The 113467-nt window shown below is 71.1% G+C and carries 110 protein-coding genes and 1 riboswitch (2 of these 111 only partly in view); of the genes, 36 read left to right on the forward strand and 74 right to left on the reverse strand.

Features of this window, described 5'->3' with window-relative positions:
• The 15 genes from vgrG to ACE3QY_RS05365 form a co-directional block, all read right to left on the reverse strand.
• On the reverse strand, positions 1–39 hold the start of the coding sequence (gene vgrG, locus ACE3QY_RS05295; protein ID WP_374454965.1) for a type VI secretion system tip protein VgrG. 1710 nt of this gene lie to the left of the window's left edge; the window shows 39 of its 1749 coding nt (coding positions 1–39); the start codon lies at positions 37–39; the stop codon falls past the left edge of the window.
• Positions 36–743: a hypothetical protein gene (locus ACE3QY_RS05300; protein WP_374454966.1), complete on the reverse strand. Its 708-nt coding sequence runs from the start codon at positions 741–743 to the stop codon at positions 36–38. The genes vgrG and ACE3QY_RS05300 overlap by 4 nt, the downstream gene beginning before the upstream one ends.
• Position 744: 1 nt before the next feature.
• Positions 745–921 (reverse strand): DUF5908 family protein, encoded by a 177-nt coding sequence (locus ACE3QY_RS05305; RefSeq protein ID WP_374454967.1) that lies wholly within the window; start codon positions 919–921, stop codon positions 745–747.
• A gap of 40 nt (positions 922–961) precedes the next feature.
• Positions 962–1399 (reverse strand): phage tail protein, encoded by a 438-nt coding sequence (locus ACE3QY_RS05310; RefSeq protein WP_374454968.1) that lies wholly within the window; start codon positions 1397–1399, stop codon positions 962–964.
• Positions 1400–1407: 8 nt separating this feature from the next.
• Positions 1408–1845: a phage tail protein gene (locus ACE3QY_RS05315; RefSeq protein ID WP_374454969.1), complete on the reverse strand. Its 438-nt coding sequence runs from the start codon at positions 1843–1845 to the stop codon at positions 1408–1410.
• Positions 1846–1888: 43 nt separating this feature from the next.
• Positions 1889–3325 (reverse strand): phage tail sheath family protein, encoded by a 1437-nt coding sequence (locus ACE3QY_RS05320; RefSeq protein WP_374454970.1) that lies wholly within the window; start codon positions 3323–3325, stop codon positions 1889–1891.
• Between the two features lie 20 nt (positions 3326–3345).
• Complete coding sequence (locus ACE3QY_RS05325) at positions 3346–4392, reverse strand: hypothetical protein (RefSeq protein ID WP_374454971.1); 1047 nt, start codon at positions 4390–4392, stop codon at positions 3346–3348.
• On the reverse strand, positions 4392–5018 hold the full coding sequence (locus tag ACE3QY_RS05330; protein WP_374454972.1) for a DUF4255 domain-containing protein: 627 nt from the start codon (positions 5016–5018) through the stop codon (positions 4392–4394). Before ACE3QY_RS05330 ends, ACE3QY_RS05325 begins: the two co-directional genes overlap by 1 nt.
• 45 nt (positions 5019–5063) lie before the next feature.
• Positions 5064–5258 carry a hypothetical protein gene (locus tag ACE3QY_RS05335; protein ID WP_374454973.1) on the reverse strand — a complete coding sequence of 65 codons (195 nt, stop codon included), beginning with the start codon at positions 5256–5258 and terminating at the stop codon, positions 5064–5066.
• Between the two features lie 141 nt (positions 5259–5399).
• Positions 5400–6269, reverse strand: coding sequence for a BTAD domain-containing putative transcriptional regulator (locus tag ACE3QY_RS05340; protein WP_374454974.1), 870 nt, complete (start codon positions 6267–6269; stop codon positions 5400–5402).
• Positions 6270–6448: 179 nt separating this feature from the next.
• Positions 6449–6772, reverse strand: coding sequence for a hypothetical protein (locus tag ACE3QY_RS05345; protein ID WP_374454975.1), 324 nt, complete (start codon positions 6770–6772; stop codon positions 6449–6451).
• Entirely contained in the window at positions 6769–9201 is a 2433-nt protein-coding gene (locus ACE3QY_RS05350; RefSeq protein ID WP_374454976.1) for a GH25 family lysozyme, read from the reverse strand. The genes ACE3QY_RS05345 and ACE3QY_RS05350 overlap by 4 nt, the downstream gene beginning before the upstream one ends.
• A 281-nt stretch (positions 9202–9482) precedes the next feature.
• Positions 9483–10409 carry a threonine/serine dehydratase gene (locus ACE3QY_RS05355; RefSeq protein ID WP_374454977.1) on the reverse strand — a complete coding sequence of 309 codons (927 nt, stop codon included), beginning with the start codon at positions 10407–10409 and terminating at the stop codon, positions 9483–9485.
• A 16-nt stretch (positions 10410–10425) separates the two neighbouring features.
• Positions 10426–11505 (reverse strand): SLC13 family permease, encoded by a 1080-nt coding sequence (locus ACE3QY_RS05360; RefSeq protein ID WP_374454978.1) that lies wholly within the window; start codon positions 11503–11505, stop codon positions 10426–10428.
• Between the two features lie 5 nt (positions 11506–11510).
• The gene (locus ACE3QY_RS05365) at positions 11511–13004 is read right to left on the reverse strand and encodes a sulfatase (protein WP_374454979.1); all 1494 of its coding nucleotides are present in this window, start codon (positions 13002–13004) and stop codon (positions 11511–11513) included.
• A 255-nt stretch (positions 13005–13259) separates the two neighbouring features.
• Between ACE3QY_RS05365 and ACE3QY_RS05370 the strand changes: the two genes are divergently transcribed.
• The 17 genes from ACE3QY_RS05370 to ACE3QY_RS05450 all read left to right on the forward strand — a co-directional run bounded on the left by ACE3QY_RS05370 (position 13260) and on the right by ACE3QY_RS05450 (position 30174).
• Positions 13260–14639 carry a hemolysin family protein gene (locus tag ACE3QY_RS05370; protein ID WP_374454980.1) on the forward strand — a complete coding sequence of 460 codons (1380 nt, stop codon included), beginning with the start codon at positions 13260–13262 and terminating at the stop codon, positions 14637–14639.
• Positions 14629–15693 (forward strand): hemolysin family protein, encoded by a 1065-nt coding sequence (locus ACE3QY_RS05375; protein ID WP_374454981.1) that lies wholly within the window; start codon positions 14629–14631, stop codon positions 15691–15693. The genes ACE3QY_RS05370 and ACE3QY_RS05375 overlap by 11 nt, the downstream gene beginning before the upstream one ends.
• A 21-nt stretch (positions 15694–15714) precedes the next feature.
• Positions 15715–16314: a CDP-alcohol phosphatidyltransferase family protein gene (locus tag ACE3QY_RS05380; protein ID WP_374454982.1), complete on the forward strand. Its 600-nt coding sequence runs from the start codon at positions 15715–15717 to the stop codon at positions 16312–16314.
• Entirely contained in the window at positions 16307–17191 is an 885-nt protein-coding gene (locus tag ACE3QY_RS05385) for a DUF881 domain-containing protein (RefSeq protein WP_374454983.1), read from the forward strand. The genes ACE3QY_RS05380 and ACE3QY_RS05385 overlap by 8 nt, the downstream gene beginning before the upstream one ends.
• Positions 17188–17520, forward strand: coding sequence for a small basic family protein (locus ACE3QY_RS05390; protein WP_056907793.1), 333 nt, complete (start codon positions 17188–17190; stop codon positions 17518–17520). The genes ACE3QY_RS05385 and ACE3QY_RS05390 overlap by 4 nt, the downstream gene beginning before the upstream one ends.
• A complete protein-coding gene (locus ACE3QY_RS05395) occupies positions 17513–18295 on the forward strand; it encodes a DUF881 domain-containing protein (RefSeq protein ID WP_374454984.1) in 783 nt (260 codons plus the stop codon). The genes ACE3QY_RS05390 and ACE3QY_RS05395 overlap by 8 nt, the downstream gene beginning before the upstream one ends.
• A gap of 46 nt (positions 18296–18341) precedes the next feature.
• Positions 18342–18728 (forward strand): glycine cleavage system protein GcvH, encoded by a 387-nt coding sequence (gene gcvH, locus ACE3QY_RS05400; protein WP_374454985.1) that lies wholly within the window; start codon positions 18342–18344, stop codon positions 18726–18728.
• 98 nt (positions 18729–18826) lie between these two features.
• Complete coding sequence (locus ACE3QY_RS05405; RefSeq protein WP_374454986.1) at positions 18827–19339, forward strand: FHA domain-containing protein; 513 nt, start codon at positions 18827–18829, stop codon at positions 19337–19339.
• A 3-nt stretch (positions 19340–19342) separates the two neighbouring features.
• A complete protein-coding gene (locus tag ACE3QY_RS05410) occupies positions 19343–20083 on the forward strand; it encodes a MerR family transcriptional regulator (protein WP_374454987.1) in 741 nt (246 codons plus the stop codon).
• 43 nt (positions 20084–20126) lie between these two features.
• A complete protein-coding gene (locus ACE3QY_RS05415; RefSeq protein ID WP_374454988.1) occupies positions 20127–20594 on the forward strand; it encodes a bifunctional nuclease family protein in 468 nt (155 codons plus the stop codon).
• Positions 20595–20808: 214 nt separating this feature from the next.
• A complete protein-coding gene (locus tag ACE3QY_RS05420; RefSeq protein ID WP_374454989.1) occupies positions 20809–21420 on the forward strand; it encodes a MerR family transcriptional regulator in 612 nt (203 codons plus the stop codon).
• 107 nt (positions 21421–21527) lie between these two features.
• Positions 21528–21634: riboswitch (glycine riboswitch) on the forward strand.
• Positions 21635–21696: 62 nt separating this feature from the next.
• Positions 21697–24564, forward strand: coding sequence for an aminomethyl-transferring glycine dehydrogenase (gene gcvP / locus ACE3QY_RS05425; RefSeq protein ID WP_374454990.1), 2868 nt, complete (start codon positions 21697–21699; stop codon positions 24562–24564).
• A 103-nt stretch (positions 24565–24667) separates the two neighbouring features.
• Positions 24668–25954: a serine hydrolase domain-containing protein gene (locus ACE3QY_RS05430; protein ID WP_374454991.1), complete on the forward strand. Its 1287-nt coding sequence runs from the start codon at positions 24668–24670 to the stop codon at positions 25952–25954.
• Positions 25955–25991: 37 nt separating this feature from the next.
• The gene (locus tag ACE3QY_RS05435; protein WP_374454992.1) at positions 25992–27320 is read left to right on the forward strand and encodes a glycoside hydrolase domain-containing protein; all 1329 of its coding nucleotides are present in this window, start codon (positions 25992–25994) and stop codon (positions 27318–27320) included.
• Positions 27321–27399: 79 nt separating this feature from the next.
• On the forward strand, positions 27400–28593 hold the full coding sequence (locus ACE3QY_RS05440) for an SHOCT domain-containing protein (RefSeq protein WP_374454993.1): 1194 nt from the start codon (positions 27400–27402) through the stop codon (positions 28591–28593).
• A gap of 22 nt (positions 28594–28615) precedes the next feature.
• On the forward strand, positions 28616–29881 hold the full coding sequence (locus ACE3QY_RS05445) for a hypothetical protein (protein WP_374454994.1): 1266 nt from the start codon (positions 28616–28618) through the stop codon (positions 29879–29881).
• Positions 29878–30174, forward strand: a complete 297-nt coding sequence (locus ACE3QY_RS05450) for a hypothetical protein (protein WP_374454995.1) — start codon at positions 29878–29880, stop codon at positions 30172–30174. The genes ACE3QY_RS05445 and ACE3QY_RS05450 overlap by 4 nt, the downstream gene beginning before the upstream one ends.
• 18 nt (positions 30175–30192) lie before the next feature.
• Here ACE3QY_RS05450 and ACE3QY_RS05455 read toward each other — a convergent pair whose 3' ends face one another.
• From ACE3QY_RS05455 to ACE3QY_RS05475, 5 genes are read right to left on the reverse strand one after another with little or no spacing between them, the layout of a single operon-like run.
• Positions 30193–31581, reverse strand: coding sequence for a metallopeptidase TldD-related protein (locus tag ACE3QY_RS05455; RefSeq protein WP_374454996.1), 1389 nt, complete (start codon positions 31579–31581; stop codon positions 30193–30195).
• The gene (locus tag ACE3QY_RS05460) at positions 31581–33101 is read right to left on the reverse strand and encodes a TldD/PmbA family protein (RefSeq protein ID WP_374454997.1); all 1521 of its coding nucleotides are present in this window, start codon (positions 33099–33101) and stop codon (positions 31581–31583) included. Before ACE3QY_RS05460 ends, ACE3QY_RS05455 begins: the two co-directional genes overlap by 1 nt.
• Positions 33102–33123: 22 nt before the next feature.
• The gene (locus ACE3QY_RS05465) at positions 33124–36120 is read right to left on the reverse strand and encodes an AAA family ATPase (RefSeq protein ID WP_374454998.1); all 2997 of its coding nucleotides are present in this window, start codon (positions 36118–36120) and stop codon (positions 33124–33126) included.
• Entirely contained in the window at positions 36117–37295 is a 1179-nt protein-coding gene (locus ACE3QY_RS05470; RefSeq protein WP_374454999.1) for an exonuclease SbcCD subunit D, read from the reverse strand. Before ACE3QY_RS05470 ends, ACE3QY_RS05465 begins: the two co-directional genes overlap by 4 nt.
• Positions 37296–37355: 60 nt before the next feature.
• Positions 37356–38183, reverse strand: coding sequence for a formate dehydrogenase accessory sulfurtransferase FdhD (locus ACE3QY_RS05475; protein WP_374455000.1), 828 nt, complete (start codon positions 38181–38183; stop codon positions 37356–37358).
• Positions 38184–38369: 186 nt separating this feature from the next.
• Between ACE3QY_RS05475 and ACE3QY_RS05480 the strand changes: the two genes are divergently transcribed.
• Both ACE3QY_RS05480 and ACE3QY_RS05485 read left to right on the forward strand, forming a co-directional pair.
• The gene (locus tag ACE3QY_RS05480) at positions 38370–38513 is read left to right on the forward strand and encodes a hypothetical protein (protein WP_374455001.1); all 144 of its coding nucleotides are present in this window, start codon (positions 38370–38372) and stop codon (positions 38511–38513) included.
• Between the two features lie 118 nt (positions 38514–38631).
• The gene (locus ACE3QY_RS05485; RefSeq protein WP_374455002.1) at positions 38632–39075 is read left to right on the forward strand and encodes an OsmC family protein; all 444 of its coding nucleotides are present in this window, start codon (positions 38632–38634) and stop codon (positions 39073–39075) included.
• Here the strand turns inward: ACE3QY_RS05485 and ACE3QY_RS05490 are convergent.
• Positions 39062–39778 carry a peptidylprolyl isomerase gene (locus ACE3QY_RS05490; RefSeq protein ID WP_374455003.1) on the reverse strand — a complete coding sequence of 239 codons (717 nt, stop codon included), beginning with the start codon at positions 39776–39778 and terminating at the stop codon, positions 39062–39064. The genes ACE3QY_RS05485 and ACE3QY_RS05490 overlap by 14 nt on opposite strands.
• Positions 39779–39803: 25 nt before the next feature.
• On the reverse strand, positions 39804–40643 hold the full coding sequence (locus ACE3QY_RS05495) for an aldo/keto reductase (RefSeq protein ID WP_374455004.1): 840 nt from the start codon (positions 40641–40643) through the stop codon (positions 39804–39806).
• A 90-nt stretch (positions 40644–40733) separates the two neighbouring features.
• Here ACE3QY_RS05495 and ACE3QY_RS05500 point away from each other — a divergent pair, with 90 nt between their 5' ends.
• The 4 genes from ACE3QY_RS05500 to ACE3QY_RS05515 all read left to right on the forward strand — a co-directional run bounded on the left by ACE3QY_RS05500 (position 40734) and on the right by ACE3QY_RS05515 (position 42375).
• A complete protein-coding gene (locus tag ACE3QY_RS05500) occupies positions 40734–41066 on the forward strand; it encodes an ArsR/SmtB family transcription factor (protein WP_374455005.1) in 333 nt (110 codons plus the stop codon).
• The gene (locus tag ACE3QY_RS05505; protein WP_374455006.1) at positions 41063–41566 is read left to right on the forward strand and encodes an SRPBCC domain-containing protein; all 504 of its coding nucleotides are present in this window, start codon (positions 41063–41065) and stop codon (positions 41564–41566) included. The genes ACE3QY_RS05500 and ACE3QY_RS05505 overlap by 4 nt, the downstream gene beginning before the upstream one ends.
• A gap of 89 nt (positions 41567–41655) precedes the next feature.
• Positions 41656–41823 carry a hypothetical protein gene (locus tag ACE3QY_RS05510; protein ID WP_374455007.1) on the forward strand — a complete coding sequence of 56 codons (168 nt, stop codon included), beginning with the start codon at positions 41656–41658 and terminating at the stop codon, positions 41821–41823.
• 9 nt (positions 41824–41832) lie between these two features.
• Positions 41833–42375: a PH domain-containing protein gene (locus tag ACE3QY_RS05515; RefSeq protein ID WP_374455008.1), complete on the forward strand. Its 543-nt coding sequence runs from the start codon at positions 41833–41835 to the stop codon at positions 42373–42375.
• Between the two features lie 1866 nt (positions 42376–44241).
• On the opposite strand, the gene ACE3QY_RS05520 is transcribed toward ACE3QY_RS05515, so the two are convergent.
• The 7 genes from ACE3QY_RS05520 to ACE3QY_RS05550 form a co-directional block, all read right to left on the reverse strand.
• Entirely contained in the window at positions 44242–45744 is a 1503-nt protein-coding gene (locus tag ACE3QY_RS05520; protein ID WP_374455009.1) for a hypothetical protein, read from the reverse strand.
• Between the two features lie 15 nt (positions 45745–45759).
• The gene (locus tag ACE3QY_RS05525; RefSeq protein WP_374455010.1) at positions 45760–46092 is read right to left on the reverse strand and encodes a helix-turn-helix domain-containing protein; all 333 of its coding nucleotides are present in this window, start codon (positions 46090–46092) and stop codon (positions 45760–45762) included.
• Positions 46089–47195, reverse strand: a complete 1107-nt coding sequence (locus ACE3QY_RS05530) for a tyrosine-type recombinase/integrase (protein ID WP_374455011.1) — start codon at positions 47193–47195, stop codon at positions 46089–46091. Before ACE3QY_RS05530 ends, ACE3QY_RS05525 begins: the two co-directional genes overlap by 4 nt.
• Before the next feature lie 412 nt (positions 47196–47607).
• Positions 47608–47970, reverse strand: a complete 363-nt coding sequence (locus ACE3QY_RS05535) for a type II toxin-antitoxin system death-on-curing family toxin (protein WP_374455012.1) — start codon at positions 47968–47970, stop codon at positions 47608–47610.
• Entirely contained in the window at positions 47967–48164 is a 198-nt protein-coding gene (locus tag ACE3QY_RS05540) for a CopG family transcriptional regulator (protein ID WP_374455544.1), read from the reverse strand. Before ACE3QY_RS05540 ends, ACE3QY_RS05535 begins: the two co-directional genes overlap by 4 nt.
• Before the next feature lie 65 nt (positions 48165–48229).
• Entirely contained in the window at positions 48230–49537 is a 1308-nt protein-coding gene (gene paaK / locus ACE3QY_RS05545) for a phenylacetate--CoA ligase PaaK (RefSeq protein ID WP_374455013.1), read from the reverse strand.
• Between the two features lie 2 nt (positions 49538–49539).
• Positions 49540–49980, reverse strand: a complete 441-nt coding sequence (locus tag ACE3QY_RS05550) for a YiiD C-terminal domain-containing protein (protein ID WP_374455014.1) — start codon at positions 49978–49980, stop codon at positions 49540–49542.
• A 67-nt stretch (positions 49981–50047) separates the two neighbouring features.
• Here ACE3QY_RS05550 and helR point away from each other — a divergent pair, with 67 nt between their 5' ends.
• Entirely contained in the window at positions 50048–52222 is a 2175-nt protein-coding gene (helR, locus tag ACE3QY_RS05555) for an RNA polymerase recycling motor ATPase HelR (RefSeq protein ID WP_374455545.1), read from the forward strand.
• Here the strand turns inward: helR and ACE3QY_RS05560 are convergent.
• Genes ACE3QY_RS05560 through ACE3QY_RS05570 form a run of 3 tightly spaced genes read right to left on the reverse strand, consistent with a single transcriptional unit; the run spans position 52212 to position 55606 of the window.
• Positions 52212–52556, reverse strand: a complete 345-nt coding sequence (locus ACE3QY_RS05560; RefSeq protein WP_374455015.1) for an antibiotic biosynthesis monooxygenase — start codon at positions 52554–52556, stop codon at positions 52212–52214. The two genes, helR and ACE3QY_RS05560, sit on opposite strands and share 11 nt — an antisense overlap.
• 27 nt (positions 52557–52583) lie before the next feature.
• Positions 52584–53243: an alpha/beta fold hydrolase gene (locus tag ACE3QY_RS05565; protein WP_374455016.1), complete on the reverse strand. Its 660-nt coding sequence runs from the start codon at positions 53241–53243 to the stop codon at positions 52584–52586.
• The gene (locus ACE3QY_RS05570) at positions 53243–55606 is read right to left on the reverse strand and encodes an ATP-binding cassette domain-containing protein (RefSeq protein WP_374455017.1); all 2364 of its coding nucleotides are present in this window, start codon (positions 55604–55606) and stop codon (positions 53243–53245) included. The genes ACE3QY_RS05565 and ACE3QY_RS05570 overlap by 1 nt, the downstream gene beginning before the upstream one ends.
• A gap of 150 nt (positions 55607–55756) precedes the next feature.
• Here ACE3QY_RS05570 and ACE3QY_RS05575 point away from each other — a divergent pair, with 150 nt between their 5' ends.
• The 3 genes from ACE3QY_RS05575 to ACE3QY_RS05585 are packed head-to-tail and all read left to right on the forward strand — an operon-like array spanning position 55757 to position 57693.
• Positions 55757–56239 (forward strand): pyridoxamine 5'-phosphate oxidase family protein, encoded by a 483-nt coding sequence (locus ACE3QY_RS05575; protein WP_374455018.1) that lies wholly within the window; start codon positions 55757–55759, stop codon positions 56237–56239.
• 10 nt (positions 56240–56249) lie between these two features.
• Complete coding sequence (locus ACE3QY_RS05580; protein ID WP_374455019.1) at positions 56250–57044, forward strand: SRPBCC family protein; 795 nt, start codon at positions 56250–56252, stop codon at positions 57042–57044.
• A gap of 28 nt (positions 57045–57072) precedes the next feature.
• Positions 57073–57693, forward strand: coding sequence for a hypothetical protein (locus ACE3QY_RS05585; RefSeq protein ID WP_374455020.1), 621 nt, complete (start codon positions 57073–57075; stop codon positions 57691–57693).
• A gap of 8 nt (positions 57694–57701) precedes the next feature.
• Here ACE3QY_RS05585 and ACE3QY_RS05590 read toward each other — a convergent pair whose 3' ends face one another.
• The 3 genes from ACE3QY_RS05590 to ACE3QY_RS05600 form a co-directional block, all read right to left on the reverse strand.
• Complete coding sequence (locus ACE3QY_RS05590; protein WP_374455021.1) at positions 57702–58802, reverse strand: DNA glycosylase AlkZ-like family protein; 1101 nt, start codon at positions 58800–58802, stop codon at positions 57702–57704.
• A gap of 331 nt (positions 58803–59133) precedes the next feature.
• Positions 59134–60912 carry an alkaline phosphatase D family protein gene (locus tag ACE3QY_RS05595; protein ID WP_374455022.1) on the reverse strand — a complete coding sequence of 593 codons (1779 nt, stop codon included), beginning with the start codon at positions 60910–60912 and terminating at the stop codon, positions 59134–59136.
• The gene (locus tag ACE3QY_RS05600; RefSeq protein WP_374455023.1) at positions 60909–61925 is read right to left on the reverse strand and encodes a zinc-dependent alcohol dehydrogenase family protein; all 1017 of its coding nucleotides are present in this window, start codon (positions 61923–61925) and stop codon (positions 60909–60911) included. Before ACE3QY_RS05600 ends, ACE3QY_RS05595 begins: the two co-directional genes overlap by 4 nt.
• 108 nt (positions 61926–62033) lie before the next feature.
• On the opposite strand from ACE3QY_RS05600, the gene ACE3QY_RS05605 reads away from it, so the two are divergent.
• A complete protein-coding gene (locus ACE3QY_RS05605; RefSeq protein ID WP_374455024.1) occupies positions 62034–63557 on the forward strand; it encodes a helix-turn-helix domain-containing protein in 1524 nt (507 codons plus the stop codon).
• A gap of 388 nt (positions 63558–63945) precedes the next feature.
• Here the strand turns inward: ACE3QY_RS05605 and ACE3QY_RS05610 are convergent, their stop codons facing one another.
• Positions 63946–64197: a zf-TFIIB domain-containing protein gene (locus tag ACE3QY_RS05610; RefSeq protein ID WP_374455025.1), complete on the reverse strand. Its 252-nt coding sequence runs from the start codon at positions 64195–64197 to the stop codon at positions 63946–63948.
• A 44-nt stretch (positions 64198–64241) separates the two neighbouring features.
• On the opposite strand from ACE3QY_RS05610, the gene ACE3QY_RS05615 reads away from it, so the two are divergent.
• From ACE3QY_RS05615 to ACE3QY_RS05625, 3 genes are all read left to right on the forward strand, one after another.
• Positions 64242–65048: a glycerophosphodiester phosphodiesterase gene (locus ACE3QY_RS05615; protein ID WP_374455026.1), complete on the forward strand. Its 807-nt coding sequence runs from the start codon at positions 64242–64244 to the stop codon at positions 65046–65048.
• A 15-nt stretch (positions 65049–65063) separates the two neighbouring features.
• On the forward strand, positions 65064–66416 hold the full coding sequence (locus tag ACE3QY_RS05620) for an MFS transporter (RefSeq protein WP_374455027.1): 1353 nt from the start codon (positions 65064–65066) through the stop codon (positions 66414–66416).
• 252 nt (positions 66417–66668) lie between these two features.
• Complete coding sequence (locus ACE3QY_RS05625; protein ID WP_311290063.1) at positions 66669–67049, forward strand: RNA polymerase-binding protein RbpA; 381 nt, start codon at positions 66669–66671, stop codon at positions 67047–67049.
• A gap of 21 nt (positions 67050–67070) precedes the next feature.
• Here ACE3QY_RS05625 and ACE3QY_RS05630 read toward each other — a convergent pair whose 3' ends face one another.
• The 7 genes from ACE3QY_RS05630 to ACE3QY_RS05660 form a co-directional block, all read right to left on the reverse strand.
• On the reverse strand, positions 67071–67613 hold the full coding sequence (locus ACE3QY_RS05630; RefSeq protein ID WP_374455028.1) for an FxsA family protein: 543 nt from the start codon (positions 67611–67613) through the stop codon (positions 67071–67073).
• Entirely contained in the window at positions 67610–68332 is a 723-nt protein-coding gene (locus ACE3QY_RS05635) for a polyprenol monophosphomannose synthase (RefSeq protein WP_374455546.1), read from the reverse strand. The genes ACE3QY_RS05630 and ACE3QY_RS05635 overlap by 4 nt, the downstream gene beginning before the upstream one ends.
• 26 nt (positions 68333–68358) lie before the next feature.
• Positions 68359–69897, reverse strand: coding sequence for an apolipoprotein N-acyltransferase (gene lnt, locus ACE3QY_RS05640; protein WP_374455029.1), 1539 nt, complete (start codon positions 69895–69897; stop codon positions 68359–68361).
• Between the two features lie 426 nt (positions 69898–70323).
• Positions 70324–70716 (reverse strand): hotdog domain-containing protein, encoded by a 393-nt coding sequence (locus tag ACE3QY_RS05645; protein ID WP_374455030.1) that lies wholly within the window; start codon positions 70714–70716, stop codon positions 70324–70326.
• The gene (locus tag ACE3QY_RS05650) at positions 70713–71468 is read right to left on the reverse strand and encodes an OAM dimerization domain-containing protein (RefSeq protein ID WP_374455031.1); all 756 of its coding nucleotides are present in this window, start codon (positions 71466–71468) and stop codon (positions 70713–70715) included. Before ACE3QY_RS05650 ends, ACE3QY_RS05645 begins: the two co-directional genes overlap by 4 nt.
• A complete protein-coding gene (locus ACE3QY_RS05655) occupies positions 71465–73102 on the reverse strand; it encodes a lysine 5,6-aminomutase subunit alpha (RefSeq protein WP_374455032.1) in 1638 nt (545 codons plus the stop codon). Before ACE3QY_RS05655 ends, ACE3QY_RS05650 begins: the two co-directional genes overlap by 4 nt.
• Positions 73102–74169, reverse strand: a complete 1068-nt coding sequence (locus tag ACE3QY_RS05660) for an L-erythro-3,5-diaminohexanoate dehydrogenase (protein WP_374455033.1) — start codon at positions 74167–74169, stop codon at positions 73102–73104. The genes ACE3QY_RS05655 and ACE3QY_RS05660 overlap by 1 nt, the downstream gene beginning before the upstream one ends.
• Positions 74170–74326: 157 nt before the next feature.
• On the opposite strand from ACE3QY_RS05660, the gene ACE3QY_RS05665 reads away from it, so the two are divergent.
• Entirely contained in the window at positions 74327–75781 is a 1455-nt protein-coding gene (locus ACE3QY_RS05665; protein WP_374455034.1) for a KamA family radical SAM protein, read from the forward strand.
• Between the two features lie 27 nt (positions 75782–75808).
• On the opposite strand, the gene ACE3QY_RS05670 is transcribed toward ACE3QY_RS05665, so the two are convergent.
• The 14 genes from ACE3QY_RS05670 to pafA all read right to left on the reverse strand — a co-directional run bounded on the left by ACE3QY_RS05670 (position 75809) and on the right by pafA (position 88791).
• Positions 75809–76453, reverse strand: coding sequence for a maleylpyruvate isomerase family mycothiol-dependent enzyme (locus tag ACE3QY_RS05670; RefSeq protein ID WP_374455035.1), 645 nt, complete (start codon positions 76451–76453; stop codon positions 75809–75811).
• Positions 76450–77010, reverse strand: coding sequence for a TetR/AcrR family transcriptional regulator (locus tag ACE3QY_RS05675; RefSeq protein ID WP_374455036.1), 561 nt, complete (start codon positions 77008–77010; stop codon positions 76450–76452). The genes ACE3QY_RS05670 and ACE3QY_RS05675 overlap by 4 nt, the downstream gene beginning before the upstream one ends.
• Positions 77011–77041: 31 nt before the next feature.
• The gene (locus tag ACE3QY_RS05680; RefSeq protein ID WP_374455037.1) at positions 77042–77599 is read right to left on the reverse strand and encodes a TetR/AcrR family transcriptional regulator; all 558 of its coding nucleotides are present in this window, start codon (positions 77597–77599) and stop codon (positions 77042–77044) included.
• A 5-nt stretch (positions 77600–77604) separates the two neighbouring features.
• Positions 77605–78057 (reverse strand): Lrp/AsnC family transcriptional regulator, encoded by a 453-nt coding sequence (locus tag ACE3QY_RS05685; RefSeq protein WP_374455038.1) that lies wholly within the window; start codon positions 78055–78057, stop codon positions 77605–77607.
• A 10-nt stretch (positions 78058–78067) separates the two neighbouring features.
• On the reverse strand, positions 78068–79006 hold the full coding sequence (locus ACE3QY_RS05690) for a 5'-3' exonuclease H3TH domain-containing protein (RefSeq protein WP_374455039.1): 939 nt from the start codon (positions 79004–79006) through the stop codon (positions 78068–78070).
• A 21-nt stretch (positions 79007–79027) separates the two neighbouring features.
• Positions 79028–81826, reverse strand: a complete 2799-nt coding sequence (locus ACE3QY_RS05695; protein WP_374455040.1) for a DEAD/DEAH box helicase — start codon at positions 81824–81826, stop codon at positions 79028–79030.
• Positions 81823–82737: a YegS/Rv2252/BmrU family lipid kinase gene (locus ACE3QY_RS05700; protein WP_374455041.1), complete on the reverse strand. Its 915-nt coding sequence runs from the start codon at positions 82735–82737 to the stop codon at positions 81823–81825. The genes ACE3QY_RS05695 and ACE3QY_RS05700 overlap by 4 nt, the downstream gene beginning before the upstream one ends.
• Positions 82738–82776: 39 nt before the next feature.
• The gene (locus ACE3QY_RS05705; RefSeq protein WP_374455042.1) at positions 82777–83169 is read right to left on the reverse strand and encodes a hypothetical protein; all 393 of its coding nucleotides are present in this window, start codon (positions 83167–83169) and stop codon (positions 82777–82779) included.
• 35 nt (positions 83170–83204) lie between these two features.
• Positions 83205–84041, reverse strand: a complete 837-nt coding sequence (gene tatC, locus ACE3QY_RS05710; RefSeq protein WP_374455043.1) for a twin-arginine translocase subunit TatC — start codon at positions 84039–84041, stop codon at positions 83205–83207.
• 21 nt (positions 84042–84062) lie between these two features.
• Complete coding sequence (locus ACE3QY_RS05715) at positions 84063–84335, reverse strand: Sec-independent protein translocase subunit TatA (protein ID WP_374455044.1); 273 nt, start codon at positions 84333–84335, stop codon at positions 84063–84065.
• A gap of 3 nt (positions 84336–84338) precedes the next feature.
• Positions 84339–85367, reverse strand: coding sequence for a helix-turn-helix transcriptional regulator (locus ACE3QY_RS05720; protein ID WP_374455045.1), 1029 nt, complete (start codon positions 85365–85367; stop codon positions 84339–84341).
• Positions 85364–86332 (reverse strand): helix-turn-helix transcriptional regulator, encoded by a 969-nt coding sequence (locus ACE3QY_RS05725; protein WP_374455046.1) that lies wholly within the window; start codon positions 86330–86332, stop codon positions 85364–85366. Before ACE3QY_RS05725 ends, ACE3QY_RS05720 begins: the two co-directional genes overlap by 4 nt.
• 39 nt (positions 86333–86371) lie before the next feature.
• The gene (locus ACE3QY_RS05730) at positions 86372–87331 is read right to left on the reverse strand and encodes an FKBP-type peptidyl-prolyl cis-trans isomerase (RefSeq protein ID WP_374455047.1); all 960 of its coding nucleotides are present in this window, start codon (positions 87329–87331) and stop codon (positions 86372–86374) included.
• Positions 87332–87429: 98 nt separating this feature from the next.
• Positions 87430–88791 (reverse strand): Pup--protein ligase, encoded by a 1362-nt coding sequence (gene pafA / locus ACE3QY_RS05735; protein ID WP_374455048.1) that lies wholly within the window; start codon positions 88789–88791, stop codon positions 87430–87432.
• A 107-nt stretch (positions 88792–88898) separates the two neighbouring features.
• On the opposite strand from pafA, the gene ACE3QY_RS05740 reads away from it, so the two are divergent.
• On the forward strand, positions 88899–89309 hold the full coding sequence (locus ACE3QY_RS05740) for a hypothetical protein (RefSeq protein WP_374455049.1): 411 nt from the start codon (positions 88899–88901) through the stop codon (positions 89307–89309).
• A gap of 29 nt (positions 89310–89338) precedes the next feature.
• Here ACE3QY_RS05740 and prcA read toward each other — a convergent pair whose 3' ends face one another.
• The 4 genes from prcA to dop all read right to left on the reverse strand — a co-directional run bounded on the left by prcA (position 89339) and on the right by dop (position 92964).
• Positions 89339–90343: a proteasome subunit alpha gene (prcA, locus tag ACE3QY_RS05745; protein WP_374455050.1), complete on the reverse strand. Its 1005-nt coding sequence runs from the start codon at positions 90341–90343 to the stop codon at positions 89339–89341.
• A 17-nt stretch (positions 90344–90360) separates the two neighbouring features.
• Positions 90361–91161, reverse strand: coding sequence for a proteasome subunit beta (prcB, locus tag ACE3QY_RS05750; RefSeq protein ID WP_374455547.1), 801 nt, complete (start codon positions 91159–91161; stop codon positions 90361–90363).
• Positions 91162–91190: 29 nt separating this feature from the next.
• On the reverse strand, positions 91191–91388 hold the full coding sequence (locus ACE3QY_RS05755; RefSeq protein WP_056907732.1) for a ubiquitin-like protein Pup: 198 nt from the start codon (positions 91386–91388) through the stop codon (positions 91191–91193).
• A 67-nt stretch (positions 91389–91455) separates the two neighbouring features.
• Positions 91456–92964: a depupylase/deamidase Dop gene (gene dop / locus ACE3QY_RS05760; RefSeq protein ID WP_374455051.1), complete on the reverse strand. Its 1509-nt coding sequence runs from the start codon at positions 92962–92964 to the stop codon at positions 91456–91458.
• A gap of 4 nt (positions 92965–92968) precedes the next feature.
• Between dop and ACE3QY_RS05765 the strand changes: the two genes are divergently transcribed.
• Positions 92969–93592: a class I SAM-dependent methyltransferase gene (locus ACE3QY_RS05765; protein WP_374455052.1), complete on the forward strand. Its 624-nt coding sequence runs from the start codon at positions 92969–92971 to the stop codon at positions 93590–93592.
• Between the two features lie 168 nt (positions 93593–93760).
• Here ACE3QY_RS05765 and ACE3QY_RS05770 read toward each other — a convergent pair whose 3' ends face one another.
• From ACE3QY_RS05770 to ACE3QY_RS05785, 4 genes are all read right to left on the reverse strand, one after another.
• On the reverse strand, positions 93761–94108 hold the full coding sequence (locus ACE3QY_RS05770) for a hypothetical protein (protein WP_374455053.1): 348 nt from the start codon (positions 94106–94108) through the stop codon (positions 93761–93763).
• 7 nt (positions 94109–94115) lie between these two features.
• Positions 94116–95861 (reverse strand): proteasome ATPase, encoded by a 1746-nt coding sequence (arc, locus tag ACE3QY_RS05775; RefSeq protein ID WP_374455054.1) that lies wholly within the window; start codon positions 95859–95861, stop codon positions 94116–94118.
• Between the two features lie 165 nt (positions 95862–96026).
• Positions 96027–97001, reverse strand: coding sequence for a tRNA (adenine-N1)-methyltransferase (locus ACE3QY_RS05780; RefSeq protein WP_374455055.1), 975 nt, complete (start codon positions 96999–97001; stop codon positions 96027–96029).
• A gap of 34 nt (positions 97002–97035) precedes the next feature.
• Positions 97036–98211: a M50 family metallopeptidase gene (locus ACE3QY_RS05785; protein ID WP_374455056.1), complete on the reverse strand. Its 1176-nt coding sequence runs from the start codon at positions 98209–98211 to the stop codon at positions 97036–97038.
• A 79-nt stretch (positions 98212–98290) separates the two neighbouring features.
• On the opposite strand from ACE3QY_RS05785, the gene ACE3QY_RS05790 reads away from it, so the two are divergent.
• On the forward strand, positions 98291–99199 hold the full coding sequence (locus ACE3QY_RS05790) for a RecB family exonuclease (RefSeq protein WP_374455057.1): 909 nt from the start codon (positions 98291–98293) through the stop codon (positions 99197–99199).
• Between the two features lie 16 nt (positions 99200–99215).
• Here ACE3QY_RS05790 and ACE3QY_RS05795 read toward each other — a convergent pair whose 3' ends face one another.
• From ACE3QY_RS05795 to metH, 8 genes are all read right to left on the reverse strand, one after another.
• On the reverse strand, positions 99216–100391 hold the full coding sequence (locus ACE3QY_RS05795; protein ID WP_374455058.1) for an ABC transporter ATP-binding protein: 1176 nt from the start codon (positions 100389–100391) through the stop codon (positions 99216–99218).
• Positions 100388–101416: an ABC transporter ATP-binding protein gene (locus tag ACE3QY_RS05800; RefSeq protein ID WP_374455059.1), complete on the reverse strand. Its 1029-nt coding sequence runs from the start codon at positions 101414–101416 to the stop codon at positions 100388–100390. The genes ACE3QY_RS05795 and ACE3QY_RS05800 overlap by 4 nt, the downstream gene beginning before the upstream one ends.
• 5 nt (positions 101417–101421) lie before the next feature.
• A complete protein-coding gene (locus tag ACE3QY_RS05805; protein WP_374455060.1) occupies positions 101422–102351 on the reverse strand; it encodes an ABC transporter permease in 930 nt (309 codons plus the stop codon).
• A gap of 6 nt (positions 102352–102357) precedes the next feature.
• Complete coding sequence (locus ACE3QY_RS05810) at positions 102358–103368, reverse strand: ABC transporter permease (protein ID WP_374455061.1); 1011 nt, start codon at positions 103366–103368, stop codon at positions 102358–102360.
• Positions 103369–103457: 89 nt separating this feature from the next.
• Complete coding sequence (locus tag ACE3QY_RS05815; RefSeq protein ID WP_374455062.1) at positions 103458–105128, reverse strand: ABC transporter substrate-binding protein; 1671 nt, start codon at positions 105126–105128, stop codon at positions 103458–103460.
• Between the two features lie 139 nt (positions 105129–105267).
• Positions 105268–105999 (reverse strand): HAD family hydrolase, encoded by a 732-nt coding sequence (locus tag ACE3QY_RS05820; protein WP_374455063.1) that lies wholly within the window; start codon positions 105997–105999, stop codon positions 105268–105270.
• 39 nt (positions 106000–106038) lie between these two features.
• Entirely contained in the window at positions 106039–107970 is a 1932-nt protein-coding gene (locus ACE3QY_RS05825) for a PAS domain S-box protein (protein ID WP_374455064.1), read from the reverse strand.
• 94 nt (positions 107971–108064) lie between these two features.
• Positions 108065–111841 (reverse strand): methionine synthase, encoded by a 3777-nt coding sequence (metH, locus tag ACE3QY_RS05830; protein ID WP_374455065.1) that lies wholly within the window; start codon positions 111839–111841, stop codon positions 108065–108067.
• 126 nt (positions 111842–111967) lie between these two features.
• Here metH and ACE3QY_RS05835 point away from each other — a divergent pair, with 126 nt between their 5' ends.
• Positions 111968–112813 (forward strand): PAC2 family protein, encoded by an 846-nt coding sequence (locus ACE3QY_RS05835; protein ID WP_374455066.1) that lies wholly within the window; start codon positions 111968–111970, stop codon positions 112811–112813.
• A 439-nt stretch (positions 112814–113252) separates the two neighbouring features.
• Here the strand turns inward: ACE3QY_RS05835 and mshC are convergent, their stop codons facing one another.
• On the reverse strand, positions 113253–113467 hold the final stretch of the coding sequence (gene mshC / locus ACE3QY_RS05840) for a cysteine--1-D-myo-inosityl 2-amino-2-deoxy-alpha-D-glucopyranoside ligase (RefSeq protein ID WP_374455067.1). Its footprint extends 1024 nt past the window's final position; only the last 215 of its 1239 coding nucleotides appear in the window; its start codon lies off the right edge, out of view — the gene reads right to left on this strand; the stop codon is at positions 113253–113255.

Genomic DNA, 113467 nt, shown 5'->3' on the forward strand with positions numbered 1-113467 from the left:
CGGCGTGGCGGGCGTGGGGATGACCGTGGCGTCGCTCATCGCCGGGCCCCCGCCAGGTCGACAGGTGGGAACCGCAGCTCCTGACCCGGCGACAGCGAGCGGAAGTCGTCGAGCCGGTTCGCGGCCGCGACGAGGAGGTAGGGCCGGGGATCGCCGTACACCTCGAAGCACAGCAGCGGCAGGCTGTCTCCCGGCCTGACGCGCCTGCGGTGGGTGAGGTCGGGGGACTCGCGGTCCTCGACCGCGGCGCGCTTCTCGTCCTCGATCGACCCCTTGAACTTGACCCGGACGACTGCCCGGATCGGCTGGCCGTCGGGATTGAACAGCTTGTAGGTGATGCCGACCTCGATGGCACGGCCCTTGAAGACCAGGTTCCCCCAGACGAGCTTGAGGTGGTACGGCTCGTGGGAGCTGCCCTGGTACTCGGTGAGAAGCCTGCGGAAGGCATCGACGTCCGCGTGAATCCCCTCAGGGCGTGGCCGTCCGTCGATGATCCCGGTGTTGTCGAAGAGGAAGTCGAAGGTGAGCTCCTCGGGAAGGGTGTACTCGAACTTGGTCTGGGCGCCGCTGGTGCCTTGGCCCTGACCGTCGGCGGTCTTCACCTTGTACTCGAGGGTGTACGTCTCGGGGTTGATGAGTGCCTCGAAGCGGCCCTTGGCGTTGGTGGTCCCGCCGGTCTCGGCCGCCTTGGCCGAGTCGAACGCCAGGATCAGCAACTTCTCGAGCTTGCCCTCGGTCGCCATGTCATCGATCCCGTCGGTCGGCCAGGACCTGCAGCACGTGCTCGACGCACTCCGCGACCAGTGCCTCGTGGGTCGTCGCGCCGGCGGCGTCCGGTGGCGTCGGTGCACCTGCGGGCCGGCCGGCCTGGGGCCCGACGACCGAGACGCGGATGTGGAGCTCGCTGATCTCGACCGGCATCACGATCCTCCTCCTCGGTGACCGATGCGGCTGGTGAAGCTCATGAGACCGTGAAGTAGCGGTAGCTGAGCTCGATGGTCTCGACGACGACGGAGTTCTCGCTCGCGTTGAGGTCACTGACCGTCCACTTCTTCGGCACGGCGTGGGCGACCTTCCAGGTCCGCAGCGGCTGCCCCTCCTCGTTCATGAGGATCACGGCGACGTCGCTCGGCCGGAAGTCGCGGTCGCGGAAGGCATCGGTGAACCAGGAGATCACCTGCGACCCCACGAGCATCCCGCGCTTGAGCACCAGCTCGCCGTACTTCGTCCGCCCCGGGAGCTTGTGGGTGAAGCGGTTCTCCCCACCCTCCTTGTACTCCTCGGTGTCGTACTCGACACTGAGTCCTGAGACCGTCTGGAACCTGGCGTCGTTGGCGTCCCGGCTGAAGGGGAAGTCGACCCGGTAGTAGAAGCCCCAGGGCGGGTAGTAGTCGGTCACGGTCCGCCTCAGATCTTGAGGAGCTTCAAGCCTTCGTGGGCGATCTCGAGGCTCTCGATCGCGGACTCGTTGGCGTCGGACTTCAGGTCGGGCGCGGTGACCTTGACTGGGAAGCAGCGCGCTGCCGTCCACGCCGCCACCGGCTCGTGGGCCTCGTTGAGCAGCCGGATGGTGATGTCGCGTCGGTTGCCGTCACGCTCGTTGGCGACCAGCTCGAGCCACTCGTTGAACTCGAAGTCGCCCTCGAACTTGCCGCGCTTGAGGGTGATGTTGTTGAGCTTCACCATCCCCGGCATCGCGATCTTGCTGAAGTCCTTGCTGTCGCTGTGTCGGTACTCGATCTTCTCGCGCTCCATCACCAGACCGGTCACCTCGGTGAAGCTCAGCTTCGAGCCGCCCCAGTCGACCTGGAAGTGGTAGCGCGGGATCGGATAGTCCTGCGGCATTGCGTGCTCCGTTCGTCGGTGGTCAACAGGTGGGGGGACGGCCTCAGCTCTCGGCCATCTTGTGAGAGAAGCGAAGGACGATGAACTCGGCCGGGCGCACTGCGGCCATCCCGATCTGGAGGATCATCCGGCCCTCGAGGATGTCCAGCGGCGTCATCGTCTTGCCGAGACCGACAGCGACGTAGAAGGCGTGCTCGGGCTTGATGCCCTGCAGCGCCCCGGCACGCCACTGCGTCGTCAGGAAGTTCTCGATCATCGCCTGGACCTTCACCCAGGTGTTGGCGTCGTTGGGCTCGAAGGTGAACTGGTCGGTGGCCTTCTTGACCGACTCCTCCACGAACGTGAAGAACCTGCGGACGTTGACGTAGCGCCACTCGTTGTCGTTGCCCGCGAGCGTCCTGGCACCCCAGACGAGCGTCCCCTTGCCCACGAACGGGCGGATGGCGTTGACCGACTTGCCGGCGGTCGGATCCACGTTCATGGCGTCGTTCTGCACGTTGCCCAGCTCGATCGTCGGCCTGACGACGGCCACCAGCGGTACGTTGGCCGGGGCCTTCCAGACTCCCCGGTCGTTGTCGACCTTGGCGAAGACACCGGCGATGGCCCCGCTGGGCGGGAGCACGAGATCCTTGGCGCGGATCGCGGCGATGGCACGCTCGCGGAGGTCGTTGGTCGGCACGGCAGCCAACGTCGTCGTCACGGGTGCTGCTCCGTCCACGATGTGTGTCACGTCGACGTCGCCCCCGGCCTCGTCGTAGGCGTAGTCGAGGATCGTGGAGAGGTTGGGCGCGTACGCAGCGCCGTACTTGAGGAACTGGCCAGGACCGGCTGTCCGGAAGTTCGCGACTGCCTCGATGAGGTCGGCATCGGGGTCGGACAGCGACTCGTCGTCGCCGTGCACGTCCATGATCACGAACCGGTCCTTGAGGTCGTTGCACTGAGCGAGCGCCGCGTTCTGCAGGGCCGCGTAGTCCGCGATCGGCAGGGACTGGGCCTCCGGGATCACGATCAAGGTCGGTTCGTCCACCTTCGACAGAGGTTCGAGAGCGTCCTGCAGCTCGTCGACGTCCAGAGCGGCAGCGACGGCCTTGAAGCCACCGACGGAGACGATGAAGCACGACTTGCCGCCGTTCGCGTAGAACATCTGCAGGGCGTAGTAGAGGATGTGCTTGGACCGCGTGCCCTCGTCGACGGTCACGCTCGCCGTGACCCCGATCGGGGCGCCGGGCGCGGCCGTCGTCCTGGTGGTGATCGTCACCGCGAGTCCGGTCTCGTCCTGTGGGCCGCCGAAGTACTGCTCGAACTCGACGAGCGACTCGATCCGCTTGGGCTTGAGGAGGAGGTCGCCCGCGACCTCGTCGGTAGCCTTCTCCGTGTAGCCGATGAAGGCGGGGACGGCGGTGTCGACGGGCGCCACGCTCGGCGGGAGCTTCGGGATCTCCTCGATGTAGGCGCCGGGTGTCTTGTACGTAGTGGCCATGGCCTTCCCTTCCTGGTCGGCTAGACGTAGATCTCGGAGATGAGCTGGGTGACCCGGGTGGGGTCGTCGGTGTCGCGCTCGACCGCCAGCGCGTCTGTCCGTGGCTTGCGGTCGGGTTCGGTGTTGCCGAAGAAGGTCAGTGCCGTCGGGTTCGCGTCGGTCGAGGTGACGCTCCCGTCCCGCTGGTCGCGGTACCTCCGGGTCGTCCAGCGGTTGCGGAGGTGCACCTCGAAGACCCGGGTCGGAGCCCGCACGCTGCCGTTCGCGTTGGCGAAGCTGAAGGCGTTGTCGTCGGTCCGCCGAGGGGCCAGCTTGATGATGGCGACGACGTCCGGTGGAATGCCCGAGGTGTTCGACGACCGAGCTCTCGTGATCGTGCTGAGCTCGACACCTCGCGGTGGCGCGCCCGTCGACCCGGCCGGCGGGACGATGGCGGGCACGTCGCCCTGGTGCACGTACACGGGGAGCTCGGACCTCGCGCCCAGGACGTGGAACGGCGCCGCGGGCGGGTCGCCTGTCAGCTGGCGCACCTGGGTCCCTGACATCACGACGGCCTCGACGCCGTCGCCCGCGTCCGACCCTGCGTACTCGGTCGAAAGGAAGAGACGCTTGGCCGAACTGGTCCCGCGGGCGGCACCCGTGAGGTTCGACAGCACGGGGACGTTCGCCTTGTAGCGGTGGATGGTGTCGTCTCCTGGGTCGAGGACGTCTACGACGGGCTGCGGACGCAGCGTCAACGCGGTGTAGGCGGCGTAGTCGAAGGCCGCTGCCCGGACGTGGAAGGTGAAGGTCGCGTCGAGGTCGGTCACGGTGCCGTGAGGCACCGCGACGACCAGGCCGAGGCCGGTCGCCCGGAAGACCCCCTGCATGCCGGCGATGAGCTGGGCGGTCTCAGCGGACGGCTCCAGGGCGAGGACCTTGCGCACGTCGTAGGTGAGCAGTCGCGAGGTCCTGAGGCCGTCGTCGACGATGGCACTGTGCTCGACGTCGCCCTCGTCGAGCCAGTAGTGGTGGAGCACCCGGACCTCGAAGAGCCGGAGATAGGCGGTCTGCACGCGCTCGCCCATCAGCTCCTCGCTCTCGCGTGTGCGTAGTCCTGCACGACCTCGGTGATGAGGCCCGACTCCTTCAGGGCGGCTCCGGAGCGCAGCTCGAGTGCCCGCACGGAGTACAACGCGAAGGGGAACTGCTTGCCGCCGAGCATCCCCCACATGTCGTTGATCTCCTCCATGCTGGGAGACCACAGGCTCACGACCATCCGGAACTCCGCGAGCCGGTCGCGGTCGTTGACCGGCGCACCGGCCGTCATCGACGCGGGGTGCACGTTCTCATGGGTGAACACGGTGCGGGACTGGAAGAACAGCAGGGCCCGCGACAGCGCTCGCAGTGCGTCGTCGTAGTCGGTGTGCGTGGCAGCGACGAGCATGGCGAGGTTGAGGACGATCGGAGGATTCTCGTGGCGGACCCTGAGGGCTGCGTCGTCCCGGACGTAGGTCGAGCCGTTCCTGAGGGTGCGCTCCTCCTGGATGTTGACCAGAGAGATCAGCACCCGGTTGCGGCCCTGGCCGTTGCCCTGGCCGCCGGCGGACACCTCCGCGACGCTCCCGAGCTCGGCGTGCGGCGGGTTGCCGCCGAAGCTGCCGAGGCTGCGCTCGAGCTCGTTCTTGATGATCGTCATCCCGTGTGCGATCACGATGACACCGCCATGCACCGGGCCGTGGCGCAGGAGCCCACGCGACTACGAACCATCACGGTCACGCTCCCACCGCCGAGGGGTCACGCCGTCGGCGTCGAGGTCGGCCTCGATGCTGGCCTGCACCTCCTCGAACGAGCCGACGTATCTCCCCTCGGCGATCGTCAGGTCACGCAAGCGGCCGCGGACGATGGAGGGCAACGAGTCGATGACCCTCCGCTCGATCCAGACGTCGAGCAAGTACCTTCGTCGCCACGTGAGGACCACCTGATGCGCCTTTCCTCGACCGCAGACCACGCTCGCGCGGGACTGTCACGGTGACATCTCGGTGAGGACGGGGCGCCGTCACGGACCCGTCACGGCCGGAGCCTGGAGGGCGCGTCAGCCCAGCTGGCGCAGGTGTTCGAGCGCCCTGTCGACGACGACGGCGAGCCGGTCGACCTCCCGGCGCGCACGTTCCAGATCGGCCCGCAGCGCGGAGAGCGACGGCGAGAGACCGGAGTCGCAGTGTCGCAACCGGGCGTACAGCCCGATCGTCTCCGGCAGCGGATCTGCGCCGAGCTCGTCGAGCAGGACCTGTCGACACCGCTCGAACTGGCGCTCCACGAGGTCGTCCCGCCCGGCGGCGGCGTAGGCCGTCATCAGGTGACGGTGCACGTCCTCCCGGAGCGGCTCGATGGCCAGCGCGAGCTCACCGTAACGCCGGACCTCGAGGTGCGCGCCCCGCTTGCCGTGGTGGACGACGAGGTAGTCCAATGCGGTCAGGTACATCGTCTCGATGCGCGTTCGCTCCGCGAGGACCCACTCGTCGCCGCACTCCTCGATCAGCTGGCCACGATGGAGCGACACCGCACGCTCAAGTCGGGCGGCGACCTCGGGGGTCAGAGCCTCGGGCGGCGCTTCCAGAGCCGGCGCGACAAGACATTCGAAGTCCTGCGTGTCCAAGGCCATCTCCACCGTCGGACTCAGTCGCATCCTGTCGTCGCGCGTGCACTTGACGAGGTCCAACCCTGTCGCCGACCGGACCTCGGTGCGGAGGCGCCACAGCGCCGTGCTGAGGCGACGTCGTGCAACGGGCTCGGGGCAATCGGCGAACAGCTGCGTTGCCGCCACATGGCGGCGTTGTCCGTCCTTGGGCGCGAGCGCCAGGTAGGCGCAGAGCAGCGACGTCCCGGGAGACAGCGGGATCGGTCCCGCAGCGCCGATCAACCGCGGTGTCCCCAGCAGGATGAGTTCGAGGTGCTCAGGCATCGGCCCCCCAAGACGAACGACGCGCTTGACAAAAAGTAAAGGCTCTCGACGCGGGTGCGCCAGATCGATTGGTGTCGGAGGAGGGGGTGTCTAGACCGTCGTAGCGGCACGCAGGAGTGCTGGAGCGCCGCGCCTCACGGCGCCACGCGTGGCCGTCTGTGCCGTGCGCTGAGGGCCGATCAGCTGAGCGCCTCAGCGAACACGTCGCTCTCGTCACCGACCGGCTCGAACGACGACGCGTCGCAGTCCTCGTCGAAGTCGAGCAGCGACAGCTCGTCGCCCTCGCCGGGCGTCACGTTCGCCACCGCGACGACGCCCATCAGCGGCGGCAGGACGGTGCACACCTGGAGCATGGTGTCGACGCTGAGTGGGCCGATCTTCTCGACATCGAAGCCGACGAGGACAGCCAGCGCAGCACCCACGACGCCCAGGACCGTGTAGAGCGTCTTGCGGATGGATGGCGGAAGGGTGCGGAGGACTCCGGCGGCGGTGTTGAGGTTCATTGTTCTGGCCTTTCTGGAAGTGCTTCGATCGCGCCCTGGAGGCTGCGGGCAGCGAGCGCGAGCTGCTCCTCCACGGGGCTGAGGTCGGGATGGACGAGCAACGGTGCGGGTGCGGCGGGCAGGGGCACGGTCACCGTGACGGTGATCGAGCCGGGCTCGCCCGGTGCGCCACGCACCTCAGTGGTCGTGACGGTCGGGTCGCGGTAGGCCGCCGGAGGCTGTACGGCAGCAGGCTGGACGGCCACGGCTGGTACGACTGGTACGGCGGGCGTGACGGGTGTTGCGATGTCGACGGGCGCCAGGACCGCGGGCGGGACGACAGGTGGCCGCGCCGTGCCCCGACCGGGCTTCGCCGGCCGACCGGCGGGTCGGAGCCGCAGCGCGGACAGCGGCAGGTCGGGGTGCATCGCGTTCACGTCGACCCTCCCGACACCCGGCACGTTCTTCACCGGTCCGAACGTGCCGTTGGAGTGCTGCCAGATCGCCGCGCGCTTCCACGGCCGGGGGATCACAGGTGCCCGGAAGTCGTCGCTGTAGCGCGCGACCCACAGCAGGCACCCGAATCCCTTGGTGAGGTTGAAGGGCGTGTAGATGACGGGCTTGCCGCTCAGTCCCTTGCGGCGGATCTCCTGGTTGACGGTGCGGACCCACACCCCGGTCCACTCGGTCAGCTGGGCGAGCGTGAGGTCCCCGATGTCCTCGAGGTCGAGCATCGGCACCATGTCCCCGGCCCGTAGGTCGATGTTGGCCAGGAAGAACCGCGCCTCGGCAGCGGCGTCGCGGCCCTCGGGGCGGGCGAAGTGGTAGGCGCCCACCGGCAGGCCCGCGGATCGTGCCTGGCGCACTCTCGCCCGGTGGGTGCGGTCCTTGAACGACGCGCCCTCGGTCGCCTTGACGTACATCCAGCGCAGGCCTGCCCGCTTGGCGGCCGTGAGGTCGATCCGTCCTGACTGGTGGTGGCTGATGTCGATGCCGTCGAGGGAGCGGTTCGGCGGGAACGGGCGGCCGAGCGGCGCCACCGCACGACTGTCCTCGCCTGCCGTCGGCCCCGTCAGGTCGCGGGGCGCCGGCGGGTAGGAGAACACCGGGACCGGGCGCGGCCGCGGGAAGGCGTCGGCGCGGCCGCCCTTGAGGCCGTCGCGCCCGGCGCGGTACGCCACCACCTGCGCGGCCGCGCTCGGATCGAGCTTCCCGTGGTCGATCAGCACGGCGTGGATGTGGGCACCCCACAGGCCGGGTCGGGTCGGGCGGTACCACGCGGCGAAGCCGATCTCCCGCAGCACCGCGACCTTGCGCCGCCAGTCCCAGGCGAGCAGGTCGACGACGCCGCCGCCGTCGTGCGTGGGACCGGACGCCTTGACCCGGCCGTTGTTGTAGGACCCCTGGACGACGGTCAGCCGGTAGCCGAGCAGGCGCTCGGCCTCCTCCAGCGCGGCCCGCGTCTTCCAGTCCACCTTCTTGGGGTTGGTGTCACCGAACTCGGTGAGCGCGAAGGGCTGGTCGGCCGGCCCGCCGAACGACGTGTCCGACGTCGGCAGCCCCGCGCTGGCCAGCTCGCCGGACTGGTGCTGGGTCGGGACGAAGGAGGCGATCTTCTTCTTCCGCTTGCGCTCCTTCTTCGCGCGGTCCTTCACCGTGCTCGTCCCGTCCCGCGCGATGACGACGGGCTCGGGTGCGGGGTCGGGGCTGACACCGACCCGCGCGAGGGCCAGCGTGGCCTGCCGCGCGGCGTGGTCGCTGTTGCGCTTCTTCGGCGGGCGCCCTTCCCTGCCGCGGAAGGTCGTCCGGGCACGCTCGGCCCACATGGTGCCGGTGCCGTCGACGAACCAGATCAGGTCGATCGAGGCCAGGTCGACGCCGAACGACACCCGGCGCCCACCGGCGAGCGCCTGGATCTGCGGGCGGATGGCGCGGAGCTGTCGGTTGTAGTCGCCGCCGCACACGACGGGCGCGCCGGTGGCGAGCAGCCCGTCGATGAACTTGTCGTGCTTACGCATGCCCTCGTGCCACGAGGCCTGCCGCGCCGCGGCGTCCGGGAAAGGTGGCTTGCGGAAGGCACCGGAGACCAGGTGCACGTTGGTGGCGTGCAGCTCGACGCCCAGCTCCCGGTGGCGCAGGTGCAGGTGCGTGAGGTAGCGGCGCTCGTTGACCTTCGGCACCCCGGGATGCACCAGCAGCGCGTGCTCGTCGAGGACGTCGAACACCTTCCGGCGGGCGGCGATGGGGGAGTGGTTCTCCCTGGGCCCGAAGTAGACGTGCCAGTCGGTGCTCGGGAACTCCTCGAGGACGATGCGGCGGTAGCGCGAGTCGATCTCCTGCATCAGCACGAGATCGCCGTCGCGCGCGTTCGCCCGCAGGTCCTCCCGCGCCTCGTCGAGCGTGATCGCCGTCTGCGGGAAGGACTGCACGTTGGCGGTGAGGACGCGCATGGTGCGCAACCCTTGCGACGGTGGGCTCGACCCCTCCTTCGCCGATCGTGTGAGTGGCACGCCAGGTGCGGCCGCCGTGGGCAGCAGCCCGTTCGTGGTCAGCGCAGTCGTCTGCTCCGTCATGTCTCCCCCCGGCGCTCATCGCCGGGGTCGGAGTGGCTCCGGCGAGACGCCATCTGTCGACGGTCCTCCTGCCGCAGCACTCGGTAAAGGAATCAGCGTCCTTTACCCCAATTCAGGCGATGGCAGCCGGTCCGGCGGGTGATCGGATACGCCCCGCATCACGCCAGCGTGGTCGGATCCGTGTTGGCGCCGCACACCACCACGGCGACCCGCTCGCCGTGCTCCGGCACGTAAGCGCCGGACAGCAGGGCCGCCATCGCCGTGGCGGCCCCGTGCTCCGAGGCGATCCGGTGCTCGTGCCACAGGCGGTGGCGGGCCGCGACGATGTGGTCGTCGCTGACGAGCACCGACACGGGTGGCTCGGCCTGCTGGGCGGCGAAGGCGAGGTCGCCGATGCGTCGGGCACCCAGGGAGTCGGCGGCGACGCCGGACACTGCGACGTCGACCGGTTCACCGGCCTCCATCGCGCGGCGCAACGTGGGCGCCAGCTCGGGCTCGACGGCCACCACCCTTGCCCTACCGCGCACGGCGGCGGCGACCCCGGCATAGAGCCCGCCGCCGCCGACAGCCACCACGATCGTGTCGATGGTCGGCTCGTCCTCGAGGACCTCCTCGGCGAGGGTGCCCGCGCCGGCGGCGACGTCGGGCTGGTCGTAGGCGTGCACAAAGGTCGCGCCCTGCTGCTGCCCGAAGACGACCGCGGCCTCGTGGGCCTCCGCGTACTCACGGCCCGTGCGTCGCACCTCGGCGCCGTAGGCCTCGATGAGGCGGACCTTGACCCCCGGTGCGGCCTCGGGGACGAACACCGTGGCGCGGATGCCGAGCTCGCTCGCGGCGAATGCCTGTGCCAAGCCGGCGTTGCCGCCCGACGCGACGACGATGCCTGCGTCGCCGAGCTCACCGTGCTCGAGGGCGGCGAGCTGGCGGTTGAAGGCGCCCCGGGTCTTGAAGACGCCGCAATGCTGCAGGTGCTCGCACTTCAGCCACACCGTGTCGCGGCCGGAGGGCGCGAGCAGGGGAGTACGCCGCACCCGCCCCACGATCCGGTCGCGGGCAGCCAGCACGTCCTCGCGCGAGATCGTCACGGCACCAGTATCCCGGTCAGCCAATGGCCAGCGTCGCCGCCGTGACGGTCAGTGCGGCGCAGATCGCGCCCCAGCCCGCGAGCTTCAGCAGCGGCACCTGCAACCCGGCGGAGCGGCAGCGCTGGAGCCAGAGGAGCGTGGCCAGCGACGCCCAGGGCGTGACGAGCGCGCCGGCGTTGACCCCCACGAGCGTGGCCACGAGACGTCGTACGTCGTCGGCGGCCGCGGGCTCGACGAGCAGGTAGGCGGGCAGGTTGTTCACCAGGTTGGCGGCCAGGGTCGACGCACCCGAGAGGTGGAGGAGGTCGAGCGGGCGCGTGCCAGTGCCGACGGCAGGGGCGAGCCAGTCGAGCAGGCCCTCGGACTGGGCGGCCCGCAGCAGCCCGGCGACCACCACGAACGCACCCGCCATCAACCACGGCGGCCGGACCTCGCGGACCATCGCCGGCGCCCGCCACAGCAGGGCGACCAGCAGCACCGTCGCCGACGCCACGGCGACTACGGCCGGCTCCAGGCCCACCGCGAAGAGCGGACCGACGGCCAGGCAGACGACGCCGGCGATGACGAGCAGGGTGCGGTCGTGCGGGTCGGCGGGCGGGTCGACGGCGTACGTCCCGCGCAGCGCGCGCCGCTGGAGGACGGCGATCAGGACGAGGGTCACGACGATCGCGGTCACCGCCGGCAGCGCCGCGGTGCGCACGTAGTCGCCGTGGCTCGCGCCGAGGTCCTCGAAGCGGTGGACGGCGAGCAGGTTGGTGAGGTTGGAGACCGGCAGCAGGAGCGAGCCGGTGTTGGCGATCCAGAGCGTGGTGAGCGCGAAGGGCATCGGTGCGATGCCGGTCTGCCGGGCGATCGCGAGCCCGACGGGGGTCAGCAGCACGGCGGTGGTGTCGAGGCTCAGCACGATCGTGCTGACGACCGCGAGCGCCGCGAAGGTCAGCCACAGCAGGACCACGCGGTGCCGCGCCCGCCGCGCCATCGCGTGCGCCGCGACGTCGAAGACGCCGGCGAGCTGAGCGACCTCGGCGGTGATGGTGATCGCGACCAGGAAGACCGCGACCGGCACGACCTGGTGGAGGACTTCTGACCCGGGCACGAGGGTCAGGGTGACGGGTCGGGCAAGGGACCGAATGCCTGGTTGCACGTCCAGCCCGCGCAGGTGACCAGCTCGCTGCGCCGCAGCTCCAGCGCGGCCTGCACCTGGGCGTACGCCGGGTCGTCGATCCGGTTCACCATCCTGTCCGGGTCGAGGAGCAGGTCGTAGAGGAAGCCGTCGGTGCCGTCGGTGCCGTAGAGGTAGCGCTCGGTGCGCACGCCGCGGTGCGACCAGCCGTCACCCAGCGTCCGGCCGGTCTGGATGAGCGTGGTGTCGCGGAAGGGCTGGGCCTGTCCCTGCAGCGTCGGCACCAGCGAGGTGCCGTCGACCGGCCACGCCGGCGTGACGCCGGTGAGCCCGGCGAACGTCGCCGGGAGGTCCACCAGGGTGACCGGGAGGTCGGACGTCGAGCCCGGCGCGATGCCCGGCCCACGGACGAGCAGCGGCACCTGCAGCGCCTCGTCGGTCAGCACGTCCTTGCCGATGAACCGGTGCTCGCCCAGCGAGTAGCCGTTGTCGGAGGAGAAGACGATGTAGGTGTCGTCGAGCACGCCCTGCTCGTCGAGCGTCTCCACCAGCGAGCCGACCGCGCGGTCGACGGACTGGAGCGCCTCGAGGCGCGCGGTGTTCTCGGCGCTGACCTCGGCGCGGGAGGCGGGGGAGAGTCGGCGCAGGTACGCCGGCTGGTCGGCGACGTCGTCCTCGTTGAACGCCGGGTCGTCGAACGACGACGGCCGCGCGCCCTCGAACAGCCCCTCGTCCTGCGGTGCGGCCGGCGGGAGACCGCGGCCGCCTTCGGGGGAGATCCGGTAGTGGGGCGCGAGGTGCCAGGCGTAGACCACGAACGGGTCACCGGACGCGGCGAAGTCACGGATGTCGTCGTTGGTGTGCTCCTCGATGACCGACGTGATGTAGCTGTCGGTGTAGCGCGTGGGCTCGCCGTCGTGGGTCATGGAGAAGTCGACGTAGTCGTAGACGCCGCGGGTCAGCGCGTCCCACCGGCTCCAGCCCGAGGGGCGGACGTCGCGGGGCCCGTAGCCGTTGAGGAACTTGCCGACGAAGCCGGTGCGGTAGCCCGCGTCGCGGAACCACGAGCTCGCTTCCTGCGTGGGGTCGAGCGCCTGGAAGCCGCCGTGGACGCCGCGGTTGTGCTGGACGCCGTTGTTCTGGGCGTACTGGCCGGTGGCGAGCTGCGCGCGGGCCGGGCAGCACAGCGGGTGCGGCGAGATGGCGTCGGTGAACTCCATGCCCTGGTCGGCGAGCAGCCGCCGGGTGATCGGCATGTGGTCGAGGTCGTCGTCGCGCATGTCGTCGGTGAGGACGAAGACGACGTTGGGGCGCGACGGCTGCGCGTCCGGCGTAGGCGTGGGGTTCTGCGTGGTCTGCACGAGGCTGACCGAGCCGGCGGTGCTGGTGTCGCCGTTGGCGGTCACCGTCGCGAGGGTGGCCACGAGCACGACCAGCAGAGCAGCCGTGATCGACTGGGCCCACCCACGCATCTACGCCAATTTCCTTCGCCCGAAGCCTGTGAAGGCGCACATACCGCCCCGATGTCGGGGCAACAGTAGGACGCCGGGCCGCGCCTCCCCAAAGCGACACGACGAGTGGGGCGAACCTTGGTCGAACCGCTACTCTGTGGGCTCGCCGACGCGGCGATCCGACGCCGACGACGACGCCGAAGAACAGGAACCCGCAGCACCCGCCATGGAGAGTCAAAGTCCCCGCACGACCGCCCTGACCACCAGGTGCGCGTCGTGACCCCCCTCGTGCTGCTGCTCGTCTCGCTGGCCCTCGTGGCCGCCTGCGGCCTCTTCGTGGCCGCGGAGTTCTCCTTCGTGACCGTGGACCGCCCGACGGTCGAGCGCGCCGCTGCCGGCGGCGACGAAGGCGCGCGTGGCGTGCAGATCGCACTCCGGTCGCTGTCCACCCAGCTCTCCGGCGCCCAGGTCGGCATCACGGTGACCAACCTGGCCATCGGCTTCCTGGCCGAGCCGGCCATCGCGGACCTGATCGACGACCCGCTGGGCGCAGCCGGCCTCCCGGAGAGCGTGGTCACGCCGCTGTCGCTCGGCCTGGGCCTCGCGCTCGGCACCGTGCTGACGATGATCTTCGGCGAGATGGTGCCCAAGAACATCGCGATCGCCCGCCCGCTCGAGACGGCCCGCACCACCCAGGGCTTCATGCGCGGCTTCACCGCGCTGACGAAGGGCCCCATCCGCGCGCTGAACGGCTCGGCCAACCTGATCGTGCGCCGGCTCGGCATCGAGCCGCAGGAGGAGCTGCGCTCGGCCCGCAGCTCCCAGGAGCTGGCCTCGCTGGTCCAGCGTTCGGCCGACCAGGGCACGCTCGACGCGGAGACCGCCGAGCTCGTCGAGCGCTCGGTGGAGTTCGGCACCCGCACCGCCGGCGAGATCATGACGCCCCGCGTGCGCACCACGACCGTCGAGGACGGCGACCGCGTCTCCGCGGTGATCGACCTGGCCCGCCAGACCGGCCACTCCCGGTTCCCGGTCCTCGACGCCGAGGACACGGTGGTCGGCACGGTGCACGTCAAGCACGCCGTCGCGGTGCCGGTGCACGAGCGCGCGACGACCCGGATCAAGCACATCATGGTCAAGCCGGTCGTGGTGCCCGACAGCCTCCGGCTCGACCCGCTGCTGGCGCTCCTGCGCCAGGACGGCTTCCAGATGGCCATCGTGCTCGACGAGTACGGCGGCCACGCGGGCATCGTCACGCTCGAGGACGTCGTGGAGGAGATCGTCGGCGACATCTCCGACGAGCACGACCGCCTCGGTTCGCGGATCCGGCAGCGGCGCGACGGCAGCTGGACGTTGTCCGGGCTGCTGCGCCCCGACGAGGTCGAGGACGCCACTGACGTCGAGCTGCCCGACCACGAGGACTACGACACCGTGGCCGGCCTGGTGATGCGCGAGCTCGGCAAGATCCCCGCGCCCGGCGACCGGGTCGAGGTGGCGGTCCCCGACCGCAGCGACCCGCACGAGCTGCGCGAGCGGCTCGTGACGCTGACCGTGGAGCGGATGGACGGTCTGCGCATCGACCGCCTGGACCTGCGCCTGGTGACCCCCGAGACGGCCGACGCAGCTGCGAGCGTGGGGGCCGACGATGAGAAGTGACCTGTTCGGCGTCGTGCTGGCGGTGGTGCTGCTGGCCTTCAACGCCTTCTTCGTGGGCGCCGAGTTCGCCCTGCTCTCCGCCCGTCGCAGCCAGATCGAGCCGCGCGCCCAGGAGGGCTCCCGCGCCGCCCGGACGACGCTGCGCGCGATGGAGAACGTCTCGCTCGTGATGGCGGGTGCCCAGCTCGGCATCACCGTCTGCTCGCTCGGCCTCGGCGCGATCGGCGAGCCCGCGGTGGCGCACCTGCTCGAGCCCGTCTTCCACGAGCTCCACATCCCCGAGGACCTGCTCCACCCGATCTCGTTCGTGGTGGCCATGTCGATCGTGGTCTACCTGCACGTGGTGCTCGGCGAGATGGTGCCCAAGAACATCGCGCTGGCCGGACCCGACCGCGCAGCGCTGGTCCTCAGCCCGCCGATGATGGCGATCGTGACCGTGCTCCGTCCCGTGATCGCCGGCCTCAACCTGGCCGCCAACGGCGTGCTGCGCCTGCTGCGGATCGAGCCGAAGGACGAGGTGAGCTCGAGCTTCACCCGCGAGGAGGTCGCCGCCCTGGTCGAGGAGTCCCGGGGCGAGGGGCTCATCGAGGCCGAGGAGTACGACCGGCTCGCCGGTGCCCTCGGCTTCACCGAGAAGTCGGTCGGCTCGATCCTGATGACGCCCGACACCCTGGCCACCGTGACGCCCGGCTCGACCGTCGCCGACGTCGAGGCACTGTGCGCCTCGACGGGCTTCAGCCGCTTCCCGGTGTCCACACCGGACGGGTCCCTGCTGGGCTACCTCCACATCAAGGACGCGCTGGAGTCCGACGACGACAAGCGCTCGCGGGTGATCGAGGACAAGTGGATCCGCCCGTTCGCGTCGGTGCACCCCGACGACCTGCTGCACGACGCCCTCGAGAGCCTGCAGGTGAAGGGTGCCCACATGGCCCGTGTCGCGCAGCGCGACGGCTCGGTCATCGGCCTGGTCACCCTCGAGGACGTCCTGGAGGAGCTGGTGGGCGAGATCCGGGACGCCGCGCACCACGACGTGTCCGGCGCCGACCTCGGTTGAGCGCTGGATAGGGTTCGGGGCGTGTCCGAGGAAGCGACCCGCGTCTGGACCGTGCCGAACATCATCAGTCTGGTGCGGCTGGCCGGCGTGCCCCTGTTCCTGTGGCTCGTCCTCGGTCCCGAGCAGGACGCCGTCGCTCTCGCCGTCCTGATGATCGCGGGCTTCACCGACTACCTCGACGGCTGGCTGGCCCGGCGCCTCGACCAGTACTCCAAGCTCGGCGAGATCCTCGACCCGGTCGCCGACCGCCTCTACATCCTGGCCGTCGTCGTGGGGTTGTTCCTGCGCGACATCATCCCGTGGTGGGTCGCGATCGCGCTGCCGCTGCGCGACCTCTTCCTGTGGGGACTCGTCCCCTTCCTGCGCACCCGCGGGTTCTCCGCGCTCCCGGTCCACTTCCTCGGCAAGGCCGCCACGTTCAACCTGCTCTACGCCTTCCCGCTGCTGCTGCTGGGGGAGGGCACCGGCGTCGTCGCGACGCTGGCCCGCAACTTCGGCTGGGCGTTCGCGTGGTGGGGCATCGGCCTCTACTGGTGGGCCGGGGTGCTGTACGCCTGGCAGGTGCGCACGCTGCTGCGCGAGACCCCGCGCCGTACGTCACCGGCGAGCGACCATGGCTGACACCCGCGAGCACCCGGCGGCGGGCAGCCGGCTCCCCGAGCACGTCACCACGCCGCTGCTGACGCTCGTCACCGCGCGGTCGATGGACGAGGACTACGCGCACGTCGCCCAGAAGCGGGCCGCGGCGGGGGAGGCGCCGTCGCAGGGGCGCCGTCCGCACTGGATCAGCCTGGTGGCCGTGGCCGCGCTGGGCATCATGGGTGCCGTGGTCGCCGCGCAGACCGACCGTGAGGCCGAGGTCAACGAGCTGAGCCGGGCCGCCCTGCTCGAGCAGATCGAGTCCACCCGCGTCGAGGTGCGCGACCTGCAGGGCCGGGTCGCCGAGCTGACCGGGGCCAACCAGTCGGTCGCCAGCGGCAACACCCGCACCCAGGCCCAGCTCGACGACCTCGAGGCACGGGTGCGCCGCGCCGAGCTCAACACCGGCTACGCGGCCGTGCGCGGACCGGGCGTCCGCATCACGGTCGACAACCGGCCGGGCGTGGACGTCGACACCGAGATCCGCGACGAGGACCTCGCCGTCCTCGTCGACGGGCTGTGGGAGGCCGGCGCCGAGGCGATCGCGATCAACGACCAGCGGCTCAACGTGCTGGGCGGCATCCGCAACACCAGCCGCGCCGTCCACGTCAACGGTCGCCCGGTCAACGCGCCGTACGTCGTGTCCGTCATCGGTGACAACAAGACCCTCCAGGCGCGCCTGCTGCAGACCAGCGAGGGGCAGGAGTGGTTCGCCCTCGTCAACGGCCTGGAGTTCCTCTACTCGGCCGAGAATGTCGACGACATCCGCCTGCCGGCTGCGCCGGAGCCCGACCTGCGTGGTGTGATCGAGCTCAACGCGGAGCCGGACGGCCAGACGGGAGAGGGGAGCGCGCCGTGATTGCTGCCCTGGGACTGCTGTTCGGCATCATCGCCGGCCTGGTCTTCGCACCCGACGTGCCCCTGAGCCTCCAGCCCTACCTCCCCATCGCGGTCGTGGCGGCGCTCGACGCGGTCTTCGGCGGCCTGCGGGCCTACCTCGACGGCATCTTCGACGACAAGGTCTTCGTGGTGTCGTTCGTCAGCAACGTCGTCATCGCCGCGGCGATCGTCTACCTCGGTGACCAGCTCGGCGTCGGCGCCCAGCTGACGACCGGCGTCATCGTCGTGCTCGGCATCCGGATCTTCTCCAACGTGGCCGCCATCCGGAGGCACGTCTTCCATGCCTGACCCCGAGCTGCCGCAGGCCCGCACACCGGATCCCGAGCCCGGCGCGGAGCAGGGTGACACCGGCCGCGAGCGGCTGCGCGGCGCCGTCGTGAAGCCGTCGCGGCGCCAGGTCGTGGTCGCGGTCCTGCTGGCGGTCCTCGGCTTCGCCTTCGTGGTGCAGGTGCGCGACACCAAGGCGAACGACACCTACGCCGGGCTGCGCGAGAGCGAGCTGATCCAGGTGCTGGACGGCCTGACCGGGACGGCCGAGCGCGCGCGGCGCGAGGTCGACCGCCTCGAGAGCCGTCGCGACGAGCTGCAGGACGAGTCCCGCGCGCGCTCGGCGGCCCTCGACGAGGCCGAGCAGCGGGTGCGCACCCTCAACATCATCGCCGGCCTGGTGCCGGTCTCCGGGCCCGGCCTGCGGGTCACCGTCACCGAGTCGACCAGCCGGGTCGCCGTCGGCTCGCTGCTCGACATGGTCCAGGAGCTCCGGACCGCGGGCGCCGAGGCGATGGAGTTCAACGACGAGATCCGGCTCGGTGCCGACAGCTCCTTCCAGAACGCCGTCGGCGGGATCGAGCTCGACGACCAGCTGCTCGAGCCGCCGTACGTCCTCGACGTGATCGGCGACCCGCACATCCTCCGGACCGCCCTCACCTTCTCCAGCGGACCGGTCGAGACCTTCGCCGAGGACGGTGCCACGGTGGACATCGAGGAGCTCGAGTCGGTCGAGGTCACCAGCGTCCGCGAGGCCGCTCGACCCGACTACGCAGAGCTCGCCACGGGCCAGTAGCCTGCGCGAGAACCGACCTCACCGTCCCGACACCCGAGGAGCCACCGTGTATCCGGAGAACCTGAAGTACACCAGCGAGCACGAGTGGGTCCGCACGCCCGGCGACGCCGAGGGATCGGTCCGCATCGGCATCACCGACTTCGCGCAGGACGCGCTCGGCGACATCGTGTACGTCTCCCTGCCGCAGGTGGGCGACTCCGTGACCGCGGGGGAGACCTGCGGCGAGCTGGAGTCGACCAAGTCGGTCAGCGACATCTACGCCCCCGTCACCGGCGAGGTGGTGGCGACCAACGGTGCCCTCGACCAGACCCCCGAGCTGGTCAACAGCGACCCCTACGAGGCCGGCTGGCTGTTCGAGGTCGCCGTCTCCGACCCGGCGCAGGTGGACGGCCTGCTCGACGCCGCCGCCTACCAGGCCGGGCTCGACGGCTGATTCGCCGGGACTCCCGAACCCGGTGCTGGTAGGTTCGGGGCAACCGTCAACCTCAACCCTCGGCTGAGGGTTCAGCGTCGATCCGTCGAGGAGTTTCCATGCCGTTCTGCACCGCCTGTGGCAAGCAGAACCCTGACGATGCCCGCTTCTGTGCCCAGTGCGGCACCAAGCTGCTCGGCGGGGAAGACACCGGTGCGTCGCCGGTGGAGACCACCGCCACCATCACGTTCGGCGCCCCGGACCAGCGCGAGTCCTCGGACCGCCAGCTGAGCGCGGTGGACGCCGCCGCCGTCGACGCGCTACCCGCCGGGCACGCGCTGCTCGTCGTGCAGCGGGGGCCCAGCGCCGGGTCGCGGTTCCTCCTGGACACCGACGTGGTGGGCGCGGGTCGCCACCCGGACAGCGAGATCTTCCTCGACGACGTCACCGTCTCCCGGCGGCACGCCGAGTTCCGCCGCTCTGGCACCGGCTACTCGGTGAGCGACGTGGGCAGCCTCAACGGCACCTACGTCAACCGCGACCGCATCGACTCCGTCGAGCTCAACGACGGCGACGAGGTCCAGATCGGCAAGTACCGGCTCGTCTTCTTCTCGTCCCACCCGGACAGCTGATCCGTGAGTGCCTCGACGCCTGCGAGCTCGAGTCGCGGCGCCCGCTTCAACATCGGGCAGGTGCTCGACCAGCTCCGGCCCGACTTCCCCGGGGTGACCATCCCCAAGATCCGGTTCCTCGAGGACAAGGGGCTGGTGAAGCCCGAGCGCACCGCCGCGGGCTACCGCAAGTTCTCCGGCGACGACGTCGCCCGGCTGCGCTACATCCTGCTGATGCAGCGCGACCACTACCTCCCGCTGAAGGTGATCGGCGACCACCTCGACGCCATCGACCGCGGCATGGAGCCGCCGCCGATCGAGTCGGTGGTGCCGACCGTGCCGAAGGTCGCGCTCAGTGCTGACGGCCTGCCCAGCCCCGAGTCGTTCCGGCGCACCAGCGAGCTGCGCCTCTCCCGGCGCGAGCTGCTCAAGGTGGCGGACATCTCGGAGGAGCTGCTCGGACAGCTCGAGCAGTTCGGCCTGGTCAGCGCCCGCACCGGCACCGGGCACTTCGACAGCGACGCCCTGGTCGTCGCCCAGACCGCCCGCGAGCTGGCCGAATTCGGGTTCGAGCCACGCCACCTGCGCGCGTTCAAGACGGCCGCCGACCGGGAGGTCGGCCTGGTCCAGCAGGTCGTCGCGCCGCTCGCCCGCGGGCGTGACGCGGCGGCTCGCGGGCGCGCCGAGGACGCCACCTCGGAGATCGCCGCGCTGTCGGTGCGGCTCCACGCCACCTTGGTGAAGGTCGGCCTCGACCGGGGATAGCCACCCTCGACGGGGCTTCACCGCTGGTGAGTAGGGTGGAGGCATGCGGGAAATGGACGTCGTCGGTGTCCGCGTCGAGATGCCTTCCAACCAGCCGATCGTGCTGCTGCGCGAGGTGACGGGCGAGCGCTACCTCCCCATCTGGATCGGGGCGGTGGAGGCCACCGCGATCGCCTTCGCCCAGCAGGGCGTCACGCCGCCGCGACCGCTCACCCACGACCTGATGCGCGACGTGCTGGAGGCGACGGGGCAGCGGCTCGACGAGGTCCGCATCGTCGACATGCAGGAGGGCATCTTCTACGCCCAGCTGGTCTTCGACGGGGGAGCCGAGGTCGGCGCCCGTCCGTCGGACTCGATCGCTCTCGCCCTGCGCACCGGGAGCCGCATCGTGTGCGCCGAGTCGGTGCTGGAGGAGGCCGGGCTCGCAGTGCCGGCCGAGCAGGAGGACGAGGTCGAGCGCTTCCGCGAGTTCCTCGACCACGTCTCGCCCGACGACTTCGAGTCCCACTAGCTCCGGTGTCCTCCGGGAGGCAACCCTGACCCTCATGTTGAGGTTGAGGGTTGCGACACGCCGCTCCGTGGATGGACAAGCCGAAGCCTCAGGCTTACCTTGAACTGTCTCTGTTGTAACTCCACCGCTGTGGTTGCCCGTTCCTCCGGCGCCGACGCGGATCCTTCCCCCCAGGAGTTACCGCACAACGGAGGAACTGACCTGGAGGGTCGCTGTGGGTAGCAACGAGAACGAACAGGGCACGGACGCCGCCGGGATCACCGCTGCGGCGGAGGCGGCAGAGCTCGCCGAGGAGCAGGGCCTGCTCTTCGACGACGACGTCTCGCCACTGCCCAGCGACACCGGCTACCGCGGTCCCACGGCGTGCAACGCCGCCGGCATCACCTACCGCCAGCTCGACTACTGGGCCCGCACCGGGCTGGTCGAGCCGAGCGTCCGCGGCGCCGCCGGCTCCGGCTCGCAGCGGCTCTACTCCTTCCGCGACATCCTGATCCTCAAGGTGGTCAAGCGGCTGCTCGACGCGGGCATCTCCCTGCAGCAGATCCGCACCGCGACCGCCCACCTGCGCCAGCGCGGCACCGACGACCTGACCCGCGTCACGCTGATGAGCGACGGCGCCTCGGTCTACGAGTGCACCAGCAACGACGAGGTCATCGACCTGCTCCAGGGTGGCCAGGGCGTCTTCGGCATCGCGATCGGCGGCGTCTGGCGCGAGATCGAGGGCACCCTGGCCGAGCTGCCCAGCGAGCGCGCCGCCGAGGAGCCCGCCGAGCCGGTCGCCGGCGACGAGCTGGCCGCCCGTCGCGCTGCTCGCCAGACCGGCTGACACGCTCACCCAGCCTCGCCCCACAGCCTCGATCCTCCGACGAAGCCGCCCGCGACACCGGGCGGCTTCGTCCATTTCTGTTGCGTATCGCTAAACTCGTGGTGCTGACATCCCGCACGGGAGAGTCGTCGCGCTCGGTCGTGAGGCCGAGGCGGTGCGCCGAAGGGGCAATTCCTCCCCGGAACCTCTCAGGCACCCGGACCGTGCGGGTTGGCACTCTGGAGGCCACCGGGCTGACAGAGGGGGAGGTCCAGCCAGTGACCTCTGGGAGACTCCGTGACGGACGCCACCTCCAGCCCCTCGACCGTGACCGCCGCCAGCGCGCTGGGGGAGTTCGTCCCCCGCCACATCGGCCCCGACGACGCGGCTGTCGCGCACATGCTCGCCGCGATCGGCCACGACTCGCTCGAGTCGCTGATGGCGGCCGCCGTCCCCGGCGGCATCCGGACCGCGGCCGCGCTCGACCTGCCGGACCCGCTCGACGAGGAGGCCACGGCTCGCGCGCTGCGCACCCTCGCCTCGCAGAACCGTCCGGCCGAGGCGATGATCGGTCTCGGCTACCACGGCACCATCACGCCGCCCGTGATCCGCCGCAACGTGCTCGAGGACCCGTCCTGGTACACGGCGTACACGCCCTACCAGCCCGAGATCTCCCAGGGCCGCCTCGAGGCGCTGCTCAACTTCCAGACGGTCGTCGCCGACCTGACCGGGCTGCCCACCTCCAACGCGTCGTTGCTGGACGAGGGCACCGCCGCGGCCGAGGCGATGACGCTCGTGCGCCGCGCGCAGCGCAACGCCGCGGGTCCCTTCGTGGTCGACGCCGACGCCCTCCCGCAGACCATCGACGTGGTCCGCACCCGCGCCGAGGGGATGGGCATCGAGGTCGTCGTGGCCGACCTGACCGCCGGGCTCCCCGAGGGTGACCTGTGCGGCGTCCTCGTGCAGTACCCCGGTGCCTCGGGCGCGGTGGTGGACCCCCGCCCCGTGATCGACGCCGCCCACGAGCGCGGCGCGCTGGCCGTGGTGGCCGCCGACCTGCTGGCACTGGCCCTGCTCGAGGCGCCCGGCACCCTCGGCGCGGACGTCGTCGTCGGCTCGTCGCAGCGCTTCGGCGTGCCCCTCTTCTACGGCGGGCCGCACGCCGGGTTCATGTCGGTCTCGGCCGGCCTCGAGCGGCACCTGCCCGGACGGCTCGTGGGCGTCTCCGTCGACGCCGAGGGCCGGCCCGCCTACCGCCTCGCGCTCCAGACCCGCGAGCAGCACATCCGCCGCGACAAGGCGACGTCGAACATCTGCACCGCCCAGGTGCTGCTCGCCGTCGTCGCCTCGATGTACGCCGTCTACCACGGGCCCGAGGGCCTGCGCCGCATCGCGCAGCGCACCCACGACCACGCGTCGCGCATCGCCGCGGCGCTGCGTGCCGGGGGAGTGGAGGTCGTCAACGACACGTGGTTCGACACCCTGACGGTGGCCGCGCCGGGACGCGCGGGCGAGGTCGTGGCGTCGGCGCGGACGATGGGGCTGCACCTGCGCCTGATCGACGAGGACCACGTCGGGCTCTCGGCCTCCGAGCGTACGTCCGCCTCGACCGTCGCCGCGGTGCTGCGATCCTTCGGCGTGGCCGCGGTGGACGAGTCGACCAGCGGCCTGCCCGACGGGCTGCACCGCACGACCGAGTTCCTGACCCACGAGGTGTTCAACTCGCACCACAGCGAGACCCAGATGTTGCGCTACCTGCACCAGCTCTCGGGCCGCGACTACGCGCTCGACCGCGGCATGATCCCGCTGGGCTCGTGCACGATGAAGCTCAACGCCACCACCGAGATGGAGCCGGTGAGCCTTCCGGGGTTCGCCGACCTGCACCCGTTCGCGCCGGCGCAGGACGCCACCGGCTACCGCGAGCTCGTCGACGACCTCGAGGCGTGGCTGGCCGACGTCACCGGCTACGACAAGGTCTCCGTCCAGCCCAACGCCGGCTCCCAGGGCGAGCTCGCCGGGCTGCTGGCGATCCGCGGCTACCACCGCGCCAACGGCGACGTGGACCGCAACATCTGCCTGATCCCGTCGTCCGCCCACGGCACCAACGCCGCGTCCGCGGTGATGGCGGGGATGAAGGTCGTCGTGGTCAAGGCCTCCGACGACGGCTCGGTCGACCTCGACGACCTGCTCGCCAAGTGCGACCAGCACGCCGACACGCTCGCCGCGATCATGGTGACCTACCCCTCGACCCACGGCGCCTACGAGGACACGATCACCGACCTGTGCAAGATCGTGCACGACCACGGCGGCCAGGTCTACGTCGACGGCGCCAACCTCAACGCACTGCTCGGCTACGCCCGGCCGGGCGAGTTCGGCGGCGACGTCTCGCACCTCAACCTGCACAAGACCTTCTGCATCCCGCACGGTGGCGGCGGCCCCGGGGTCGGCCCGGTCGCCGTGGGTGCCCACCTCGCGCCGTACCTCCCCTCCCACGGCTGGCACCCGGACGTGGAGAAGCGCCAGGGCATCGGCCCGATCAGCGCGGCGCCCTACGGCTCCGCCGGGATCCTGCCGATCACCTGGGCCTACATCCGGATGATGGGCGCCCAGGGCCTGACCCGCGCGACCGCGGTGGCGGTGCTGTCGGCCAACTACATCGCGCACCGGCTCGAGGAGCACTTCCCGGTGCTCTACCGCGGCCACGGCGACCTGGTGGCCCACGAGTGCATCCTCGACCTGCGGGGCCTCACCAAGGCCAGTGGCGTGAGCGTCGACGACGTGGCCAAGCGCCTCGTCGACTACGGCTTCCACGCCCCGACGATGTCGTTCCCGGTCGCCGGGACGCTGATGGTCGAGCCGACCGAGTCCGAGGACCTGGCCGAGATCGACCGGTTCTGCGACGCGATGATCGCCATCCGCGCCGAGATCGCCCGCGTCGAGGCGGGGGAGTGGACCCCGGAGGACTCGCCGCTGCGCCACGCGCCGCACACCGCCCGTGCGCTGGTGGGCGAGTGGGAACGCTCCTACTCCCGCGAGCTCGCGGTCTTCCCGCAGGGCATCGACCCCGACAAGTACTGGCCGCCGGTGGCGCGGATCGACCAGGCCTACGGCGACCGCAACCTGGTCTGCGCCTGCCCGCCGCCTGAGGCGTTCGCCGAGAACTGACGGGTGGCTCTAGGGTCGCTCGGGTGAGCGAGCGGAGCGAGCGAGCCATCGAGCACAGGGTGACACGTGCCTCATGTGCGCACGGAGCGAAGCGAGTACGTGCATGAGTATCCAGCGGCAGCGACTCCTGGACGTGGCCCAGGCCGAGGGCCGGCTGACCTCGGTGGTCGGCGCGGTCTTCGACCGCTACGGCGCGGTGTGGGCCGGCGGGGCCGGGCAGGCGCCCGGCCTCGACGGCCAGTACCGCATCGGGTCGATCACCAAGACGCTCACCGCGGTCCTGGTCATGCAGGCCCGCGACGAGGGCCTGCTCGACCTGTCCGACCCGCTGTCCGCGCACCTGGGCGACGTCGGCTACGGCGAGGTGAGCATCCGCGACGCGCTCGCCCACTCCTCGGGGATGCAGAGCGAGCCGCGGGGGCCTTGGTGGGAGCGCAGCCGCGGCGGCGACTTCGCCGCCCTGGCGGCGGCCAACGACGGCACCGGCCGCGTGGCCGGCGCAGGGGAGTGGTTCCACTACTCCAACCTCGGCTACGGCCTGCTCGGTGAGGTGGTCGCCCGCCGCTTCGGGGCGCCGTGGCGGGTCCTCGTCGCGGAGCGGCTGCTCCGGCCGCTGGGCATGCGGTCGACGTCGTACCTCCCGCGCCCGGGAGCGCAACCCGGCTGGAGCGTCGACCACTTCACCGGCGTCCGGGTGCACGAGCCGCTGACCGACACCGGCGCCATGGCCCCGGCCGGGCAGCTCTGGTCCACCCTGGCCGACCTCGTCACCTGGGGCCAGGTCCTCGGCGGCGCCCGGCCCGACGTGCTGGCGGCGTCGACCCTCGAGGAGATGCAGCGGCCGGTCACCGCCGACTACGGGCTCGGCCTGATGCTCGGCCTCCACCCGGGCGGCCGGCTGGTCGGCCACAACGGCTCCATGCCGGGCTTCCTCGCCGCACTCCACGTCGACCCGGGCAGCGGCATCGGCGCAGCGGTGCTCGCCAACGCCACCACCGGGGTCAACCCGCGCGACCTCGCCGTCTCGCTCATCGAGGGAGACCCCGACGCAGACGACGACCGGCCGCAGCCGTGGCGTCCGACGATCGCGCTCCCGACCGAGGTGCACGGTGTCCCGGGGCTGTGGTTCTGGGGCAACACGGCGTACGACGTGCGCTGGCACAACGACGGCCTCGAGCTGCGGGCGATGGCGAGGGGCGGCGTGGTCACCGACCGCTTCGAGCTGGTCGACGGCGTGCTGGTCGGCGTGCTGGGCTACCACCGCGGAGAGCGGCTCGACGTCGTACGGAATCCCGACGGGACGATCCGCAACCTGGAGTGCGCGACGTTCGTCTACACCCGGACGCCGTACGACACCGGCGTCGACATCCCGGGCGGGCACCCGCGCTAGGGTCCAGCCCACACCAGACTTCTCGGGGGAGAAACACATGCACGTCGCACCTGCCCGCACCGCCGTCGTGGTCGCGGTCCTCGTCGCCTTCTGCGCCACGCTGCTGACCGGCGGCACTGCGAGTGCCGCCGGGCGGGGCAAGGACGGGCTGACCGGCTACGCCTTCGACGCCCGTTGCGCGCCGACGCAGGAGCAGATGGACGCCTGGCTGGCGTCGTCGCCGTTCTGGGGCGTCGGGGTCTACATCGGCGGCTCGACCGCGTCGTGCCGCACCACCGCCACCGACCCGGGCCAGCCGCACCTCGACGCCACGTGGGTGGCGACGCAGCGTTCCCGCGGCTGGCGGGTGCTGCCGATCTGGGTCGGCCCGCAGGCGTCGTGCCAGACCACCTACGGCGACCTGATCGACGCGAACCCCGCCGGCTCGTACGCCGCGGCCGACGCACGCGGGCGCGCCGAGGCCACGGCCGCCGTGACCCGCGCCCGCGAGCTCGGCCTGCCGTCCCGCACCACGCTCTGGTACGACCTCGAGGGCGGCTTCGACGTGGCGAACGACGACTGCCGGCGCTCGGCCCTGCGCTTCCTGAGCGGCTGGACCTCGGCGCTGCACGCCAACGGCTTCCGCTCGGGCGTCTACTCGAGCGTCTCGGCCGGCATCCACGCCCTCGACAACGCCGACAACATCTCCGCCGGCTCCTACGAGATGCCCGACCAGGTCTGGTACGCCTGGTACAACGGCCGCGCCGACGTCGACATCGACCCGCAGTGGGTGCGCGGGAGCAGCTGGGAGGGCGAGCGGATCCACCAGTACGAGGCGCACACGACGGCGACCTACGGCGGCGTCGCCCTCACCATCGACCGCAACTTCCTCGAGCTCGACGGCGGCTCGCCAGCGCCCCGCTCGACGCGGGCGTGCGGCCGGACCACGGTCGACTTCGGCTCATACCCGCGCCTGCGCGCTGGCAGCAAGGGTGACCGCGTCGCGGCGCTGCAGTGCCTGCTGAGGAAGAACGGCCGCTACCGTGGCCGGCTCGACGGCACGTACGACCGCGACGTGGTGCGTGCCGTGACGAGCTACCAGCGCCGCCACGACCTGCGTCGGACCGGGAAGGCCGACCGGGCCACGTGGATGGCGCTGTTCGCCCAGGGGTCCGGGCCCCTGATGAAGGTCGGTTCGGCAGGCGAGTCCGCGCTGCGCCTGCAGCGGGCGCTGCGCGCCTCCGGGGCGCGCTCGGTGAAGCCCACCGGCGTCGTCGACGACCGGACGGCGAAGGCCGTGGCCCGCTTCCAGCGACGGGTCGGACTCGACACCACCGGCGTCGTCACGCCCGAGACATGGGTGGCGCTCCAGACCGGAGCGCGCTGACTCCGAATCACCCGCCCCGGCGCCTCGTCGGGCGCTAGTGTTGCCGCCGCGCACTCGCATCCACCAGAGGGGAACGGGCATGGGACTCTTCCAGGCTGTCAGCGGAGCCATCGGCGGGACGCTCGCCGACCAGTGGCTCGACTTCTACGGCGTGCCGGACGGGCTCCCCGCGACCGCGGCGCTTTTCCCGGCGGTGGCCAAGGGCCAGAACGCCGACCGCGGCAGCAACACCCGCGGCTCCGACGGCGTGATCACCAACGGCTCCAAGATCGTGGTGCCCGAGGGCTACGGCCTGGTGCTGCTCGAGGACGGCGCGTTCACCGGCTTCGCCGCCCAGCCCGGCGGCTACATCTGGGACTCCGAGGAGACCGCGTCGCAGTCGGTCTTCTCCGGGGGCGGACTGGTCGACTCGATCATCAAGCAGAGCTGGGAGCGCTTCAAGTTCGGCGGTCGCCCGGGCTCGCAGCAGACGGCGATCTTCGTGGCGCTCAAGGAGCTGCCCAACAACCGCTTCGGCACGCAGTCGGAGATCTACTGGGACGATGCCTTCCTCAACACCCAGGTCGGCGCCATCACGCGCGGCACCTACACCCTGAAGATCACCGACCCGCTGACCTTCATCCGCAACTTCGTCTCCGCCTCCGTGATCAACGGCCACGCGGTCTTCGACTTCACCGACATCGACAACCCGGCAGGCGAGCAGCTGTTCAACGAGGTCGTCGGCTCGCTCGCGCCGGCGTTCTCGATGTACACCAACGACCCCGCCAAGGGGAACCGGATCGCCCGCCTCCAGCAGGACTCCATCGGCTTCGCCCAGTCGCTGTCTGCGGCGGTCGAGGAGAACTACCGGTGGCGCACGGACCGCGGGCTGGAGATCGTCAAGACCGCGATCATCTCGATCGAGTACGACGAGAACACGCGCGAGCTGCTCAAGAACGTCCAGCGTGCCGACGCCCTGTCGGGCTCCCGCGGCAACTCCAACCTGCAGGCGTCCGTCGCCGCGGGCATCGAGTCCGCCGGTGAGAACGCCGGCCCCGGCGGCCTGATCGGGATGGGCATGGCCACCGGAGGGATGGGCCTCGGCGGTCTCCAGCAGCCGACCGGCCAGCCCGCCCAGCCCGCCGCGCCTGCCGCCGCCGCGCCCGCGGCCCCGGCCGCACCGGCCGCGGAGGACCCCGTGGCGGTGCTCAAGCGCGCCAAGGAGATGCTCGACGCCGGCCTGATCACCCAGGAGGACTACGACGCGGCCAAGGCGAAGGCGCTGGGTCTCTGACGGGTCTGCACAGGTCGCCGAGATGACGCAGGACGCCACCCCGCCCCGCGAGCCGGGCAGCTCGCCGTTCGACGGGCCGCCGCTCTCGTTGGAGGAGGAGCTCGCCGCGGCGCGCGCCGAGCCCGAGCCCGGCCCGGACATCGAGACGGTCAACGAGTCCCTGGCCGACGGCGTCAACCGCTGCCCCCGGTGCGGCTCGACCGACGTACGCCTGCGCGGGTCGACCGGGATGCTGATCTGCCTGTTCTGCCGCCACGAGTGGCAGGAGGCGCGCGTCGAGGAGGAGCTCGGCCTCGGTGAGGGGATCGACGACCTGCGCGGGACGGTGATCGCCGGGGGAGCGCGGGACATCGCCGCAGACGCAGGCGACGTCCTCACGCTCAAGTGCGGCGGCTGCGGCGCGGAGGTCGTCGTCGACACCGCCCACGCGATGAACGCGCGCTGCCACTGGTGCCGGCACACGCTCAACGTCAACCAGCAGCTGCCCAACGGCGCGGTGCCCGACGCGGTGCTGCCGTTCCGGCTGACCCACGCGGAAGCGGTCGAGAAGATCCGGGAGTTCGCCTCGAAGCGGCGCCTCTTCGCCCACCCGCGCTTCAAGGAGGAGTTCGTCCCGGAGAACGTCCTCGGCGTCTACCTGCCCTACCTGGTCATCGACGCCAACGCGCACGCGGCGTACGGCGGGGTGGGCGAGGTCCAGACCCGGCGCTGGACCGAGAAGCAGGGCGACAGCACCGTCACCTACTACGCCGCGGACGTCTTCCGGGTCAACCGGTCCGTCGCCTTCACCGTCGACGACCTGACGATCGAGGGATCGGCCGACCGCGCCGAGATGGACAGCTCGACGACCAACAACATCGTCAACACGATCCTGCCCTTCGACACGAAGAACGCCGTGAAGTGGAACTCCAGCTACCTCGTCGGCTTCACCAGCGAGAAGCGTGACCTCGACGTGGGTGACCTGCAGCCGGTCCTCGAGGACCAGCTGCTCTCGATCGGCCGGTCCCAGGTCGAGTCGTCGCTCGCGGAGCTCGACCGTGGCGTGCGGTGGGAGCAGGAGCAGATCGACGTGGGCGGCTCGCGCTGGGTCTCGATGTACCTGCCCGTCTGGCTCTACTCCTACTACCAGGAGGACACCAGGATGCTGCACTACATCGCGGTCAACGCCCGCACCGGGGAGACGATGGGCAGCGTCCCGGTCTCGCAGTGGCGGCTCGTGCTCGCCGCCCTGACGGTCGGGACGTTCCTCGAGGGCATCGCCGGCGCGCTGCTGGTGGCGTGGGCATGAGCGCCCTCCTCGGCCCCGGCCTCGTCGACGTCGTCGTGATGGCGAGCTCCGACGGCCCTCCGGTGTGGCTCCTGGCCGCGGGTCCGGCGGGTGCCGTGGCGACGTACTGGGCGTTGTTCCGCTACTACCGCAACACCGACAAGTCGCACGCCTACGAGCGCGACACGATCATCACGGCCGAGCAGGTGCAGGGCGGGCAGGACAAGATCGACCACATCCGCAAGACCCGCAAGTCCGGGATCGACGGCGACAACAGCAGCGACCACCGTCGCCGGGTGCAGCGGCTGCGCTGACCCGGGCGGCCGGGTAGGTCAGACGCCCTGCGAGACGCTCGACATGTTGAAGTCGGGGATCCGCAGGGCGGGCGTGGCCGTGCGCGAGAAGTAGTCGTCGCCCCACTCGCGGCTGAAGCTCGGCACCGAGGTGGTCGCCGCGCTGAAGCGGTTGAGGAGCTCGATCGGGCTCTCGTTCCACCGGAAGTTGTTGGCCGCGCCCACGATCTCGCCGTCCTCGACGACGTAGACACCGTCGCGGGTCAGACCGGTGAGCAGCATGGTCTGCGGGTCCACCTCCCGGATGTACCAGAGGCAGGTGAGCAGCAGGCCGCGCCGGGTGCCCGCCACCAGGTCGTCGATCGTCCCGTCCCCGTCGCCGACCTCGAGCACGAGGTTGTCGATCATCGGGGTGACCGGCTGGCCGGTCATGCCCGCGGAGTGGCGGGTCTGCAGGAGACCGGTCAACAGCCCGTCACGAATCCAGTCGGTGCGCTCGAGCGGCAGCCCGTTGTCGAAGACCGAGTCGGTGTTGTCGGACGCGCCCGCGACCACGAACGGCGCGCACTCCAGGCCGGGGTACGCCGGGTCGGAGAAGAGGCTCACGCCCGGGGCGGCGACCTTGTCGTGGATCCGGGTGCCGCCGCCGCGCCGGCTGTAGACCGACTCGCCCTCGTGCGCCACCCGCGCGCCGGCGCCCCAGTAGGCGTCGATCATCAGGTCGGCCACCGAGGACGGGGGCAGGATCGTGTCGTAGCGGCCCGCGGGCAGGTCGATGCGCCGCTCGGCCCACGCCAGGCGCTGGGCGACGCCGGCGGCCATCGCGGCGGCGTCGACGTCGCGGAAGTCGCGGGTGGCCCCACCCACCCAGGCGCTGCGGGTCAGCGAGGAGTCCTTCGCCGTGCACGCGTAGTGGCCGGTGGGCTGCACGTGGCGCAGCCGCAGCCCGCGGGTCGAGCCGAGGTAGGTGGTGGTGACGTCATGGTTGACGAAGCCGTAGAGCAGGCGGTCCTCGGCCTGCGCCTGGCCGAACGCCTCGCCGAGCGCTGGCGCGAAGGACTGGTAGACGCCGATGTCGGTGGTCCCGGGCTCGACGGCCCAGTCGGGGGAGGTGGCGTCGGCGACCAGCTCGGCGGCGTCCTCGGCAGGCGAGCCGGCGCGGGCCGCGGCGTCGGCGGCCTCGACCAGCGCGGTGACCTGTGCGGCCGTGGCGGCGCTGCCGGACACCGAACCGGTCGCGATGCCGCCCGCGACGGACGCGAAGCTCACGACCGTCACCGACACCTCGGTCATCACGCCGTTGGTCGTCAGCGTGTTGTTGGCCCACCGCAGGTTGGCGCTGGTGACCTCGCGGACGATGGCGACGCAGTCGTCCGCCGTCGACGTCGCCAGCGCGTGCTCGACGAGCTGCTGGGGTGTGGTCGTCATCAGTTGCCTGCCTCGTCGATCGTGTTGAGGATGTTCACGCCGCGGAAGAGCGCGGACGGGCAGCCGTGGCTGACCGCCGCGACCTGGCCGGGCTGGGCCTTGCCGCAGTTGAAGGCACCACCCAGGACCCACGTGTCGGGGCCGCCGACGGCCTCCATGGACCCCCAGAAGTCGGTGGTGGTGGCCTGGTAGGCGACGTCGCGCAGCATCCCGTCCAGCTTGCCGTCGGTGATCTTGTAGAACCGCTGGCCGGTGAACTGGAAGTTGAAGCGCTGCATGTCGATCGACCACGACTTGTCGCCGACGACGTAGATGCCGCGCTCCACGCGGGAGATCAGGTCGTCGGTGGAGAGGTCGTCGGTGCCGGGCATCAGCGACACGTTGGCCATCCGCTGGATCGGGATGTGGCCGGGGGAGTCGGCGTAGGCGCAGCCGTTGGAACGGCCGTCGTTCAGCTCGGGCTTGAGGTGGGCCATCGCCCGGTCGAGCTGGTAGCCGACGAGGAGGCCGTCGCGGACGATGTCCCAGGCCTGCGTCTGCACGCCTTCGTCGTCGTAGCCGACCGTGGCCAGGCCGTGGTCCTGGGTGCGGTCGCCGCGGACGTTCATGACCGGTGAGCCGTAGCGGAGCGTGCCGAGCTTGTCGTAGGTGGCGAACGACGTGCCGGCGTAGTTGGCCTCGTAGCCCAGCGCGCGGTCGAGCTCGGTGGCGTGGCCGATCGACTCGTGGATGGTGAGCCAGAGGTTGGAGGGGTCGACGACGAGGTCGTACGACCCTGCCTCGACGCTCGGCGCCTTGAGCTTCTCGGCCAGCAGGTCAGGGACCTCGGCCAGCTCGGCGTCCCAGTCCCAGTGCTCGCCGGAGAGGTACTCCCAGCCGCGGCCGACGGGTGGGGCGATCGAGGCCATCGAGTCGAAGATGCCGGTCTCCGCGTCCTCGCCGGTCGCCTCGAAGCCCGGCTGGAGCCGGACCCGCTGCTGGGTGGTGCGGGTGCCGGTCAGGTCGGCGTAGTACTTGTTCTCCTGCACCTGCTGGAGGAACGCCGTGGCGTGGGCGACGGCGGCGCCGGCGCGCAGGCGCTCGGTCCAGTCGACCAGGAGCGCGGCCTTCTCGGGCGTGGGCACCTCGAGCGGGTTGACGTCGTAGCCGGAGATCCAGGTGACGTCATCGTGGACGGGCTCGGGCGCGAGCTCGACCGGGACCGTGGTCATCGCTGCGGCGACCTTCGCCACGGCGACCGCGGTCTCGGCCACCCGGCGCGCCTCGTCGTCGGTGAGCACGACACCGGAGGCGAAGCCCCAGGCACCGCCGTGGACCACGCGGACCGCGAAGCCGAGGTCCTCGGCGTCGCTGGCGGTCTGCAGCACGCCGTCGCGGGCGCCGAGGTACTGGTAGCGGTTGCGCTCGAAGCGGAAGTCCGCGTGGCTCGCGCCGAGCTCCTGGGCTCGGGCCAGGGCCACGTCGCCGAGGCGACGGTGCGGCAGGTCGGTGAAGGTCGGGTCGAGCCCGGGCGCACTCATGGCAGGAACCTATCGAAGCGGGTCAGGACGTGCGGAGCGACACCCGGCTGCCGTGGCGCCCGCGGTGGACGCGCAGCTGCGTGGGGATCCGGGTCTGGAGCTCGGGCACGTGGCTCACGACGCCGACGACCCGGCCACCGTCGCGGAGCGTGTCGAGGGTGTCCATCACGTCCTCCAGCGTGTCGGCGTCGAGGGAGCCGAACCCCTCGTCGACGAACAGCGTGTCGAGGTCGGCGCCACCGGCCTCGTCGGTGATGACGTCGGCGAGGCCGAGGGCGAGCGCCAGCGACACGACGAAGGTCTCGCCGCCCGAGAGCGTCGCGGGGTCGCGGCTGTCGCCGGTCCAGTCGTCGCGCACCAGCAGGCTGAGCCCGCCGCGGGTCTCGCCCGCCCCGCGCCGACCGGTGTGGACGAGGGAGTAGCGCTGGTCGCTCATCGTCGAGAGCCGCAGGTTGGCCGCGTCGACGACCTGGCCGAGGCGGTGGGCGAGGACGTAGGCGGAGAGCCTCATCTGCAGGCGGTTGTCGGGGTGCTTGCCCTCGACCATCGCCGCGAGGTCCGCCACCCGGTCGAGGTCGTCGCGCACCGGGAGCCAGGCGTCCAGCGCCGACTCGACATCGCGGGCGAGACCGTCGAGTCGTCGCCGTCGCTCGTGCAGCCGCGCCTCCTCAGCCCGGGTCGAGGAGGCCTCGTCGCGGGCCCGGTGGAGCTCGTGCGCAAGCCGCTCGAGGTCGGGCGGCTCCGCCTCGGCGGCCCTGCGGAGGTCCGGGTCGGCGAGCTGCTCGTCGACCCGTGCGACCTCGCGGTCGTGCTGCGCGAGCCGCGCCTGGAGGGCCGTGAGGTCGTCGGGCCGGAGCCAGGCGCTGGCCGCCTCGGCCGCGGTGGCGAAGCCCGCGTCGGCCGCCGCCCGGTGGGCCGCATCCTCGGCCCGCTCGGCGTCGCCGTGCGCCCGCACCAGGGCGGCCGAGGCGTCGAGGCAGCGGGTGGCGAGCGCCTCGATCGCCCGGAGCCGGTCGGCGAGGTCGTCGAGGTCGGTGTCGGGGTCCGCGTCGCCGGGCAGGGCGGCGCGCACCTGCTCGTGCAGGATCTCGACACGCGAGCCGAGGACTGCTGCTTCGGTGTCCTGCCGGGCGGCCGCGGCGGCGAGCGTGTCGCGCTCGCCCGCCAGCGACGCGATCTGCTCGCCCAGGGCCGTGCACCGCGCGGCCAGGGCGTCGGCCGCGGCTGCCTCCTCGGCGGACTCCTCCAGCGCGGCTGCGACCCCGGCGCGCGCGGCGCGGAGGTCGGCCAGCCCGGCCCCGGCCTCGGCGACGGCGGCCGCCTGCTGGGCGGACAGGCCGCGCACCTGCTGCGCGTGGGCCTCCACGACCGCCTCGAGGTCGTCGACCGCACGACGGGCGTCGCGCTCGGCGGCCTCGTCGGGTGCGCCGGGTGCCGGGGACGCGGGGGACGGGTGGTCGGCCGAACCACAGACCGGGCAGCAGGCTCCGACGGCGAGCTTGCCGGCGATCTCGGCGGCCATCCCGTCGAGCCGGAGCTCGCGGATGGTCACGAGCACCTCGCGCGCCTCCAGGCGCGTCGCGGTCGCCTCGCGCAGTGCGTGCTCCGCGGCGGCGAGCTCGGTCGCCAGCCGCTCGGCCGTGGAGGCGGCGGCGATCCGGGACTCGACCACCTCCAGCTCGGACCGCAGCGACGAGACCCGGTCGCGGGCGCGGGTGGCCGACTCGAGCTGCGGCGTCAGCTCCGCGAGCCGGGCGGGGAGCTCGTCGGCACGGACGGCGAGCTGCTCGAGCGCGGTGCGGGTGTCGTCGCGCGCGGCCGTCAGGTCGGTGAGCTCAGCGGTGAGCGCGACGGCCTGCTGCCGGAGCGGCCGGACCCGTGCCAGGTCGGTGAGGGTCCGGGTGGTGGCGCGGAGGTGCTCGGCGACGCGCTGGTCGTCGAGGTCGCCCTCGTCGAGAAGCCCGGAGAGCTCCGCGCGGGCGCCGTGCAGGTCCTGCTCGGCTCGCTGCTCCGCAGCATGGGCGGTCACCGCCACGTCGTGGAGGGGGCGTACGCCGATGGCGCGCTGGGCCGCGTCGGCCTGCTGCGTGCGGACGACGTGGTCGTCGTGCTCGGCCTCGAGCGCGGCGGCCGCCTGTCGGGCGGCGGCGTGCGTGGCCCGCAGGCCGGCGAGCTCGGTGCCGGCCTGCGCGGCGCGCGCGGCGGCCGCCTCGCCGGCCACGGCTGCCTCGACCCGGACCGCGTGGGCCGCGGCTGCCTGCGAGGTCGCGGCGGCGAGCTCGTCGACCCACGCGGTGAGCACGCCCGGGTGCTGGGACCAGTCGTCGGGAGCGTGGACGGAGCCGACCTCGCTGATCCGGCTGACCAGGTCGGCGACCGCCGTCTGGTGGGCCTCGGAGCTGCGCCGCAGCTCCACCCGCCGGTCGCGCAGCCACCTCTCGACCCGGTCGAAGCGCTCGGTCTGGAACACCTGCTGGAGCAGGGCGTGCCGCTCCTCGGAGCGGGCCCGCAGGAACGCCTGGAAGCGGCCCTGGGGGAGCAGGGCCACCTGGCAGAACTGGGGGAGGGTCATCCCGACGAGGCGGGTCACCAGGTGACCGGTCTCGTCGAGGCGGGTGCTGAGCGGGTGCCACAGGTCGGTGCCGTCGGGGGCGGGGCGACGCTCGGAGATGACCACGCGCGCCTGCTCGGTCGTCGTGCCGGTGCCGCGCTTCTTGGGGCGCGTCCACGCGGGTGAGCGGTCGATGCGGAACCGCCGCCCGGAGAGCGTGGCCTCGAGGACGACGCGGGGCGTCACGTCGTCGCCCGCGTGGTCGGACCGGAGCCGCTTGGCGGTGGCCCGGTCGCCGGGCACGTCGCCGTAGAGCGCGAAGCAGACCGCGTCGAGGACGCTGGACTTGCCGGCACCCGTGGGACCACTGAGGAGGAACAGCCCGGCGGCGGACAGGGTGTCGAAGTCGATGCGGACCCGGTCGGCGAACGGGCCGAACCCGGTGACCTCGAGGTGGTGGAGCCTCATGCGCCACCTGCGGGCGCGGGGGACCCGACGAGGACGTCCTGGTCGGGGTCGTGGCAGCAGGCGTCGACCGCCTCGAGGAGCAGCGCCGACTCGGCGTCGCTCGCGGGCACGCCCCGGGCCTGCTCGAGGAAGTCGAGGGTGACGCCGTGGTCGCTGCGCCCGGCGGCCGGCGGCGCGGGGGCGTGTCCCTCGGAGACGTGGGCCGGGAACTGGAGCACGAGCGTGTGCGGGAAGCGCCGGCGCAGCTGCTCCATCGCGCGAGCGGGCCGCGGCACGTCGGTCACCGTGGCCTGCACCCAGTCGTCCTCGCGGTCGGCGAGCGCCGGGTCGCCCAGGAGGTCGACCAGCGTGCCCGTGAGGCGGGACAGGCGCCGCGGCACGGGCGCGTCGACCCAGTGCGCGGCGGAGAAGCCGCCGGCATCGAGCTCGACCAGCCACGAGCCCTTGGCCTGGTCGGCCTCGGAGAAGGAGTAGGCCAGTGGCGAGCCGGAGTAGCGCAGGCCGTCGGCGAGGACGTGCGGGCCGTGGAGGTGGCCGAGCGCGGTGTAGTCGATCCCGTCGAACGTGCTGGTGGCGACGCGGGAGACCCCGCCGACGCTGATGTCGCGCTCGGACTCGCTCGGGGTCGCTCCGGCCACGAACGCGTGGGCGAGCACGACGGAGCGGGTGGACGACGGGCGCGCGGCCAGGTCGCGGCGCACCCGCGCCATCGCCTCGCCGAGGGCCGCCTCGTGGCTGCGGTGGCTGAGGCCCCAGGGCTCGAGCAGCGCCGAGGGATCGAGGTAGGGGAGTGCGTGGATCGCCACGTCACCGTGCTCGTCGCCCAGCATCACCGGGGTGCCGACGGTGGCGGCGTCGGTGCGCACGAAGACGCCCGCGGCGTCCATCAGCCGGGAGCCGAAGCCGAGCCGCTGCGCGCTGTCGTGGTTGCCGCTGCTCACGACGACCTGCGCGCGGGAGCCGGCGAGCCGCGCGAACGCCTCGTCGGCGAGCGCGACCGCGTCGACGTGGGGGAGGGCGCGGTCGTAGACGTCGCCGGAGACGACCACGACGTCGACCCGCTCGGCCTCCACCACCTCGAGCAGGTGGTCCACGAACGCCGCCTGGTGCCCGAGCAGGCCCTCGCGGTGGAAGGACCTCCCCAGGTGCCAGTCGGAGGTGTGGAGGATGCGCACACGACGAACCTAGGCGGCCGCACCGACAGCGCCGGGCCACCACGCCGCGGGTGTGGCCGGTCAGCCGTAGTGGACGGTCCGCCCGGCCGAGCTGAAGCCCCAGAGGTCGATGCCCGCCTCCCGGGCGAGCGCCGCCGCGAGGCTGGTCGGGGCGCCGACGGCCACGATCGCGCCGATTCCGCTGGCCGCCGCCTTCTGCACCAGCTCGAAGCCCACGCGCCCGCTCAGCACCAGGCACGCCGCGCCCGGGGCCTCGCCGGCCAGCACGCGCGCGCCGACGACCTTGTCGACCGCGTTGTGCCGGCCGACGTCCTCGCGCACGACCAGCACGGTGCCGTCCGCGTCGGCGAGTCCGGCCGCGTGCACGCCCCCGGTCCGGTCGAAGAGCGACTGCCGCTCGCGCAACGCGTCCGGCAGGCGACGTACGACGTCCGCGTCGGGGCGGGGGCCCGACCACGGGTGTGCGGCCCGGACGGCCAGCGCCTCGGTCACGCTGTCCTTGCCGCACACGCCGCAGGCCGACGACCCGGCGGACGCGGCCGCGTGCCGGTGGGGGAGCTCGACGCCACCGGTCACGGAGACCGTGACGACGTTGAGCTCCTGCTCCGGGGTGAGGTCCACGTCGGTGCAGTAGGCGACCCGGGCGAGCGAGCCCGGCGTCGCGAGGCCCTCGTTGACCACCCACCCGGCGGCGAGGTCGAAGTCGTGGCCGGGGGTGCGCATGGTGACCCACGCGCGCCGGGCGTCGAGCCCGCCCGCGGCCACCCGGATCTCGAGCGGCTCCTCGGTGGCCAGCCGGTCCTCGCGTGCGATCTCGCTGCCCCGGCCGTGCTCGACGACGCGGGTCCTGACCGACGGGCCGGGCCGTCGTACGCGCTCGCTCGTCACCCTCCGACCCTAGCCCGCGAGGCCCCGCGCTGGTGTCCGAGATCACCCCTTCGGCGATGGGGGACGGGAGATTCTGCGGCCGTAGAATGTAAGAGCCGCAAAGGAGCGGCTACTTCTTACACAACGACGTGTAGGACGTCCCGATGCTCATCACGTGAGGGTCCCCCCTCGAGAGGAAAGATCTCCATGACCACGCAGCTGCACCTCGCCTACAGCCTCGTCGACGCGCGGGCTCGCTCGGCGGAGGACCGTGCCCTCCTGCGCACCGTGGAGATCGCCCGTCGTGAGGAGCGCCGCGCCCGTCGCGCCGCGCGTCGCGCCACGCGCTGACCCAGCGCGACACTCGTCCGACCCCCCCACGTCGGACCCGGCCGCACGGCCCGGCCGCGTGCCGGGCGCTGCGGCGACCGGCACCCTGCTCGATCCCCCCTCTGGCAGGGTGTCGGTCATGACCGACGAGACCTCTCCCGACCTGCGCAGCGTCGAGCTCACCCGCATCGGGCACGCCCGGTTCAAGGCCACGAACGCCCGTGGCGGTGAGACGTTCTTCGGCACCGGGGGAGAGGACCCCGACTTCACCCCGGTCGAGCTGCTCCTGGTCGCGATCGCGGGCTGCAGCGCGCTCGACGTCGAGGCGATCACCCACAAGCGCGTCTCCAGCACGACGTACGACGTGCACGCAGAAGGCCGCAAGGTCCGCGACGAGCACGGCAACCACCTCGTCGACCTGCGCGTGACCTTCGACGTCCGGTTCCCCGACGGTCCCGACGGGGACGCTGCACGGGAGCGGGTCCAGGGCGCGATGGAGATGTCGCGCGACCGGCTGTGCACCGTCGCCCGGACGGTGCAGCTCGGCGCCGCGATCGACTACGAGCAGGTCAGCCGATCGTGACCTTCTCGATGGTGACCGCCTTGTTGGGGGCGCCGCCGCCTGCGGGGTGGGCGCCGTCGTTGCCCTCCTTGGCGATCGCGTCGATGACCTCGAGGCCGGCGTCGTCGATCGTGCCGAAGGTGGTGTAGCTCGGCGGGAACTGCGAGTCGCGGAAGACCAGGAAGAACTGCGAGCCGTTGGTGTCGGGCGCGCCCGTGTTGGCCATCGCGATCGTGCCGGCCCCGTAGGTCTCGTCGCCGGTGAGCTCGTCGGCGACGGTGTAGCCCGCGCCGCCGGAGCCGGTGCCGGTCGGGTCGCCGCACTGCAGGATCCCGAAGCCCTCCTGGTCGCCGATGCGCGGGCACGGCGTGTCGTCGTAGAAGCCCTGCTCGGACAGCGACACGAACGAGTTGATGGTGCACGGGGCGTCGGCGCGGTCCATGGTCAGGGTGATGTCGCCGAAGTTGGTCGTCATCACGGCCGTCACCGTGCCCTCGGCCGGTGCGTCGGCGGACGGCGCGTCGACGTCGCGCGCCGGGTCCTGGCCGTCGGCGGGGTAGTCGCAGGAGGTCGTCTCACCTGACGGCGACTCGCTCGTCGACTCCGACGTGCTCGCCGCCGGGTCCTTCGCGGTGTCCGAGGCGTCTCCGTCGCCCTCGTTGCCGCAGGCGGCGAGGGCGAGCACGGACAGGCAGGCGGCCACGGTGGCCAGGCGCTTCAGCATGGCGCCGAGGATAGCCAGCGGCCGTTCACATCTCCTCGTGGGTGTCGGGATCCCCGCCGAAGAGACGTCCGTCCGCCTCGGCGAGGCCGGAGACGGCCGCCACCTCGGCGTCGGTGAGCTCGAAGCCGAAGACGTCGAGGTTCTGCGCCTGGCGCTCGGGGTCGGCGGACTTCGGGATGGGCAGCGACCCGAGCTGCACGTGCCAGCGCAGGATGACCTGGCCGGGCGTGACGCCGTGGGCCTGCGCGGCAGCGGTCACGGCGTCCTCCTGGAGAGGTGCGCGGCGCTTGCCCATCGGGCTCCACGCCTCCGTGCGGATGCCCAGGCCCTCGTGCACCTCGCGCATGTGGTCCTGCGGGAAGCGGGGGTGCAGCTCGACCTGGTTGACGGCGGGGACGACGCCGGTGTCGTCGATGATCCGGGTCAGGTGCTCCTCGGTGAAGTTCGAGACGCCGATCGAGCGGACCAGCCCGTCCTTCTGGAGCTGGACGAGCGCCCGCCACGCCTCGACGTACTTCCCCTGTCTCGGGTTGGGCCAGTGGATGAGGTGCAGGTCGGTGCGCTCCAGCCCGAGCCGGCCCAGCGACTCGCGCACCGACGTGATCGCGTCGTCGTACGCGTGGTGGCGTCCGGGGATCTTGCTGGCGACGAGCACCTCGTCACGCGGCAGCCCGGAGCGACGGATCGCCTCGCCCACCTCGGTCTCGTTCTCGTAGTTCACCGCGGTGTCCACGAGCCGGTAGCCGGCCTCGAGCGCGCCCACGATCGCAGCCGTGCCGTCCTCGCCCTTCAGCGGGTACGTCCCGAAGCCGATCGCGGGGATCGTGGTGCCGTCGTTGAGCGTGTACGTCGGTGTGGTGGCCATGGCTCCAACGTAGGACGCGCGGCAAGAGGTGCGCCGCAGCATCCCATGTGTACCCTTGCGGGTACGTACACGGTGAGGTACATTCGGCTCATGGACGCGGTACTGCAGGCGCTGGGGGACAGCAGTCGGCGCACGATGCTGGAGATCCTCCGCGACCACCCGGCCACCGTCACCGAGCTCGCGGCCGCGCTGCCCATCGCGCGGCCCGGGGTGTCCCGGCACCTACGGGTGCTCCGCGAGGCGGGGCTGGTGTCGGTCGAGCACGATGCGCAGCGCCGCATCTACAGCCTCCGTCCCGAGGCCCTGGTCGAGGTCGACGAGTGGCTGGAGGGCTACCGGGCTCTCTGGCGGCACCGCCTCGACGCCCTGCACACCGAGGTCGCGCGCGGAAGGCGTGCGCGACGGACCGAGGAGGACTCGTGAGGACACTGGGAACGCTGCACCGGATCGACGACGAGAGGGGAGCGGTCCGCGTCGAGGAGGTCTACGCCACCGACGTCGACGACCTCTGGGAGGCGTGCACCGACCCTGACCGGCTCGTGCGGTGGATCGCGGACGTCTCGGGCGACCTCGTCCTCGGTGGGTCGTTCACCGCCCGGTTCACCAGCGGCTGGGAGGGCTCGGGCCGCATCGACGCCTGCGAGCGTCCGCACCGGCTCCTGGTCACCACGTGGGAGGACGAGAGCCGCGAGCAGGAGTCCACGCTCGAGGCCACGCTGGTCGCGGTCGAGGGCGGCACCCGGCTGGTCATCGAGGAGCGCGGCGTGCCGGTCGACCAGCTCGCGGCCTACGGCGCCGGGTGGCAGGTCCACGCCGAGGACCTGGCCGCCCACGTCGCCGGCCGTGAGCGCGACCCCGACGAGGCGCGGTGGGTCGACATGGTCCCGGTGTACGCCGACATGGTGCCCGCCGCTGGTGGGTAGGCCCGGGCGTGCCTCACCCCTTCCGGTGAGGCGTTCTGGTAGGCATGTCCGCGGCCCATGCCGTCGACACACTCGGGAGTCACTCATTCATGGACGCCAAGAAGCTGCTGCTTGCCCTCGGGGTGGTCTTCCTCGGGTTCTGGATGTTCAACGACCCCAACGGGCTGGCCGAGACCGCCGGCACGAGCGCCGATGCGGCGTGGGGGATGGCCACCCAGCTGTTCCAGGCCCTGATCCGCTTCTTCGGCGCCCTCTAGGACGCGCCGATGCTGGCCGGACCCGACATCAGGAGGCACCTCCTGCGCGAGGAGGGGGAGGTGATCGTCGACGAGGTCCGGCACCACTGGATCGTCTACGTCCTTCCCGGGCTGGAGGCGGCCGTCGGCGTGGGGCTCGTGCTGTGGTGCGCGGTGGTCCGCGCCGACCTCGCCTGGGTGCCGTTCTCGCTCGGCCTCGCCGTCCTGTCGCACGCCTGGTGGCGCGCGATGCGCGAGCACCTGGACCGCTTCGTGGTGACCAACATGCGGGTCTTCCGCGTGCACGGGGTCCTGTCGCAGCAGCTCGCGACGATGCCGCTGTCGCGGATCCTCGACATCACGGTCCGCAAGCCGCTGCACGGTCGGCTGCTGGGCTTCGGGCACTTCTGCTTCGAGTCGGCCGCCCAGGAGCAGGGCCTGCGCGACATCCGCTACGTCGGGCACGTCGACCAGCGCGACCTGGCGATCCAGCGCGTGGTGCAGCGCTCGGGGCTCCGCGGACCGCGGACGCCGGACGGTCGGCCGCGGGTCCCGGAGGACTGGACCGCGTGAGCACGCCTCGGCTGTTCTTCGTCCTCGAGGCGGGTCCGAGGAGGGGAGCCCCTCTCGCTCAGGATCTCCTCGCTAGTGGACAGCCTGCGTATCAAGACTGGGCGTGTTCTCGGCTTCCGACTCGGCGATCCGCGTCAGGTCGGTGAGTGACCGGGGTTTCGCGACGAGGGTTCGACGCGGCCCTCAGCCGTTTTGTGGTCGACCCCCTCGGTCGCCTTTCGACGAAGCGTGGCTTGGCACTAGCGGCGACCGAACACGACGTTGTCTCGCATGGGTTGACGGTGCCGTCAACCCATGCGGAGCGTGACCCGACACCGCCACACCGCTGGACTCTCCGAGGTCCGCTTGCTGTCCTCGACTAAGGGATCGCCCATCCGACCGCAGAGAGGAAAGAGATTTATACGCTTTGCCTCTTGTCCAGCAAGGAGTAAACGAGCATACTCCGAACAGCAACAACACCCAAACGGACAGGACGGCGGCGCGCGGAAGTACGGGTGCCAAGAGCCTTCAGCATTCGAGAAGAGTGTGAGCGTGTTGATTATTCGTCGCCTTGCCCTCGCATTACTGCTTGCCGTCTCGTTCGCGACTGCGGCGCCGCCGGCTCATGCGCACGATGTCGTCTGTACGAACGACCCGCAGACGCCATTTTTCAACAACTTCCCGGAGGCAGGCAGAGAAACCCTCCAGGGAGCCACCATCATTGAGTGCTCCCCAACCGCACCCGACGCGCAGCGGACGGAAGTGCAACTTCAGGCTACGTACCCCAACGGCGTGTGGAACGACAAGGGTGACTCAACTGTCAGCTTTTCTAATGCCCAGTTCCATCGCAAGTACGACAGTACGGGTTGCAGGGTCGGGACGGCCGACGTGTGGCGAACAAAGGCAATCCATTCTGGCACGCACGGCAACACCGTGATCAAGACCAGGTACAGCCCTCTACAGAGTGTCTACTGCTACTTCAGGGCCTGACTCTTCGCAGACACAAGCGCTCGGCTGAAACCCAAGGAGTTCGAAATGAGAAGGCAGAGACTCGCGCTAGCATCCCTTGCCGTTGCAGCGGCCACATCGAGCCTTGCGCTTGGGACTCCTGCTCTGGCGAGTGACGAGACCTCCCCGCCACCCGCGATCGAGCAAGAAGAGCACGGGTACATGTCGGTGGGAAAGATCACCGATTCCGTGCAGGAGGAGTTTCCGATGTTGGGCTCATTGAGTGAGTCGATCCCTGAGCAAGAGTTGATTCGTGGCGGGCCCAGTTTCGATGCTCAGGGTGATTCCCTCATCGTCTCCGATTGACCTCGACCTCGATGCGCCGTCTATCTGTCGCGGTCGGCGTCGCCCTAGCCATGGCACTCGCCGCAGGTTGCAGTGCATCGGCTAGCGACGAAGGGGGTCCAATGATTCTCACGGGAACTACCCAATCCGGATCAGAATGGGAACTCACCTATGAGCCGGACGGGGGGCGACACTGCCTCCATATGAAAGTTGATGGGGCCGCATTCAGTGATGACTGCGGTTTTGACATTCCGACGACGACAGAGATCGGCTTCGGCGGGGGCTTGAAACGCGGCCGAGGCGACTTTTTGCTATACGGCATTACGTCGGACCGCATCGCGTCCGTGATGGCTGCTAGCTCCGCCGGGGACACAACCGTAGAAACGCAAGAGTTGAAGCACTCGTCCAACGATTCGGGCCTGCGATTGTTTGTGCTCTCTCGGCCCCCTGTGGAGAATGTCGAAGCACTCGTTGGGCTCGACTCGCAGTCAAACATCGTGCAGAGGATTGAGTTCCCTAAACCGCCCGCGAAGTGAGGCGATCGCACGCCGTCTGACACCAGGGTGGCGCGGACGGGAGTCGGGGACAGACCCACTAGTTCGTTAACCGCCGTCCAGCGTAGCGAGCCCACGGCTCAGCGGCCTTGTCGGCGTGGAGGAACGCGACCTGTGTGCTGTAACCGAGCGCTTCTGCTACGAGCGACGGTGGGCATTCGAGCACGAGCTCGCCAATGGCGCGGTTGCGGGCGCCTAGGAGGTTGACGCCCAGATCGCGGAGTCGATCCATAACGGTGTTGGGATGCAGGTGCCGGCCAGCCAAGGTGCTGGGAAACAGCCACGGGCTGTCGGGTCCGGCGCCGGTGCGGAGGTTGGGGCGGGTGGCGAGGTGTTCGCGCAGCAGGGACGCGAACGGTTCCGGGACGTCCGTCGGGTGTGAGCCCAGGGTGATGCTCATGCCGGCGTCGCCGTCGTCGACGATGCTGGTCCGAAGAGTGACGACCTTGACCAGGGGCTGCGCGTAGAGCAGCAGGAGCGTGCCAGCGACGCGGTAGGGGAGTGACTCGCTAGTGCCGGCCAGGAGTTCGTGGATCCAGGCAAGCCGTTGATCCTGACTGATGGCTGGACTGCCCTTGGCTGATCGGTGTTGCACCGCCACCCGCGTGTTGAGACGAGTCTTCTTGGCGAAGACGAAGAACGTCCGGATCGCGCTGCGCGTGGTAGGTCCGGTGGCCAGCCATTGGTCGACGTCTTGCTGCGTGCAGCTGGCGGCGGTGCGCTGATGGGTCTCGTGGAGCCACACGAGAAACTTCACCGTCTCGGTGATCTCTTGCTTGGCCGAGTGGACCGGGCCCCGCGTGGAACCGCCCGCAGCCGCCTTGGCGCGAATCCGTCGAAGGTGGTGCCAGGTGGCAAAGTGCTGAACGGGTTGGCGCACCTCGTTGGGGAGTCCGTCGAGCTTCGTGTCGATCCATTGCTCGAAGCGGGGGAGGTAGGGGTCGCGTTGAGGAAGCAAGTCGTGGTGCTGCAACAGCGCACGCAGATGTTCGGCCTGCTTACTTGGCACGGCGTCGAGACCATCGTGGGACACCGGGATGCTTCCATCGCCGAGCGCACGAAGCAGTTCCTGAACGGTCGAGGAGCGTTTCCACACGAAGATGGATTCGGGGCGGTCCGAGGCGCACAGTGCGTCGACGAGCCCCAGCAAAGCAGGGGAACTCGGGGCTCCGCCAAGCAGCTCATAGAGGTCATCACGCAGAGCGCAGCGTGCGCAGAGACGGCCGCGGTGATGGCCGGATTCGACGTCGCAGCGTTCGCAGTGGAAGTCGTACGGGATGTCCGCGCAGGTCGCGCAGATCGGTAGTCCATCACCGTTCGGTGGGCCAGGCAGCAGCCGGTCCTGAAGGCACTCAGGGCAGGTGCCGTGGGTGTGGATGGCGTCGAAGTAGCAGATGTTGCAGAGTCGGCCTTCCGGCCATTGCTTCGCGAGGCGAGGAATGTCTCGTTTACAGCGCGCGCAGGGGTCGTGCCGGCCGCTCGTCGTGCGTGGCCGACCGCGCACCGTGGAGCGAGGGGAGAGGCCGACGGGCTTAGGATCCATCGCTGTTCCTCGGGGCTACTCGTCGAGGATGTTCGCGCGGCGGGGCCGTACGGTGCGGTCGAGCGAGACCACGTTGGCAGGGGAAGGCGTGGCGGTCTTGCGGACGCGTACGTCAGCCGCGGTGGTGGTGATCAGGTCCGCCGGCGTGCAGTCGAAGATGTCGCAAAGAGCCGCGACGACCTGAAGTGACATGCGCTCCGGGCGTTGGTTGACCAACCGGTAGACCTGCGGGCGTGACAGCGTGATGTCGCGTTCGGCCAGCAAGGGCATCAGGTCCGTGGTGTTGTGCAGGCCCCGCGCCGCCATCAGCTCGGCGAGTCGCCAGGTGTAATCGACCTTGCGTTTCATGGTGTGCCGTCCTCGGTCCTGCGTTGCATGGCTTCGGTCACCGTACGATTCAACGCGCTCCTCAGGGTGGAACGTCGGAACTCATCGGCCACAAACTGGTAGATGCCCGTGGTCGTCGCATGCTCGTGGCCCATCTGGTCTTGAACGAACCGGGGGTCCCAACCGTCCTCGAGTAGGTGCGTGGCGTACGAGCGCCGAAACGAGTGCAGATCGAGCCCGTCGGAGAAGCCGAGCTCTTCGCAGTACCTACGCACACGTCGAAGCAGGGTCGACTCGACGACCAGGCCGCCGCGTTCGCTGGGAAACAAGTCGAGGGTGCCGGGCTCACCGCGACCGTTGGCGAGCCAGTCCTCCAAGATGGCGGGCGTCCATCGCCACACCGTGAGGACGCTGCGCCCTTTGTGCGGGGAAGCACGTCGCGCCTTGCCGTAGCGGACCTTGCATACGCCGAATGCGCCGAACTCGCGGGCGTGTGGATTGCGGGCGAAATCAACGGTCTGGAGGTGGCGCAGCTCGTTGAAGCGGAGGCCGTACGCGTAGGCGACCTTCATCATGACCGCGTCGCGGTAGGCGGGCTGCCAGCCTTTGCGCCCGGACCTGCCGATGCGTTCCACTTCGTCGTCGGCGTGGTCGAACAGTGTGCTGAGTTCGTCGCGAGTGTAAGGACGCTTCGTAGGACGCCCGTCGTACTCCTCGACGTGGGGAGCGGTGTTCCAGTCGAAGAAGACCTGGGCCGGGTGCGTCCCGAAGTACTCCTCGCAGATCTCGTCCCAGCCGTAGTCGGGGTTGCTGATGTAGCTGGTGAATGCGCGGAGTGCGGAGTGGTAGCCCCGCAGCGTCGAGTGGGCGACGTGCTTGACGGTGCGCAGGTCGGCGGAAAACTCCTCGACCATTGCAGGAGTCCAGTTCCAGGGATCCTCGTTGACGTGATCAAGGAACCGCTGGACGCAGCGCAGCCGCTGCTCGATGGTGGCGAATCGAAGGTTGCGGGACAGCTGCTGGTTGCGCCAGCCGTCGAGCATCAGCCGGAGCACCTGCTCATCGGGCCGGAGGACCGGCATCGACTGCACCAAGTGGACTCGTCCCGAGCCGTCAACCTGCATCGAAACTCCCTCAAATCCGGTTACGTCCAGTGATTCAATGATGCATCTGATGAGACAGAGCAAAGTTTGCGCAGGTCAGCGGCGCGCCGTCAACACCTTCCTGGCAGGCCGCAACTGCGCACACCTCCGTGGTGGACCCACCCGAAGCCGCTCCGTCGGACGTTTTCGCAGGTCAGCCACACATTTGTGCCTGCCGGAAGCCTGGTGAATCAGGGAGGAGAGGCTGCGCGGTTGTTTCATCTGCTGCAATACGCAGACTACTATCTGACATAATGTCAGTTATCGGCGGTATGTACACGCTCAGGGGCGAGTCTCCGCTCGCCGCGCGGGCGGCCACACGTGTCCGAGTTCCTGCCCTGCGATCCTCGTGCCGAGGGCGACTCCTCGGACACGTGTGCACGATCCGTGGGCGTCAGTGCCAGCGCGCGAGCGCCGACATGATCGCGGCCAGCTCGATGTCGCCGGCAGCAACCTGCATGACGAGCTCGTAGGCTTCGTCGTCCGGCGCTTCGAGGCGCTCACCGTTGATGGCGTAGAACACCACGACGCCCAGCCAGCCGAGCCGCTTGTTGCCATCGACCAGCGCGTGGTTGCGCACGACGGACTCCAGGAGGGCAGCCGCCTTCTCGTCGATCGTCGAGTAGACCTCCTGGCCCCACACGATCGCCGCTGGCCGGTGTGCTGCCGACTCGAGCAGGCCGATGTCCCGCACCGGACCGATGTCGAGGTCATCGACCAGTGTCAGCAGGTCATCGAGCGTCAGGTGGTCGGTCACTCGCCCAGTCGGCGCAGTACGTCGGCGTACCGGTCGCGCGCCCACTTGGATGCTTCACGGACGCCCTCTTCGTGCCCGCGTCGTGCAGCGGTCTCGCGGATCGCACGGACCGTCGCCTCCTGCCGGCTGATGCCGTCACGTTCGGCGAGCGCCGCCAGGATGCGTTCGTCCTCGTCGGTCAGCCGAAGGGTCATTGCCACGCGTCGATGATACCACTCTGGTATCAGATCATCCAGAGTGACATAACGTGCTGCTCCCCCTAGCCCTTCGGCCGCTGGTCCACGATCCGCCGCATCTTGCCGACCGAGCGCTCGATGCCGAACGGCTCGACCACCTCGACGCCGACGGTGACGCCGATGACGCGCTTGACCAGGTCGGCGACGTGCCGCCCGGCGGCCTCACCGGCCTCGGCGCCGATGTCCTCACGTCGTTCGATCCGCACGGTCAGCGTGTCCAGGTTGCCGGAGCGACCGCGCACGCACTGGAAGTGCGGGGTGAGCTCCGGGACGCCGAGCACGAGCTCCTCGATCTGCGTCGGGAACAGGTTCACCCCGCGCAGGATGATCATGTCGTCTGTGCGTCCGGTGATCTTCTCGATACGGCGCATCGGGCGCATGGTGCCGGGCAGGAGGCGGGTCAGGTCGCGGGTGCGGTAGCGCAGGACCGGCATCGCCTCCTTGGTCAGCGAGGTGAGCACCAGCTCTCCCTCCTCGCCGTCGGGCAGGACCTCGCCGGTCACCGGGTCGATGATCTCGGGATAGAAGTGGTCCTCCCAGACGTGCAGGCCGTCCTTGGTCTCCACGCACTCCTGGGCGACGCCGGGACCGATGATCTCGGACAGGCCGTAGATGTCGACCGCGTGCATGTCGAGGCGCTCCTCGACGGCCGTGCGCATCTCGTTGGTCCAGGGCTCGGCGCCGAAGATGCCGACGCGCAGCGAGCTCGCCCGCGGGTCCAGCCCCTGCCGCTCCATCTCGTCGACGATGTTGAGCATGTAGGACGGCGTCACCATGATCACGTCCGGGCGGAAGTCGGCGATCAGCTGCACCTGCCGCTCGGTCATGCCACCGGAGACGGGCACGACGGTGCAGCCCAGCTTCTCGGCGCCGGCGTGCGCACCGAGGCCACCGGTGAAGAGGCCGTAGCCGTAGGCGTTGTGGAGGATGTCTTCCGGCCGGCCGCCGGCCGCCCGGATGCTGCGCGCGACCACGGTCGCCCACACGTCGAGGTCGGCCCGGGTGTAACCCACGACGGTCGGCTTCCCCGTCGTGCCGCTCGAGGCGTGCAGGCGTACGACGTCGGAGCGCGGCACCGCGAACATCCCGAACGGGTAGTTCTGGCGCAGCGTCTCCTTGGTCGTGAACGGCAACCTCGCGAGGTCGTCCAGCGAGCGGACGTCCTCCGGATGCACGCCCGACTCGTCGAGCGCCGTCCGGTAGTGGTCGACGTTCTCGTAGGCGTGGCGCACCGACCACTGCAGCCGCTCGAGCTGGAGGGCGCGGAGCTCGTCGACGGAGGCCTGCTCGATCGGCTCGAGCCCGTGGTCGGGCGGGACGGGTGCGGGCACGGTCAGCCCAGCCGGCGGACCTGGTAGGTGCCGACGGTCGAGGCGACCACCTCGCCCTGAGCGTCGGTGAGCGTCGCCTCGAGCACGAACTCCCCCTTGCCGGTCGCCAGCGCGTCGCCCCGCACCCGCTCGACCTCCGGCTCCGGCAACGAGGCCGAGGCGCGTACGACACCGAGTGCGGGCCGCCGGAACCTGATCGTGGACTCCTTCACGAGCGGCACGTAGCCGGCGAGCTCACCCTCGAAGTCGAAGGTGGTCAGGGCGAGCAGGCCGCCCAGCATCTCCGCGACGCTGAAGAGCGAGCCGGCGTAGGTGACACCGAAGTGGTTCACGTTGGGCTCGGGCGGGAGGTCGGCGGCCGCGAAGCCCGGACGGACCTCCACGACGCGGATCCCCATGGCCTCGAGGATCGGCACCGATCCGACGGCCTGGACTGCCTCCACTCTCAACGTATAGGCCATCGGGGGGCTTGCCGCAAGGCCCCGTGGGTGCCTCACACTGCACGGCGTGATGCACCCCGGACCGCAGCTGGACACCGCCCCGTTCGACCTCCCCGACACCCTCGCCGCCAAGACCGACCCGACTCTCATCGACACCGACCGCGCCCACTTCCGCACCATCGCAACCAGCCTCGAGCACGCCGTCGCCGAACTCGAGCGGAGCCTCGCCGAGGTGAAGCAGACCACCGCCCGCCACGGCACCGCCGCCCTCGAGCGCGACCAGGAGGTCCACCGCCTCACCGCTCGGCTGCGCGCGCTGCGCCGCTACGACCTCGACCTGTGCCTCGGCCGGATCGTCCACGACGACCACGCCGAGCCGACGTACGTCGGTCGCTTCGGCCTGGCCGACCCCGACGGCCGGCGGCTGCTGGTCGACTGGCGCTCCCCCGCCGCCGAGCCGTTCTTCGCCGCCACCCACGCCCACCCGCAGGGCCTGGTCAGCCGGCGCCGCTACCGGTGGCGCAACGGCAGGATCGTCGACTACTGGGACGAGGCGTTCACCGAGGAGGGGCTGACCCACACGGCCGCGTTGGACGACCAGTCGGCGTTCATCGCGACCCTCGGCGGCAGCCGCACGTCCCGGATGCGCGACGTCCTCGGCACGATCCAGGCCGACCAGGACGCGATCGTCCGCGCCGAGAGCCGTGGTGCGCTCGTCGTCGACGGTGGACCGGGCACCGGCAAGACCGTCGTGGCGCTGCACCGGACGGCGTACCTGCTGTACGCCGACCCGCGGCTCGGGCACCGACGCGGTGGCGTGCTGTTCGTCGGACCGCACCAGCCCTACCTCGCCTACGTCGGCGACGTGCTGCCGAGCCTGGGCGAGGAAGGCGTGCTCACCTGCACCGTCCACGACCTCGTGCCCGAGGCGCCGGTAGCAGGTCCGGAGGCCGACGAGCGGGCGGCAGCGCTCAAGGCCGACGCGCGGATGGTCGCCTCGATCGAACCCGCCGTCGCGCTCTACGAGGAGCCGCCGACCGAGCCGCTGCTCGTCGAGACGCCGTGGGGCGACGCCCGGCTGAGCGTCGCCGAGTGGGCCGAGGCGTTCGGCTCGGCCGATCCCGGGACCCCGCACAACCTGGCCCGCGACGACGTGTGGGACGAGGTGCTGACGATCCTGGTCGACAAGCTCGACACCGACGAGCTGACCCCCGACGAGCTGCGGTCCGTCCTCGACCGGCACGGCGCGCTCCGCGACACCTTCGACCGCGCGTGGCCGCTGATCGAGCACACCGACCTCGTCGGCGACCTGTGGACCGTCCCGGCCTACCTCCGCCACTGCGCGCCCTGGCTGTCGCCCGAGGACGTGCAGGCCCTGCGACGCAGCGACCCGGAGGCGTGGACCGACGCCGACCTCCCGCTGCTCGATGCCGCCCGGCTGCGCCTCGGCGACCCCGAGGAGTCGCGCAGGCGGCGTCGTACGGCGGCTGCGGAGGCCCGCGAGCGGGCCCGGATGGGCGAGGTGATCGACGACCTCCGCACCACGGCCCGGGAGTCGGGCGCCGACGAGTTCGGCGAGGGCCTGGTCTCGATGCTCGTCCACGGCGACCTGCAGACCGCGCTCGTCGACGAGGGCGCCCTGCCCGCCGCCGACGTCGACCGGCTCGCCGGCCCCTTCGCACACGTCGTGGTGGACGAGGCGCAGGAGCTCACCGACGCGGAGTGGCTGATGCTGCTGCGGCGCAACCCCTCGCGGAGCTTCACGATCGTCGGCGACCGGGCGCAGGCCCGGCACGGCTTCGCCGAGTCGTGGACCGAGCGGCTGGCCCGGATCGGCCTCGCGGACGCGCGCGTCGCGCCGCTGACGATCAACTACCGCACGCCCGCCGAGGTGATGGCCGAGGCCGAGCCGGTCATCCGCGCCGCGCTGCCCGAGGCCAACGTGCCCACCTCGATCCGGGAGAGCGGGATCCCGGTGCTCCACTCCCCCGCATCCGAGCGCGACGCGATCCTCGGCGCGTGGCTCGACGAGCACGCGGAGGGCACGGCCGTGGTCATCGGCGACCCGTCGTTCGGCGGCGTCGAGCGGGTCCGCTCGCTCACGCCCGAGCTCGCCAAGGGCCTGGAGTTCGACCTCGTCGTGCTGGTCGACCCGGACCGCTTCGGCGACGGCGTCACGGGCGCGGTGGACCGCTACGTCGCGATGACGAGGGCCACCCAGCAGCTCGTCGTCCTCAGGAGCTGACGTCGGACCGCGTGAACGCGCTGGCGTACGACGTCGTCCCGACGGCGATGGAGTACTCCGAGTAGTAGTCCGAGATCCCGTGGCGCTGCGCCTCCCGATGGCGCGGGTGGTCCCGCCATGCGCGGTGGGAGTCGGGGTCGGCGAAGGTCACGATGGTCGCCCGCTCGCCGTCCTCGGCCACGAAGGTCTTGGTCTCGACGAAGCCCGGCATCGAGCGGGCGAGGGCGGCGACGACCTCGAGCTCGGCGGCGTACGCGTCCCGGGCGGGGTCGCGCAGCCGGTTGCGGAACACCGTGACGACCTGCCCCTCGTGTGGGTTCGCGCGCTCATTCATGCGCCGAGTCTGGCACCGCCGGGCTCGTCAGGCGGTCAGTGCGCGCACGGCTGCCGGGTCCTCGACGTGGGCGTTGTGGCCCAGGCCGGGCAGCGTGACGGGATCGGCGACCAGCGCGGCGAGCTGCTCGTGGCTGACCATCGGGTCGTGCTCCCCGCGGGCCAGCACCACCGGGCACCGGGCCGCGGCGAGCAGCCCCTCCATGTCGGGCACACCGACGCCGAAGGTGCGGGGGTCCTGAGCCAGGCGCCAGCCACTCCCCTCCCCCGCGACGCCGCTGGCCACCAGCGGATCGTCCGGCGCGACGAGCCCGGCCAGGCCGGAGACGCGGAGGAACCGGTCGACCGCCGCCGCCCGAGTGTCGTACGTCGCCACCGGCCGCTCGCCGAGCGCGGCCGCCCGCGCCGCGTCGTCCGGTGGCCACGACACCTTGATGCCGAGGCCCACCACCCGACGTACGCGCTCGGGGGCCAGCGCTGCCAGCGCGAGCGCGACGACGCCGCCCATCGAGTGCCCGACGACCGTCACCGGCTCGTCGCCGAGCAGCGGCAGCACGGCCTCGGCGTGCCGGGCGAAGGAGTACGGCGGGTCCCAGGCCGCGGTGCCGTGGCCCGGCAGGTCGGGCGCGACCCCGTCCCACCCGCGCCACACGGCGTTGGTCGCGCCGAGGCCGTGCAGGAGGAGCATCAGGCGCCCACGTAGTCCGCGAGGTGCTTGCCGGTCAGAGTGGGCTTCTTCGCGGCGACCAGCTCGGCCGGCGGCCCCTCGAAGACGACGAGGCCGCCGTCGTGCCCGGCGCCCGGGCCGAGGTCGATGATCCAGTCGGCGTGGGCCATCACGGCCTGGTGGTGCTCGATGACGATGACCGACTTGCCGGAGTCGACGAGCCGGTCGAGGAGCCCCAGGAGGTTCTCGACGTCGGCGAGGTGCAGGCCGGTGGTGGGCTCGTCGAGGATGTAGACGTCGCCCTTCTCACCCATCTGCGTGGCGAGCTTGAGCCGCTGGCGCTCGCCGCCGGAGAGCGTGGTCAGGGGCTGGCCGAGGGAGAGGTAGCCCAGGCCGACGTCCACGAGTCGCTCGAGGATCTTCACCGCGGCGGGGATCTTCGCCTCGCCGTCGCCGAAGAGCTCCAGCGCGTCGACCACCGACATCTCGTGCACCTCGGCGATGTCCTTGCCGCCGAGCGTGTACTGCAGGACCTCGGCCTTGAAGCGACGGCCCTCGCACTCCTCGCAGGGCGACTCGACCGTCGCCATCGGGCCGAGCTCGGTGAAGATCACACCCGCGCCGTTGCAGGTCTCGCAGGCGCCCTCGGAGTTGGAGCTGAACAGCGCCGGCTTCACTGCGTTGGCCTTGGCGAACGCCTTGCGGATCGGCTCGAGCAGCCCGGTGTAGGTCGCCGGGTTGCTGCGCCGCGAGCCCTTGATCGCCCCCTGGTCGATGACGATGACGTCGTCGTGGCCGGCGAGCGAGCCGTGGATCAGCGAGCTCTTGCCCGAGCCCGCGACGCCGGTGACGACCGTCAGCACGCCCAGCGGCACGTCGACGTCGACGTCCCGCAGGTTGTGGGTGCTCGCGCCCCTCACCTCGATCGTGCCCGTGGCGCTCCGCACGGCGTCCTTGAGCCGCGCCCGGTCGTCGAGGTGCTTGCCGGTGATCGTCCCGCTGCCGCGCAGGCCGTCGGTGTCGCCCTCGAAGCAGATCGTGCCGCCGCTCGCCCCAGCGCCCGGACCGATGTCGACGACGTGGTCGGCGATCGCGATCGTCTCGGGCTTGTGCTCCACCACGAGGACGGTGTTGCCCTTGTCGCGCAGCTGGAGGAGGAGGTTGTTCATCCGCTCGATGTCGTGCGGGTGCAGGCCGATCGTGGGCTCGTCGAAGACGTACGTCACGTCGGTGAGCGACGACCCCAGGTGCCGGATCATCTTGGTGCGCTGCGCCTCGCCACCGGACAGGGTGCCGGCGGGCCGGTCGAGGGAGAGGTAGCCCAGGCCGATCTCGGAGAACGAGTCGAGCAGGTGCTGCAGGCCCTTGAGCAGCGGCGCCACGGACGGCTCGTCGAGGTCGCGCACCCAGTCGGCCAGGTCGCTGATCTGCATCTCGCACAGGTCGGCGATCGACTTCCCGTTGACCTTCGACTTCCTGGCCTCCGGGGTGAGCCGGGTGCCGTCGCACTCGGGGCAGGTCTGGAAGGTGACCGCCCGGTCCACGAAGCGCCGGATGTGCGGCTGCATCGCCTCGGGGTCCTTGGACAGGATCGACTTCTGGATCTGCGGGATCATGCCGGTGAAGGTGAGGTTGACACCCTCGACCTTGAGCTTGGTCGGCTCCGACCACAGCATCGTCTCGAGCTGCTTCTTGGTGAACGACTTGATCGGCTTGTCCATCGGCAGGCCCATGCCCTCGAACAGCCGGCCGTACCACCCGTCCATCGAGTAGCCGGGCACCGTGAGCGCGCCCTCGTTCAGCGCCTTGTTCTCGTCGTAGAGCGCGGTCAGGTCGATGTCGTTGACCTTGCCCATGCCCTCGCAGCGCGGGCACATGCCGCCGAGGTAGACCTCCTGCTTGGCGATCCGGCGCTCGGTGCGGCCGCCCTTCTCCGTCGTCATCATCCCGCTCGCCTTCCGCGTCGGGACGTTGAAGGAGTACGCCGTCGGCGGACCGACGTAGGGGTCGCCGAGGCGGCTGTACAGGATTCGCAGCATCGCGTTGGCGTCGGTCGCCGTCCCGACCGTCGAGCGGGGGTTGGCCCCCATCCGCTCCTGGTCGACGATGATCGCGGTGGTCAGGCCCTCGAGGTGGTCCACGTCGGGACGCGCCAGGGAGGGCATGAAGCCCTGCACGAAGGCGCTGTAGGTCTCGTTGATCATCCGCTGCGACTCCGCGGCGATCGTCGCGAAGACCAGCGAGCTCTTCCCGGAGCCGGAGACGCCGGTGAAGACGGTCAGGCGACGCTTGGGCAGGTCGACCGACACGTCCTTGAGGTTGTTCTCGCGAGCCCCCTCGACGCGGATCAGGTCGTGCTCGTCGGCTGGATGTGCGGTCGTCATGCGTGCTCGTCTCCCCTGTGTGTCGATCGCTCCCTCGGCTGCGGGGCAATCCTGCCAGTCCGACGAGTGGAAGAGCACCGGTGTGACAGGGCCGTGCGCCCGCCCGTGGGGATGAGGCGGGGTCAGGACCGGTTTGACAGTGTCGGAGGCATGACCACTGACGACGACCAGCTCGGGACCGTTGCCCAGATCATGGAGGACACGCGCATCGCCGTCCTCACCTACGTCTCCCTCGAGGGCACGCTCGTGTCGACCCCGATGGGCACCCAGGACTTCGAGGACCCCGGCACGGTCTGGTTCCTCACCGAGCGCAACACTGACAAGGTCCACGCCATCCAGGCCGACCCACGGGTCAACGTGTCGTACTCCAGCGACTCCGGGTGGGTCTCGCTCACCGGCACGGCGACCGTCAGCGAGGACCGCGCCAAGCTCCGCGACCTCTGGGACGCCTCGGCGGGGGCCTTCATGACCGGCTATGCCGACGACCCGTCCAACGTGCTGCTGCGCATCGACGGCCGCACCGCGGAGTACTGGGAGTCCCCCGGCAAGGTGAAGGCGGCGATCCAGGTCGCGAAGGGACTCATCGGCGACGGTCGCCCCGATCTCGGGGACAACGACACCGTCGACCTGTAAACCTTCGGCCATGCTCGTCGACGCGCACGGCCCTGCCCACCCCGACGACGTCTGGCGACGCTTCACGCAGCCGGACGAGTGGAGCAGCTGGGCCCACCTGATCATGGGCGTGGACTGCGCCGACGACGTCATCGGGGTCGGGACGACCGGCACGGTCCACGGCCCCGGCGGCGTCCCGGTCGCGTTCTCCGTCACCGCGGTCGACCCCGAGCTGCGGTCGTGGTCGTGGACCGTGGGGCCCCGGTTCGCCGAGAGCGCGATGGACCACTTCGTGCTCCCCGCCCCCGGCGGCGGCACCCGGGCCGTGCTCCGGGTCCCGGGGAGGTCCTCCGCCGTCCTCCAGCCCTACCGCCTCCCCGCCACGCGGGCGCTGCGCCGCCTGGTCGCCGAGCCCGGGGGCGGTGGCTGGGTGGAGGAGGTCCGGACCTTCGAGCTCGCCTTCGCGCCGTCGTACGCCGCTGCGGGACGCGCGTTCGGCATCACCCCGGCCACCGCGACCGTCGAGGTCGGTCCGCAGTGGCTCTACGTCGCCTACGGGCCGTGGCGCCTGGTCACCCCGGTCGCCAACGTCGCCACCGCCGAGGTCACCGGCGGCTTCGCGTGGATCAAGACCGCGGGCCCGCCGCACCTCTCGCTGGAGGACCGCGGGATCTCGTTCACGACCAACGGCGACCGGGCCCTGTGCCTGACCTTCCACGAGCCGGTGCCCTCCATCGACCCGACCGCCACGATCACGCATCCGGGCGCCACCATCTCGGTCGCCGACCCGGAGGGGCTGGCGGAGGCGCTCGGCCTCGAGTTCTGACGCCCGTCCCGTGCCCTACCCTCCCGGTATGGGGATCGTGCACCAGGCCACGCTCACGCCGTCCAAGCAGGAGCTCGTCGAGTCCTGGCTGCCCTCACGGGGCTGGGCGGCCGGACGGACGATCGCGGAGAAGGTCGCGGAGTACCGCCTCGACGACCCGGCCGGTGAGGTCGGCGTGGAGACCATCCTGTGGCGCGCCGCCGACGGCGCCGTGCTGCAGACGCCGCTCACCTACCGCGCGGAGCCGCTCGCGGGCGCCGAGGAGCACCTGATCGGCACCTGCGACCACTCCGTGCTCGGCCAGCGCTGGGTCTACGACGGCTGCGGCGACCCGGTGTGGGCGACCACGCTCGTCGCGGCGATCCGCACGGGTGGAACCCAGTCGCCGATGTTCTTCGAGCGGGACGGCGAGCGCGTCGACATCCCGGCCCGCATGCAGGTGCGCGGCAGCGGCAGCGCCGGCTCCGCCGAGCCGGTCGACACCGTCGACGCGGTGAGCGACGACGGCGACGTGACCACGGTCTCCGCCGGCGCGTACGACTTCGCGGTCGCCCGCGTCGTCGGCACCGACCTGGGCACCGGCGAGCACCTCAGCGGCACCGTCGTCGCGAGCGGTGAGAGCGCGGTCCTGGCCGTCCTGCGGGACTGACCGACCGCTCAGGCCCGCGCCACCTCGAGGCCCAGCCACTCGCCGAGCGCGTCGATCTCGGCGTCGACCCGGGCACGTCGCGCCGCCGTCCAGTCGCCGTCCTCGTGGACGGCGTCGACGATGAGGACCCCGCCCTCGCGGTCGGCGGTGGCGTCCACCTTGCCGACCAGCTCGTCGCCGTCGAGGACCGGCATCGCCCAGTAGCCCCACTGCCGCTGCTCGACGGGCTTGTACATCTCGAGCTGGTAGTCGAAGTCGAAGAGGTCCTCCATCCGCTTGCGGTCGAAGACCAGCCGGTCGAGGGGCGAGAGGACCCCCGCCCGGCCCTCGAACCCGTCGTCCAGCAGCGCGGGGTCGACGCGCCACAGGCCGCGCACGCCCTCGACGCGGGCGGGCTCGCCGACGTCGCGCACGGCATAGGGCTCGTGCCACGCCTCGAGCGCGCGCGGACGCGCCAGCCCGAGCGCGCGCAGCCGTCGCATCGCCAGCTCCCGGTGCGCCTCCTCCCCCGGAACCGTGGGGTCGCCTGGATGGATCCGCTCGGCGAGGTCCCAGCGGCGCTCGCGCCCTTCACGGGACGCCACGGCCACCTCGCCCCGCGACTCCATGCACTCCAGCAGCTTCATCACGTTCTTGTTGTTGGTCCACCCCGACGAGCGCCACGGCACCTCGCAGGAGTCGGGCAGGTCACGCGCGGCCGTCGGGCCCTCGCTGCGCAGCAGCGCGAGGATCTCGCGCCGGCAGCCGTCGTTGGCCGTCACCCAGTCGCTGAGGTCCTCCTGCCACTCCTTCAGCGGGGGCACGCCCGGCCAGGCCTCCATGTCGGCCTGGAACAGCGCGATGTCCTCGCTCGGGTGGAGGTGCGCCTTGTGCTCGACCACGGCTCCGTCGCCGACCAGCGCCTCGAGGTCGTCCGGGTCGTAGCCCGCCCCGATCCGTGTCCACAGCGCCAGGTCGGCGTGCTCGGCCACGACGCGGGTGAGGTCGACCTGGAGGAAGCCGAGGTGCCGCACCACCTCGAGGGGGTCGGTGGGCCGAGCGGCGTCGAGGAGCTGGGCGCGGACCGCGATCCGCCGTGCCTGCGGCCGGGACAGCTCGTGGGGCTTCACCCGCGCGATCGTAGGACACCGATCCGACAGGACGCGGGGACGCCGACGGGTCACCCCCGGTATGGCCCGTTCGGGCCATTCGTGCCCCAATTCGGGCACTTCCGAGGCGTTCTGACGTGCATCGCGTCACGCGGTGCCAGTCTCGACGTCACAGGTAGGACATCTCGGAACGCCAGCAATTGCCATGGGGGCAGAACCATGTGGGACACCGTCGAGACCAGCTCGGTCCATCTCTCGCACGATCTTCCGTGCACCGGCTGCGGGCACGGGATGCACACCTACCTGCCGTGCTCGGACACGTGCGACTGCGCCCACGGGCGCGACCGGGCGCTCAGCGCCGTCTGAGCCGTCTCCTGAGCTTCGCCACCGCGCCCTCGTGCGGCGGCGGGTTCCCCTGCTCGTCCAGCTCGTAGGTCGCCACCTTCGCCAGGCGGGGGCGCGCATGGTCGTCGTCGACCACCTTCCCCGTCACCCACCACATCTTCAGGCTCCGGCCCGACACCTGCAGGCAGGCCAGGTTGTTGTCGAACCACGGCCCCTCGGCGTAGGTCCACTTCAGGGGTGCGTCCGGCACCCGCGCCGACCGCGACGCCAGCCGCCCCGCCGGTCCGGCGACGCCGTAGGACAGCACCGCCGTCGCGAAGCGCATGTTGCGTGAGAGCGGGTTGCGGATCGGCGAGCACACCGCCTGCAGCAGCGTCGACGTCAACGGCGGCCGGTGCCCGGCGGGCCACGCCTGGGTGACGTAGCTGTGGTGCACGTCGCCGGAGAGGAACGTCACCGTCGACGGCGCGCGACCCCGCTCCCCCGCCGCCACCTCCATCGCCTGGCGGGCGACGTCCTGGAAGCTGTCCTGGAACGCGCCCCAGTGCTCCAGGTCGACGGTCTGCCGCAACCGCTCGCCGGCCCGCGCGCCGCGCTCGCCCCACGCCCCCTGCGCCAGCGCCTCGCTGAAGGCCTCCAAGTGGTGCAGCCCGCGTGCGAGCAGGAACGGCAGGGACGTGCCCACGAGCAGGTGGTCGACGTCGCCCCGCAGCTGGTCGTCGAGCCACGCCGCCTCGTCGCGGTCGAGCATGGCGCGCGAGTCGGGCCGGAGGTCGCGGGCGGCCCGCGAGTCGACCACCACCAGGCGGGCCTGGGTGTCGAAGTCGCGGGTGTAGCTCCAACGGTAGGTCTCCGGGCGCTGGTCGACCCGGGCGGCGAACGCGTCGATCACCTCGCCGAGGTCGTGCTCGTCGTCGCCGTCGTGCCTGGCCACGACCTGCCACAGCTCGTCCTCGGCGCGCGCGGCGGGCGAGAGGTTGCCCAGGTGCTGGTAGACCCAGTACGACGCCAGCCCGGCGACGATGCGTCCGTGCCACCACGACGTGGCCTCCATCTCGCGGCGCCAGTCGAGCGAGGTGTTCCAGTCGTCGCGGATGTCGTGGTCGTCGAAGATCATCGAGCTCGGCACCGTCGAGAGCAGCCACCGGTTGGCCGGGTCGGACCACGCCAGGCTGTAGAGGTGGGCGTACTCCTCGTAGTCCTTGAGCTCGGTCCACGGCGGCTGCTCGATGTCGCGGCGCGACTCGATGAAGGCACGCATCTCGTCGGTGGTCTCGTCGGCGTAGACCTGGTCGCCCAGGAAGAGCAGCAGGTCGGGCAGCTGCGGCGCGAGGTCGGGGTCGTCCGGGTCCGCGGTCTCGGCCGGCTCCACCTGGTCGGCCATCCGCAGCGCCCACGCACGCAGCGCGTCGACGCCGTGCATCTGGTTGCCGGCCTCGTCGTGCGACACCGACGTACGGCAGGAGCCGAAGGCGAGCCGCAGCGGGCGCCCGGGCTCGAGCGTGGCGATGACGGGTGCCGGGAACGGCGAGTCCGGCTCCGGCCACACCCGCTCCCCGTCGACGTCGACGGTGTAGCTCGCGACGCTCCCGGGCGCGAGGTCGCTGAGCTCGACCAGCGCGTAGTGGTGGCCGTGCACGGCGAACGTGCGGGCGGTCGTCGTCGCGTCGCCGCGTACGACGGTGACGCGCGCGGCGTCCCGGGTCTCCACCCACACGGCCGCGGACGTGTCGTCGACGTACCTCAGCAGCGGGCCCAGGACCAGGGGGCCGTCGGACCCGCTCACGGCTGGAGCAGGACCTTGATCGCGCGGCGCTCGTCCATCGCGCGGTAGCCCTCGGGCGACTCCGACATCGGCAGCGTCAGGTCGAAGACCCGGCCCGGATCGATGGCGCCGGAGAGGACCCGCTCCAGCAGGTCGGGGAGGTAGTGGCGGACCGGGGCGATGCCGCCCGCGAGACCGACGTTCTTCTGGAACATCCGGCGCACGGGGAGCTCGACGCCGTGGGGCACGCCGACGAAGCCGACGGTGGAGCCGGGCCGGGCGACGGCGAAGGCGGTCTTCATCGCCTCGTCCGTGCCGACGCACTCCAGCACCGCGTCGGCACCGATCCCGTTGGTCAGCTCGGCGATCCGGGCACTGCCCTCCTTGCCGCGCTCGGCGACGATGTCGGTCGCGCCGAACGCCCGGGCGATCTCCTGGCGGGGCTCGTGGCGCGACATCGCCACCACACGCTCCGCGCCGAGCTGGGCCGCGGCCAGCACACCGCACAGCCCGACGGCGCCGTCGCCGATGACGACCGCGGTCCCACCCGGCTGCACACCGGCCGAGACGGCCGCGTGCCAGCCGGTCGGAAGGACGTCGGAGAGGGTCAGCAGCGAGGGGAGCATGGCCTCGTCGGGCATCCCGTCGGTCTTCACCAGGCTGCCGTCGGCCTGTGTCACCCGGGCGTACTCCCCCTGCCCGCTCTGGGTGAAGCCGCTGTGCTCGCAGGCGGACTGGACCCCGGCGCGGCAGTGGGCGCAGGTGTTGTCGCTGTGGCAGAACGGCACGATCACGAAGTCACCGGGCGCGAAGTCCCGGACCTCGGCGCCGACCTCCTCCACCACGCCGACGCACTCGTGGCCGATGGTGTCCCCCGCCGTGACGTCGTTGGCGCCGCGGTAGGGCCAGAGGTCGGAGCCGCAGATGCAGCCGGCGACGACCCGCACGACGGCGTCGGTGGGCTCCTCGATGGTGGGGTCGGGGACCTCCTCGAAGCGGATGTCACCAGGGGCGTGGATGGTGGTGGCGCGCATGGCTGCGATCCTGCCACGCGGCGTCGCGGCACCCTCGCCCGTAGGGGCGAAGCAGGCACCGGCGCGGCCGGAGTGGCTTTATCTCATATTTGAGATACCGTGGTCGGCATGGCTGACTACAAGGGTCGCATCGGCAACCTCATCCGCGACGCACGCAAGCACCGCGGCCTCACGCAGCACCAGCTGGCGGAGCTGCTCGGCACCAGCCAGAGCGCGATCAACCGCATCGAGAAGGGCCACCAGAACCTTTCCCTGGAGATGCTCGCGCGCATCGGCGCGGCGCTAGACTCCGAGATCGTCGCCCTCGGCGCCGGCCCGACGCACCTGCGCGTCGACGGCCCCACCACGCTCTCCGGCTCCATCGACGTCAAGACGTCCAAGAACGCCGGTGTCGCGCTGTTGTGCGCGTCGCTGCTCAACAAGGGCCGTACGACGCTGCGCAAGGTCGCCCGCATCGAGGAGGTCAACCGCCTGCTGGAGGTCCTCAACTCCCTCGGCGTGGCCACCCGCTGGGTCGGCGACGAGAACGACCTCGAGATCATCCCGCCGGCCGAGCTCAACCTCGCCGAGATCGACGAGGGGGCGGCCCGCCGCACCCGCTCGGTGATCATGTTCCTCGGTCCGCTGCTGCACCGCGTGGACCAGTTCGAGCTCCCCTACGCCGGCGGCTGCAACCTCGGCGAGCGCACCGTCGAGCCGCACATGTCGGCCCTGCGTCCCTTCGGCCTCGAGGTCAAGGCCACCGACGGCGCCTACCACGCCAGCGTCAACCGGGCGATCGAGCCCGAGCGCCCCATCGTGCTCACCGAGCGCGGCGACACGGTCACCGAGAACGCCCTCATGGCGGCCGCGCTGCACCCGGGCACCACGGTGATCCGCAACGCCTCGTCCAACTACATGGTCCAGGACCTCTGCTTCTTCCTCCGCAAGCTCGGCGTCGGCGTGGAGGGCATCGGCACCACCACGCTCAAGGTGACCGGCAGGACCTCGATCGACGTGGACGTCGACTACGCACCCTCCGAGGACCCGATCGAGGCGATGTCGCTGCTGGCCGCCGCCATCGTGACCCGCTCCTCGATCACGATCCGCCGGGTGCCGATCGAGTTCCTCGAGATCGAGCTGGCGACCCTGGAGGAGATGGGCTTCCTCTACGACCGCTCCCCCGAGTACGTCGCCCTCAACGGCGAGACCCGGCTGGTCGACATCACCACGCACCCCTCCGACCTCCGGGCGCCGCTGGACAAGATCCACCCGATGCCCTTCCCCGGTCTCAACATCGACAACCTGCCGTTCTTCGCCGTCATCGCCGCGGTCGCCGACGGCCAGACCCTGCTCCACGACTGGGTCTACGAGAACCGGGCCATCTACCTCACCGAGCTCAACAAGCTGGGCGCCCAGGTCAAGCTGCTCGACCCGCACCGCGTGCTCGTCGAGGGACCGACCCACTTCTCCGGCGCCGAGATCGTCTGCCCGCCCGCCCTCCGCCCCGCGGTGGTCCTCCTGATCGCGATGCTCGCCTCCAAGGGCCGCAGCGTGCTGCGCTCGACGTACGTCATCCACCGCGGCTACGAGGACCTCGCCGAGCGCCTCAACGAGCTCGGCGCCAACATCGAGACGTTCAGAGACATTTAGCTCGGTGCTATTTGGCGCCTCCGCTTCGCTTCGGCGCGTGTCGCGGCGCTCGTAACCCGCTCGTTCGTCGTCGCGCCTGCGGCCTCCCCCGCTGCGCTCCTCCGGCCTTGAGCGCTCCTCCTGCACTCCCGGGCGCGCCGCGACGAAACACCGGCCAGTGACCGGCGGAACGGGCCCGACTCGTCCGGATTGAACTGGCCTCAACTCGATCCCCGAACGGGTGCGCGAGGCAGCTCGGATCGCCCCAGGCTCCCCAACGCACGCGCTCGGCGCCCGACGTCGTCTGGACTGAGGAGCGAGCGAGTGCGACGAGCGCAGCGAGGCAGCTCGGGAGCGACGAGGGAAGACGACGTCTTCAAGGGCGCCGAGCACCAGCGAGCGGAGCGAGCTAGTTGAACAGCGTCTCCACCCAGGCCCGGGAGACCTTGCCCATGGCGGGCGGGGCGGTCATGTCGGCGGTGATGCGCGGCATGGGGGCGGTGTGCTGGCCGGCGTTGCGGTGCCAGTCGTTCTCGGCCTCGATCAGCAGGCCGAGGTCGGCGCGGGAGAGGAACACCCCGTGCCCGTCGGGGCACTGGGCCACGGTGGCCTCACCGAGGTTCCGCTCGTCCATCTCGGCGCCGCATCGGGGACACGTCATGCTCTCCATCCCCTGAAGGTACTCCGCGCCCCCATACTTCTCGCGTGAACTCACCGGCGCCGTCCACGACGGGTTATCTCGACCAGCCGCTCCCTCTCGCCTTCGCCCACCGGGGCGGTGCCTACCACCCCGACATCGAGGGCCTGGAGAACACCCTGGTCGCCTTCGCGCACGCGGTCGACCTCGGCTACACCTACCTCGAGACCGACGTCCACGTGACCAGCGACGGGGTCCTGCTGGCCTTCCACGACACCGTGCTGGACCGGGTGACCGACCGCACCGGCAGCGTCGCGGAGAGCACCTGGGCCGAGGTGCAGGAGGCGCTCATCGGCGGCGCCGAGCGCGTGCCGACCCTCGCCGCGCTCTTCGACGCCTTCCCCGCGGCCCGCTTCAACATCGACCTCAAGTCCGACGGCGCCGTGGAGGCCCTGGCCACCTTCATCGAGGAGCGCGAGGCGTGGGACCGCGTGCTGGTCGGCTCGTTCTCCGGGCGGCGGATGCGCGCGTTCCGGCGGCGTACGGGCGGGCGCGTGGCGACATCGGCGGGGCCGCTCGAGGTGGTCGCCTTCGTCCTCTCCCCCAGCGGCCGGCTGGCCCGGCTGCTGACCCGCGGCCGGCCCGTGGCGCTCCAGGTGCCGCACCGCCAGGGCCGGATCCCGGTGACCACCGCCGGCTTCGTGCGCCGGGCGCACGCGGCGGGCCTGCAGGTGCACGTCTGGACCATCGACGACCCAATCGAGATGAACACCCTCCTCGACCGTGGTGTCGACGGCATCATGACCGATCGCACGGACATACTCAGGGACGTGCTCCGCGCACGCGGACAGTGGAACGGCCCGGACGAGGGCTGACGTGGAGGGTGACGCATGACCGAGGTCGACGGCGGGATCGCCAACCTGAGGCCGCTCGCGCAGGCGAAGGAGCAGAAGGCCTGGTACTGGTACGACTGGGCCAACAGCGCCTTCGTCACCACCGTCGGCACCGTGATGTTCGCGCCCTACATCATCAGCGTCGCCGAGGACGCCGCGGTCGACGACCGTGTCTCGCTGCTCGGCATCGCGGTGGCGCCGGGCTCGCTGCCGTCGTACCTCGTCACCTTCGCCACCGTCCTCTCGGCGATCCTGCTGCCGCCGCTCGGGGCCTTCATGGACCGCACCCCGAAGAAGCGCACGTGGCTGGCCGGCTTCGCGTGGACCGGCGCCGCCTTCGGCTCGCTGCTGTGGTTCTGCCGTGACGGCAACTGGCAGATCGGCGCCGTCGCGATCATCGGCGCCAACCTGTGCCTGGCCGCCTCGATGGTGGTCAACGACTCGATCCTGCCCATCATCTCCGACGAGGCCGACCGCGACCGCGTGTCCTCCCGCGGCTGGGCGTGGGGCTACCTCGGCGGTGGCCTGCTGCTGGTCGTCAACCTCGCCCTGTTCACGATGCTCCCCTTCGGCCTCACCGAGGGTGAGGCCACCCGGATCAGCATGCTGTCGGCCTGCGTGTGGTGGGCCGCGTTCACCTTCATCCCCTACCTGCGGCTCAGCGACCACCCGCCCGCCGACGTCGAGCAGGTCGAGGGCAACGTCGTCGCCCGCAGCTTCGGGCAGCTCGGCGTGACCCTGCGGGAGATGAAGAACTACCCGATGGCGCTGACCTTCCTGCTCGCCTACCTGTTCTTCAACGACGGCATCCAGACCGTCATCGCGTCCTCGTCGACGTACGGCTCGGAGGAGCTCGGCTTCGGCCAGTCGGTCCTGATCGCGACGATCCTGCTGGTCCAGTTCGTCGCCTTCGGCGGTGCGCTGGTCTTCGGCCGCCTCGCCAACCGCTACGGCGCCAAGCACACCATCCTCGGTGGCCTGGTGATCTGGATGCTGATCGTGACCGCGGCGCTGTTCCTCCCCGAGGAGTCGCTGGTGCCGTTCCTGCTCCTCGGCGCGGCCATCGGCATCGTGCTGGGTGGCACGCAGGCGCTCGCCCGGTCCTACTTCTCGCTGCTGATCCCGAAGGGCAAGGAAGCCGAGTACTTCAGCTTCTACCACGCGATGGACCGCGGCACGTCGTGGTTCGGGACGCTCGTCTTCGGCGTGGTCTTCCAGCTCACCGACTCCTACCGGCCGGCCATCTTCGCGCTCATCGCGTTCTTCCTGATCGGTGGCCTGCTGCTCCTGCGGGTCGACACCGCCCGCGGGATCCGCGACGCGGGCAACGACGTGCCGGCCGTCATCTGAGCCCGATCTCCGCCCGGATCCGGGCGTGACCTCGGCGAGCTGCACCCCTGGGGGTGAAGTTCGTCTCGCCTGAGCGTGCGGTCTCGACCAACGAATCCGCGGAATGTGGGCGCTCCCGCTACCGTTGAAGGATCACAGGGGATGGACCGCGTCGTCACGAGCGGCGTCACGAACCCGGTTCTGGTCCGTCTCACCCTTGACCCGGTACACAAACACGAACGGGTGTCAGCAAACCCATTGGAGGTGGGCACTGTGGCGGAGCGCACACTGCGTGGCGCGAGGCTCGGCGGCCAGAGCTTTGAGGACGAGCGCGGCATCGAGTTCGCCGCTCGTCAGCAGGTCGGATATCGATGCAAGCAGGGGCATGACTTCGAGGTCACCATGTCGGTCGAGGCCGACATCCCTGCCGTGTGGGAGTGCCCGCGCTGTGGGGCGGAGGCACTGAGCACGGCCGGTATCCAGCCGGAGGAGAAGGTCGAGAAGCCGGCCCGCACGCACTGGGACATGCTCCTGGAGCGTCGCTCGGAGAAGGAGCTCGAGGACATCCTCAAGGAGCGCCTCGAGCTGCTCCGCGGCGGCGAGATCGGCCCCGCGCACCTGCACCGCGCGAACAAGAAGAAGCGGGTCAGCTGACCCCTCCTCGCACCGGTCGAGCTACTCGACCACGTCGCCCTGGACCACGGGCCCATCGCCCTCCGGTCCGGGGCGTCGTCCATTTCCGGGCCCGAAGCCGGTACCGAAGCCCTGACCGCCGAACCCGGGCCCGAACTGACCGGCAGCAGGTACGACGACGAGGCGGCGCTCGACGACCGTGGTGAGCAGCCGCCGGGCGACCGGGCGCGTGAACGGCAGGATCAGCAGGATCCCCACCGCGTCGAGCAGGAAGCCGGGGCTGAGCATCAGCGTGCCGCCGATCAGGATGAGCGCGCCGTCGGCGATCTCGCGGGCCGGCATCCGGCCACCCTGGAGCGCCTCGCGCAGCGCCCGCCAGGCGCGGCCGCCCTCACGCTTGATCAGCCAGGCCCCGACCATGCTGTCGAGCACCAGCAGCACGATGGTCCACCACGGCCCGACGAGCTGGCCGACCTGGAGGATCGCCCAGATCTCGGCGAGCGGGATGACGACGAACGCGGCCGCGAGGACGGGACGCACCCATCCCCGGCGGCGGGTGCGACGCGGCGCGGCGGGGTGGGTCACGGCGTGCCCCGTCGACGGCGCAGCTGTGCGCGCCGCTCGGCGAGTCCCCACCGGGTGATCAGCTGCAGCGACTCGCGGGCGACCTGGCCGCTCATCTTGGAGTCACCGCGCTCGCGCTCGATGAACTCGATGGGCACCTCCGTGAGCCGCAGGCCCTGCGTGACCGTGCGGTAGGCGAGGTCGGTCTGGAACACGTATCCAGTAGACCTCACGGTGCCAAGGTCGATCTTCTCCAGCGTGGTGCGGCGGAACAGCCGGTAGCCGGCGGTCGCGTCCTTGACCTTGATGCCGAGCAGCAGCCGGACGTAGAGGTTGCCGCCACGGGAGAGGGCCAGACGCTGGACCGGCCAGTTGACCACCGAACCGCCGGGGACGTAGCGCGAGCCGATCACCAGGTCGGCGGTGCGCAGCGCGTCGAGCAGGCGGTGCAGCTGCTCGGGCTGGTGGGACCCGTCGGCGTCCATCTCGCCGATGACGTCGTAGCCGGCCTGCAGCGCCACGTCGAAGCCGTGGAGATAGGCCGCGCCGAGGCCGGCCTTCTCCGTGCGGTGCACCACGCTGACGGCGTCATCGGTTGCCGCGAGCCGGTCGGCGATCGCACCGGTCCCGTCGGGGCTGTTGTCGTCGACGACCATCACGTCGACGCCTGGCTGCGCGGCCCGGAGCCGGCCGACGATCCATTCGATGTTCTCGGACTCGTTGTAGGTCGGGATGACCATCACGACACGGCCGAGGCCTTCGACACTCACGCGGTGCTACCTCGCTCCACCTGCTCCTGCGACGGGCGGTCGCCACGTCGCCGACGACGATAGGCCACGAACACCAGAGCCGTGTGACAGACGAGGAACACCAGCGTGAACCGTGCCGGCCACACGCCCGCACGGACCGCCGGCGTCAGCGTGGTGCTCAGCCCGACCTCCTCGACCAGCACCTCCTGGCCCCGCGCCGGCACCGACGCCACGACCGTCCCGTCGGGGCGCACGACCCCGGAGACGCCGTTGATCGCGGCGACCACCACCCAGCGTCCGGTCTCCAGCGCGCGCAACCGGCTGATCTCGAACTGCTGGGCCAGCTGGCCGGTGCGGCTGAACATCGCGTTGCTGGTCTGCACGGTGACCAGCTCGGCGCCGCGCGCCACCTGGCCGCCGATGCCGTCGTCGTAGGCCACGTCGAAGCAGATCGCGTCGGCGAGCCGCAGGCCGGCGACCGTGATCGGCTCGAGGCTCGTGCCCCGGACCATGTCGCGCGGCACCTCGGTGAGGCGGCCGTAGGTCGAGGGCATCCAGCGGACGTCGCGGAAGGGGATGTACTCCCCGTAGGGCACGGGGTGGAGCTTGGTGTAGCGGTCGGCCCCGCCGACCCCGGGCTGGTAGACGATCCCCTGGTTGAGCACCTCGGTGTCGTCGAGCGGGTTGGAGTTGGTCCCGCCGACGATGATCGGGACGTCGATCGCATCGGACGCGGCGACGATCCCGGCGTGCACGCTTGGATCGAGGAAGGGGTCGACGGCCGTGGAGTTCTCCGGCCACACGACGAAGTCGGGGCGCGGCGCCTCCCCCGCGTCGACGGACGCTGCCAGCTCCTCGGTGAGACGCACGTGGTTGGCGGTCACCTCCCGGTGGACGGCGGGGACGTTGAGCCCGGTGCCGGGCACGTCACCCTGCACCGCGGCGACCGTGGCCGTGCCGTCCTGGCTGATGGGGTACGCCAACACAGCGGGCGCCAGCGACACGACGGCCAGGCCCCCGACACCGGCGACGACCCGGCGGGAGGGCCGCGGACGCTCGAGGAGCAGCCACGCGAGCGTCGTACCGCTGAGGGCGACGAGCAGGCTGACGCCGGTCATCCCGATCCACGGCAGCGCGTCGCCCCACGGGGTGCCCGCGGTCGCGTAGGCGAGCCGGCCGAACGGCATCCCGCTGAAGGGCCAGCCACTGCGCCACGTCTCGATGCCGACCCACCACAGGGCCGTCCACAGCGGCCACAGGCGGTGTCGCATGCTCCAGGACAACCCGATGCCCAGGGGCACGAAGAACGCCGTCTCCATGGCGCACATCGCGATCCAGGCGTCCGTGCCGACCGAGCGCATCCAGACCATGACCGCGTAGATGAAGGTGAACCCGAAGAGCAGGCTCGGGATCCAGGCGCGGCCCGGACGCAGCCCGTGCACGGAGAGGATCAGGGCGGCGATCGCCGGTGGCATCAGCCAGGCGAAGCCGATGGGCTCGAAGCCGGCTGCCAGGACGAGTCCGCCGACCAGGGCGAGGAGGCAGCGCAGCGGCACGGGGAGACCGTAGCCGACTGCTGCTCATGACATGGAGCGCCTGCAGCGGTGCGGGAGGGACGAGGGGGCTTCGGACCGACACACGACCGTCTGGCTGACGGCCGCACGAAGTTGTCTAGCGCCCCGAGGTCCCTCCCGCATCCAGCCACCGCGGAGCGCCGTCGACGGGTCGGTGAACGGTGGACATCGCTGGCTCCACGTCCCACACGTTCAGACTCCCCACTGCCGAAAGCACCACCCACGGGCTGCACAGGCGGACCCGGGAACCCTCCCTCCCGACGGAGGTGCTGTCAACACGCCCCTGACCTGCATGGACGCGCGTTCATGCAGGTCAACGTGCTGCCGGCCGCGAAAAAGTCGTCGGACAAAATTGGCATCGTCCCGGCGTGTCGCCGAGGACACGCCGAGAGGCGTCGTGGGCGTGCCCTACCTGGGAGGTACGACGACCGTCCCGGTGGCCGTGGTCGCCACGATGGGCGGGTCCAGCACCTCAGCCGCGCCGGGCGCGTCAGACGTCGGCGCACCGCGGCCGACGACGTGGACGGCGAAGTCCATCACCCGGCTGCGGGTGCCCTCCTTGACCAGCGTCGCGGTGACCTCGAGGACGTCGCCGGCGCGCACCGGTGCCGTGAACTGGACGTCGGAGTAGGAGGCGAAGAGGCCCTCGTCGCCGTCGAGCACGATGCACATCTCGGTGGCCACGTCACCGAAGAGGCCCAGGCTGTAGGCACCGTCGACCAGGTTGCCGGCGTAGTGGGCGTGCGAGTAGGGGACGTAGCGGCGGTGGGTGACCACGGTGCCGACACGGCTGTCGCTCATGAGGCCTTCTCCTTGCTGGTCGGGCGGGTCCCGGTGAGCCGGTGCACGATGAACGAGGCCACCTCGCCCGGTGTCGTACCCCTGCTGAAGACGCGGTCGACGCCGAGCTCGTCGGCCATGGTCTCGTCGAAGCGGGGGCCGCCGACGACGAGGAGCGGCCGCGTGGCCGCCGGGTAGGCCTCGCGGAAGGCGGCCGACATCTCGCGGGTGTTGAGCAGGTGCGCGTCGCGCTGGGTGACGACCTGCGACACCAGCACGGCGTCGGCCTTCTCCTCCCTGGCGGCCTCGACCAGCTGCGGCACCGACACCTGGGCGCCGAGGTTCACGACCTTGAGCTCGCGGTAGTACTCCAGGCCCTTCTCCCCCGCGAACCCCTTGATGTTGAGGATCGCGTCGATGCCGACCGTGTGGGCGTCGGTGCCGATGCAGCCGCCGACGACGACCAGGCGGCGACGCAGCGACCGCTTGATCGCCGCGTTGGCCTCCTTGGGCGTCAGCAGCGGGTAGTCGCGCTCGACGACCTCGACGGTGCTCGGGTCGACGAGGTGGTTCACCCGGCCGTAGACGACGAAGAAGGTGAAGCCCTCCCCCATCGGCTTGGCGTGGACGACCAGGGCGGGGTCCATGCCCATCTTGTTGGCGAGCTGCACGGCAGCGCCCTCGGCGACCTTGGAGTGCTCGATCGGGAGGGTGAACGACAGCTGCACCATGCCGTCGCCGGTGGTGTCGCCGTACGGGCGGATGAGTGTCATCGCTTCGCTCCTCGGTCTCGAGACGCTCGCTGCGCTCGCTCCTCGACCAACGGAGATTCCAGGATCTCGGTCGCCGGGTTGTAGTAGGCCGCGGCCTTCTTCGCGACGCCGTCGAGGCCCTTGCCCTTGTCGGCCGGGCGCTTCATCAGGCCGAAGGTGCCGTCGGCGATCGCGGACAGCAGGGGCGGCTCGCCGGGGACGCTGCGGTCCGCCTTGATCTCCTCGAGCAGGCCGATCGACTCGCCGAGCACCTCGCGGGCGCGCGAGGCGATGAAGCCGTCCGGCGCGGGGCGGAAGTCCTCGTGCAGCTTGCCCGCGGCGTTCATGACGTAGCGGACGTTCTGCAGCGCCAGGTCGCGGTCGGAGATCCACGGCGTCACCACGGCCTCGGTCATCATCCCCACGAGCAGGATGCCCTGCCCGGTGAGGGCGCCGACGAGGTTGAAGAAGCCGTCGAGGAGGTAGCCCTTGAAGATGTCGCCGGTCATGTGGCGGGTGGGCGGCATCCACTTCAGCGGCGCGTCGGGGAACAGCTCGCGGGCGAGCATCGCGTGGGCGAGCTCGAGGCGGAAGGAGTCCGGCACCTCGGGGTCGATCTCGAACGCGTGCCCGAGGCCGAGCTGCCAGTCCTCGAGGCCGGCCTCCTTGGCGAAGTACTCGTTGAGCAGCTGGCTCGTGGTGACCGTGTGCGCGGCCTCGATCGCGTCGGCGGTGGTGAGGTAGTTGTCCTCGCCGGTGTTGATGATGATGCCGGCGCGCGCGTGGATCTGGCGGCTGAAGCGCTGGTCCACGAAGGTGCGGATCGGGTTGATGTCGCGGAAGAGGATGCCGTACATCGAGTCGTTGAGCATCATGTCGAGCCGCTCGAGGCCGGCGAGCGTCGCGATCTCCGGCATGCAGAGGCCCGAGGCGTAGTTGGTGAGCCGGACGTAGCGGCCGAGCTCCTTCGACGTCTCGTCGAGGGCGGCGCGCATCAGGCGGAAGTTCTCCTGGGTGGCGTACGTGCCGGCGAAGCCCTCGCGCGTCGCGCCTTCGGGCACGAAGTCGAGCAGCGACTGGCCCGTGGAGCGGATGACCGCGATGACGTCGGCGCCCTCGCGGGCGGCGGCCTGGGCCTGCGGGATGTCCTCGTGGATGTCGCCGGTGGCGACGATGAGGTAGATCCACGGCTTGCTGGGCGCGTCGCCGACCTTTGCGACCATCTTCTCGCGCGCGACGCGCTGGCGGTCGACCTGCTTGATGCCGGCGGCGACGGCCCTGCGGGACGCGGTGGCGGCGCGGGTGGCGTCCTTGCCCTCGGGGATGCGGAAGGTCACCGACCCGGCGGCGGCCTTCTGCGCCAGCGTCAGCAGGTCGTCGCCCTCGCCCCGCATGAGGGCGTCCCACACGGGAAGGCTGACGCCGTGCTCGAGTCCGACGTCGGCGCGGACGGCGTCGGCGAGCCGGTTGACCCACGGCGTGCCGTCGGGGTCCGCTCCCCCGAGACCCGCCAGCCGCAGCGTCGCACGCTCCACGCTCACGGTGGTGTGGCGCTGGGCCAGGTCGACGATCGGCTTGCCGACCTGGCGCGCGAGCGTGCGCGCGCGGCGTACGTCGGCGCGGTCCAGGCCCAGCTGGCTCGTCGCGGCCGCCATCAGAGCCTCCGCTCGAACAGTGCGCGCACGCCGACGTCGGCGCGCAGCAACTCCATGGCGTACGCCGCGTGGCCGGGGACGTAGCCGTTGCCGACGAGCATCCGCACGTCGGCGGCCAGGCCCTCCGCGCCGAGCGCGGCCGCGCTGAAGCTGGTGGCCATCGAGAAGAAGATGACGGTGCCGCCCTCGGCCGTGGCCAGGATCGCCCCGCCCTCGCAGCCCGGCACGTCGACGCACACGACGGTGACGTCGGCGGGTCCACCAGCGGCGGTGACCGCGTCGCGCAGCGCGACCGGGTCGCGGGCGTCGGCGATCGCGACGGCGTCGGCCAGGCCGGCGCCGGTCAGCAGGTCGTGCTCGGCCTGGTGGGGCACGACGCCGATGGTCCGCGCCGCGCCGGCCGCTCGCGCGGCGGCCAGGCTGAGCGAGCCGGACTTGCCGGCACCGCCGATGACGGCGACGGTCGGCGTGGTGCCGCGGTCGACGTACTCCCCCACCACGCGGGCGGTGAGGGCGGGCGCGCCGCACACGTCCATCACGCTGAGCGACAGCGCCGGGTCGAGGTCGTCGGGGATGACCGCGGCGATCGAGCGGCCGAAGAGCACGGCGTAGCCGTCGCACGGCACCTGCTCGCTGCGGCCGTCCCAGCTCGCCAGGGCGTCCTCGATGACGAGTGGGGTGAGCGTGAGGCTGACGAGCGTGGCGACCCGGTCGCCGACCGACAGGCCCAGCGGTGACTCGGGGCCAACCTCCTCGACGGTGCCGACGAGCATGCCGCCCGAGCCGGTCTCGGGGTTCTGCATCTTGCCGCGGGTGGCGACGATGTCGAGCACCTCGGCGCGGACCGCGTCGCCGTCGTGGGCGTGCTTGCGCTCGAGCTGGCGGAACGACGCGGCGTCGAGGTTGAGGCGCTCGACGCGCACCCGGACCTCGTCGGGCCACAGCTCCGCGCGGGTGTCGAGGCGCTGGGCGGCCTGCGGCAGCACCACGCCTTCGTCGAGCACGCGGTGCAGGCCGGTCGGGTCACCGGTGCGACGGTCCGTCTGGATGTCCGAGGCGGGTGTCATGCAGGTCATCCTTCTAGGTTCTCGCTCTGTTGCCGTAAATCTTGCGGCGTGGCATTGGACTCGCCGCACGTTCTCCGCGTACTCTTCCAGATGTGGCGGCGCCCACACAACCGGCGCGCCCATCGGCCAGCACCACGGTCAGCTTCTAGGAGATCTCATGAGCATCGAGACCGCCATCGGACTCGAAACCGGACAGCCCTACCCCTACCAGCGGGTCGAGCTCGTCGAGCCCGACTGGACGCGCTTCCCCGGCTGGGCCGGCGTGAGCGCCGAGGACTGGGCCTCCGTGCAGTGGCAGCGCGCCCACTGCATCAAGAACGTCAAGCAGCTGCGCGAGCTGATGGGCGACCTGCTCGACGAGCGGTTCTACGCTGACCTCGAGCGCGACCAGGCCGAGCGGGCCACGATGTCAATGCTCGTGCCGCCGCAGATGATGAACACGATGGTCCCGGCCGAGACGCCCGGCGGTCCAGGCTCGCTGACCGAGGCGTTCTACGCCGACCCGGTGCGCCACTACATGATCCCGGTCTTCAGCGACCGCCGGACGGACTGGCCGTCGCACCCGCACGCGACCCGCGACTCGCTGCACGAGCACGACATGTGGGCCACCGAGGGCCTCACCCACCGCTACCCCACCAAGGTGCTCGCCGAGCTGCTGCCGACGTGCCCGCAGTACTGCGGGCACTGCACCCGCATGGACCTCGTCGGCAACTCGACCCCGGTCATCGACAAGCTCAAGTTCGCCGGCAAGCCCAACGACCGGATCGGCGACATGATCGCCTACCTCCAGCGCACCCCGTCGGTGCGCGACGTGGTCGTCTCCGGCGGCGACGTGGCCAACATGCCGTGGCCGCGCCTCGAGGCGTTCCTCATGTCGGTGCTCGAGGTCGAGAACATCCGCGACATCCGCCTGGCCACCAAGGCTCTGATCGGCCTCCCGCAGCACTGGCTGCAGCCCGACGTCGTCGAGGGCGTCGCCCGCGTCGCGGCGGTCGCTCGGTCGCGTGGCGTCTCGCTGGCGATGCACACCCACGCCAACCACGCGAACTCCGTCACGCCGATCGTGCGCGAGGCCTCGCGCGCGATGCTCGACGCCGGCCTGCGCGACGTACGCAACCAGGGCGTGCTGCTCAACGGCGTGAACGCCGACCCGCACGCACTGCTCGACCTGTGCTTCCGCCTCCTCGACGGCGCGCAGATCATGCCCTACTACTTCTACATGTGCGACATGATCCCGTTCTCGGAGCACTGGCGGGTCTCGCTCGCCGACGCGCAGCGCCTCCAGCACCACATCATGGGCTACCTGCCGGGCTTCGCGACGCCGCGCATCGTGTGCGACGTGCCGTTCGTCGGCAAGCGCTGGGTCCACCAGAACGCCGACTACGACACCGAGCACGGCATCTCGTACTGGACGAAGAACTACCGCACCTCGATCGAGTCCGACGACGCCGAGGCCCTCTCGCGCTACTACGAGTACTACGACCCGATCCACACGCTCCCCGACGCCGGCCAGCAGTGGTGGGAGCAGCACGGTCGCCTCGACGAGGCCTCCCTCAAGGCCGCCGAGATGGCCGAGGCCTCCCGCCGCACCGCCGCCCTCCAGGCCTACTGAGCCCGCGCCTCTCCGCCGGGAGCGAGTTCACCAGAGGCGCGGGCTGAGGACCTCGACACCCACACCGTCGAGGTCCTCGGGCCGGGGTGTGCGGCCGTAGAGCAGCAGGAGGAGGTCCTCCGCGCCGGCGCGCACCTCCGGGCCGGTCCCGTGGGTCCAGTCGGTGTCCGTCGCCACCAGGCGTACGCCGGCGACGCGGCGTCGCGCGCTGCCGCCGACCACGACGTTCATCGGCCACGGCGTGCCGAGCGTGAAGTCGGCGAGCGGCGCGAGCGCCTCGACGGGGACCTCCCCCGGCAGCCCGAGCGGTCGACGCACGTCGAGGCCGTGCACCACCGCGTCGGCGAGGCCCGCCGCCGGCGGCATGCCGATGGGGGTGGCGCCGGTGCGAGCGTTGTCGCGCAGCTGGTCGAGGATCGCGTCGCGCCCGCGGGCGGACCAGCCGATGGCGGAGCGGGCGATCATCCGGTTCATCGAGAAGCCGTGGCGCACCACCGCGGCCGCGCCGGCGGCGACGCCCAGGACCGGCGCCCAGGCGAGGTGGGCTGCGACGTCGACGACGCGCCACTCGCGGCACAGGGACGGCGCGAGCCACTGCTCGGGCGACAGCGACGTGAGCGTGTCGACGAGACCCTCGCGCTGGACGCGCGTGAGCGAGGCGAGGTCGGTCATGGGCTGCTCCAGCCGAGGGTGTCGATGACCGCCCGGGCACGCGCCGGGGCGTCGAACCCGGGGGTCGGCAGCGCGAGCTCGTGGAACACCAGGCCGGTCATGTAGTTGGCCAGGATCCCCATGTCGCGCTCGGGGTGGCTCGACCCGGCGCGGCGCACGAGGTCGACCGCCCACGTGTCGACCTCGTCGGCACCGACCGCGTAGTGGACCCGCAGGTCGGGGTTCTGGGCGGCCTCGCTCTGGAGCGCGTACCTCGCCAGCGTCACGATCCGGTCCTCCCCGAGCGCGCGGTGCGCGAACTGCCCCAGCAGGGCGGCCAACCCGTCGGCCGACGCCTCGACCTCACCCGTGACGAGAGCGGCCATCGAGAGCTCGCGCTCGATGCAGCGCTGCGTGACCCCCTCCAGCAGCACCTTCGGTGTCGGGAATGCCGCCTCGGCGGACCCTGGGGCAAGGCCCGCGGCCGCATCGACCGCCTCGTGCGTCAGGCCCCGCACCCCATGGTCGACGACGACAGCCAGCCCCGCGTCGAGGAGCCGGTCCCGGTCGTCACCCATGAACGCAAACTACGCCTGTAGTGACACCGGGTCAATGCTCCCAGCCGAGGGCGTCGATGACCGTGCGGATCCGGGCGCGGGCGTCGAGGTCGAACGACGGCAGGGCGAGCTCGTGCAGCACGAGCCCGGTGACGTAGTTGGCCAGCACCCCGAGGTCGCGTGCAGGGTCCAGCGACCCCGCGCGGGTGACCAGGTCGAGGGCCCACGTGTCGACCTGGTCGGCCCCCACGGCCATCCCCTCGCGGAGGGCCGGGTGCTGCGCGGTCTCGACCAGGATCGCGTAGCGGGCCAGGGTCACCGCCCGGTCGGGTCCGAGGGCCCGGTCCACGAAGCGGCCCAGCGCCTCGGCGACGCCGGCCGCGCTCGGCTCGATGTCGTCCTGCGGGCTCGTCGCCATCGCGCGCTCGCGGGCGATGAAGCGCTCGACGATGCCCAGGATCAGCGCCTCGCGGGTGCGGAAGTAGTTCGAGGTCGAGCCCGGAGGAACCCCCGCCGCCGTGTCGACGGCGCGGTGGGTGAGTCCGCGCATCCCCTGCGTGCCGACCAGCTCCAGTGCGGTGTCGAGCAGGTCGGTGCGTCGGTCGGCCATCCGGCTCAGTCGATCGGGCGGTTCTCGTAAGGCGTCGAGAGCACGATCGTGGTGCGCGTCGACACGCTGGCCGAGCCGCGGATCCGGGCCAGCAGCTCCTCGAGGGCGAGCGGCGTGGCCACGCGGATCTTGAGGATGTACGACTCCTCGCCGGCCACCGACCAGCACGACTCGATCTCCTGGATGCCGACCAGCCGGTCGGGGTAGTCGTCGGGCTGCGAGGGATCGATCGGAGTGATCGAGATGAAGGCCGTCAGCGGCCGGCCGAGCTGGTCGTGGTCGACAGTGGCGCCGTAGCCCTTGATCAGCCCACGCTGCTCGAGACGCTTGACGCGCTGGTGCACCGCCGACGTGGACAGGTCCGTCGCCTTGCCGAGGTCGGTGAAGGACATGCGGCCGTCGGCGGCCAGCAGGGAGAGGATCTGCCGGTCCTTGGACTCGACCTCGGAAGTGCTCACGGCGCTCAGACTAGTGCGATCCGGACAGCGCCTCCACGAGGCGCACAGCAGATGAACCGAGGTCCCACTTCTCGTCCAGGGCGACCACCGCCGCGTGGTCCACCGGCGTCCGCGGCCGGGTCAGGTCCGGCGTGCCGAGGTCGAGGTCGCGGCGTACGGCGACCACCTGGGGCGCGACGGCGAGGTAGTCGGCAGCGGCCTTGACCTTCCCCCGCGGCCCGGGACCCATGTCGGAGTCGGGGTCGAGGGAGGCCTCGATGATCGCCTCGATCGTGCCGAAGCGGTTGAGCAGCGTGGCGGCGGTCTTGTCGCCCACCCCGGCGACGCCCGGGAGGCCGTCGGAGGCGTCGCCGCGCAGCGTGGCGAGGTCGGCGTACTGACGTGCGTCGACGCCGTACTTGCCGCGGACCCAGGCGTTGTCGACGCGCTCGTGCCTGCTCACGCCGCGCGCGACGTAAAGCACCCGCACGGCGGCCTCGTCGTCGACCAGCTGGAAGAGGTCGCGGTCACCGGTGACGATGTCGACGGGCATCCCGGCGCCGGTGGCGAGGGTGCCGATCACGTCGTCGGCTTCCATCTCGGCGTGCCCCACGACGGGGATGCCGTAGGCCGCGAGGACCTCCCGGATGACCGGGATCTGCGCCTCCAGCGGGTCCGGCACCTCCTCGACGTCCGGTCGCGGGCCGGGGACCGCGCGCACGACGCGGTGCGCCTTGTAGGACGGGATCAGGTCCACGCGCCACTGCGGGCGCCAGTCGTCGTCCCAGCAGCAGGCCAGGTGGGTGGGGTCGTACTCCCCCACCAAGCGGCTGATGAAGTCCATCAGCCCGCGCACCGCGTTGACCGGCGTGCCGTCGGGCGCCCTCATGGAGTCGGGCACGCCGAAGAACGCGCGGAAGTACAGCGAGGCGGTGTCGAGGAGCAGCAGGCGCTGGCCGGAGTCGGTCACGCGGGTGAGCCTGCCACAGCCCTACTCGGCCAGCACCGAGTAGGCGACCACGCCGCGCTTGATCGCCGCCGCCGTCGCCCGGGCCGTGCCACGCAGCGGGCTGTCGCCGGCCGCGTCGGCCACCTGGCCGCACAGGTCGAGCAGCTGCTTCATCCAGCGCACGAAGTCGCCGGCGGAGAGGCCGGTCACCATCAGCACGTCGTCGAGGTCGTCGCCCTCGGCCCACCGCCACGCCGCCCACGCGAAGCCCAGGTCGGGCTCGCGCAGGAAGTCGAGCCTGTGGTCGCGCTCGAGGGCGTCGAGCTGGCCCCACAGCCGCACCAGCTCGCCGAGCACCGGCTGGACCCGGCCACCGGGGAGCTTCGGCGACGACGCGTCGTCGGCACGGCGGGCCTCGAAGACGAGCGCCGACAGCACGGCAGCCAGCTCCGAGGGCGCGAGCTCGTCGAAGAGCCCCGCGCGGATGGCCTCCGCGGCCACGAGGTCCATGTCGGTGTAGATCCGGCGCAGGTGACCGCCCTGCTCGGTGACCTTGTCGCCGTCGAGGTAGCCGAGCGCGGTCAGCACGTCGCAGACCCGGTCGAAGGTCCTGGCCACGGTGTTGGTGCGGTTCTCGACGCGCCGCTTGAGGGTCTCGGTGTCGCGCTCGAGCTTGAACCACCGCTCGGCCCACCGCGCGTGGTCCTCCCGGTCCGGGCACTGGTGGCACGGGTGCGACTTCAGGTCCGCGCGCAGCCGTCCGATCTCGCGGTCGGTGGCGGTGTCGCTGAAGGAGTCGCGCTGTGGCTTGGTACGCCGCTGCGGCGTGTCGAAGGAGTCGGCGCGCGAGCGGAGCGCGTTGGCGAGCTCGCGCCGCTGGCCGGGGTTGCGGCCGTTGAACGACTTGGGGATCCGCAGCCGGCCGATCGACTCCACCGGGACCGGGAAGTCCATCATCGCCAGCCGCCGCGCCTGGCGGTCGGCCGTGACGACGTACGGGCGCGGCTCGTCGCCTGAGGTGCCGGGGTCGATGACGACCGCGAGGCCGCTGAACTTGCCGGCCGGCACCTGGATCACGTCGCCGGGACGCAGTCGGCCCAGCGACGCGGCCGCCTCACCCCGGCGGTCCTGGCGTCGCTCGCGCGCGGCGCCCTTCTCGAGGTCGGAGATGCGACGGCGCAGCCCGGCGTACTCCATGAAGTCGCCGAGGTGGCAGGTCGCAGCGTCGCGGTAGCCGTCGAGCGCCTCCTCGGCCTTGTGCACCTGCCGGGCGAGGCCGACGACGGCCTTGTCGGCCTGGAACTGCGCGAAGGACTGCTCGAGCAGCTCGCGCGAGCGCGCCCGGCCGAACTGGTGCACCAGGTTGACCGCCATGTTGTACGACGGCCGGAACGACGAGCGCAGCGGATAGGTGCGGGTCGAGGCGAGTCCGGCGACCTCGCGGGGGTTCATCCCGGGCTGGTAGAGCACGACGCCGTGGCCCTCGATGTCGAGGCCCCGTCGCCCGGCACGGCCGGTCAGCTGGGTGTACTCCCCCGGAGTCAGGTCGGCGTGGGACTCGCCGTTCCACTTCGAGAGCTTCTCGATGACCACGGTGCGGGCTGGCATGTTGATGCCGAGCGCGAGGGTCTCGGTGGCGAAGACGACCTTGACCAGGCCCTCCTGGAACAGCTCCTCGACCACCTGCTTGAAGGCCGGCAGCAGGCCCGCGTGGTGGGCGGCGATGCCGCGGGTGAGCCCGTCGAGGAACTCGTGGTAGCCCAGGACGTGCAGGTCCTCCTCGGGCAGCGTGCGCGAGGCCTCCTCGACGCGCGCGTAGATCTCGTCGCGCTCGGCCGCGGTGGTGAGGCGTGTGTTCGCCTGCACCAGCTGGGTCACCGCGGCGTCGCAGCCCGCGCGGCTGAAGATGAACACGATGGCCGGCAGTAGGCCCTCGCGGTCGAGACGCTCGACGACCTCGACGCGGCTGGGGATCCAGACCCGGCGTCCGTTGCCGACCGAGCGCGGGTTCTTCGACGACCCGGGCTTGCCCTTGCGCGGTGAGCGACGGTCGCGCATCAACCGGGTGCTGGCCCAGTCGTCGCGGGCGATCCGGGTCAGCTCGTCGTTGACCGGCGCGCCCTCCTTCACGAAGCCCGCACTGGCGTCGACGTCGGAGGACGCGAACAGGTCGAGCAGCCGGCGCCCGACCATGACGTGCTGGAACAGCGGCACCGGCCGCTTCTCCTCCAGCACGGTCGTCGTCTCGCCGCGGACGGTGGCCAGCCACTCGCCGAACTCCTCGGCGTTGGAGACCGTCGCCGAGAGCGACACCAGCGTCACCGACTCGGGCAGGTGGATGATCACCTCCTCCCACACCGCGCCGCGCATCCGGTCGGCGAGGTAGTGCACCTCGTCCATCACGACGTAGCCCAGCCCCAGCAGCGTCCGCGAGCCGGCGTAGAGCATGTTGCGGAGCACCTCGGTGGTCATCACGACCACCGGCGCCTCGCCGTTGACCACGTTGTCACCGGTCAGCAGGCCGACGTTCTCGGCGCCGTAGCGCTTGACCAGGTCGTAGTACTTCTGGTTCGACAGCGCCTTGATCGGGGTGGTGTAGAACGCCTTGCGGCCGGTCTGCAGCGCCAGGTGGATGGCGAACTCGCCGACGACCGTCTTGCCCGACCCGGTGGGGGCGGCGACCAACACCCCGCGGCCGTCCTCGATCTCGCGGCACGCCCGGACCTGGAAGTCGTCGAGCTCGAAGCCGTAGAGGCCGGCGAAGTCCTTGAGCATCGGGTAGTCCTTGTCGCGCTGGAACGCCGCGTAGCGCTCGGCGTGCGACTGCTCGTCCTCGCTCATGCGATGACCTCCAGGGCGCCCGGGGCGCACTCGACGGTGAGGGGCAGCGGGCCGAAGCGCTCGCCGTCGGCGTACGACACGATGCCGGGCGCCGCCACGGTCACCGAGCGCACCCGCCGGTGGACGTACTCCGCGACGCCGTCGATCTTGCCGGTGAACAGTCGCGGGTAAGAGCGCACCAGCTTGGGCTTGCTCATCCGGGTGATCATCACGACGTCGAGCAGTCCGTCGTCGAGCAGCGCGCCCTCGGTGATCCGCAGCCCGCCGCCGAAGGACGGGCCGTTGCCGACTGCGACGAGCATCGCCTCGTGCTGGACGGTCTCGGACCCGTCTTCACTGTCGAGCTGGAGCACGTAGGGGATCGGGCGGAACGTGCGGAGCTCGGCGAGGGTGGCCAGGTTGTAGCGCATCTGCCCCCGGGGCCAGCGCATCGCGTTGGCCCGCTCGTTGACGATGGCGTCGAAGCCGGCCGCCAGCACGGTCACGAAGTAGCGGTCGCCGCAGCGGGCCAGGTCGATGGTGCGTCGCTGCGAGGCGATGATGCGGTCCGCCGCGGCGGCCGGGTCGGTGCGCGGCAGGCCGAGGTAGCGCGCCACGTCGTTGCCGGTGCCGCTCGGGATCAGGCCCAGCGGGACGCCAGTGCGGGCGACCGCCTGGGCACCGAGGTGCACCAGCCCGTCTCCCCCGCAGACCACCAGCGCCTCCACGCCGTCGGCCACGCATGCGCGGGCGAGGTCGGCGGCCTCGTCGGCATCACGGCCCTGGAGGTTGCGCACGATGAAGCCGCTCTCGCGCAGCCGGGCGAGGGCCACGTCGCGGTTGCGGGCCCCCTTGCCCTTGCCGGCCGTGGGGTTGGTCAGCAGGGCGATCTCGCGGCCCCGCACTGGTGCGGGCACAGACGGGTCGTGCATGAGCGCGACCCTATCCCCGAGCCTGGAGTCCGCGGACTCCTACACGCTGAGCCGCAGCAGCGCCGCGTAGCGCTCGGCGTGTGCGCCGACCGCGCGCGCGAGCCGGGACAGGGCCTCGAGGACGAGGTCGGGGCCGAAGCGGGTGCCGGGCACCGCGAGCACCGTCCGGCCGCCGAGGTCGCCGACCACGACCTGGCCGTGCCGCCAGGCCTGGTGCACGCGGAGGCGGGTCACGTCGTCGACGACCGGCTCGGGGTAGGCCTCGTCGACGGCCAGCAGGTCGCACACCAGGTCGGGCTCGCCGTCGGCGGTCAGCCGGCCCCGGACGAGGTGGCCGGTGCGGAGTCCGGCGTCGGCACGCCACACGACCTCGTGCGTGCCCAGCCAGTCGGGCAGGTCGAACGGATCGATGTCGGTGATCGCGGCCTGCATGGGGTCCACCCTGTCAGACCCGTCGCCGGCCTCCGTCAGAGCGGTGAGAGCTCGTCGGGGTCGAGGCCGCGGTTGACCGACCGGCCGGCACGGCGCCGGTCGTTGATCCGGGCGATCGCCTCGGAGGCGAAGAAGAGCAGCACCATCGGGACCGCCATCAGGGTCATCGAGAACGGGTCGGCCGACGGCGTCGCCACGGCCGCGAAGATGAACGTGCCGATGATGATCCACGGCCGGTAGGCCTTCAGTGCCGAGCCCTTCACCACTCCGGCGAAGTTGAGCAGCACCACGAAGACCGGGATGTTGAACGCCAGGCCGAAGACGAAGAGCGTGCGGGTGAAGAACTGCAGGTAGTCGTTGAAGTCGATCAGGTTGGTGACGCCGTCGGGGTTGAAGCCGATCAGCACCTCCAGCGCGAGCGGCAGGGTGACGTAGCCGAGGACGACGCCGGTGATGAAGAGCGGCCCGGCGACGGCAACGAAGACGCGGGTCATCTTCCGCTCCTGGGCGTAGAGCCCCGGCAGCACGAAGGCCCACACCTGGTAGAGCCAGTAGGGCGCGGTGACGATGGCCGAGGCGAAGCCGCACAGCGTGAGCCAGAGCAGCAGACCCGCGCCGGCGCCGCTGGTCGTGGCGATCGAGGTGCCCTCGGCCAGGGTCTTCTGCGCGTCCTGGTAGGGGCCGTAGACGGCGTCGTAGATCGCGTGGCGGAAGAAGATCGCCACCGCCAGCGCGACCGAGAACACCAGCAGGCAGCGCAGCAGGCGTGCCCGGAACTCACGGAAGTGGTCCGAGAGCGCCATCCGGCCGTCGGGCCCGACGGCATGGTGCGGCCGGCCCTTGAACAGGCCGACGAGACCGGCGATCCTCACGGCTGGTGGTGGCTCCCGCGCTCAGGCGGTGGTGTCGTCGCGGCGCTCGCGGAGCACCTCGCCCGAGGTCTCGCCGTCCGACTCGTTGCGGGTCTGGATCTCGCGCTGCTCGGGCGTCGCCTGGGCGTCGTCGTCGTCACGCAGGCCCTTGGTCTCGGTCTTGAAGATGCGCAGCGCCTGGCCCGAGCTGCGGGCGAGGTCGGGAAGCTTGGCGGCACCGAAGACGAGCACGACGATCGCGAGGATCACCAGCCACTCCAGACCCTGTGGCATGCCGATCAGGGGGTTGCTCATGACTTACTCCGTTGTGTGTGGGTGGTCCTGCGGTGTGCGGGTCGAGTCTACGCCGTCACCCTCGTAGAGGCTGAGCGCTTCCCGCGCTGTGGCCCTGAACGTGTCGGCGTAGTCGGCGGGCGCGAGCAGCATCGCGTGCGGGGCGAGGCGGAAGAGCAGGGACTGGGCCCACTGCTCGCTGGCCACCTCGAGGTCGACGTCGATCGTGCCGTGCGGACCGGGGCGCTGGTCGGTGACCTGGTAGTACTCGATCACCCACCGCGCGGGCGGCGCCAGCCGGAGCGTCACCGTGGTGGTCTCGGCGTCGGTGAACCAGCCGCCGGTCAGGTCGCGGGGGCGCGCGCCCTTGTCGGCCACCTCGGTGTCGAGCTCGCGCGCGGTCACGATCCGGTCGACCCGGAAGGCCCGGTCGCCCTGCGCGGTGTGGCACCACGCGTCGAGGTAGAGCAGGTCCTCGACGCGGGCCAGGCCGCGCGGGTCGACGGTGCGGCGCGATTCCTGGTCGCGCGAAGGCACGTAGTAGGTGATCTCGACCTGGCGACCGTGGGCGATCGCGGACTCCAGCACCGGCACCACGGCACTGGCCTCCAGCGGCGTGGGCAGGACGTGCAGGCGGAGCAGGTCCTCGCCGTCGGCGCCGGCCGCCTCCTCGAGCTTGGCCAGGGTCCGCTCGATCACGTCGGCCGCGCCCTCGGGCGCCGAGTCGGCCATCGTGCGCAGCGCGACGACCAGTGCCGTGGCCTCCGCGGGCGAGAACCGGACCGGCCGGGCGAGGTAGTCGGCGTTGTCGACCCGGATCATCCGGTCGCCCTCGAGCGCGTCGAGGTCGACCTCGATGAGGTCGCCGGGCAGGCCGGGCGACAGGCCGGTCATGAAGAGCAGGCGCAGGTCGCGCTCGATCTGCGCGGCGTCGGTGCCGAAGTGGGCCGCGGCGTCGTCGAGCCGCACCTCGCCGCGGGCGAGGAGGTAGGGCACCAGCGCCAGGAGGCGGGCGACCTGGTCGGGAGCGGTGTCGGCGGGCTGGGTCGTCACGTCGCGCTCTCCACGATCGCGCGCAGCCGCGACACGACCTCGTCGCGCAGCGCCTGCGGAGCCCGTGCGACGACGTCCGCGCCGTAGGTGAGCACCTCGTCCGCCAGCTCGTGGACCGGCCCCTCGACGACCAGCGTGTCCCAGCCGGAGGCGTCGGGCGACACGGACTCCGCACGACGGCGCAGCCCGACGCCGGTCCCCTGCCGCACCTGCAGCTCGGCCCGGACGGCGGGGAACGACGGGGACAGCCGTCGCGCGACCGCGCGCACGTCGGTGCCGGGCGGGACGTCGTACGCACCCGACTTGCCGGTCGGGCGGACGGGGCCGACGATGCGGGAGAGGCGGAAGACGCGCTCCGCGCCGCGGTCGACGTCGAAGCCGACGACGTACCAGCGGCCGGAGGAGCGGGCCAGCCCCCAGGGCTGGAGCCGACGCGTGGTCGGCTCGGTCTCGGTGGCCCGCTGGTAGGGGAAGCTCACCTGGCGGCGCTTGCCCACGGCGTCCCAGATCGGCTCGAAGGCCGGCTCGTCGGCGGTGATGGCCGGCGCCACCACCTCCAGGCGTGACGGGTCGATCTCGACGCCCTGGCCCTTGAGCTTGGCGAGTGCACGTCCCGTGGCCTTGGCGAGGGTCGCGTGCTGCCAGACCTGCGCGGCCAGCCCGAGCACGGCCGCCTCGTCGGACTCGAAGCGGATCTCCGGCAGCGAGGTCTGCTCGGTGGGGATGCGGTAGCCGATCTCGTCGTCGAAGAAGGCGTCCGCGCTCCCGACCTCGATGACCGCGCCGATCTGGCGCAGGGCGTCCTTGTCGCGCTCGAAGGCGCGCTCGAACGCCTCGTCCCCCGCGCCGCCGCGCGGGTGCTCGGCGTAGCAGGCATCGCGGATCGCGTCCTTGCTGATGAACCGCTTGGCCCCGAGCAGCAGGATGTGCAGGTTCATCAGCCGCTCTGCGCGTGGCTGTGCCATCCTCCGCTCCCCCTGTCGTCCGTGAGGTGGTGGCCGGCCTCAGGAGGCCTTGAGGATGTCGACGACGAAGAAGAGCGTGTCGGTGCCCTTGATGCCGGCCTGCTCGTTGCCCGTCTTGCCGTAGCCGTCGGCCGGCGGGATCTCGAGGATCACCCGCGAGCCGACCGTGCGGCCGACGAGGCGCTCGTCCCAGCCCTTGATGACCTGGCCGACGCCGATCGGGAACTCGGCGGGCTCACCGCTGTAGGACTCGTCGAAGGGCTGCTTGGCGTCGTAGACCTGGCCGAGGTAGTCGACGGTGAGGGTCTGGCCGGACTTCACCTTGGCGCCGTCGCCCTTGACGAGCGTGGTGGCGATGAGCTTGCCGGTCGGCTTGTGGGCGTCGGTGAAGTCGAGCCCGGTGATCACGCCGTCCTTCTCGATGAGCGTGGGGGCCCAGCTCGCGGGCTCCTTCTCCTCGCCCTGGGGGCCGTCGAGGGTCGGGACCGTCTCGGAGCGGTCCATGATGTCGACGACGGCGAGCACGGCGTCCTTGTTGCCGATGCCGATGGTGGGGTTGCCGGACTCGCCGTAGGCCTCCTCCGCGGAGGTGAGCAGCACGACGCGGTCGCCGACCTTGTGGCCGATCATCGCCTCGCGCAGGAACGGCAGGATCTCGTCGGAGAGCTCGACGGACTGGGTGGCCCCGTCCTTGGTGTAGGTGCTCTGGGCCTCCTTCTCCGTGAAGCCGTTGCCGATCCACCAGTTCGCCGAGACCGTGTCGCCGTCGGCGACGGTCTCACCGTCGCCCTCGACCAGGACGTCGGTCTCCTCCGTCGAGCCGTCGAGGCGTCCGTCGAAGGTGACCTTGGGCTCCTCGCCCTGCTTGCCCTCGATGGTCACCGAGCTGAGCGGCTGGCCGCCCTCCTCGGTGTCGCTGGACCCGGAGCCGCAGGCGGCGAGTCCGAGCAGGCTGAGGGTGAGGACACCGCTGAGGGCAGCGGAACGTACACGAGACACAGGTTCACCTAATCGATCGGTCGGCGTTGCCGGGACACCCTATCCAGCGACTCCTACCCACGTGGCCGCGACACCGCCGGCGGTGGAGGAAAGCGAGGTCACATCCCGTCGATGAGCCGCTGCACGCGCTCGTCGTACGCCTTGAACGGGTCCTTGCAGAGCACGGTGCGCTGCGCCTGGTCGTTGAGCTTGAGGTGCACCCAGTCGACGGTGAAGTCCCGGCGCCGCTCCTGGGCCTTGCGGATGAACTCGCCGCGCAGCCGGGCGCGGGTGTTCTGCGGCGGGACGCTCTTGGCCTCGAAGATCTTCAGGTCGCTGGTGACCCGGGCGACGGCGCCCCGCTTCTCGAGGAGGTAGTAGAGGCCACGGCCGCGGTGGATGTCGTGGTAGGCGAGGTCGAGCTGCGCGATGCGCGCGTCGCCGAGCGAGAGGCCGTGCTTGGCGCGGTAGCGCTCGAGGAGCTTGAGCTTGATGACCCAGTCGATCTCGCGGTCGACCAGGCCGAGGTCGTCGGACTCCACCGCCTTCAGGCCGCGCTCCCACAGGTCGAGGGCGCGCTCGATGGTCGGCGTGGAGATCTGGCGGCGGTCGACGAAGTCGCGGGCCTTGGAGAGGTACTCGCCCTGGATCTCCAGCGCGCTCGCTTCGCGCCCGTTGGCCAGGCGGACCTTGCGGCGCCCCGTGGTGTCGTGGCTGATCTCGCGGATCGCGCGGATCGGGTTCTCCATGGTGAGGTCGCGCATCACCACGCCCTCCTCGATCATCCGGAGGACCAGGTCACAGGAGGCCACCTTGAGCAGCGTGGTCGTCTCGCTCATGTTGGAGTCGCCGACGATGACGTGCAGGCGGCGGAACCGCTCGGCGTCGGAGTGCGGCTCGTCGCGGGTGTTGATGATCGGGCGGCTGCGGGTGGTGGCGCTGCTGACGCCCTCCCAGATGTGCTCGGCGCGCTGGCTCACGCTGTACGACGCCCCGCGCGGGGTCATCACGACCTTGCCGGCGCCGACCACGATCTGCCGCGTCACGAGGAACGGGATCAGGATGTCGGCCAATCGGCTGAACTCCCCGGCACGGCCGACGAGGTAGTTCTCGTGGCAGCCGTAGGAGTTTCCGGCGGAGTCGGTGTTGTTCTTGAAGAGGTAGATGTCGCCGGAGATGCCCTCCTCGTGGAGGCGGTTCTCCGCGTCGAGGAGCAGACCCTCGAGGATCCGCTCGCCGGCCTTGTCGTGGGTGACCAGGTCGACGATGTCGTCGCACTCGGGCGTGGCGTACTCCGGGTGGCTGCCCACGTCGAGGTAGAGACGCGCGCCGTTGCGGAGGAAGACGTTGGACGAGCGACCCCAGCTGACCACCTTGCGGAAGAGGTAGCGCGCGACCTCGTCGGGGCTCAGGCGGCGCTGGCCCTTGAACGTGCACGTCACGCCGTACTCGTTCTCGATGCCGAAGATCCGCCGGTCCACACCGCCACCCTAGTCTCGGTCGGGTCATCCGCCACGGACTTCCGGGCTCCGACACCCTGCGGACCCCGCCCTTGACGGCTCGCGCCCGCTCGGGTGAGCGTTCCTCCATGGGACCTCGCCACCTCGTCGCGACCGTGCTGGTCGAGCCGGGCGCGGTGGCGGGCCTCGAGCTGCGCGTGATGACCGACGACCTGTGGCTCTGGCCGGTGCGCACGGCGCCGGTGGTCGTGGACGGGCCCCGGATGGAGTTCCAGCTGCGCAGGCGCCTGGTGGAGCAGCGGCGCGGCGAGTGGGACGACGCCTCGGAGTGGACGCCGGTCTGGATCGGCTTCGGGGACGCGTGGCACGAGTTCGGCCCTGACGGCAACGTGCGGCCGACCGGCCCGCTCCCCTGGGCCGCGCACCAGCGGCTGTGGCGCGCGCTCGACGAGTTCGCCCCGCTGGTGCGCTACCAGCGACGCCTGCGCGGGATCCCCACGGTCGCGACCGCGCAGTGGCCGGGTCTCAACCTGCGCTGACCCGCCCGTCTGCCGCTCTCCTGACCTGCCTAGCCCAGCGGGTCGGTGGGCGACGTGCCGGGACCGTGCGGGTCGATCGGAGGCTGCGGCGCCGGTGGCGGTGCGTCGCCCGGGGACGCGGGGTCGGTCGGACCCTGCTCGGACGGCCGCGCGGGCGGCGCGACCGGGGGCGCCACGGGCGGGGCCACCGGAGGCTCCCCGGTCACCGGGTTCTCCAGGGGCGGCGTCGCACCGCTGACCTGATCGGTCGGGTCCGCGGGATCGTCGTGGGCGCCCTGCTGGGGCGCCGCGCCCGCCACCGCGTCCTCCGGTGCCGTTGCGGCCGGCTCGGCCGGGCCGCGCTCGCCGAGGACCTCCGTGAGCCGCGGCTCGCGCAGCCGCAGGAACTTGCGCGGCTGCGTGCGGGTGCGGTCGAGCACCGCGACCTCGAGGTCGTCGGTCGGGATCACCCGGTCGTCGGTCTCGCTGTGGCCCAGCGCGGCGACCGCCAGTCGCAGCGCCGCCTCGAGCGGTGCGCCGGGTTCGTAGTGCTCCTTGAGGTAGCCGGCGACCACGTCGGCCGCGCCGCCCATCACGGCGAAGCCGTGCTCGTCGGCCACCTGGCCGTCGTAGGTGAGGCGGTAGAGCTGGTCGTCCTCGACACGGTCGCCGATCTCGGCGACGAAGATCTCCACCTCGTAGGGCTTCTCGCCGCCGGAGGAGAAGATCGTGCCGAGGGTCTGGGCGTAGGCGTTGGCCAGCCCCCGCCCGGTGACGTCACGGCGGTCGTAGGCGTAGCCCCGCATGTCGGCGAGGCGTACGCCGGCGATGCGGAGGTTCTCGAACTCGTTGTAGCGACCGACCGCCGCGAAGGCGATCCGGTCGTAGATCTCGCTCACCTTGTGCAGCGCCTGCGAGGGGTTCTCCGAGACGAACAGGATCCCGTCGGCGTACTGGATCGCGACGACCGACCGGCCGCGGGCGATGCCCTTGCGCGCGAAGTCGGCGCGGTCCTTCATCAGCTGCTCGGGCGAGACGTAGAATGGCATGGACATGTCTGGGGTCCTCCTGCTCAGACCAGTGCCGCGGCGGGTCCGTCGGGACGCTGCATCCGCGAGGCGATCATCCGGTCGGCGATCGCGGAGACCTCGTCCTCGGGCATCCGTCGACCGCCCGCGGGCGTGATCACGTGGACGACCGGGAAGATCCGGCGGGTCAGGTCGGGGCCGCCGGTGGCGGAGTCGTCGTCGGCGGCGTCGTAGAGCGCCTGGATGACGGCGGTGACGGCTTCCTCCTCGTCGAGGTCGTCGCGGTAGAGCTTCTTCAGCGAGCCGCGGGCGAACAGCGAGCCCGAGCCGACCGAGTGGAAGGCGGTCTCCTCGTAGCGCCCGCCCGTCACGTCGTAGCTGAAGATCCGGCCCTGACCGGCGGCGAGGTCGTAGCCGGCGAACAGCGGGACGACCGCGAGGCCCTGCATGGCGAGGCCGAGGTTGGCGCGGATGAGCGCTGCGAGCCGGTTGGCCTTGCCGTCCATCGAGAGCGTGGTGCCCTCGATCTTCTCGTAGTGCTCGAGCTCGGTCTGGAACAGCCGCACCATCTCGACGGCGAGCCCGGCGGTGCCGGCGATGCCGACCACGGAGAACTCGTCGGCCGGGAAGACCTTCTGGATGTCGCGCTGGGCGATGATGTTGCCCATCGTGGCCCGTCGGTCGCCGGCCATCACGACCCCGCCGTCGAAGGTCGCGGCGACGATCGTGGTGCCGTGCGGCGCGAGGTCGCCGGCGTCACCGGCTGGGACGGCACGGCGCGACGGGAGCAGGTCGGGCGCCTGGGCGCCCAGGAAGTCGGCGAAGCTCGACGTGCCCGGCGTCATGTAGGACGCGGGCAGTCGTGACTGGTCGGTCACTGTCCACCCTTCTGGATGAACGACTTCACGAAGTCCTCGGCGTTGGTCTCGAGCACCTCGTCGATCTCGTCGAGGATCGCGTCGACGTCCTCGTCGATCATCTCCTTGCGCTCGGCGACGTCGCTCTCGACGACCTCCTCGGTCGCCGTCTCCTCCTGCGAGGACTTGCGCGGCTGCTTCTGCTCCTGGGCCATACCAGTGACCCTATCCACTCCCGCCGACGTCACAAGGACGTTCGCGGTCGGCGGACGGCGCGTCGGATCAGCGGGTGATCGCCGCGACCAGCGCCTGGGCGGTGTCGCTGCGGTCGATGAGCTCGCCGACGTGGGCGCGGGTGCCGCGCAGCGGGTCGATCGTGGGCACCCGCTGGAGCGACTCGCGACCGGGCAGGTCGAAGATCACCGAGTCCCACGACGCCGCGGCGACCGAGTCGGCGTACTTGTCGAGGCACCGGCCGCGGAAGTAGGCCCGCGTGTCGGTCGGCGGCTCGTGCATCGCCGCCTCGATCGTGGCGTCGTCGAGCAGCCGTTGGATCCGGCCGGACGCGGCGAGCCGGTGGTAGAGCCCCTTGTCGGGACGGATGTCGGCGTACTGGAGGTCGATGAGGTGCAGCTTGGCGTCGTCCCAGTCGAGGTCGTCGCGGTCGCGGTACTGGGTGAGCAGCTTGAGCTTGGCGACCCAGTCGAGCTCCCCCGCGCACTCCATCGGGTCGCGCTCGAGGCGGGTCAGCACCGACTCCCACCGCTGGAGGACGTCGAGGGTCTGCTCGTCGGCGTCGGCGCCGTAGCGGTCCTCGACGAACTTGCGGGCGAGGTCGAGGTACTCCAGCTGCAGCTGCACGGCGGTGAGCCGGCGCCCGTCGCGGAGCGTGATCAGGTGGCGCAGGGTCGGGTCGTGCGAGACGTCGCGCAGGGCGCGCACCGCGCCCTCGACGGACAGGTCGGCGTCGATGAAGCCGTCCTCGATCATCGCCAGCACCAGCGACGTGGTGCCGGACTTGAGGTAGATCGAGATCTCCGCGAGGTTGGCGTCGCCGAGGATGACATGGAGGCGGCGGTAGACCGCCGGGTCGGCGTGCGGCTCGTCGCGGGTGTTGATGATCGGTCGCTTCAGCGTGGTCTCGAGGCCCACCTCGACCTCGAAGTAGTCGGCACGCTGGCTGATCTGGAAGCCGTGGTCGCGGCCGTCCTGGCCGATGCCCACCCTCCCGGCACCGGTGACGACCTGCCGGGAGACGAAGAACGGCGTCAGGTGGCGCACGATCTCGGCGAACTGCGTCGAGCGGCGCATCAGGTAGTTCTCGTGGGCGCCGTAGGAGGCGCCCTTGTTGTCGGTGTTGTTCTTGTAGAGCAGGATCGGCGCGCTGCCCGGGATCTGCGCGGCCATCCGCGAGGCGTCGAGCATGACCTGCTCCCCCGCCTTCTCCCACCGCACCACGTCGAGCGGGGTGGTCACCTCGGGCGAGGAGTACTCCGGGTGCGCGTGGTCGACGTAGAGCCGGGCGCCGTTGCCGAGGATGACGTTGGCCAACCCGAGGTCCTCGTCGGTCAGCTGGCTCGGATCGGCGATCTGCCGGGCCATGTCGAAGCCTCGCGCGTCGCGCAGCGGGGACTCCTCCTCGAAGTCCCACCGGGCGCGCCGGGCCTTGACGGTCGAGGAGGCGTAGGCGTTGACGATCTGCGAGGACGCCACCATCGGGTTGGCCGCGGGCTGCCCCTGCACCGAGATGCCGTACTCGACCTCGGTGCCCATCACGCGTCGTACGCTCATGGGCATGAGCCTACGGCTGTGGGACGAACGAGTCGTGCCGCGTCTGACGGATCTGAGCCTGCGCAGCCACGAGGTGGGTGAGCTCAGGGAGGTCGCCTGCGCCGGGCTGACCGGCCGGGTTCTCGAGATCGGCTTCGGCAGTGGCCTGAACGTGCGGTGGTACCCGCCCGAGGTCACGGGCGTCACCGCCATCGAGCCCTCCGACCTCGGCTGGCGGCTCTCCGAGCGCAGGCGCGACCGCACCACCCTGCCGGTCGAGCGGGCCGGCCTCGACGGCCAACATCTCGACCTGCCCGACGCGTCGCACGACAGCGCCCTGGTCACCTTCAGCCTCTGCACGATCCCCGACCCGGTCCTCGCGCTGCGCGAGGCGCGGCGGGTCGTGCGCCCGGGCGGCCGGCTCCACGTGCTGGAGCACGGGCTGGCGCCCGACGAGTCCGTACGCCGCTGGCAGCGCCGCCTCGAGCCGGTGCAGCGCGCGATCGCGGGCGGCTGCCACCTCACGCGCGACGTGCCCGCCATGGTGGCCGAGGCAGGGTGGCACGTCCTGGAGGTCCAGCAGGAGTACCTGCCGGGCCCGGCCGCCAGCCGCCCGTGGACCTACGGCTACCGGCTGCTGGCGGACTGACGTCTCGTCGTCGACCCCGAGGTCGACCGGTTCCTCAGCGCCCGCGGCGCAGGAACCCCAGGAGGAAGATGACCACGATGACGACGACGATGATGATCAGAATGGTTCGCATCTGCTCAACCTAGCCCTGCGGAGGCCCTGGCGGGCCCCTCCCGGCGGGTGGGTCGCTCAGGGCTGGCGCGACTGCCAGGCGTGCGCGAGGTTGACCGCGACGATGCCCGCCAGCGTCACCAGCAGGGCGAGGAACTGGTCGTTGACGCCGAGGGCGATGCTGATCGGGATGAAGGCGACCAGGGAGACGATGCCGAGCGCGAGCTGGCGGGCGCCGGCACCGGCCACCGCCGCGGTCCGACCGCGCTGCAGGGCGACCTGGTCGGCCACGCGCCGGTCGACGGCCCGCTCGATGCGCTCGGCGAAGCCCTCGACCAGCTCGGCGTCGTAGCGGGCGCCGAGCTCGCGACGTGTCGCCAGGGCGGCCTCGATGTCGCTGTGCCCGAGGTCGTCCTCCCGCGTCACCGGCGGCTCACAGGTACTGGCCCGTGTTGGCCACGGTGTCGATCGAGCGGCCGGGCTCGGTGCCCTGCTTGCCGGTGATGAGGGTGCGGATGAACACGATGCGCTCACCCTTCTTGCCCGAGATCCGCGCCCAGTCGTCGGGGTTGGTCGTGTTGGGCAGGTCCTCGTTCTCCTTGAACTCGTCGACGCACGCCTGGAGCATGTGCTGGACGCGCAGGCCGCGCTGGGCGGGGTTGAGGTCGCTGTCGAGGAAGTCCTTGATCGCCATCTTCTTCGCGCGGTCGACGATGTTCTGGATCATCGCGCCGGAGTTGAAGTCCTTGAAGTAGAGGACCTCCTTGTCACCGTTGGCGTAGGTGACCTCGAGGAAGCGGTTCTCCTCGGACTCGGTGTACATCCGCTCGACGGTCGCCCGGATCATCGCGTTCACGGTGGCCTCGCGGTCGTCGTGGAACTCGGCGAGGTCCTCGGCGTGCAGCGGCAGGGTCGGGGTGAGGTACTTGGAGAAGATGTCGCGCGCCGACTCGGCGTCGGGGCGCTCGATCTTGATCTTCACGTCGAGGCGGCCCGGGCGCAGGATGGCCGGGTCGATCATGTCCTCGCGGTTGGAGGCGCCGATGACGAGGACGTTCTCCAGCGCCTCGACGCCGTCGATCTCGCTCAGCAGCTGCGGCACGATCGTGTTCTCCACGTCGGAGGAGACGCCCGAGCCGCGGGTGCGGAACAGCGAGTCCATCTCGTCGAAGAACACGATGACCGGCGTGCCCAGCGAGGCCTTCTCCCGCGCCCGCTGGAAGACCAGGCGGATGTGGCGCTCGGTCTCGCCGACGTACTTGTTGAGCAGCTCGGGGCCCTTGATGTTGAGGAAGTACGACTTCCCCGACGCGCCGGTGCGCTCGGACACCTTCTTGGCCAGCGAGTTCGCGACGGCCTTGGCGATCAGCGTCTTGCCGCAGCCGGGCGGGCCGTAGAGCAGCACGCCCTTCGGCGGCTTGAGCTCGTGGTCCTTGAACAGCTCCGGGTGGAGGTAGGGCAGCTCGACCGCGTCGCGGATGGCGTCGATCTGGCTGGTGAGGCCGCCGATCGAGCCGTACTCGATGTCGGGCACCTCCTCCAGCACGAGCTCCTCGACCTCGGACTTGGGCACGACCTCGTAGACGTAGCCGGCCCGGGTGTCGAGCAGCAGCGAGTCGCCGGCGCGGATGGTGACGTCCTCGGCGCGCAACGGCTCGGCGAGGCGCACGACGCGCTCCTCGTCGGCGTTGGCGATCACGAGCGCGCGCTCGCCGTCGGCCAGGATCTCCTTGAGCATGACGACCTCGCCGACCTGCTCGAAGTCGAGCGCGGCGACCACGTTGAGGGCCTCGTTGAGCATGACCTCCTGGCCGCGCACGAGGCCGTCGAGGTCGACGGCGGGGCTGACGCTCACGCGCAGCTTGCGGCCGCCGGTGAACACGTCGACGGAGTCGTCGTCGTTGCGCGTGAGGAAGGTGCCGAAGCCGGCGGGCGGCTGCGCCAGCCGGTCGACCTCCTCCTTGAGCGTGGTGATCTGGTCACGCGCGTCGCGCAGCGTCTGCGCGAGGCGCTCGTTCTGGCTGGACACGGCGGCCAGCGAGCGCTGGGCGTCCGCCAGGCGCGTCTCCAGGCCGCGGGCCAGCCCCGGTGCGTCGTCGAGGCGGCGGCGCAGGTCGGTGACCTCGGCCTCCAGGTAGCGCACCTGAGTGGCAAGTTGCTCGCGTGTCGGCTCGGACATCTCGCACCTCTTCCCGTCGTGCTCCCCTGCGACACTACCCACTGATCGATGGGACGGAAGTGAATATCTCGCCGTGTTGATCACCGTTTCGCAACGCTGGGTTCATCGTGGCTCCCCGGAGGCTTTGCACCCGGCACGCACGCGTGGGAGCGAGGCCCCCATTGCTCACAGGTCGCGGTCGGGGTGTCCGTCCGTGGTCTCCAGGGGAGGTACGTCGGCCGGACGGGGGCCGGTGTAGTCCGGGCCGTAGGCGCCGGGCGCGGGTCGGCGGGTCTTGCGCGGCGGCTTCTCCCCCGGCGCCATCCGGCGTGCGGTGACGAGGAAGGCGGTGTGGCCGATCATCTTGTGGCCGGGACGGACCGCGAGGCCCTCGACGTGCCAGTCGCGCACCAGCGACTCCCACGGCTGCGGCTCGGTGAAGCCGCCGTGGACCCGCAGGGTCTCCACGACGCGGGAGAGCTGGGTCGTGGTCGCGACGTACGCGCACACGATGCCGCCGGGCACGAGGGCGTCGGCGACGGCGTCGACGCAGCTCCACGGATCGAGCATGTCGAGGATGATGCGGTCGACCTGGACCCCGAGCGCGGGCAGGCCCTCCTTGAGGTCGCCGAGGCGCAGGTCCCACGCCGGGTGCGTCTGCCCCTCGGGGGCGGAGAAGAACTGGTCGACGTTGCGACGGGCGACCTCGGCGAACTCCTCGCGCAGCTCGAAGGACGTGACCCGTCCCCACGGGCCGACCGCACGCAGCAGCGAGCAGGTGAGGGCGCCGGAGCCGGCACCCGCCTCCACGACGCGCGCACCGGGGTAGATGTCGGCCAGCGAGACGATCTGGGCTGCGTCCTTGGGGTAGACCACGGCCGCGCCGCGCGGCATCGAGACCACGAACTCGTTGAGCAGCGGCCGGAACACGAGGTACTGCCCGCCGGCCGAGGAGGTGACCGTGAAGCCCTCGTCGCGGCCGATCAGGTCGTCGTGGTCGAGGTGGCCCTTGTTGGAGAAGAAGCGCTTGCCCGCGACCAGCTCGAAGTTGTGCTTGCGGCCCTTCTGGTCGGTGAGGCGGACCCACTCCCCCTCGCGCAGGGGGCCGCGGTGGACGCCGGACCAGGCCTCGGCGGGGACGTCGGGAGACTGCTCGGACATGCCGCGCAGACTAGTGGCCGGAGCGCCGATTCACTCAGCCGGCGGCGTTCTCCCGGAACGCCCGGTCGACGTCTGCGGTCGAGAGCACGCCGTAGATGCGGCCGTCCTCCTCGACGAGGAGGTACTCCTCGGCCGGGCGCCTGCTGATGGCGAGGATCAGCTCCTCCCCCGCCACCGTGGCCGGCAGGGTCAGCCCCTCCTCCATCGCCCGGGCGACGGTCGACACCGGCACCCAGGGGCGGCGCTCGGCCGGCATGGCGGTCACCGCCGCCTCGCTGACGATGCCCAGTGGGCGGCCGTCGGGCGAGACGGTGACGATGCTGCCCGCCTGGGCCTCCTGCGCCCGACGCACCGCCTCGGCCAGCGGCAGGTCCTCCGGGACGGTGAGCGTGCGTCGCGCGAGGGGACGGGCGACGAGGGCCGGCAGGCGCTGGCGGAGCCGGGCGTGCGCCATGGAAGCGGTCGCGCCGGTCCACAGGAACAGCCCGAGGATGAAGACGAGCACCAGGTCCATGATCGTCGGCTCGACACCGGTCAGCGGCTCCTGCACCACGGGCCAGGCGAGGAGGGCCAGCGCGGCCAGCCGTCCGCCCCACGCGGCCACGATCGTGGCGCGGTGCTGGTTGCCGGAGGCACCCCAGACCACCGCCTTGAGCACGCGACCCCCGTCGAGCGGCAGACCCGGGACGAGGTTGAGCACGCCGATCACCAGGTTGGCCGCGGCCAGGCTCCAGACCGCCTCGCGCAGCAGTCCGGCTGGGACCACGAACCACAGGCCGACCGCGGCGAGGCCGACAGCGATCGACGTGAGCGGGCCGACCACGGCGATCCAGAACTCGTGCCGCGGCTTGCGTGACTGCCCGTCGATCTCCGTCATCCCGCCGAGGAAGTGCAGCGTGATCGAGGTGACGCCGTAGCCGAGGCGCTGCGCGGTGACCGCGTGCGAGGCCTCGTGCAGCAGGACGGAGAGGTAGAGCACCACGGCGAACACGAAGCCGGCGACGTACTTCCAGAAGCCGAGACCGGGCTCCACCTGCTCGATGCGCGGGGCGAACGTCAGCGAGATCAGCAGGGCCACGATGAACCACGAGCTGGTGATCAGCACGTCGATGCCGGCGATCGAGCCGATCCGCAGGGTGCCCGGTGCGCGCGGGGCGCGGCGGGTGGACTGCCCCTCGGCAGCAGGCGGACCAGGGGTGTCATCAGGCACGACACGACCCTAACGAATGCCACCCACCCGCAGGCGGCGTGCAGGCACTGTCGTACGCCTCGCCTAGGGTGACCGCGTCATGTCGATCCCCGCTGCACCGTCTCCCGCCACCGGGTCCCCCGCCGAGCGGATCTCCACCGCGGTGGACGGTGTCGACGTGCTCGGAGCGCTGTCGCCCAGTCGGGCCGGCGACTTCATGACCTGCCCGTTGATGTATCGCTTCCGCACCATCGACCGCCTCCCGGAGGAGCCGTCGCCCGACGCGGTCCGCGGCACGGTCGTCCACAAGGTGCTCGAGGACCTCTTCGACCTCCCCGCGCTCGACCGCACGCCCGGTCGGGCCGCCGACATGCTCGTGCCCGCGTGGGACGCGCTGCTCGAGGCGGAGCCCGGGCTGGCCGGGATGTTCGGCGGGGAGGGGCCCGACGTGGCGTCGTGGCTGGCCTCGTGCCGCACCGTGCTGGACCGCTACTTCGACCTCGAGGACCCGCGGCGCCTCGAGCCCGCCGAGCGCGAGCTCTACGTCGAGGCCCTCCTCGACTCCAAGCTGCTGCTCCGCGGCTTCGTCGACCGCATCGACGTGGCCCCCGACGGCCGCATCAGGGTGGTGGACTACAAGTCCGGGAAGTCCCCCGCGATCGGGTTCGAGGCCAAGGCGATCTTCCAGATGAAGTTCTACGCGCTGGTGATCTGGCGGTTGCGCGGCGTCGTCCCCTCGATGCTCCAGCTGATCTACCTCGGCAACGGCGAGATCGTCCGCTACGAGCCCGACGAGGCCGACCTCCGTGCCACGGAGCGCAAGGTCGAGGCGCTGTGGGCGGCCATCCAGCTCGCCCAGCAGACCGGCGACTGGCGGCCGAGCCCGTCCCGGCTGTGCGACTGGTGCTCCTACCACCAGTTCTGCCCGACCAAGGGCGGCGTCGTGCCCCCGCTCCCGGTCCGAGAGTCCCCGGCGCGCGACGTGTCCACCGGCGAGTCGGCCGACTGACGACCGCTCCCCTTCCTCAGAAGCCGCCGATGTCGGGGGTGTTGTAGGCGTCGGCCGGGACGAGGGGCTCGTTGGGGTCACCCGGCTGGCTCCAGGGGCTGATCGCCTGCGCGTCGACCTCGTGCGGTTGCAGCTCCCCGGACGCGATCTGCTCGGCGAAGTGGCAGGCCACGCGGTGGCTCGCCGAGACGCCCGGCACGTCGACCACCCGCAGCTGCGGGCGCTCGGTGTCGCACAGCGTCTCCTGCCGCCACGGGCAGCGGGTGTGGAAGCGGCACCCCGTGGGCGGGTTCGCGGGCGAGGGCAGGTCGCCGGAGAGCAGGATCTGCTCGCGCGAGTCCTCGACCTTCGGGTCGGGCACCGGCACCGCCGACATCAGGGCGCGCGTGTAGGGGTGCAGCGGTACGTCGTACAGCTCGCCGGCGTCGGACTCCTCGACGAGGCCGCCGAGGTACATCACGCCGATGCGGTCGCTGATGTGGCGCACGACGGCGAGGTCGTGGGCGACGACGAGGTAGGTCAGGCCGAGGTCGTCCTGGAGGTCCTGGAGAAGGTTGATCACCTGCGCCTGGATGGAGACGTCGAGGGCGCTGACCGGCTCGTCGGCGACGATCAGGTCGGGACCGACCGACAGCGCCCGGGCGATGCCGATGCGTTGGCGCTGGCCGCCGGAGAACTCGTGGGGGTACTTGCTCAGCGCGGCGGCCGGGAGCCCGACCGAGGCCAACAGCTCCCGCAGCCGCGTGTGGGTCGCTGCCTTGTCGGTGACGAGGCCGTGGGCACGCATCCCCTCGAGCAGCAGGTCCTCCACGGTCTGGCGTGGGTCGAGGCTCGACATCGGGTCCTGGAAGACCATCTGGAAGCGCTTGCGCTCCGTGCGCAGCGCCTCCCCCTTCAGCGAGGCGATGTCGACGCCGTCGAAGACCACCGACCCGGCGGTGGGCGGCTCGAGGTTGAGGATCGCCTTTCCCAGCGTGGACTTGCCGCAGCCCGACTCCCCCACCAGGCCGTAGGTCTCGCCGCGCCGGATCGACAGGTCGACGCCGTCGACGGCGCGGACATGGCCGACCGTGCGGTCGAAGATGATGCCGCTCTTGATCGGGAAGTGCACCTCGAGCCCCGTGACCTCGACCAGCACGTCCGTGGCGTCGGGGGCAGTCGGGCTCGCGGCCTGGTCCGCCGTGGTGCTCACCGCGTCCCTCCCATCGGGTTGAAGCAGCGGAAGCCGACCACCTGGTCGCCCTCCCACTCGGGCATCTCCCGCGTGCAGACGTCGAGGACGTTGGCGCAGCGGGGGGCGAAGGCGCACGCCGAGGCCCACGGGAGGTTGTCGGCGACCGACCCTGGGACGGGAGAGAGCTTCTCGCCCCGTGGCGCGTCGAGCCGCGGGATCGAGTTGAGCAGGCCGACGGTGTAGGGGTGGCGGGGCCGCTCGAAGAGGCCGTGCCGGCCACCGCGCTCGACGATCTTGCCGCCGTAGAGCACGTTGACCTCGTCGCACAGTCCGGCCACGACGCCGAGGTCGTGGGTGATCATCACCAGCGCGGTGCCGGTGTCGACGACGAGCTCCTTGAGCAGGGCGAGGATCTGCGCCTGGATCGTCACGTCGAGCGCCGTGGTGGGCTCGTCGGCGATGAGCAGGCGAGGGTTGCACGCCAGGGCCATCGCGATCAGCGCCCGCTGGCGCATGCCGCCGCTGAGCTGGTGGGGGTAGTTCACCAGCCGGGCCTTGGGGTCGGGGATGCCGACCCGGTCGAGCAGCTCGGCGGCCTTCGGGGTGGCCTCCTTGCGGCTCAGGCCCTGGTGGCGCTCCATCACCTCGGTCACCTGGCGGCCGATGGTGATCACCGGGTTCAGCGAGGACAGCGGGTCCTGGAAGATCATCGCGATGTCCGCGCCGCGGCGGTCGCGCATCGCCGACGGCGACAACGCGAGCAGGTCCTCACCGTCGAAGACTGCGGAGCCGGAGACCCGGTTGCCGCGGGCCGGGAGCAGCCCCATGATCGCGAGCGACGTCACGGACTTGCCGCAGCCGGACTCACCGACCAGGCCCACGGTCTGCCCGGGACGTACGTCGAAGCTGACGCCGTCGACGGCCTTGAAGGGCGCCTCGCCGTGGCGGGTGAAGGTCACCTCGAGGTCGCGGACCGACAGGAGCGGCTCGGCGGACCCCATCGGGTGGCGGGACTGCTGGGTCAGCTGCGTCGTCTCGTTCATCCTCGTCACCTCCTGGACTTCGGGTCGAGGGCCTCGCGGAGCGACTCACCCATCAGCGTGAACCCCAGCGCGACCACGATGATGCACCCGGCCGGGTAGAACGCCAGGTGCGGCGCCTCGGTGATGTAGGGCTGGGCCAGGCCGAGCATCTGTCCCCATTCGGGTTGTCTCTGGTCGGGGTTGCCCAGCCCGAGGAACGACAGGGCCGCGGCCTCGATGATGGCCACGGCGAGCGACAACGTCGCCTGCACGATCACCGGGCCCATCGCGTTGGGCAGCATGTGCCGGAACACGATCGCCGTGGGGCGTACGCCGAGGGAGCGCGCGGCGAGCACGTGGTCGCTCGCCCGCTGCGCCAGCATCGAGCCCCGGAGCAGGCGGGCGAAGATCGGCACCTGGATGATCGCGATGGCCGTCACGACCGTCCACTGGCTGGGGTTGCGGGCCAGCGAGGCGATGGTGAAGGCCAGCAGCAGCGACGGGATCGAGAGCATCACGTCGACGATCCGCATCACCAGCGAGTCGACCCACCCACCGATCGCGCCCGCGATCGTGCCGAGCGTGATGCCGCCGATCAGGCCGAACAGCGTGGCGAAGACGCCGACGATCAGCGTCTGCCTGCTGCCCACGAGCAGGCGCGAGAGCAGGTCGCGGCCGCGGTCGTCGCCGCCGAGGAGGTGGCCCGGCTCGGGTCCAGGCACCGGGTTGCTCTGCGGACGCACCTTGTCGAGCAGCGGGCGGTCGGTGACGTCCCACGGGGCGATCCACGGGGCGATCACCGCGAGCACCACGAAGACGACCGTGATCGCGAGGCCGATGAGGAAGATCGGGTTGCGGCGCAGCCGCTGCCACGCACTGCGGATCAGCGAGACGCCGGGCTGCTCGTCGACCGCGCCCGCGGTGGCGAGGGAGTCGAGACGTTCCTTGCGGGTCATGTCACCTCACCTCGTCCGGATCCGCGGGTCGATCACCGCGTAGGCGATGTCGACCGTCAGGTTGACGAGGACGTAGATCGCGGCGGCGGCCATGATCAGGACCTGGAGCACGGGATAGTCCTTCTCGCGGAAGGCGGTGGCGAGCGCCTCGCCGACCCCGCGGTAGGAGAAGACCGTCTCGGTCAGCACCGCGCCGGAGAGCAGGCCGCCGACCTGGAGGCCGATGGTCGTGACCACCGGGAGCATCGCGTTGCGCAGCACGTGGCGAGCGCGGATCACCCTCACGGCGAGCCCCTTGGCCTCCGCGGTGCGCACGTAGTCCTCGTCGAGCACATCGAGGACCGAGGCACGGGTGATCCGGAAGATCACCGCGAACGGGATCGTCGACAACGCCAGTGCGGGGAGGATCAGGTGCTTGAGCGCGTCCCAGGAGGCGTCCCACTCGCGCGTCAGGATGCCGTCGAGGACGAACATCCCGGTCACGCGGGTCGCGTCGATCCCGGTGGACTGACGCCCGGAGACCGGCAGCAGGTTCCACTCGACGGCGAAGAAGTACTTGAGCAGGAAGGCCGTGAAGAACACCGGCACCGCGACCCCGACGAGCGAGAAGATCACCGCGCCCGCGTCGGCCGGTGACCCGCGGCGGCGCGCGGCGAAGTAGCCGAGCGGGATGCCGAGCACGATCGCCAGGACCATCGCCAGCAGGGACAGCTCGATCGTCGCGGGCAGCCGCTGCAGGAAGATGTCGAGGGCGTCCTCACCGGGCAGCACCTTGGTCGAGACCCCGAAGTCGCCCTGCGCGGCACGCTGGAGGAACTTCCAGTACTGCACCGGCAACGGCTGGTCGAGGCCCAGCGCCGCCTCGAGGGCCGCCCGGCGCTCGGGGGTCTGCCGCTCCCCCAGGATGGCCGACACCGGCCCGCCCGGCAGCGAGCGCAGCCACCCGAAGACGAGCATGGACAGCACGAGGACCACCACGCACAGCTGCAGCAGTCGTCGTACGACGAAGCGGATCAAGGGTGCTCCTCACACGCCTGCGCGGTCCGGGGGCCGTCTGGACGACAGCCCCCGGACGTCACGCACATCGATCGGTCAGCAGGTGGAGGTCACTCCCCGCCCACCGTGACCGTGTCGAACTCCTCGGCGGTCAGGGGGCTCGGGATCACGCCCTCCACGCCGGGACCGACCACGAGGGCCGGCGGCGAGTGGCTGATCGGCAGGCCCGGGAGGTAGTCCTCCATGATCTGCCGGTTGATCTCCTCGAACGCCGCACCCCGCTCGGCCTCGTCGACCACGGCGTCGGCCGCCTTGAGGTCGTCGGCGAGCTGCTTGCCCCACGGCATGCCGGCGGTGCCGAAGTCGTTCTCCTTGAGGTTGCCGAAGAACGTGCCGATGAAGTTGTAGGCGGAGTCGTAGTCGCCAGTCCAGCCGAGGATGTAGGCGTCGTAGCGACCGGCGGTGACGTTGTCGAGGTAGCCACCGTTCCACGACGCGGTCTTGACGTTGACCTTCACGCCCACGGCCTCGAGGTCGGTGCGCAGCGCCTCGTAGATCTTCTCCGGGTCCGGCATGTAGGGCCGGCTGACCTCGGTCGGGTAGGCGAAGTTGAGGGTCATCCCCTCGGCTCCGGCCTCGGCCAGGAGGCGCTTGGCCTCGTCGGGGTCGTAGGCGTAGGGCTCGATGCTGGTGTTGTAGCCGCTCACCGTGTCGGGCATGAACTGCGTCGCCACCGCCGCGCCCTCGGGCAGCTGCGTCTGGACGAGCTGCTCGCGGTTGATGGCGTGGTAGAGCGCCTGGCGGACCTTCGGGTCCTTGAGCTCGGCGTTGTCGCCGTCGAGGTTGAAGCCGAGGTAGAGGATGTTGAACGGGTCGCGGACCTCGACGCTGTTGCCGTCGTCCTCGAGGCCCTGCCAGTCGACCGGGTTGGGCAGGTCGTAGCCGTTGATGCTGCCGGCCTCGAGCTCCTGGCGGCGGGTGCTCTCGTCCGGGATCACCCGGAAGACCAGCTCGTCGACCTTCGCGGCGTCGCCCCAGTAGTCGTCGTTGCGCTCCAGCGAGATCTCGCCGTTGGCCTCGTCGTACTCACCGAAGGTGAACGGCCCGGTGCCGACGGGCGCGTCGGCGTACGCCGGGAAGCTGAAGCCCTCGCCCTCGGCGGCGATCCCGTTGGCGTCACCCTCCTCGAGCGCCTTGGGCGACTGCATCGACAGCGACTCGAGGGTCAGCATGGTCGGGAACCCCGAGGTCGGGCCGCTGATCGTGACGACGGCCTCGAACTCGCCGGTCGCCTCGCAGCCCTGGTAGAGCGAGTTCGCGGCGTCGTTCTTGAAGGCGCCCATGACGTAGCCCCAGTACTCACCCGCGGTCTGGCCGGCCTCGTTCTGGTCGAACATCCGCTCGAAGTTGTAGCAGACGGCCTCGGCGTTGAACGGCTCGCCGTCGTGGAACGTCACGTCGTCGCGCAGCGTGAACGTCCACTCTGTGCCGTCCTCGTTGGGCTCCCACTCGGTGGCGAGCTCGGGCACGACCTCGGCGCTGCCGGGCTCGATGCCGAGCAGGCCCTCGAACATCTGGCGGGTGACCCGGAAGGTCTCGCCGTCGGTGGCGTAGAACGGGTCGAACATCTCGGGGGCGCCGGCGGCACCGAACACGAACGTGCCGTCGTCACCGCCTCCTCCCCCGCTGTCGTCGTTGCGCTCGCTGTCGGCGCAGCTGGCCAGCGTGGCGGCCGCGAGCACGGCCATGGTCCAGGTCGCCACGGTTCGTTTCGGAGACATCCGAGGTCCTTCCGTCCGGAATGCGTTCGTCCGAGCACCCTAGACCGGACGATGTGGGCTGGGCCACAACGCCGTGGTCACGGTCGTGTCACACCTTCGACACGACCGCTGCGGCGCGACGGAACGCCCCCGAGGCGGGTCAGGAGGCCCGCGCGGCCCTCGTCAGCTCGGCGAGGCGTGCCGCGTCGACGCCGGCCAGCGAGTCGACGAACACCCGGCGCTCACCCTCGAGGATCGGCACGTGGTGGGGAACGCAGAGCACCGTGCAGCCCGCCGCCACCCCGGACTTCGCGCCGGTGTTGGAGTCCTCGATGGCGACGCAGTCCTCGGCCCGCAGGCCCAGCTCGGCGGCGGCGGTGAGGTAGGGCTCGGGGTGCGGCTTGCCGAACTCGACCCGGTCGCCGGTCACCACCGTCACGAACGTCTGGTCGGGCAGCTGGGCGAGGATGGGCGCGACGAAGCGCTGCCACGACATCGTGACGAGCGCGCACGGGATGCCGTGGGCCTCCAGGTCCGTCAGCAGCTCGCGGGCACCGGGACGCCAGGGCACCTCCTCCTCGACGCGCGCCACCACGCCGTCGAGCAGCTCCTCGACGATCTGCTGCGGCGTCAGGTCGATGTCCATGTGCACCCGGATGTAGTCGCCGGAGTCGAGCAGCGCCTTGCCGACGAGGTTGAGGGCGTGCTCCTCCGACCACGTGCCGCCGTACTTCTCCGCCATCGCGAACTCGGTGGCGATCCAGTACGGCTCGGTGTCGACGAGGGTCCCGTCCATGTCCCAGAGGACGGCGGCGGGGAAGGCGGCCGGGTCGGGTGAGGTGGCGCCCGGCTCGCTCGGTGCAGCGGTGTTCAGGGTGCCCCTCCCGGTCACTGAGGTCACTGTCGCGTGACCGATCGTCCGGCTGACAGCCTAGACGGGCGGGTCCGGCGTCCCTGCCCCGACCGGGAACCGGAGGGTGAACGTCGTCGGGCCACCGGGTGCCACGGGCTCGTGCACGACCTCTCCGCGGTGCCCGCTCATGATCTCGCGCACCAGGTAGAGGCCGAGCCCCGTGCCCGCCGCGGGACCGGCCGTGGCGAACCGGTCGAACAGGCGGGTGGACAGCTCGATCGGCGGCCCGTGGCCCCGGTCGGTGACGCTGATCTCGACCAGGTCGTCCTGCACCTGCGCGGTGATCGAGAAGGGCGGCTCCCCGTGGCGTACGGCATTGTCGAGCAGGTTGTCGAGCGCCTGCGCGAGGCGGACCTCGTCACCGCGGACGACGGCCTCGTCGGGGACCTCGACGGCGACGTGGACCGTCGGGCTGGCCGCGGCCCGGCGGACGGCGGTGCCCCACACCAGCTCCGCGAGCGACACGTCCTCCATCTGGAAGTGCAGCCCCGGTCCGGACAGCTGCGAGGCCGCGGTGAGGTCGGCGGCCAGCCGGCGGAGGCGGTCGGCGCTGCTCTGGATGCCGCGGAAGAACTGGTCGCGCTCGTGGGGGGTCATCTGCTCCTGCGACGTCTGGAGCACGTGTGCGCTGCCGTGAATCACCGCCGTCGGGTTCCTGAGCTCGTGCGCCGTGACGGCCAGCAGGCGGGTCTGCTCGGCCAGCGTCTGCGAGCGGTCCTCGGCGTTCTGCCTTTGCTCGGTCTGGTCGCGGGTCACCTTGGCGAACCCGATGTGCCGGCCCCGCTCGTCGTGCACGGCGCTGATCACCACGCTCGCCCAGAAGCGGCTGCCGTCGTTGCGCACCCGCCAGCCCTCCTCGGCGACGGAGCCGTCCCGGAGCGCGGTCCGGAGGTTGTGCTCGGGGTGGCCGGTCAGCCGCTGCCCCTCGGGGTAGAAGACCCGGAAGTGGCGGCCGATGATCTCCTGGGCCTCGTAGCCCTTGATCCGCCGGGCCCCGGCGTTCCAGCTCATCACCCGCCCGTCGGTGTCCAGCATGAAGATCGCGTAGTCCTCGACCGCGTCGACGAGCAGGCGGAACTTCTCCTCGCTGCGGTGCAGCTCGTCCTCGGCCGTGCGCTGCGCCGTGATGTCCTGCACCTGGGCGAAGACGTACAACAGCTCCGCGGACGAGTCCCGGACCGGCACCAGGGTCACGAGGGCGGTGCGCAGGGGCGTCACGCCCGGCGGCGCGGGGATGGGGTGCTCGAAGGTGGCGACGCTCTCGTGCGTGGTCCGCAGCACCTCGAGCTGGGCGTCCAGGAGGTCGCCGAGCCCACCGGTGAGCCGCCCGTAGTCGACGCCGACCAGGTCGCTCGGCTCGCACGACATCAGCTCGGCGAGGGCGGCGTTGGCCCGCACGATCGTGGCGTGGACCGTGAGGGTGGCCATCCCGAGCGAGGCCCGGTCGAACAGCGCCCGGAAGCCCTCGACGTGCTCGTCGAGGATCGCCTGCTCCACGTCGGCCCCACGGGGCACGGACCGGAGCCCGCCCTGCGGTGCGTCGCCTGGCCCGGGCTCGGTGGGGCTCTCGGTCGGCGGGCGCAGGCACGTGACGAGCCGGTCGGGCAGCTGCTCCAGCGGGATCGACTTCTCGATGAGGTCGAGCGCCCCGAGCTCGCGGACCTGCGCCTCGAGCTCGGCGCCGCCGAAGCCGCTGAACATCACGACGGACGTCCCGGGCCGTACGGCGAGGATGGCCGGCAGGGTCTCGAGGCCGTCCATGGCCGGCATGGAGATGTCGAGGAGCACGAGGTCGGGCTCGTGGCGCACCACCATCTCGATCGCCTGCTCGCCGTCCTCGGCCTCGCCCAGGACCGAGAACGCCCCGGAGGACTCCAGTCGCATGCGCACCAGCGTCCGCACGTCGACCGAGTCCTCGACCAGCACCACCGACACCGGCACGGCGTCCACCTCGACCTCTTCCTCCGCCCTCCCCGGTCATCCTGCCCGATGTGAGCAGGTTCCCCGTGGAGGCGTTCCCATGCGTGGCCGAGGAAGCAGAGGGTCAGTCCTCCGGGTCGTAGCCCAGGTTGGGCGAGAGCCACCGCTCGGCCTCGGCGAGGGTCCAGCCCTTGCGCTCGGCGTAGTCGGCGACCTGGTCGCGGTTGACGCGCCCCACCACGAAGTACTGCGACTGCGGGTGGGAGTAGTAGAACCCGCTCACGGAGGCGCCCGGCCACATCGCCATCGACTCGGTGAGCCGGATGCCGGTGTGCTCCTCGACGTCGAGCAGCTCCCACAGGGTCTGCTTCTCGGTGTGCTCGGGGCACGCGGGGTAGCCCGGGGCCGGGCGGATGCCGTCGTACTGCTCCTTGATCAGGCCCACGTTGTCGAGGTGCTCGTCGGGGGCGTAGCCCCACAGCTCCTTGCGCACCCGCTCGTGCAGGCGCTCGGCGAACGCCTCGGCGAGCCGGTCGCCCAGCGACTCGAGGAGGATCGCGTTGTAGTCGTCGAGCTCCTCGCGGAAGGCCCGCACCCGCTCCGCAAGGCCGTCACCGGCCGTCACTGCGAAGGCGCCGACGTGGTCACGCAGGCCGGTCTCCCGCGGCGCGACGAAGTCGGCCAGGGACCGGTTGGGTACGCCGTCGCGGTGCTCGCCCTGCTGCCGCAGGTGGTGCAGGGTGGCGTGGACCGCGCTGCGGTCGCCGTCGAGGTAGAGCTCGACCGAGTCGCCGACGCTGTTGGCCGGGAAGAAGCCGACCACGCCGTGGGCGCGGATCCACTTCTCCTCGACGATCTGGTCGAGCATCGCCTGCGCGTCGTCGTACAGCTTGCGGGCGGCCGGGCCGGACGTCGGGTTGTTGAGGATGTCGGGGAACGCGCCCTTCATCTCCCAGGCATTGAAGAACGGCTGCCAGTCGATGTACTTGCGCAGGCTCTCCAGGTCGTGGTCGCGCAGCACCCGGACGTGCTGGGTCACCTGGGTGCCGATGAGCGGGGACACGGCGTGGTCCTGCTGGAGCAGCATGTGCGGCTTGGGTGGGTGGTAGTCGCTCCAGTCGATCGGCGTCGCGTTGGCGCGGGCCTGCTCGAGGGAGACCATCGGCCGGTCGTGCTTGGCCGCGTGTCGGGCCCGCAGCGAGTCGAAGTCGGCCTGGACGTCCTTGAGCAGCTGCTCGCGCTGGGTGGGATTGAGCAGGGCCGCAGCGGTCGGCACCGAGCGCGACGCGTCCTTGACCCACACCACGGGACCGTCGTACTTCTGGTCGATCTTGACCGCCGTGTGCGCGCGGGAGGTGGTGGCGCCGCCGATCAGGAGCGGGATGTCGAGCCCGAGGCGCTGCATCTCGGAGGCGAAGTTGACCATCTCGTCGAGCGACGGCGTGATCAGGCCGGACAGGCCGATGATGTCGGCGCCGTGCTCCTGCGCCGCGTCGAGGATCTTCTGGGCCGGGACCATCACGCCGAGGTCGATCACCTCGTAGTTGTTGCACTGCAGCACGACCCCGACGATGTTCTTGCCGATGTCATGGACGTCGCCCTTGACCGTCGCCATGACGATCGTGCCGTTGGTGTCCTTCTGCAGGGCGAGCTCGGGGTCCTTCGCCTTCTCCTCCTCGATGAAGGGGATGAGGTAGGCCACCGCCTTCTTCATCACGCGGGCGCTCTTGACCACCTGCGGCAGGAACATCTTGCCGTCGCCGAACAGGTCGCCGACGACGTTCATGCCGTCCATCAGGGGACCCTCGATGACCTCGATCGGGCGGCCGCCGGCCTCCGCGATCTCGGCCCGGAGCGCCTCGGTGTCGGCCTCGACGTGCGCATCGATGCCCTTGACCAGGGCGTGGGTGATGCGCTCGCGGAGCGGGAGCGCACGCCACTCGTCCTCGGACTCCTCGACCGCACCCGCCGCCACGTTGAAGCGCTCGGCGATCTCCAGCAGCCGCTCGGCGGCGTCGGGACGGCGGTTGAGCACGACGTCCTCGATGCGCTCGCGCAGCTCCGGGTCGACCTCGTCGTAGACCACCAGGGCGCCCGCGTTGACGATGCCCATGTCCAGGCCCGCCCGGATCGCGTGGTAGAGGAAGACCGCGTGGATCGCCTCGCGGACCGGGTTGTTGCCACGGAAGGAGAACGACACGTTGGAGATGCCGCCGCTGACCTTGGCGCCCGGCAGGTTCTGCTTGATCCAGCGGGTGGCCTCGATGAAGTCCTCGCCGTAGGTGGCGTGCTCCTCGATGCCGGTCGCGACCGCGAAGACGTTGGGGTCGAAGATGATGTCCTCGGGCGGGAAGCCGACCTCGTCGACGAGGATCCGGTAGGCGCGCTCGCAGATCACCTTGCGGCGCTCGAGGTTGTCGGCCTGGCCGTCCTCGTCGAAGGCCATCACGACCACTGCGGCGCCGTACTTGCGGCACAGGCGGGCGTGGTCGCGGAAGGCGTCCTCCCCCTCCTTCATGGAGATCGAGTTGACGATCGCCTTGCCCTGCACGCACTTGAGGCCGGCCTCGATGACCTCCCACTTGGAGGAGTCGACCATCACCGGCACGCGGCTGATGTCGGGCTCGGCGGCGATGAGCTTGAGGAAGCGGTCCATCGCGGCGACGCCGTCGATCATGCCCTCGTCCATGTTGACGTCGATGACCTGCGCGCCGGCCTCGACCTGCTGCGCGGCGACGCTGAGGGCGGTGTCGTAGTCGCCATCCTTGATGAGCTTGCGGAAGCGGGCCGAGCCGGTGATGTTGGTGCGCTCACCGACGTTGACGAAGAGGCTCTCCTGGGTGATCGTCAGCGGCTCGAGGCCGGAGAGCCGCATGACCGGCTCGAGCTCCACCGGCGTACGCCGCTCCTTGCCCTCCACGGCCTTCGCGATGGCCCCGATGTGGTCGGGCGTCGTGCCGCAGCAGCCGCCGACGAAGTTGAGGAAGCCCGCGTCGGCGAACTCGGCGAGTACGGCCGCCGTCTGCTCGGGCGTCTCGTCGTACTCGCCGAACGCGTTGGGCAGGCCGGCGTTGGGGTAGACCGAGACGAACGAGTCGGCGAGCCGCGAGAGCTCGGCGACGTAGGGGCGCATCTCGCGGGCACCGAGGGCGCAGTTGAGGCCCACCGCCAGCGGACGCGCGTGGCGTACGGAGTCCCAGAAGGCCTCGGTCACCTGGCCCGACAGCGTGCGGCCCGACGCGTCGGTGATGGTGCCGGAGATGATGACCGGCCAGCGGCGCCCCTGCTCCTCGAAGAGCGTCTCGACGGCGAAGATCGCGGCCTTGGCGTTGAGGGTGTCGAAGATCGTCTCGATCATCAGCAGGTCGGCGCCACCGTCGACCAGGCCGCGGGCAGCCGTCAGGTAGGCCTCGGCGAGCTGGTCGAACGACACGTTGCGGGCGCCGGGGTCGTTGACGTCGGGCGAGATCGAGGCGGTGCGGGTCGTCGGACCGAGCGCTCCCGCGACCCAGCGGGGACGCTCGTCGGTCGCGACCGCGTCGGCCGCGGCGCGCGCCAGGCGGGCCGACTCGTAGTTGAGCTCGTAGGCGAGCTCCTCGAGGCCGTAGTCGGCGAGCGAGACCGCGTTGGCGTTGAACGTGTTGGTCTCGATGACGTCGGCGCCGGCCCGGAGGTACTCCTCGTGGATGGTCCGGATGATCTGCGGCTGGGTGATCGTCAGCAGGTCGTTGTTGCCGACCAGGTCGCTCGGGTGGTCGACGAAGCGCTCGCCGCGGTAGCCGGCCTCGTCGGGGCGGTCGCGCTGGATCGCCGTGCCCATCGCGCCGTCCAGCACCATGATCCGCTCGCGGAGGATCGACGTCAGGGCGTCGGTGGCGTCAGGGCGGTGCTGCGGCTTCACGATGCGGCCTCTCTCGGTGGCAGACAGCCAGACTAGGAAGGTCGTCCGACTGGCGGACGCGGTTTCCACATCGTGGCACCGCGCGACACGGCGCACGAAATCACGAGGGCTGGCTAGTCTGGAGCAGTGATCGAGTTCGACGACGTGCAGGGCCTTGTCTCCCCGGTGGTGATCGCGGCCTTCGAGGGCTGGAACGACGCCGCCGACGCGGCCTCCGGTCTGGTCGACCACCTCCTGGAGCAGTGGAAGGCCGACGTCATCGGTGCGGTGGACCCCGAGGAGTTCTATGACTTCCAGGTCAACCGTCCCGTGATCGGCACCGACGCGAGCGGTCATCGCCGGCTCACCTGGCCCACCACCCGCATCGCGGTCGCGCGCCCGGCCGAGCTCGACCGGGACGTGATCCTGGTCCGCGGCATCGAGCCGAACATGAAGTGGCGCCAGTTCTGCGCCGAGCTGCTCGCCGCCTGCGACGACCTGGGGGCCGAGCTCGTGGTCACCCTCGGTGCGCTGCTCGCCGACACGCCCCACACCCGTCCCATCCCCGTGACCGGGACGGCCAGCGAGCCCGAGCTCGTGGACCGCCTCGACCTCGAGCAGTCCAGCTACGAGGGCCCGACCGGCATCGTCGGGGTCTTCAACGACGCCTGCAACCAGCTCGACATCCCCTCCGTGTCGTACTGGGCCGCAGTCCCCCACTACGTCGCCCAGCCGCCGTGCCCGAAGGCCACCCTCGCGCTCCTCGGCCAGCTCGAGGAGCTGCTCCAGGCGCCGATGCCGCTGGGCGACCTGCCCGACGACGCCAAGGCCTGGGAGCGCGGCGTCGACGAGCTCGCCGCCGAGGACGAGGACGTCGCCGACTACGTCCGCGCCCTCGAGGAGACCCGCGACACCACCGACCTCCCCGAGGCCTCCGGCGAGGCCATCGCGCGGGAGTTCGAGCGCTACCTCAAGCGCCGCGACACCGACTGACCTGCCTCGAGCGGTGGTCCACCTACATTCCTGGCCGCTCGAATGTAGGTGGGCCACCGCCCGCCCGCGGGGCGTACGCCGACCCGCACCTCGGCGGTGCTCCACCTGCATTCCTGGCCGCTCGAATGTAGGTGGACCACCGCCCGCCCGGCGCCAGCGGTGGCCCAGGGGCATTCGAGGGCGCCGGAATCCCCCTGAGCCACCGCCCGGTGGCGTGGCGAACGCCGACACGCCCGCGAGCGGTGGCTGAGGGGCATTCGAGGGCGTCGGAATCCCCCTGGACCACCGCCCGACGGCGCACACGCTGAGCGGTGCTCCACCTACATTCCTGGCCGCTCGAATGTAGGTGGACCACCGCCCGCCGGCGCCAGCGGTGGCCGAGGGGCATCCGAGGGCGCCGGAATCCCCCTGGACCACCGCCCGAGTGGGAGGGCGTACGTCAGAGGGAGAGGCCGAGGGCGGAGTCGAGGAGCCGGTGGACGGTCGTCGCCGCCTCGTGGTCGGTCGTGTCGGCCAGGCCGGTGGTGCCGAGGGTGGCCTCGACCCACTCCTGCACCGCCGCCACGGCGGTCGGGGCGTCGAGGTCGTCGGCGAGGGCGGCCAGGACCCGCTCGACGACCGGTGCCGCGTCGGCGCCGTAGCCGAGGGCGAGCG

It is taken from the genome of Nocardioides sp. (assembly GCF_041913365.1).
Taxonomy (GTDB): domain Bacteria; phylum Actinomycetota; class Actinomycetes; order Propionibacteriales; family Nocardioidaceae; genus Nocardioides.

Bases quoted from the DNA above. Each gene is read 5' to 3' on its own strand.
- ACE3QY_RS05300 (WP_374454966.1), bottom strand. From the start codon at position 743: ATGGCGACCGAGGGCAAGCTCGAGAAGTTGCTGATCCTGGCGTTCGAC.
- ACE3QY_RS05305 (WP_374454967.1), bottom strand. From the start codon at position 921: ATGCCGGTCGAGATCAGCGAGCTCCACATCCGCGTCTCGGTCGTCGGG.
- ACE3QY_RS05315 (WP_374454969.1), bottom strand. From the start codon at position 1,845: ATGCCGCAGGACTATCCGATCCCGCGCTACCACTTCCAGGTCGACTGG.
- ACE3QY_RS05320 (WP_374454970.1), bottom strand. From the start codon at position 3,325: ATGGCCACTACGTACAAGACACCCGGCGCCTACATCGAGGAGATCCCG.
- ACE3QY_RS05325 (WP_374454971.1), bottom strand. From the start codon at position 4,392: ATGGGCGAGCGCGTGCAGACCGCCTATCTCCGGCTCTTCGAGGTCCGG.
- ACE3QY_RS05340 (WP_374454974.1), bottom strand. From the start codon at position 6,269: ATGCCTGAGCACCTCGAACTCATCCTGCTGGGGACACCGCGGTTGATC.
- ACE3QY_RS05345 (WP_374454975.1), bottom strand. From the start codon at position 6,772: ATGAACCTCAACACCGCCGCCGGAGTCCTCCGCACCCTTCCGCCATCC.
- ACE3QY_RS05350 (WP_374454976.1), bottom strand. From the start codon at position 9,201: ATGCGCGTCCTCACCGCCAACGTGCAGTCCTTCCCGCAGACGGCGATC.
- ACE3QY_RS05365 (WP_374454979.1), bottom strand. From the start codon at position 13,004: ATGCGTGGGTGGGCCCAGTCGATCACGGCTGCTCTGCTGGTCGTGCTC.
- ACE3QY_RS05375 (WP_374454981.1), top strand. From the start codon at position 14,629: ATGAGAAGTGACCTGTTCGGCGTCGTGCTGGCGGTGGTGCTGCTGGCC.
- ACE3QY_RS05385 (WP_374454983.1), top strand. From the start codon at position 16,307: ATGGCTGACACCCGCGAGCACCCGGCGGCGGGCAGCCGGCTCCCCGAG.
- ACE3QY_RS05395 (WP_374454984.1), top strand. From the start codon at position 17,513: ATGCCTGACCCCGAGCTGCCGCAGGCCCGCACACCGGATCCCGAGCCC.
- ACE3QY_RS05405 (WP_374454986.1), top strand. From the start codon at position 18,827: ATGCCGTTCTGCACCGCCTGTGGCAAGCAGAACCCTGACGATGCCCGC.
- ACE3QY_RS05415 (WP_374454988.1), top strand. From the start codon at position 20,127: ATGCGGGAAATGGACGTCGTCGGTGTCCGCGTCGAGATGCCTTCCAAC.
- ACE3QY_RS05430 (WP_374454991.1), top strand. From the start codon at position 24,668: ATGAGTATCCAGCGGCAGCGACTCCTGGACGTGGCCCAGGCCGAGGGC.
- ACE3QY_RS05435 (WP_374454992.1), top strand. From the start codon at position 25,992: ATGCACGTCGCACCTGCCCGCACCGCCGTCGTGGTCGCGGTCCTCGTC.
- ACE3QY_RS05440 (WP_374454993.1), top strand. From the start codon at position 27,400: ATGGGACTCTTCCAGGCTGTCAGCGGAGCCATCGGCGGGACGCTCGCC.
- ACE3QY_RS05445 (WP_374454994.1), top strand. From the start codon at position 28,616: ATGACGCAGGACGCCACCCCGCCCCGCGAGCCGGGCAGCTCGCCGTTC.
- ACE3QY_RS05450 (WP_374454995.1), top strand. From the start codon at position 29,878: ATGAGCGCCCTCCTCGGCCCCGGCCTCGTCGACGTCGTCGTGATGGCG.
- ACE3QY_RS05455 (WP_374454996.1), bottom strand. From the start codon at position 31,581: ATGACGACCACACCCCAGCAGCTCGTCGAGCACGCGCTGGCGACGTCG.
- ACE3QY_RS05460 (WP_374454997.1), bottom strand. From the start codon at position 33,101: ATGAGTGCGCCCGGGCTCGACCCGACCTTCACCGACCTGCCGCACCGT.
- ACE3QY_RS05465 (WP_374454998.1), bottom strand. From the start codon at position 36,120: ATGAGGCTCCACCACCTCGAGGTCACCGGGTTCGGCCCGTTCGCCGAC.
- ACE3QY_RS05480 (WP_374455001.1), top strand. From the start codon at position 38,370: ATGACCACGCAGCTGCACCTCGCCTACAGCCTCGTCGACGCGCGGGCT.
- ACE3QY_RS05485 (WP_374455002.1), top strand. From the start codon at position 38,632: ATGACCGACGAGACCTCTCCCGACCTGCGCAGCGTCGAGCTCACCCGC.
- ACE3QY_RS05490 (WP_374455003.1), bottom strand. From the start codon at position 39,778: ATGCTGAAGCGCCTGGCCACCGTGGCCGCCTGCCTGTCCGTGCTCGCC.
- ACE3QY_RS05495 (WP_374455004.1), bottom strand. From the start codon at position 40,643: ATGGCCACCACACCGACGTACACGCTCAACGACGGCACCACGATCCCC.
- ACE3QY_RS05500 (WP_374455005.1), top strand. From the start codon at position 40,734: ATGGACGCGGTACTGCAGGCGCTGGGGGACAGCAGTCGGCGCACGATG.
- ACE3QY_RS05510 (WP_374455007.1), top strand. From the start codon at position 41,656: ATGGACGCCAAGAAGCTGCTGCTTGCCCTCGGGGTGGTCTTCCTCGGG.
- ACE3QY_RS05515 (WP_374455008.1), top strand. From the start codon at position 41,833: ATGCTGGCCGGACCCGACATCAGGAGGCACCTCCTGCGCGAGGAGGGG.
- ACE3QY_RS05520 (WP_374455009.1), bottom strand. From the start codon at position 45,744: ATGGATCCTAAGCCCGTCGGCCTCTCCCCTCGCTCCACGGTGCGCGGT.
- ACE3QY_RS05525 (WP_374455010.1), bottom strand. From the start codon at position 46,092: ATGAAACGCAAGGTCGATTACACCTGGCGACTCGCCGAGCTGATGGCG.
- ACE3QY_RS05530 (WP_374455011.1), bottom strand. From the start codon at position 47,195: ATGCAGGTTGACGGCTCGGGACGAGTCCACTTGGTGCAGTCGATGCCG.
- ACE3QY_RS05540 (WP_374455544.1), bottom strand. From the start codon at position 48,164: ATGACCCTTCGGCTGACCGACGAGGACGAACGCATCCTGGCGGCGCTC.
- helR (WP_374455545.1), top strand. From the start codon at position 50,048: ATGCACCCCGGACCGCAGCTGGACACCGCCCCGTTCGACCTCCCCGAC.
- ACE3QY_RS05560 (WP_374455015.1), bottom strand. From the start codon at position 52,556: ATGAATGAGCGCGCGAACCCACACGAGGGGCAGGTCGTCACGGTGTTC.
- ACE3QY_RS05565 (WP_374455016.1), bottom strand. From the start codon at position 53,243: ATGCTCCTCCTGCACGGCCTCGGCGCGACCAACGCCGTGTGGCGCGGG.
- ACE3QY_RS05570 (WP_374455017.1), bottom strand. From the start codon at position 55,606: ATGACGACCGCACATCCAGCCGACGAGCACGACCTGATCCGCGTCGAG.
- ACE3QY_RS05575 (WP_374455018.1), top strand. From the start codon at position 55,757: ATGACCACTGACGACGACCAGCTCGGGACCGTTGCCCAGATCATGGAG.
- ACE3QY_RS05580 (WP_374455019.1), top strand. From the start codon at position 56,250: ATGCTCGTCGACGCGCACGGCCCTGCCCACCCCGACGACGTCTGGCGA.
- ACE3QY_RS05585 (WP_374455020.1), top strand. From the start codon at position 57,073: ATGGGGATCGTGCACCAGGCCACGCTCACGCCGTCCAAGCAGGAGCTC.
- ACE3QY_RS05600 (WP_374455023.1), bottom strand. From the start codon at position 61,925: ATGCGCGCCACCACCATCCACGCCCCTGGTGACATCCGCTTCGAGGAG.
- ACE3QY_RS05605 (WP_374455024.1), top strand. From the start codon at position 62,034: ATGGCTGACTACAAGGGTCGCATCGGCAACCTCATCCGCGACGCACGC.
- ACE3QY_RS05610 (WP_374455025.1), bottom strand. From the start codon at position 64,197: ATGACGTGTCCCCGATGCGGCGCCGAGATGGACGAGCGGAACCTCGGT.
- ACE3QY_RS05620 (WP_374455027.1), top strand. From the start codon at position 65,064: ATGACCGAGGTCGACGGCGGGATCGCCAACCTGAGGCCGCTCGCGCAG.
- ACE3QY_RS05635 (WP_374455546.1), bottom strand. From the start codon at position 68,332: ATGGTCATCCCGACCTACAACGAGTCCGAGAACATCGAATGGATCGTC.
- ACE3QY_RS05645 (WP_374455030.1), bottom strand. From the start codon at position 70,716: ATGAGCGACAGCCGTGTCGGCACCGTGGTCACCCACCGCCGCTACGTC.
- ACE3QY_RS05650 (WP_374455031.1), bottom strand. From the start codon at position 71,468: ATGACACTCATCCGCCCGTACGGCGACACCACCGGCGACGGCATGGTG.
- ACE3QY_RS05655 (WP_374455032.1), bottom strand. From the start codon at position 73,102: ATGGCGGCCGCGACGAGCCAGCTGGGCCTGGACCGCGCCGACGTACGC.
- ACE3QY_RS05660 (WP_374455033.1), bottom strand. From the start codon at position 74,169: ATGACACCCGCCTCGGACATCCAGACGGACCGTCGCACCGGTGACCCG.
- ACE3QY_RS05665 (WP_374455034.1), top strand. From the start codon at position 74,327: ATGAGCATCGAGACCGCCATCGGACTCGAAACCGGACAGCCCTACCCC.
- ACE3QY_RS05670 (WP_374455035.1), bottom strand. From the start codon at position 76,453: ATGACCGACCTCGCCTCGCTCACGCGCGTCCAGCGCGAGGGTCTCGTC.
- ACE3QY_RS05675 (WP_374455036.1), bottom strand. From the start codon at position 77,010: ATGGGTGACGACCGGGACCGGCTCCTCGACGCGGGGCTGGCTGTCGTC.
- ACE3QY_RS05680 (WP_374455037.1), bottom strand. From the start codon at position 77,599: ATGGCCGACCGACGCACCGACCTGCTCGACACCGCACTGGAGCTGGTC.
- ACE3QY_RS05695 (WP_374455040.1), bottom strand. From the start codon at position 81,826: ATGAGCGAGGACGAGCAGTCGCACGCCGAGCGCTACGCGGCGTTCCAG.
- ACE3QY_RS05700 (WP_374455041.1), bottom strand. From the start codon at position 82,737: ATGCACGACCCGTCTGTGCCCGCACCAGTGCGGGGCCGCGAGATCGCC.
- ACE3QY_RS05705 (WP_374455042.1), bottom strand. From the start codon at position 83,169: ATGCAGGCCGCGATCACCGACATCGATCCGTTCGACCTGCCCGACTGG.
- ACE3QY_RS05715 (WP_374455044.1), bottom strand. From the start codon at position 84,335: ATGAGCAACCCCCTGATCGGCATGCCACAGGGTCTGGAGTGGCTGGTG.
- ACE3QY_RS05725 (WP_374455046.1), bottom strand. From the start codon at position 86,332: ATGGCACAGCCACGCGCAGAGCGGCTGATGAACCTGCACATCCTGCTG.
- ACE3QY_RS05740 (WP_374455049.1), top strand. From the start codon at position 88,899: ATGGGACCTCGCCACCTCGTCGCGACCGTGCTGGTCGAGCCGGGCGCG.
- prcA (WP_374455050.1), bottom strand. From the start codon at position 90,343: ATGTCCATGCCATTCTACGTCTCGCCCGAGCAGCTGATGAAGGACCGC.
- prcB (WP_374455547.1), bottom strand. From the start codon at position 91,161: ATGACGCCGGGCACGTCGAGCTTCGCCGACTTCCTGGGCGCCCAGGCG.
- ACE3QY_RS05755 (WP_056907732.1), bottom strand. From the start codon at position 91,388: ATGGCCCAGGAGCAGAAGCAGCCGCGCAAGTCCTCGCAGGAGGAGACG.
- dop (WP_374455051.1), bottom strand. From the start codon at position 92,964: ATGAGCGTACGACGCGTGATGGGCACCGAGGTCGAGTACGGCATCTCG.
- ACE3QY_RS05765 (WP_374455052.1), top strand. From the start codon at position 92,969: ATGAGCCTACGGCTGTGGGACGAACGAGTCGTGCCGCGTCTGACGGAT.
- arc (WP_374455054.1), bottom strand. From the start codon at position 95,861: ATGTCCGAGCCGACACGCGAGCAACTTGCCACTCAGGTGCGCTACCTG.
- ACE3QY_RS05780 (WP_374455055.1), bottom strand. From the start codon at position 97,001: ATGTCCGAGCAGTCTCCCGACGTCCCCGCCGAGGCCTGGTCCGGCGTC.
- ACE3QY_RS05790 (WP_374455057.1), top strand. From the start codon at position 98,291: ATGTCGATCCCCGCTGCACCGTCTCCCGCCACCGGGTCCCCCGCCGAG.
- ACE3QY_RS05800 (WP_374455059.1), bottom strand. From the start codon at position 101,416: ATGAACGAGACGACGCAGCTGACCCAGCAGTCCCGCCACCCGATGGGG.
- ACE3QY_RS05805 (WP_374455060.1), bottom strand. From the start codon at position 102,351: ATGACCCGCAAGGAACGTCTCGACTCCCTCGCCACCGCGGGCGCGGTC.
- ACE3QY_RS05815 (WP_374455062.1), bottom strand. From the start codon at position 105,128: ATGTCTCCGAAACGAACCGTGGCGACCTGGACCATGGCCGTGCTCGCG.